The following is a 112,750-nucleotide window of genomic DNA, read 5'->3' on the forward strand; positions in this document are numbered from 1 at the left end:
AGCAGGAAACACGGGGTTCAAAAATTGGCATTGAACATAGTGCACGCTGTTGAGTTCTCAAGGAACGGACGCACCCGGTTCACGACCGCCGTGCGATCGATCATCCGAAGCGATGTTCGTCAATCATCCGGCGATCCCGCTTGGGGACCGATTCGGATGCTTCGAACCCGGGATCCTGCATGAGAATCAGGGGTTCGGGATCGTGCCGCTTGAGGAGGCGAAGCTTCTCGCTTCACTCGCTCCTGTGGGGCAACGAATGAATACTCTACGGAGATCGCAGGGGTGCCGCAACTCGGCGCCGCATCCCGGGCGTGTCGCGCCTCAGTCCGCCCAGTAGGGCCGATCCGATCCCCACGGATGCGGCGCAGCCGGCCACCCCATCGGCCCCGCCGGCGATGCGATCGCGGGAGCCGCGATGCGCTGCTCGCCCGCAGGGCCGGACACCGTCTCGGCGTGCGAATCGCGCGCCGCATCCCCCAGGCCGACGGGCCCGGGCTCGCCTCGCCTCGGCAGGCCGAGCAGCTCGGCCGCGGTCCGACGGAGCGACATCCTCGCCAGCCGGGTGCCGCCATCGATCGAACGCCGTCCGAGCATCGTCATCACCGCCGCGGCGAGGAAGTACCCCGTCGCGTGATCGAGCGCCTGAGCGGGCAGGGCACCGGGTGCATCGGGCGTCCCTTCCACGAGCGCGATGCCCGACGATGCCTGGACGAGGCTGTCGAACCCGCCCCGCTCCCCCGCCGCCTCGTCGAATCCCCATGCGGAGAGCTGCCCGATGACGAGCCCGGGGTGCCGGTCCGCGAGGTCCTGTGGTGAGATTCCCAGCCGCTCGAGTGATGCCGGCCGGTATCCGAGCACGATGGCGTCGGCCTCGGCGAGCAACTCCTCGAAGCGCGCGGCGTCGCCGGAGGTGCGCAGGTCGAGCAGCGCCGAGCGCTTGCCCGGCCCGCCCTCGAGGTGCTGCCACTCGAGTTCGGGCGGCGACGGCGGGTCGATCCGCAGGACATCGGCGCCGAGCAGCGCGAGCGTTCTCGTCGCGACCGGGCCGGCGATCACACGAGTCAGGTCGAGGATGCGCAGGCCCGCGAGCGGACGGCGGGGCTCGGGCGCGCGGGCCGGCACCGGCCCGGCCGCTCCGAGCGGCAGCAGCTCGATCAGCGGATGCCGCCGGAGCTCCTCGTCGACGTGCGGTTCCTCGACCGCGACGGCGACGCACATCCCGCCGGCTCCGGTCACCGCCTCGACCAGTTCCGCTGCGGCCCAACGAGCGATTTCGGCATCGACGTCCGCGGCATCGGCCCCCTCGCCGACACCGAGCACGCGGCGCAACGCGGCCGCGTGGTGCGGATAGTTGCCGTGCGTGCGCACCCAGCCGTCGCGTGCACGGCGGAATCCGGAGAGCGGCGACCACACGGACGGCGGCTCGCCGTCGAAGCGGGCGACGCGTTCGCTCTGGAATGCGGTCGCGACGCGCGCACCGTCGAGTCGGATCGATCCGGGCGCCGCGGTCGCCGACCAGGCCGCGAGGCTCGCGGCGGCGACGGATGCCACGGCGAGCGACGACACGTCGAGGCACGCCGGCAACGGCGCCTCGGGCAGCGGCGCGAGCGCCGCCGGCTCGGCTGGATCGCGGCCGAGATCCGCCCACACGCTCGCGAGGAGCCGGTCTGCTGCCTCGCGCGCCATCGGGACCTACCGGACGAACACGCCCGCGAGCGTCTTCTTGCCGCGACGGAGCACGGCCATGCCGCCCGCGTCCCCCCGCGCGCCGATGAGCGCCGCGTCGTCCTCGACGCGGACGTTGTCGATCGAGACCCCGCCCTGCGCGATCGCGCGGCGACCCTCGCTGAGGCTCGCCACGAGGCCGGTGTCGACGAGCAGCTGCACGACCGTGGCATCCGCGTCGGTCTCGGTGTGGGGCAGCTCTCGGAGCGCGGCCTCGAGCGTGCCGCGGTCGAGACCGGCGAGGTCGCCCTGGCCGAACAGCGCCTGCGATGCGGCGACGACCGACGCCGTGGCATCCGCACCGTGGACCAGCGTCGTGACCTCGTGGGCGAGGACTTTCTGCGCCTCGCGGCGGAAGGGCTCGCTCGCGACCTTGTCTGCGAGTTCCTCGATGCGCTCGCGCGAGAGGAATGTGAACACCTTGAGCCGGTCGATCACGTCGGCGTCGTCGGTGTTGAGCCAGAACTGGTAGAAGCGGTACGGGCTGCACATGTCGGCGTCGAGCCAGATCGCGTTGCCCTCGCTCTTGCCGAACTTCGTGCCGTCGGAGTTGGTGATGAGCGGCGTGCCGACCGCGTGCACGTGCACGCCCTCGACGCGGTGGATGAGGTCGGTGCCGCTCGTGAGATTGCCCCACTGGTCGCTGCCGCCGGTCTGCAGTACGCAGTCGTACTGGCGGAAGAGCTCGAGGTAGTCGAAGCCCTGGAGGATCTGGTAGCTGAACTCCGTGTAGCTGATGCCGGCATCGGAATTCAGGCGCGACGCGACCGCGTCCTTCTTCAGCATCGTGCCGACGCGGTAGTGCTTGCCGATGTCGCGGAGGAAGTCGATCGCGGACAGACCCGCGGTCCAGTCGAGGTTGTTCACCATGCGGACGGCGTTGTCGCCCTCGGCGGACAGGAAGCGACGGACCTGCGCGTCGAGGCGGCCGACCCACTCGGCGACCGTCTCCTTCGTGTTCAGCGTGCGCTCGGCGGTCGGGCGCGGGTCTCCGATGAGGCCCGTGGAGCCGCCGACGAGACCGAGCGGCTGGTGGCCGGCGAGTTGCAGGCGACGGAGCGTGAGGATCTGCACCAGGTTGCCGAGGTGCAGGCTGGGCGCGGTCGGGTCGAACCCGCAGTAGTAGGTGATCGGGTCGCCGGCGAGGAGTTCCTTCAGTGCCGCCTCATCGGTCGAGACGTGGACCAGCCCGCGCCAGCGGAGCTCCTCCCAGACGTCGTCGAACGAGAGGTCGTTCTGCTGCGTGGCGAGGATCGCGGGGTCGGACACGAGTGCAAGGGTAGCAGCGGGACGGTCAACGAGACGGTGAAGCCTTGTTCCTTGATCGATCTCATTGAAGTCCATATACTTTACTTTGAAGATTAAACTCCCTGAGCTTGGGATGGAGCCCCTGAGATGTTCGTCATCACCGCAGACCAGGTCGGGAGCCGCGCCGATGTCGACCGCTCATCGACCATGCAGCAGGAGTTGCAGGACCGGTTCGACGATCGCCTGCTCCTCCCGGTCGATCAGACGGCCGGCGATGAACTGCAGGCACTCACCGACCAGGCCGCCACCGCAGTCGACCTCGTGCTCCACCTCGCGCGCGACGGCCACTGGAGCATCGGCCTGGGCATCGGCGACGTGCGCGAGCCGCTCCCCGACGCCGTACGGAAGGCCACCGGCGGTGCATTCTTCGCCGCCCGCGAGGCGGTCGAGGCGGCCAAGCGCGCCGACGGGCGCTTCGCGCTGCGGACAGACGGCGACGACGTGGGGCTCCTTCCCGCGCGCGAGGTCGAGGCGGTGTTCCGGCTGCTCCTGCTCCTCCGCGACCGTCGGACCCCGCAGGGCTGGGAGGCCGTCGACCTCGTGCGGTCGGGCCGCTCGCAGAAGCACGCGGCCGAGCTCCTCGGCATCTCCGACGCCGCCATCAGTCAGCGCCTCCGGGCCGCGATGTGGTCGGCCGACGACGACGCGCAGCCGGCGATCGTGCGACTGATCGCGTCACTCGACCGACGCGACGCCGCACACGACGGACCGGACGACTGATCGCTCGAACGCCCGACCCACGTGCGTCCGGGCCCGCGGAGCGGCGGACGCGCGTGCCGCCTCCTCCGACTTCGTCCGAGGCAGCCTCTATGCTCGACGCGACCCCGGGACCCGAACGCCCGGACCCGAACCCGGCGCGAACCCGGAGAGCGGAGGACCCGTGAACGTCGTCGATGCGATGTCGGCCGTCGGCTGGGCGGTGATCGTCGTCGCGCTCGGCGCATCGGCGGTGCTCTCCGTGCTGGCGTACCTCCGCCCCCGGCCCATCCACCTGTGGCCGGCCGCGGGCACCCTGGCGCTCGCGATCGTCGCCGCATCGACGGTGCCCGACGACGTGCCCATGGTCGCGGCGCCGCTCGTCGGCCTCCTCGGCATGGTCGTCGCGGTCTTCGGCGGGAGCCCGGCGGCGGCCACGGCGCTGCAACTCGCGATGGGCTCGAGCACGCCGCCCGGCGCGCACGGCGGCATCCTCGTCGCAGTCAGATCCGACGAGACGACGGCGCCCGGAGCCGCACCGGCTCGTCGGGAGGTCCTCCGAGGCGGCCTCACGATCGGCGTACTCGAACGGCTCGCCTCCGCCGGCACCATCATCGCGGGCTTCCCCGAGGGGCTCGCGATCGTCGTCGCGGTCAAGGGCGTCGGGCGGTTCACCGAGCTCGAGGCGCCGGAGGCGCGGGAGCGTTTCATCATCGGCACCTTCGCGAGCCTCATCTGGGCGTGCGCCGCGGCCCTCGCCGTGCATCTCGCGATCCGGTGAGCGCCCGGCGTGCCCCGGTCAGTGCGACTTCGGATGCCGCCGATACACCGAGACGCCGGGATCACCCGGCACCCAGAACCGCCAGGGGTACGATGCCGCGCCGCCGGCACCGCTGATGCCCGTCCGCGGCCCCGTGGCGTGCGCGAGCGGCGCGAGCCGGACCTCGAGCGAGAACGGCGGCGCGAGCAGGTCGGCGCCGTTGGCGGCGAGCGGCACGCCGAGCGCCTGCGCGAGGCGTGCCGGCCCCCGTGCGAGGTCGCGGTCCGTCGAGCGCGATCGCCGCGACCGTGCGAGGTCGAGTCCGTCGACGACGATCCCTCCACGCAGCAGGATGCCCGCCGAGGTGCCGGGCACGCCGGAGACCACGTTGAGGCACACGTGCATGCCGTACGTGAAGTACGCGTAGAGATGCCCGCCGTCGCCGAACATGACCGAGTTGCGCGCCGTGCGGCCGCGGAACGAATGCGAGCCCGGGTCGACCCCGACCCCGCGGTAGGCCTCGACCTCGGAGATGCGCACCGCGACCCGGCCCTCCTCGGAGTCGTACGCGAGCACCGCGCCGAGCAGCAACGGCGCGAGCTCGACGGAATCGCGCCGGAACCACGCGCGGTCGGGCCGCACGAGTTCGGCGTGCGACGCCGGTCGCGGCATCCGCTCGCCCGTGCTCATCGCGCCCGCCCGTCCGTCGAGGCTCAGTCGTCTCCGCCGGGCAGGACCGACACGAGATGCCGCACGCGGTCGGCGAGCGACGCGAACTGGGCGTCGACGCGCGCGGGCGCGGTGCCGCCGATCCCGTCGCGGCTCGCGACCGACCCCTCGATCGTGAGCACCTCGCGCACCTCGGGCACCAGGTGCGGTGAGATCGACGCGAGCGCCTCGTCGTCGACCTCGTGCAGCTCGAGCCCGTTCGTCTCCGCGTGCCGGACGAGCGCGCCCGTGATCTCGTGCGCGTCGCGGAACGGCACCCGGCGCTTCACGAGCCACTCGGCGACATCCGTCGCCAGCGAGAAGCCGGCCGGCGCCAGCTCGGCCATGCGCTCGGGGTGGAAGGTCAGCGTGGCGACCATGCCGGTGAACGCCGGCAGGAGCACCTCGAGCGTCTCGACCGAGTCGAAGACGGGCTCCTTGTCCTCCTGCAGGTCGCGGTTGTACGCCAGCGGCAGCGCCTTGAGCGTCGCCAGCAGTCCGGACAGGTTGCCGATGAGCCGCCCGGACTTGCCGCGCGCGAGCTCGGCGATGTCGGGGTTCTTCTTCTGCGGCATGATCGACGACCCGGTCGAGTACGCGTCGTCGAGCGTCACGAAGCCGAACTCGCGCGTGCTCCAGAGGATGATCTCCTCGGCGATGCGCGACAGGTCGATGCCGATCATCGCGGCGACGAACCCGAACTCGGCGACGACGTCGCGACTGGCGGTGCCGTCGATCGAGTTCTCGGCGGGGTGCGCGAGCCCCAGGTCGCGGGCGACGGATGCCGCGTCGAGGCCGAGCGTCGACCCGGCGAGTGCGCCGCCGCCGTAGGGCGAGACGTCCGCACGCTTCATCCAGTCGACGAGCCGCTCGAGGTCGCGCGAGAGCGCCCAGCCGTGCGCGAGCAGGTGATGCGCGAGCAGCACGGGCTGCGCGTGCTGCAGGTGCGTGCGCCCGGGCATGATCGCCGTGCGGTGCGCGTCGGCCTGTGCCGAGAGCGCGTCGATGAGGTGCACGAGCATGCGACCGATCGTGATCGCGTGGTCCTTGAGGTAGAGGCGCACGAGGGTGGCGATCTGGTCGTTGCGGCTGCGGCCCGCCCGCAGCTTGCCGCCGAGTTCGGGCCCGACCTCGGCGATGAGCGCGGCCTCGAGGGCGCCGTGCACGTCTTCGTCGGAGTCGGCGGCGACCAGGTCGCCGTCGATCACCCGCTGCTCGAGCGCGTCGAGGCCCGCGATCATGCGGTCGAGCTCGTCGGGCTCGAGGTACCCGGCCGCGGCGAGAGCGCGCGCGTGCGCCCGCGACCCGGCGAGGTCGTACGGTGCGAGCTGCCAGTCGAAGTGGGTCGACTTCGACAGGCGCTGCAGCTCGGGCGAGGGTCCGCCGGCGAAGCGGGCGCCCCAGAGCGAGCCCTCGTTGGTGCCGTGCTGATCGGACATGCTCACGCGTCCTTCCTGGCGAGGAGCCACACGAGCAGCGCCTTCTGCGCGTGCAACCGGTTCTCCGCCTCGTCCCAGATGATCGACTGCGGGCCGTCGATGACGTCGGCGCTCACCTCGTAGCCGCGGTCGGCGGGCAGGCAGTGCATGAACACGGCGTCGGGCTTCGCGAGCGACATCAGGTCGGCGTCGACGGCGTAGGCGCCGAACGTGGCGACGCGGTGCGCCTTCTCGTCCTCCTTGCCCATCGACACCCAGGTGTCGGTGACGATGACGTCGGCGCCGGCGGCGGCCTCGGCGGCGTCGGTGTAGAGCGCGACCGAGCCGCCGGTGGCGGCGGCGATGCGGTCGGCATCGGCGACGACGGATGCCGCGGGCGCGAACTCCTCGGGCGAGGCGACCCGCACGTGCATGCCGGCCGTCGCGCCCGCGAGCACGTACGACTGCGCCATGTTCGACGCGCCGTCGCCGAGGAACGCGACCGTGAGCCCGGCGAGCTCGCCCTTGTGCTCGCGGATCGTGAGCAGGTCGGCGAGCAGCTGGCACGGGTGGAAGTCGTCGGACAGCGCGTTCACGACGGGGACCGTCGTGCCCGCGGCCATCTCGTCGAGGCCGGACTGCGCGTACGTGCGCCAGACGATGGCCGACACCATCCGCTCGAGCACGCGCGCCGTGTCGGAGGGCGTCTCCTTGCCGCCGAGTTGGCTGTTCGCCGTCGAGATGATGAGCGGCGATCCTCCGAGGTCGGCGATGCCGACCGCAAAGGAGACCCGCGTGCGGGTCGATGACTTGTCGAAGATGACGGCGACGGTCTGCGGTCCCGCGAGCGGGGTCTCGACCCAGCGATCGGCCTTGAGGCGGACCGCGAGGTCGAGGATCTCGGCCTGCTCTGCGGGCGAGATGTCGTCGTCCCGGAGGAAGTGGCGGGTCATGGATGCTCCGTTCTGCGCGGGCGCGAGCGGGATGGTCTGTGGTCTGGTGGGCGGGGTCAGCGGGCGTCGGCGACGGCCGCGAGCGCACGGCCGAATCGGTCGGTGAACTCGTCGAGTTCGTCGTCGCCGATGTTGAGCGGCGGGGCGAGGCGGATGGTCGAATCGTTCGCAGCGTTCACGATGAGGCCGGCTCGCATGGCCGCGGCGGAGAGCTCGGACGCGACGGGTTCCGTGAGCGCGACACCCGCGAGGAGTCCGCGGCCACGCATGCCCGCCACGAGCGGCGAGCCGAGGCCGCGCACGCGCTCGCGAAGCTCGGCGCCGCGGCGCGCGGCGTTCTCGACGAGTCCGGCGCGCTCGATCTCGGCGAGGACCGCGTCGGCGACGGCCGTCGACAACGGGTTCCCGCCGTACGTCGAGCCGTGCTGACCGCGCGAGAACAGGTCGGAGGCGTGTCCGAACGTCACGAGCCCGCCGATCGGGATGCCGCCGCCCATGCCCTTGGCGACCGTGATCGCGTCGGGCAGGATGCCGGCGTGCTGGAACGCGAACCACTCCCCGGTGCGCCCGGCGCCGGTCTGCACCTCGTCGACGATGAGGAGCGCACCATGGCGACGCGTCAGGTCGCGTGCCGCCTGCAGGTACCCCTCGGGCAGCTCGAGCACGCCCGCCTCGCCCTTGATCGGTTCGAGGATCAGCGCCGCGACCGATTCGTCGAGCGCGGCCTCGAGGGCCTCGATCGTCGAGGGGATGTGCGTGACGCCACCGGGGAGCGGCTCGAACGCGTCGCGCATCGCGGGCTTGCCCGTGAGTGCGAGCGAGCCCATGGTGCGGCCGTGGAACGCGTCGACCAGGGCGAGGACGCGCGTCCGCGCGCCGCCCGAGTTGTTGAGGCGAGCCAGTTTGAACGCTGCCTCGTTCGCCTCGGCGCCCGAGTTGCCGAACCAGACGCGACCGGCATCGCCGGCCCCTGAGATCCGCGCGAGCCGATCGGCGAGCGCGAGTGCGGGGTCGGTGGCGAAGTAGTTCGAGACGTGCGCGAGCCGCGATGCCTGCCGCGTCACGGCCTCGACGAAGACGGGGTGGGCATGGCCGAGCGAATTCACGGCGATGCCGGCGAGGAAGTCGAGGTACCACGTGCCCTCGTCGTCCTGCACCCGGGCGCCCTCGCCGCGCACGAGCTTCGCGAGCGGCATGCCGAGGGTCTTCATCATGCGCTGCGTGTAGTGCTCGCGCCAGTCGTCGGCGCCCGTCACGACGTCACCCCCGCCCCGTCCGGCTCGGCCGGGACGACCTCGGTGCCGATGCCCTGCCTCGTGAAGATCTCGAGGAGGATCGAGTGCGGAACGCGCCCGTCGATGATCGCGGCCTTCGGAACGCCGCCCGCCACGGCCTCGAGGCACGCCGTCATCTTCGGGATCATGCCCGACTCGAGCGTCGGAAGGATTGCCTCGAGTTCGGGCACGTCGATCTCCGAGACGAGCGAGTCGCGGTTCGGCCAGTCGCGGTAGAGGCCGGCGACATCGGTCAGGATGACGAGCTTGGCCGCCCCGAGCGCGACCGCGAGCGACGCCGCGGCCGAATCGGCGTTGACGTTCAGCGACTGGCCGGGCTGGTCGAGGTCGGGTGCGATCGAGGAGACGACGGGGATACGGCCGGCGTCCACCTGCGCGAGCACCGCCTCGGGATCCACCTCGACGACATCGCCGACGAGTCCGAGGTCGACCTCGACGCCGTCGACGACCGCGCCGCGGCGACGGCCGCGGAACAGCCCCGCGTCTTCGCCCGAGAGCCCCGCGGCGAGGGGACCGTGCTCGTTGATGAGGCTCACCAGTTCGCGGTTCACCTGGCCCGAGAGCACCATCCGGACGACGTCCATGGTCTCGGGCGTCGTGACGCGGTACCCGCCGCGGAACTCGCTCGCGATGCCGAGGCGGTCGAGCATCGACGAGATCTGGGGCCCACCGCCGTGCACGACCACGGGCCTGATGCCGGCGTACCTGAGGTAGACCATGTCCTCGGCGAAGGCTCGCTGCAGCTCGGGGCTCACCATGGCGTTCCCACCGAACTTCACGACGATCGTCTCGCCGTGGAACCGCTTCAGCCACGGCAGCGCCTCGATGAGGGTTCCCGCCTTGCGAGCCGCGGCGGCGGCATCGGCGCGCGCGTCGGCCTCGGAGTCGGTGGAGGTGGTGCTGGACGCGATCGCGTCGGGGGTCATCTGCTCCTCGCTCATGTCAGCTCGAGTACGCGCTGTTCTCGTGCACGTAGTCGTGCGTGAGGTCGTTCGTCCAGATCGTGGCGGATGCCTCACCCGCGTGCAGCTCGACGAGCACGTGCGTCGCGCGCGGCGTGAGGTCGACGTCGTCCCGCGGCCGATCCGGCCGGCCCGCGTGGCAGACGCGGACGCCGTTCATCGTCACGTCGACGAGGTAGGGGTCGAACGGCGCGGAGGTGGTGCCGATCGCCGCGAGCACGCGCCCCCAGTTCGGGTCGTTTCCGAAGATCGCCGCCTTGAAGAGGTTGTTCCGTGCGACCGAGCGACCCACCTCGACCGCGTCGTCCTCGGTCACGGCGCCGCGCACCTCGATCGCGATGTCGTGGCTCGCGCCCTCGGCGTCGGCCTGCAGTTGGACCGCGAGGTCGCGGCAGGCGGTCGTGAGCGCCTCGACGAACGTCTCCGGATCGGGCTCGACGCCCGACGCGCCGGACGCGAGCAGCGTGACCTGGTCGTTCGTCGACATGCAGCCGTCGGAATCGAGGCGATCGAACGTGACGCGCGTGGCCCGCCGCAGCGCCGCGTCGAGGGCGGCCGCGTCGACGACGGCATCCGTCGTCAGCACGACCAGCATGGTCGCGAGGCCCGGAGCGAGCATGCCCGCACCCTTCGCCATGCCGCCGATGCGCCATCCGTCGACGACGACCTCGACCGTCTTCGGCTTCGTGTCGGTGGTCATGATCGCGCGCGCCGCGTCGGCGCCCGCGGCCTCGTCGCTCGCGAGCCGGTTCGTCGCGGAGAGCACGCCCTCCTCGAGCACCTCGCCGTCGAGCTGGTCGCCGATGAGCCCGGTCGAGCAGATGAGCACGTCGCCCGCCGAAACGCCGAGGGCGGATGCCGCGGCCTCCGCGGTGCGATGCGTCACCTGGAACCCCTCGGGCCCCGTGAAGCAGTTCGCGCCGCCCGAGTTCAGCACGATCGCGGCGACCGCGCCGTCCTGGACGACCTGCTCGGACCAGAGGATCGGGTTCGCCTTCGCCCGGTTCGACGTGAAGACCGCGGCCGCCGCCTGCGACGGCCCTCGGTTGACGACGACGGCGAGGTCGAGTGCGCCGGAGCGCTTGATGCCGGCCGCGATGCCGGCGGCGTCGAATCCCTGGGGTGCGGTCACGCTCACGGTGCGACTCCGTTCACGGGGAGCCCGGTCGCCTCGGCGAGGCTGAGGGCGATGTTGGCGGACTGGATCGCGGCGCCGGCGGTGCCCTTCACGAGATTGTCGACCGCGGTGACGACGACGACCCGCCCCGCGGCCTCGTCGACCGCGAGGCCGATGAGCGCGGTGTTGGCACCGAGCACGTCGGCCGTGCGCGGGAACTGGCCGTCGGGCAGCACCTGCACGAACGGCTCCCCCGCGTACGCGTCCTCCCAGGCCGCCCGCACGGTCGCGGCATCCGTCCCCGCCACGACCCGCGCGGTCGAGGTCGCGAGGATGCCGCGCGACATCGGCACGATCACGGGCGTGAAGGAGATCGTCGGCGCCGCCGCCCCCGCCCACCGCAGCGCCTGCTGGATCTCGGGGATGTGGCGATGGGTGCCGCCGACGGCATACGGGTTCGCCGAGCCGAGGATCTCGGAACCGAGGAGGTGCGCCTTGAGCGCACGACCCGCCCCCGAAGGTCCGACGGCGAGCACCGAGACGAGGTCGGCGTCCTCGATGACGCCGGCGCGGATGCCCGGCGCGAGCGAGAGCGCCACCGTGGAGGCGTTGCAGCCCGGCGCCGCGATGCGCCGCGTGCGGGCCAGTCGCGTGCGCTGCGTACCGGAGAGGCGCGGAAGCTCCGGCACGCCGTACTCCCACGCGCCGTGGAAGTCGCCGCCGTAGAACGCGGCCCAATCGCCGGCATCCTCGAGCCGGTGGTCGGCGCCGCAGTCGATCACGAGCGTGTCGGCGGAGAGCTCGGCCGCGATCGCACCGGACGCGCCGTGCGGGAGCGCGAGGAAGACGACGTCGTGACCGGCGAGGGTCTCGGCCGAGGTCTCCTTGAGCGTGAGGTGCGTGTAGCTGCGGAGGTGCGGCTGGACCGCGGTGAGCGGCTGGCCGGCGTTCGAGTGCGCGGTCACGGTCCGCATGTCGAACTCGGGATGGTCGGCGAGGAGACGCAGCAGCTCCCCGCCGGCATAGCCGGACGCGCCGGAGACGGCGACGGTAAACGTCATGGAATCCACCTTATTGGGCTGAACGATCGGGATGACGGCTCCGGCGACGCCCAGGGCGGCAGGCTCAGGCCGCCGCGGGAGTCGCCTGGATTCGGCGCCCGCCCCGACGTCGGCCGCGCAGCACGACGACACGCACGACGCGTGCGGTCTCGGCGGGCCGGGTGGTGGACATGCGGCGACCATAGCCGCGCGAGCACGCGCGGTGCAAATCGCGTGACGGTGGAGACGAGCGGATGGCGCGCACCGTCGCCGATCAGACGTCGTCGCCGCGCGTGCGCACCCACGCCCGGTCGACCAGCGCCTCGAGCACGGAGAGGTCGACGGTCGAGAGACGGCCGACCCAGAGGCATCCGGCGCCGACCTTGACCTTGCCGAGCCGATCGATGAGCTCCTCGGCGCCCGGGGTCTGCAGTCCGTACAGCGAGATCGAGGCCTTGCGTGGCGAGAACGCGACGACGGCCGTGTCGCCCTCGTGACCCGAGTCGTACCGGTAGTGGTGCAGGCCGTAGCCGACGATCGACGGACCCCACATGACCGCGTCGGTATCGGTCACGCGATCGAAGAGCTCGCGCAGCACCAGGCCGTCTTCACGCCGCCCGGCGGGCTCGACGGACTCGAGGAACTCCGACACCGAGGCTCCAGTGGGAACCGTCTTCGCTTCGGCCATGCTCAACGGTACCGCCGCAGGGGCGGCTCGGCGAGGACCGGACTCGCGGGTCGACGCGCCGATCGAGCCTGCGACGCGCGAGGGCGCCCGGCCGGTGACCGGCCGGGCGCCCTCGAGACGGTGCGACGACGGACGCTACTCGCGGATCGCGGCGCGCGTGCGCTCGGACGCGAGGGCAGCGCCGGCCATCTTGGCCTCGCTCGCCTCGGCGGCGGTGAGGGTGCGGTCGCCGGCCCGGAAGCGCAGCGCGAACGTCAGGCTCTTCGAACCCTCGGGCACACCGTGCCCGCGGTAGTCGTCGACGAGCTGCAGGTGCTCGAGGAGTTCGCCCGCGCCCTCGCGGACGGCGGCCGCGACGGTCGCCGCGGGGACCTCGGCGCCGACGACGAGCGAGAGGTCCTGCGTCGCCGCGGGCAGCGTGCCGATGGGGCGCGCCTCGACCGCGTCGCCGGCGAGTTCGATGATCGCGTCGAGGTCGACCTCGGCGACCGCGACCACACGCGGCAGGTCGGCCTCGGCGGTGAGCTTCGGGTGCAGCTCGCCGGCGTAGCCGACCAGCTGCCCGGCGACGCGGACCTCTGCGGTCCGGCCGGGGTGCATCGCCTGGTGCGACCCCTGCGCGAACTCGACCTCGGCGCCGGCGGCGTGCGCGATGCGGCGGACGGCGTCGAGCGCGTCGGCGATGCCCGCCGCCTCGGCGGCACGGCCCGGCTGCTTCGCCTGCCTGTCCCCAGTGAGCAGCACGCCGACATGACGCGGCTGCGCGGGGATGCCGTCGTTCAGCTCGGCGAGCGTGTCGTCGGACGGGCGCTCCCAGCCGATCGGCAGCTCGGCCGAACCGTACGCGCGACCCTTCTCGGGCAGGAACACCAGGCCGAGCTCGTACACGTCGAGGTCGGTGAAGCCGCGCGAGAGGTTTCGGCGTGCGACGCCGATGAGGCCGGGGATGAGCGAGCGGCGCAGGAACGGCGCGGTGGCGTCGAGCGCGTTGGCGAGCTTCACGCTCGCCACGGGCGAGCCGTCGGCGGAGCCGTGCACGGCGTTCTCCGCCTCGCTGACGAACGGGAAGGCGAGCACCTCGGTCGCACCGGCGGCCGCGAGGGCGTCGGCGACGCCGCGGCGCACGCGCTGCGACCGCGTGAGCCCGCGCCCGGGCGGGGCGACGGGCAGCACCGACGGGATGCGGTCGTAGCCGAGCAGGCGCGCGACCTCCTCCGCGAGGTCGACGTTCGCGGTGAGGTCGGGTCGCCACGACGGCGGGACGACGTCGAAGCCGCCCTCGACGCGGGTGACCGCGCCGCCGATCTCGGCGAGCGCGTCGTGCACCTCGTCGGCCGTGTACTCGACGCCGATGAGGCCGGTGACGAAGCCGTCGGGGAGGTGGATGGCCTCGCGCGCGGGCGCCTCGTGGATGAGCGAGCCGCTCTCGTCGGCAGTCCCGCCGGCGAGGTCGACGAGGAGCTGCGCGACGCGCGATGCGGCCGCACCGGCGACCGCCGGGTCGACGCCGCGCTCGAAGCGCTTGGACGCCTCGCTCGGCAGCTTGTGCCGACGCGCGGTGCGCGCGATCGACACGGGGTCGAAGTTCGCGGCCTCGATGAGCACGCTGGTCGTCTCGTCGCCGATCTCGGTGTCGGCGCCGCCCATGACGCCCGCGAGCCCGATGGCGCCGCGGTCGTCGGTGATGAGCAGGTCCTCCGGGTGCAGCGCCCGCACCTTGCCGTCGAGCGTCTCGAGGGTCTCCCCCGCAGCCGCACGACGCACGACGATGCCGCCCTGCAGCCGGTCGAGGTCGTAGCCGTGGATCGGCTGGCCGAGCTCGAGCATGACGTAGTTCGTGATGTCGACGGGCAGCGAGAGCGAGCGGATGCCGGCGAGCTTCAGCCGCGCGACCATCCATGCCGGCGTGGTCCGCGTCGGGTCGATGCCGCGCACGATGCGCGTGGCGAACACACTCGCGCCGACGCGGCCGCGGATGGGCGCCTCGTCTCGGACCTCGACCGGGAACGCGTCGGCGGATGCATCCGCCGCCGCGACCTGCGCGGCCGGGTCGCGGTATACCGCGCCCGTCGCGTGCGCGTACTCGCGGGCCACGCCGCGGATCGAGAACGCGTAGCCGCGGTCGGGCGTGACGTTGATCTCGACCGCCGCGTCGTCGAGGCCGAGCAGCGCGATCGCGTCGGAGCCGACCGGCGCGTCGATGCCGAGCGTCGACAGGCGGAGGATGCCGTCGTGGTCCTCGCCGAGGCCGAGCTCCTTCGCGGAGGCGATCATGCCGTCGGAGACATGGCCGTAGGTCTTCCGCGCCGCGATCGGGAACGGGCCGGGCAGCACCGAACCGGGCAGGGTCACGACGACCTTGTCGCCGGCGAAGAAGTTCCGGGCGCCGCACACGATGCCGTGCACGGCGTCGCCGCCGTCGGCGGCCTGCTCGCCGTCGGCCGCGACGCGCACCTGGCACCAGCGGATGGTCTTGCCGTTGGACTGCGGCTCCTCGACGAACTCGAGGACCTCGCCGACGACGATCGGACCCTGGAGGTCGAACGTGTGCACGTCCTCCTCCTCGAGCCCGACGCGCACGAGCGCGGCGTGCACGTCCTCGAGGGACGTGCCCGGCGGGAGATCGACGTACTCGGCGAGCCAGCTGAGAGGCACTCGCATCGGTTAGACCACCATTCCGAACTGCTGTGAGAAGCGGATGTCGCCCTCGGCCATGTCGCGCATGTCCTGGACGTCGTTGCGGAGCATGAGCCCGCGCTCGATGCCCATGCCGAAGGCGAAGCCCGTGTAGACCTCGGGGTCGATGCCGGCGGCGCGGAGCACGTTGGGGTGCACCATGCCGCAGCCGCCCCACTCGATCCAGCGCGGGCCGTCCTTGAAGGTCGGGTGCCAGAAGTCGAGCTCGGCCGACGGCTCGGTGAACGGGAAGAAGCTCGGCCGCAGGCGCACCTTGGCCTCCTCGCCGAAGATCGACTTCACGAAGTGGTCGAGCGTGCCGCGGAGGTGCGCCATCGTCAGGCCCTTGTCGACGGCGAGGCCCTCGAACTGCATGAACACGGGCAGGTGCGTGGCGTCGAACTCGTCGGTCCGGTACACGCGACCGGGCGCGAGCACGTAGATCGGCACCTCGCGCTCGAGCATCGAGCGCACCTGCACGGGGCTCGTGTGCGTGCGCATCACGAGGTGCGCCTCGGGCGGGTCGACGAAGAACGTGTCCTGCATCGCGCGCGCCGGGTGGTCGGCGTCGAAGTTCAGCGCGTCGAAGTTGAACCACTCGCTCTCGACCTCGGGGCCCTCCGCGATCTCCCAGCCCATGCCGGTGAAGACGTCGCAGACGCGGTCCTGCAGCAGGGCGAGCGGATGCCGCGCCCCGGCCGTGAAGCGAGACGGCAACGCCGTGACATCCACTGCCTCGGCGGCGAGCTGGGCCTCGGCCTCGGCCTCGAGGATCTCGGCCTCGCGCGCGGCGAACGCCTGGTTCACGCGACCGCGGGCGGAGCCGACGAGTTTGCCGAGGGCGGCCTTCTGGTCGTTGGGGACATCGCGCAGCGACGCGTTCAGCCGCGCGAGGGTCGACTTCTCGCCGGTGTGCTCGGCGCGGACGGCCTTGAACGCGGCGGAGTCGCCCGCGACGGCGATCGCAGCGAGCGCCGCGTCGACGGCGGCAGCGACGGCCGGTTCGGTGATCTGGAGGGGCTCGGACACGAAGAACGAGTCTAGTCGTGGCGCGAGCGCGCCCGCGCGCCGCTAGATCGAGCCCTGACCCATCTGCCGCGACTCGGCGTTCGCCTTCGCGATCCCCATGAGCAGCTCTTCGTTCTCCTGATCGGGGTTCGGCGGCTTCTGCCCCGTCCGGCGGGCCGTGCGCTTGGCCACCCACCGCGCGAACCACGACAGCGAGAGGTTCATCGCAAGGTACAGCACCAGCGTGACGACGAAGAACGAGAACAGGTAGTAGTTGCCGTAGAAGCTCGCGAGCTGGTTCATGTTGACCCGCAGCAGCTCGACGTACCCGACGATGTAGCCGAGCGAGGTGTCCTTCAGGAGCACCACGAGCTGGGCGATGATGATCGGCAGCATCTGGCGGAACGCCTGCGGGAACTCGATGAGCATCTTCGACTGCATCGGCCGCATGCCGAGGCTGAGTCCGGCCTCGCGCTGCCCCTTCGGCAGTGCGGCGAGTCCGGCGCGCAGCGCCTCGCCGATGAGTGCGCCGTTGTACAGCGTCAGGGCGGCGACGACCGCCCAGAACGAGCCCGTGTTGAGCACGAGGAGGATGAACAGCATCATCAGCAGCACGGGCATGCCGCGCACGAACTCGAGCACGACCGCCGTGGGGATGCGAATCCACGCGGTCTGTGCGCTGCGCAGCAGGGAGAACACGATGCCGAGCGCGACCGCGAGCACGGCCGCGGTCAGGGCGGCCCGCAGGGTGCCCCACACGCCGGCCACGAAGATGTAGCGCCACACGGTCGGGTCGGCGAAGATGTCCCACCGCGACGGGTCGAAGTAGCCCGGCAGGTCGCCGCGCGGCGCGTTCAGGGTGAAGAACACCCAGGCGAGGCCGCCGAGGATCGCGATGACGCCCACGATGGAGGCGATCAGCGAGTTGCGCCGGGCGACCGGACCCGGGGCGTCGAAGAGCACGTTCGTCATCGCTGCACCACCCAACGTCGTTCGAGTCGTGCCGCGAGGAGGCCGAGCGGCACCGTGATGAGCAGGTAGAAGGTCGCAACGCCGAGGAGGACCGGGATCACCTGGTCGCCGCGCGCGTTCGCGACGGTGCGGCCGACGGCGAACAGTTCGACCACGAAGAAGCCGCCCGCGACCGACGTGTTCTTCGTCAGCGCGATGAAGACGTTGATGAGCGGCGGGATCGTCATCCGGAACGCCTGCGGCAGCACGATGAGCCCCACGGTCTGGGCGAAGCCGAACCCGACGCTGCGAGCCGCTTCGGCCTGGCCGACCGGCACGCCGTTGACGCCGGAGCGGAGTGCCTCCGCGACGAACGGCGACGTGTAGACGGAGAGGCCGATGATCGCCGCGGTCACGTAGTCGAGCCGTGAGCCGAGCTGCGGAAGCACGAACGCGCAGAAGAACAGCACGAGCGTGAGCGGGGTGTTCCGCACGAGCTCGGTGTAGACCGTCGCGAACCAGCGCAGCGAGGGCACCGGGGAGATGCGCATGGCCGCGATCAGCGTGCCGATGACGAGTGCGGCGATTCCCGAGACCACCAGCAGGAGCACGGTCGTGCCGAAGCCCTGCAGGTAGAGCGGGAAGTTGTCGAGGACCGCGTCCACGCGCTTCCTTCCTGTGGTGTGTGGTGGGCGTGCCGACCCGGGAGGTCCGGGCGCCCAGCGGCGCCCGGACCTCCGTGCGGATCAGTACCGGTCGACGGCCGGCGGCTCGCGGAACTCGAGCACCGCTCCGGCGGTCTCCTCCCACGCGGCCTCGTACGACCCGTCCTCGTAGGACGCCTCGAGGACGTCGTTGATGAAGTTCCGGAAGTCGTCGTCGCCCTTCATGAGGCCGATGCCGTAGGGCTCGGCGGTGAACGGCTCGCCGACGACCTTGAACTCACCGGGGTTCTGGTCGACCAGGCCCGCGAGGATCACGTTGTCGGTCGACACCGCGACGGCCTGGCCGCTGCGGAGCGGCTCGAGGCAGTTACTGTACGTGTCGGTCTCGATGACCTCGGCGCCGAGCTCCTTGAGGTTCGCGGCGGGGGTCGAACCCGTGACCGAGCAGACGGGCTGCCCGACGAGGTCGTCCTCGCTCGTGATGTCCTCGTTGTCGGCGAGCACGAGGATCGACTGGCCGGCCTCGAAGTACGGCCCGGCGAAGTCGACGACCTCCTTGCGCTCGTCGTTGATCGTGTAGGTCGCGACGACGAAGTCGACCTGGCCGTTCTCGATGAACGGCTCGCGGTTCGCCGAAACCGTCTCGACCCACTCGATTTTCCCGGGCGCGATCCCGAGCTCGCCGGCGATGATCTTCGCGATCTCGACGTCGAAGCCGACCGGGATGCCGTCGGGGCCGACCAGGCCGAACAGCGGCTGGTCGAACTTGGTGCCGACCGTGACGGTGCCCGCCTCGGCGAGCTCGGCCATCGTCGTGCCCTCCTCGAACTCGGGGGCCTCCTCGACGCTCGGCTCTGCGCCGTCGTCGCCGGGCGTGCCCGCGTCGCCGGCGCAGCCGGCGAACAGGAGCGCGGAAGCGGCCGCCGCGGCGACCAGGGCGATTCTGCTGCGTCTCATGTCGTGCCTCATCTCTCGTGTCGTTCGGGTCCCCGCCGCTCGTGGCAGCGGAGGTCTAGTGCGCGAGGATCTTCGACAGGAAGTCCTTCGCGCGATCGGTCTTGGGGTGGTCGAAGAACTCGGCCGGAGCGGCCTCCTCGACGATCGCGCCATCCGCCATGAAGAGCACGCGATCGGCGGCCTTGCGGGCGAAGCCCATCTCGTGGGTGACGACGATCATCGTCATGCCCTGCTCGGCGAGGCCGACCATGACGTCGAGGACCTCGTTGATCATCTCGGGATCGAGCGCGCTGGTCGGCTCGTCCATCAGGATGAGCTTCGGGTTCATGGCGAGCGATCGGGCGATCGCGACCCGCTGCTGCTGGCCGCCCGAGAGCTGCGCCGGCATCTTCTTGGCCTGGTTGGCGACGCCCACGCGCTCGAGGAGCTCCATGGCCTTCGCCTCGGCGTCCTTCCGCGACATCCGCTTCACCCGGATCGGCGCGAGCGTGACGTTCTCGAGCACGGTCTTGTGCGCGAACAGGTTGAACGACTGGAAGACCATGCCGACATCGGCGCGGAGCTTCGCGAGCGCCGCGCCCTCTTCAGGCAGGACGTCGCCGTCGATGGTGATGCTGCCCGAGTCGATCGTCTCGAGCCGGTTGATCGCACGGCACAGCGTCGACTTGCCGGAGCCCGACGGCCCGATGACGACCACGACCTCGCCGCGATTGACGACCGTGTTGATGTCGTTGAGCACGTGGAGGTCGCCGAAGTACTTGTCGACGTGGTCGATCACGACGAGGGGTTCGCCCCGGCGGACCGAGATGTTCGACGTGCGTGGAGCGGTGTCGGCCGGCATACCCCTCAAACTAGGGCCCAACGGCCCTTCCCGGCCACCGCCCGAGCGGGGGGTTTACCGTTCCGTTACCTCGTCGGCGCGGGGTCGGTCGCGTTGCGCGAAGGCGCTCTCGTACAGGCAGACGGACGCCGCGGTCGCGAGGTTCATGGATTCGGCGTGACCGTAGATCGGCACCGTGACCACCCGGTCGGCGAGCGCGAGCTTCTCGTCCGGCAGGCCCCGGGCCTCGTTGCCGAACAGCCACGCGGTCGGTCGCGCGAGCACGCCGTCGCGCCGCGCCTCGAGCAGGTCGTCGCCCTTCACGTCGGCGGCCAGGATGGTGAGGCCGGCCTCGCGAGCACGCGCCAGGACGTCATCGAGCTCGGCGCCGACCGCGACCGGCAGGTGGAAGATCGATCCCGTCGAGGAGCGCACGACCTTGGGGTTGTAGAGGTCGACGGCACGGCCGGTGAAGACGACGGCGTCGGCCCCCGCGGCATCCGCCGCCCTGACGATGGTGCCGGCGTTCCCCGGGTCGCGGACCTCCTCGAGGATCGCGACGAGCTTCGGGTGGGTCGCGAAGACGTCCTTGACCGCGGTCGGGAACTGGTGGCAGACGGCGACGAAACCCTGCGGCGTGACCGTGTCGGCCATCGCGTTCAGCACCTCTTCGGTGACGTACTCGACGTCGACGCCCGCGTCGATCGCGGTGTCGCCGATGTCGGAGTAGCGCTCGAGCGCGGTCGGGGTCGCGTACAGCTCGACCACGAGCTGCGGTCGGAAGGTCAGCGCCTCGGCGACCGCCTGCGGGCCCTCGAGGAGGAACATGCCCGTCTCGACGCGCGCGGGCTTCTTCGCGAGCTTCGCGACGGCACGCACGCGCGGCGACCTCGGGTTCTCCAGCACGCCTCAAGCCTAGCGACGGATGCCGCGTGGCCGGCGCTGCCCCGCCGACATCGCGCTGCCGCGGCATCCGCCCGCCGTGCCCACCGGGAGACGACGAACGGCCCGGCACCACGAGGGGTGCCGGGCCGTTCGGGAGAAGCGGAGCTTACGCCGCGTTCTTCGGAGCGTTCACGTCGCTCGGCAGCGCCTTCTTGGCGGCTTCGACGAGGCCCGCGAAGGTCGCCGGCTCGTTGACCGCGAGGTCGGCGAGGATGCGACGGTCGACCTCGATGCCCGCGAGCCCGAGGCCCTGGATGAGGCGGTTGTACGTGATGCCGTTCTGGCGCGCAGCGGCGTTGATCCGCTGGATCCAGAGGCGACGGAAGTCGCCCTTCTTCTTGCGGCGGTCGTTGTACGAGTAGACGAGCGAGTGGGTGACCTGCTCCTTCGCCTTGCGGTAGAGGCGCGACCGCTGACCGCGGTAGCCCTCGGCGCGCTCGAGGATGACCCGACGCTTCTTGTGCGCGTTGACTGCGCGCTTGACTCTTGCCATGACTGTGTCTCTTCCTTACCGGATCTCGTCGCTCAGCGACCGAGCAGCTTCTTGATGACCTTGGTGTCGGGCGCCGAGGCGACCTTGTCCTGGTTCAGGCGGCGGGTGCGCACCGAGGACTTGCCCTCGAGGTTGTGGCGCATACCGGCCTGCTGCTTCTTGATCTTGCCGCTGCCGGTGACCTTGAAGCGCTTCTTGGACCCGGAGTGGGTCTTCTGCTTCGGCATCTCTCGTCTCTCTCCTTGGTTCTGCCGCCACCGGGGTGGCGGACGTGGTGCCTGGCCTAGGCCTCGGGGGCCTCGGCCGTCTGCGACGCATCGTCCGCGGATTCCGCCGGACGCTGCTTGGCCGCAGCACGCTGTGCATTCGCCTCGGCCTTGGCCTCGGACTTGTTCTTGAGGGGCGCGATCACCATGACCATGTTGCGACCGTCGATCGTCGGGTTGTGCTCGACGGTGCCGTACTCGGCGACGTCTTCCGCGAAGCGCTGCAGGAGGCGGACGCCCATCTCGGGACGCGACTGCTCGCGACCGCGGAACAGGATCATGGCCTTGACCTTGTCGCCGGACTTCAGGAAGCCGACGGCGCGCTTCATCTTGGTCTCGTAATCGTGCTTGTCGATCTTGAGGCGGAACCGAACCTCCTTGAGGATCGTGTTCGCCTGGTTGCGCCGGGCTTCCTTCGCCTTCTGCGCAGCCTCGTACTTGTACTTGCCGTAGTCCATGATCTTGACGACCGGCGGACGGGAGTTCGGCGCGACTTCGACGAGATCGAGGTCGGCCTCCTGCGCGAGCCGCAGTGCCACCTCGATCTTCACGACGCCGACCTGCTCTCCACTCGGCCCGACGAGGCGGACCTCGGGGACGCGGATACGGTCATTGGTACGCGGATCGCTGATGCGAGTCTCCTCTACTCGAACTGGTTTCCAGCCCTTCGGGAGACGGATGCCGCCCGAAGACGAGAGCGGAAATCCACGCGATGACACCCCGCGGAATTCCACCGCGGGCTCATGCGGCACCCTTGCTCCTCCCCCGCGAGCGGGGAAGGGGAGTGCGAACGACCCGGTAACCTTGATGAAGCGGTATGCGCGGGTGGGAGTCTCTCCACTTTCGTACCGGGGACTGGCCCCGGAGCCCGCAGTAGTCTAGCAGAGGAATCCCCCGGTGAGCGACACATCGCCCGAGTCCACGCGTGCGCCCGAGCACGACCACCCCGAGGCAGGCGCGCAGGCCGGCGCCGAGGCCGGTGCCGAGCAGGCGGTCGCGGACGCGACGCGCGACATCGCCGAGGTCCCGGCCGTCGAGGTCATCACGACCGCGGCCGTGCACCTGATGAGCGCCGCCGCGGTGAAGGTCGGGCTCGCCGACGACCCGGCGTCGCAGACCGACCTCGACGAGGCGCGCAAGCTCATCAACGCGCTCGCCGGCCTCATCACGGCCGGTGCCCCCGAGATCAGCGACATGCACGCACGGTCGCTCCGCGACGGGCTGCGCTCGCTGCAGCTCGCCTTCCGCGAGGCCTCGAGCATTCCCGACGAGCTCGGCAAGGGCCCCGGCGAGAAGTGGACGGGGCCGGTCTCCTAGGTCTCGACGCGCGCGCTTCGCGCTCCGCGACCCGGCGCCTCCCTCACCGCTGGCAGTGCGGGCACCAGTAGGTGTCGCGCAGCTCCACGTCGTTGCGGCCGAACTGGCCGTACTCGACGCGCGTGCCGCAGCGGCGGCACGGTTCGCCGGCGCGACCGTAGACCCAGAGGCGCCGCCCGGGTCGCGTGTCGCCCGTCGTCGTGCGCTCGAGGCGGTCGCGGTTGGCGTGGATGACCCGGCGCGCGAGGTCGATCGCCGGTGCGAGGTCGACCTCGCCGATCGGGCGGTCGGGGCGGATGCCGCGCAGGAAGCAGACCTCGTTGACGAGCACATTGCCGAGGCCCGCGAGGTTCCGTTGGTCGGCGAGCGCCACCACCGACGGCACGTCGGGATCGGCAGCCAGGCGGCGCGCCGCCTCCGCGGCGTCCCAGTCGGTGCCGAGCAGGTCAGGCCCGAGGTAGGCGAGCCGGTCGGCCTCCTCGTCGGCCGGGAACACCTCGACGAGGCCGAGGTCGAAGCCCACGGCCGTGCCGTCCGCGGTCTCGAGGATCGCGCGGGCGCGATGCGCGGGTCGCGGCCAGCGCTGGCCGGGCCGGAGCATGCGCCACTCCCCCTCCATCTTGAGGTGCGTGTGCAGCACGTGGTCGCCGATGCGCATGAGCAGGTGCTTGCCGCGGCTGCCGACCGAGTGGATCGTGTCGCCCGCGAAGTCGACCGTCGCGTACGACGGCACCCGGAGGTCGCTTCGCACGACCGTGCGACCGGCGAGCGCGTCGTCGAGCCGGTGCGCGGCCCGGAACACGGTGTCGCCCTCGGGCACCTCAGCCCCTCGCCTCGAACCGGAGGCCCTGGGGCGTCTCCCGGAAACCGGCGGCGCGGAGCGGCGCGTCGAGCGCCGAGCCGAACACGGGTGCGCCGTTCACGGTCTCCACGCGGAACCGCGCCCCGCGAGCCCGGGCGAGGGCCTCGGCGAGCGCCGTCGCGCCCTGCGCGAGCACCTCGTCGTCGTCGGTGAACACGAGCGCGGTGCGCCCGCCTCGTTCGAGGTAGAAGGCGGCCTCGCCGTCTACGAGCGCGACGACCGCGCCGGCCTTCCGCGCGGGCCGGTGCGTGAGCTCGACGGTCGGCTCGGGCCAGTCGAGGGCGGCGCCGTACGGGTTGGCCGGATCCGTCGCGGCGAGTGCGAACGCCCCGCCGGGCGGCGCCTGCCGCACCCGGTCGACCGCGGCGCTCGTGGCGAACTGCGCCCCGCCCTGGCCGTCGATGAAGTAGCCGCGCCGTACGCGGCCGGTCTCCTCGAATCCGGCGAGCGTGCGATACGCGAGGGCGAAGCCGCCGAGGTGGTCCTCCGCGACGACCGAACCCCGGGTGACGATGCCGTAGCGCTCGAGCAGCGTCTCGCCGAGGGCGTGCGCTCGGGGCGTCGCGGCGTCGCTCGGCACGGGGAGCACCGACCACCGGCCGGCCGCGCGCGGGGGCGCCGATCGCGGTGAGCGCGCGCCCTCCGCGGCCGCGGCCGCCTGCGCGAGGACCCGGCGAGAGACCGCCCGGCCGCGGATGCGGGCTCGCGGCGCACTGGCGCGCGTCTTGTGCGCTCCCCCGCCGAGCAGCAGCCCGCGCACGGGCGCGAACGTGTCGTTCGTCACGAGTCCCGCCCACGCGAGCCGCCAGAGCGCGTCGAGGACCGGCGCCTCCTCGGTCGCGCCCACCGCCTCGGCAAGCTGCCGGTAGAAGTATGCGCCCCCACCGCCGAGCACGGCGAGCAGCTCGGTCTCGATGGCGTCGAGCGGCTGGTCGACGGGTGCCGGCATGGTGAGCTTCGCGGTGTCGGCGAGGTGCAGGCTGATCCAGCCGTCGTCGCCCGCGAGCGCGCCCTGGCCGGCCCAGAGCACCTCGCCGCTCGCGGTGAGCTCGTCGAGGAACTCGGGCCGGTAGTCGCCGACCCGCGCGGGAAGCACGAGCGACTCCCACGCCGACGCCGGGATGCGCACGCCCTCGAGCTGCTCGACGACCGCGGCGACGCCGTCGACGCCCCTCAGTCGCCCGCCGACGTGCTGCCAGTCGGGCAGGAAACGCGCGAACTCGCGCGGCGCGACGGGCTCGACCTCCTCCCGGAGCGCTGCGAGCGACCGGCGGCGGAGGCGCCGCAGCACCTCGGCGTCGCACCACTCCGCGCCGCTGCCGTGCGGCAGGAACGCGCCCTCGACGAGGCGCCGCTCGCCGGCGAGCCGCGCGAGCGCGGTGTGCGCGATCGCGGCGCCGATGCCGAACCGCTCGGCCACGGCGCCCGTGGTGAACGGCCCGTGCGTGCGTGCGTACCGGCTCACGAGGTCGCCGAGCGGGTCGCGCACGGCCTCGCCGAACGCGTCGGGCAGGCCGGGCGGGATCGGCACCCCGAGCGCGTCTCGCAGTCGGCTGAGGTCTTCGACGGCCGCGATCCATTCGGTTCCCGCGAATCGCACCCGGGCGGCGCGGCGGGCGGCGACGAGCGCGTCGACGGATGCCGCGGCATCCGTCGCCTCGTCGACCCGCTCGCCGACCTCAGCGTCCGTGAGCGGTCCGAGCTCGCGGAGCAGGTCGGCGACGCCCTCCTCGCCGCGCGCGACCCGGTCGATATGGCGGCGCTGCAGCATCCGCTCGGTCTCCTCGACGACGGCCGGGTCGAGGAGCTCGCGAAGCTCCACTGTGCCGAGCAGCTCGGCGAGCAGCCCGGGGTCGAGCGAGAGGGCGGCGGCGCGACGCTCGGCGAGCGGGGCGTCGCCCTCGTACATGAACGCGCCGACGTAGCCGAAGAGCAGGCTCGCGGCGAACGGGCTCGCGGTCTCGGTCGCGACGTCGACGAAGCGGATGCGCCGACCGCGGATGCGCTCGGCGAGGGCGGTGAGCGCGGGCAGGTCGTACACGTCTTGAAGGCACTCGCGCACGGCCTCGAGCACGATCGGGAAGTCGGGGTAGTCGCGCGCGACCTCGAGCAGCTGCGACGCCTTCTGCCGCTGCTGCCAGAGCGGCGACCGGCGACCGGGGTTCTGCCTGGGCAGGAGCAGCGCCCGGGCGGCGCACTCGCGGAAGCGGGACGCGAACAGCGCCGAGTCGCCGACCCGCTCGGTCGCGAGCTGCGCGAGCTCCTCCGGGTCGAACTCGAACAGCTCGCTGCCGGGCGGCTCGTCGGCAGTGTCGGGGATGCGGAGCACGATGCCGTCGTCGCTCGCCACGGCGTGCGCCTCGACGCCGAGCCGTTCCTGCACGCGTGCGTCGACGGCGAGCGCCCACGGCGCGTGCACGCGCATGCCGTACGGCGAGTGCAGCACGATGCGCCAGTCGCCGAGCTCGTCGCGGAAGCGCTCGACGACGAGGTGCTCGGCGTCGGGCACGATGCGCGTCGCCTCGCGCTGGTCGGCGATAAAGCGCACGAGGTTCGCCCCGGCTCGCTCGTCGAGGCCGGCCGCCTCCGTGCGCGCGAGTGCGGCCGGCTCGTCGGCGGCGGCGAGCTCGCCGATGAACGCGCCGATCGCGGCGCCGAGCTCGGCGGGCCGGCCGATGCCGTCGCCCTTCCAGAACGGCAGGCGCCCCGGCTCGCCGAACGCGGGCGAGACGAGCACGCGGTCGTGCGTGATCTCCTGGATGCGCCAGCTCGTCGCCCCGAGGGCGAACACGTCGCCGACGCGCGACTCGTACACCATCTCTTCGTCGAGCTCGCCGACGCGCCGCCCCGGCCCGGCGTCGCCGATCATGAAGACGCCGAAGAGCCCTCGGTCGGGGATGGTGCCGCCGCTCGTGACCGCGAGGCGTTGCGCTCCGCGCCGCCCCGTGATCGTGCCCGCATCACGGTCCCAGACGATGCGCGGACGCAGCTCGCCGAAGCGGTCGGACGGGTAGCGCCCGGCGAGCAGGTCGAGCGTCGCGTCGAAGGCCGATCGCGGCAGCGTGCCGAAGGGGGCGGCGCGGCGCACGACGTCGAACCAGTGCTCCACCTCCCACTCGTCGATCGCGGCGGCCGCGACGGTCTGCTGTGCGAGCACGTCGAGCGGGTTCGCGGGGATGCGCATCGGCTCGATCGCGCCCTCGACCATGCGCTCGGCGACGACGGCGGAGTGCAGCAGGTCGGCGCGGTGCTTCGGGAACATCAGCCCCTTCGACACCTCGCCGACCTGGTGGCCGGCGCGGCCGATGCGCTGCAGCCCGCTCGCGACCGACGGCGGCGACTCGACCTGCATGACGAGGTCGACCGCGCCCATGTCGATGCCGAGCTCGAGGCTCGAGGTGGCGACGACGCACTTCAGGCGGCCCGCCTTCAGGTCGGCCTCGACGAGCGCGCGCTCTTCCTTGCTCACGGAGCCGTGGTGCGAGCGCGCGATGATCGGCTCGGCACCCGCGGTGATGCCCGACGCACCGGGCAGCTCGGCCGGCGGTCGGCCGGACCCGACGACCTCGAGTTCCGGCACCGGCTCGGCCGTCCGCTCGACCCACAGCTCGTTGAGCCGCGCCGTCAGCCGTTCGGCCAGCCGGCGCGAGTTCGCGAACACGATGGTCGACCGGTGCGCGAGCACCTCGTCGAGGATCGCCTCCTCGACGTGCGGCCACACCGACCCGCCCGCCTCGCCGGACAGGTCGCCGAGGTCGTCGACGGGGACCGTGACCCGCAGGTCGAACCGCTTGCCGGACGGCGGCGCGACGATCGAGACCGGGCGGGTGCCGGCGAGGAACCGCGCCACCTCTTCATGGGGGCGCACGGTCGCCGAGAGGCCGATGCGCTGCACGGGCCGCGCGACGAGTTCGTCGAGCCGCTCGAGCGAGAGCGCGAGGTGCGCACCACGCTTGGTGCCCGCGAGCGCGTGGATCTCGTCGACGATGACCGTCTCGACGCCGACGAGCGTCTCGCGGGCCTGCGACGTGAGCATGAGGAACAGCGACTCGGGCGTCGTGATGAGGATGTCGGGCGGGCGCTTCACGAGAGCGCGACGATCGGTCGGCGAGGTGTCGCCCGAACGGACGCCGACCGTGACCTCGGGCACGTCGACGCCGAGCGCGGCCGCGGTGCGGGCGATGCCGACGAGCGGCGCGCGGAGGTTCCGCTCCACGTCGACGCCGAGGGCCTTGAGCGGCGAGAGGTAGAGCACGCGCGTGGCGCGAGCCGCGCCATCCGTCACCTCGCCCGTCGCCGCGTCGGCCGCCGGACCCTCGTGGTGCAGTCGGTCGATGGCCGACAGGAACGCCGCGAGCGTCTTGCCCGAGCCCGTGGGCGCCACCACGAGCGCGTGCTCGCCCGCCGCGATCGCCCGCCACGCGGCATCCTGCACGGGCGTCGGCTCGTGGAAGGACTCGGTGAACCACGCCCGCGTCGCGGGCGCGAACGAGTCGATGGCCCCGGTCATCCCCCCATTCAAGCGGATGCCGCCGACATCGACGCCGGGCGCTCGACGACGCTCGGCGACTCCTCAGCCGCCCTGCTCCCGCAGCCCGTCGAGCACGCGCGAGACCGCGTCGACCGTGCGGCGCGCCTGCGCGGCATCCGTGCCCCAGTTGCTCACCGAGAAGCGGACGACCGCGCGGTCGTGCCAGCGCGACGTCATCGCGAGCACCTCGCCGTCCGCCCAGAGCGCGGCGCTCAGCGCCTCGGTCGCCGCGTCGTCGCCGAGCGCGACGCAGACCTGGGTGAAGACGACCTCGTTCAGCACCTCGACGCCGGGCAGCTCCGCGAGCCCGTCGGCGATGATCCGGGCCGACCCTGCGAGCCGGTCGATGAGTTCGGCGACGCCCTCACGGCCGAGGTGCCGCAGCACCGCCCAGGTCGGCACGCCCCGGGCCCGACGCGACAGCTCGGCGACCTTCTCGTGCGGATCGGCGCCGACGTCCGTCGCCTGCAGGTAGCTCGCCTGCAGGCTGAGCGCGCGCCGCATCGCGGCACCGTCGCGCACGATCGCGACGCCGCAGTCGTACGGCACGCTCAGGGTCTTGTGCGCGTCGGTCGACCAGGAGTCGGCGTCGGCGAGGCCCGCCGTCAGGTGCGCGAGGCGCGGGGATGCCGCGGCCCACAGCCCGAACGCGCCGTCGACGTGCACCCACGCGCCCGCCTCGTGCGCGATCCGGCACGTCTCGGCGAACGGGTCGAACGCACCCGAGTGGATGTTGCCGGCCTGCAGCGCGACGATCGCCGGCCCCTCGCCGCGCGCGAGCTCCGCCTCGAGTGCGTCGGGCCGAATGCGCCCCTGGTCGTCGCACGCGACCACGGTCGGCGCCCCGAGGCCGAGGTAGCGCGCCGCGAGGTCCATGGTGCCGTGCCGCTCGGCGCCGGCGAGCCATCGGATGCGCGGCGCGCCGCCGAGCCCCTGCTCCTCGACGTCCCAGCCCACGCGCCGGAGCACCTCGTCGCGCGCCGCCGCGAGGCACGCGAACTGCGCGGTCGTCGCCCCGGTCGCGAAGCCCACGTCGCTCCCGGCCGGGAGGCCGAGCAGGTCGAGCAGCCAGGAGGACGCGATCTCCTCCGCGGCGACCATGCCCGGCGAGATGATCCCGAGCCCCGTGTTCTGGTCCCAGGCGGAGACGAGCCAGTCCGCCGCGAGTGCGACCGGTTGGGTGCCGCCGATGACCCAGCCGAAGAACCTCGGCGACCCGATGGCGATGAGCCCGGGCTCCGCGCCCTCGACGAGCCGGTCGATCACCGCGTCGGCGGGCTCACCGCGTTCCGGCAGCTCGCGGCCGAGCGCGTCCATGACCCCCTCGACGCCCGCCCGCGGCGGGATCGGGCGCTCGGCGACCGTCTCGAGCCAGGCTGCGGCGTGCCGGTGCGCCAGGCCGAGCAGTTCGTCGTCGAGCGGTCTGAGGTCGGGGGCGGTGTCGGCTCCCGATGGTTCGTCGGTCATCATCCACCTGGACTTCCGCGCGTCGTCGCGCAGTCCCGATCCTGCTCTCGCGCCTCGCCGGGGTCAACGGCCGAGCGAGTCGCCTTCCCCCGGCTCGCCGGCCACGAGCTTCACCGCGAGCGAGTCGACGCCCGTGGCGATCGCGTCGTCCGCGGCCCACCGCCTCGCGAGCCGCGCAGTCGTGGCATCCAGCTCGGTCCGGGTCAGGCCCGCGATCAGCCGCAGCCGCACCACCAGCTCCGGCCCCCGCAGCCGCGCGTCGGGATCGCCGGCGACGAGCTCGACGCCGAGCACCGCCAGTTCGCCACCGATCGACGCCTCGAACGCCTCCCTGACGGCACCCGATTCGACCGGCGGATGCCACGGCTGCTGCTGCGCCACGGCCCAGACCGCGGGCCGGCGGAGCACGAACTCGGTCGGCGAGCCCGGATCGAGCACGACCAACTCGGTGCCGTCGTCGGCGGCCGCCAGCGCGACCCGCACGCCGTCGCCGGGCACCGGCCGTGCGACCGGGTTCCACCGGTTCATCGCCTCGACGGACCCGAAGACGGGCAGTACGCGACGGCCATCGGGTCCCTCGACGGTCACGATCGACAGCTCTTGGCTCTTGTCGACGGCGTGGCCGTGCGCGCCGACCTCGGTGCCGCCGTCGCCGAGCTCGGCGAGGAGCGGAATCAGCAGCCGCGACGGACCGAACGCCGCGACGACGTCGGCCTGGCCGCCGTCACCGGAGCGGAAGCGCTCGAGCGCGACACCGAGCGCCTCCGGCATGCGGCCGTCATCCGCGGCGTGCGGGTTCGACTGGAAGGACCGCCCCGCCCACGGGCGACCGGCGGAGTCCGCCGCGGGGTCAGTGGGATGCGACATCCAGCGCCTCGGGCAGCGTGAACGCGCCCGCGTACAGGGCCTTGCCGATGATCGTGCCCTCGAGGCCGAGCGGAACGAGCTGGCGCAGCGCGGCGATGTCGTCGAGGCTCGAGACGCCGCCCGACGCGATGACGGGGCGGCGCGTGCGCTCCATGATCTGCCGCAGCAGGTCGACGTTCGGCCCCTGCAGGGTGCCGTCCTTCGTGACATCCGTCACGACGTACCGGGCGGCGCCGGCGTCCTCGAGGCGGTCCATGACCTGCCAGAGGTCGCCGCCGTCCTTGGTCCAGCCCCGGGCAGCGAGCGTCGTTCCCCGCACGTCGAGGCCGATGGCGATCGCCTCCCCGTACTGCGCGATGACGGAGGCCGCCCATTCCGGATTCTCGAGCGCCGCGGTGCCGAGGTTGATGCGCTTCGCGCCGATCTCGAGCGCGTTCTCGAGCGACCGGTCGTCGCGGATGCCGCCGGAGAGCTCGACGTTCACCCCGCGGACCTGTCGGATGACCTTCTTGAGGATCCCCGCGTTGGAGCCGCGCCCGAAGGCGGCGTCGAGGTCGACGAGGTGGATCCACTCGGCACCCTGGTCGGCCCAGTCGGCGGCGGCGTCGACGGGGTCGCCGTAGTTCGTCTCGGTGCCGGCCTCGCCCTGCGTCAGGCGGACCGCCTTGCCTCCCGCCACGTCGACTGCCGGAAGCAGCACCAGACGGGGGGTCTTGCTGAACTCACTCATCACTGTCCTCGAATCGGATGCCGCGGAAGCGCGGCCTCGGCACAGTCACAGCATCCTAGTCCGCACTGGAAGGCCGTGACGCATCGAAGGTCTTGCGGGGTCGTGCCCGGCGTCAGCCGAGCGAGCCGATCCAGTTCGCGAGCAGTCGGATGCCGGCATCCGACGACTTCTCCGGGTGGAACTGGGTCGCCGACAGCGGGCCGTTCTCGACGGCGGCGAGGAAGCGGCCGCCGTGCTCGGACCACGTGAGCCTCGGCTGCGGGAACGGCGGGATGACGTCGAGGTGCCACGCCTGCGCCGCGTACGAGTGGACGAAGTAGAACCGCTCGTCCTCGAGGCCGTCGAACAGCACCGAGCCCTCGTCGGGCTGCACGGTGTTCCAGCCCATGTGCGGCAGCACATCACTCGGCAACTCGGTGACGACGCCCGGCCATTCGCCGAGGCCCTCGGTGTCGACGCCGCGCTCGACGCCGTGCTCGAACATGACCTGCATCCCGACGCAGATGCCGAGGACGGGCCGGCCGCCGGCGAGCCGCCGATCGATGAGCTCGTCGCCGCGAACCGAGCGCAGCCCGTCCATGACGGCCGCGAACGCGCCGACGCCCGGCACGACGAGGCCGTCGGCTTCCATGATCGTTCGGCGGTCGGCCGTGAGTTCGACCTCGGCGCCCGCACGTTCGAGCGCCTTCACGGCCGAGTGCACGTTGCCGGAGCCGTAGTCGAGGACGGCGACGCGACGCGTGGCGGTCACAGGGCGCCCTTGGTCGACGGGATGCCGCGCACGAGCGGGTCGAGCGCCTTCGCCTGCCGGAACGCACGCGCGAAGGCCTTGAACTCGGCCTCGGCGATGTGGTGCGGGTCTCGCCCCCCGAGCACGTTCACGTGCACGGTCAGCCCGGCGTTGAACGTGATGGCCTCGAACACGTGCCGGACCATCGAGCCCGTGAAGTGCCCGCCGATCAGGTGGAACTCGAACCCGGCCGGCTCGCCTCCGTGCACGAGGTAGGGCCGCCCCGAGATGTCGACGACGGCCTGCGCGAGCGCATCGTCGAGCGGTACGAGCGCGTCGCCGTAGCGCGAGATGCCGCGCTTGTCGCCGAGCGCCTGCCGGATCGCCTGGCCGAGCACGATGCCCACGTCTTCGACGGTGTGGTGCACGTCGATCTCGATGTCGCCCTTCGCCCGGACGGTGAGGTCGGTGAGCGAGTGCTTAGCGAACGCGGTCAGCACGTGGTCGTAGAACGGCACGCTCGTTTCGATGTCGCTCGTGCCGGTGCCGTCGAGGTCGATCGACAGGTCGATGCTCGACTCGCTGGTCTCGCGCTGCACGCGCGCGGTGCGCGCGGGGCGGTCGGTGCTCATGGGGTCATCCTATTCGGGGAGGTCGGTGAGGATTCCGGGCTGGATCAGGCGTTCGACGCGGCGGATGGCGCGAACGAGGCCATGGCCTCGAGGAACGCGGTCGTCTCGGCCTCCGTGCCGGCCGTGACGCGCAGGCAACCGGGCAGGCCGATCTCGCGGATCAGGATGCCGCGCTCGAGCAGCGCCTCGAACACCGCGTGCGGGTCGTCGACGCCGCCGAAGAGCACGAAGTTCGCGCCGCTGCGGTACGGCCGGAAGCCGAGTGCGGCGAGCTCGCGCGTGATCCGCTCGCGCTGCGCGCGGATCTCGCCCACCATCGCGAGCATCTCGTCGGAGTGCGCGAGGGCGCCGAGCGCCGCCGCCTGCGTGAGGGCGGAGAGGTGATACGGGAGGCGGACGAGGCGCAGGGCGTCGATCACCGCCGGGTCGGCGGCGAGGTAGCCCACCCGGGCACCGGCGAAGGCGAAGGCCTTGCTCATGGTCCGCGACACCAGCAGCCGCGGACGACCCGCGAGGAGCGTCAGCGCGCTCGGCGTTCCGGGATCGGCGAACTCCTGGTAGGCCTCGTCGACGACGACCACGCCGCGGGCGGCGTCGGCCACCGCGGCGATCGTCTCGAGCGACAGTGGCGTGCCCGTCGGGTTGTTCGGCGAGCAGAGCAGCACGATGTCGGGATCGTGGCGCTCGATCGCGGCGACCGCGGTCTCGGGCGAGAGCTCGAAGTCGGCGTCGCGTTCCGCGGCGATCCACCCGGTGCCGGTGCCCGAGGAGAGCAGGCTGTACATGGAGTAGGTCGGACCGAAGCCGAGCGCCGTGCGGCCGGGGCCGCCGAACGCCTGCAGCACGTGCTGCAGCACTTCGTTCGAGCCGTTGGCCGCCCAGAGCTGCTCCGGGGTGAGGCCGTGCCGGAGGTACTCGGCGAGCGCGGTGCGGAGCTGCGTGAACTCGCGGTCCGGGTACCGGTTCAGGCCGATGATGGCGGCGGCGACCCGCGCGACGATGTCGTGCGCGACGTCCTCGGGGATCGGATGCGTGTTCTCGTTGACGTTGAGCGCGACCGGCACGTGCTTCTGCGGGGCACCGTACGGGGACTTGCCGCGGAGGTCGTCGCGGATGGGCAGGTCGTCGAGACTCGTCACCGATCAATGCTATCCGCGGCGACATCCGTGTTTCGGCGGTCACCGGCGACGCGGTTGCTGCGCTCGGTCAGGCTGATCAGCGCCAGGTGCCGGTCGGCCGTCCAGCAGATCAGCTTCCCCTTCTGGTTCTTCGTGCGACCGAGGATTCCCGCACCGGCGAGCTGGGTGAGCGCGCGATGGGCGGCGGCCGTCGACACCTCGTGCCGGGCAGCCACCGTCTCAATGGTCAGGACCGGCTCGGCGGCCAGCGCGCTCAGGATCTTCAGCACCACGGCATCGCTTCGCGGAATCGCGGGCGTGATGCCCTGGTCGGCGCGGAAGCGGGCCAGGTTCTCGCGCACCTCATCGTCGAGCGCTGCGATGTCGGCAGCGAGCCTGACCGCGTTGCCCGCGGCCAGCTCTGCGGCCTCTGCGAAGCTGATGACCCACTCGTCCAGGCGCGATGGGATCTCCCGGTACGCGCTGAGCCCTGCGATGTAGCGATCCGTGTCGCCGGCGAACACCGTGCTGATGGGGATGAGCGTGTTCCGGAGTGCGTCGGCGCGACGAAGCACGGTGTGGATCAAGGCCCTGCCCGTGCGCCCGTTGCCGTCGACGAACGGGTGGATCGTCTCGAACTGCGCGTGCGCGATCGCCGCGCGCACGACGGGGTTCCCCGAGGTCGCCGTGACGAAGCCCGCGAGGTCGTCGACGAGTCGGCGCACCTCGGTCTCGGGCGGCGGAACGAAGTCCGCGCGGAGCGGACTCCATCCCGGGCCGCCGACCCAGTTCTGCTCCGTCCGAAGGCCGGGCTCGAGCCTGGGCTCGATGAGGTGCTGCAATCGCTCGATATCCGCCGTCGTGACGTCGGGGGCGAGCTCCCGGTCGCCCAGTTCGGCGATCGCCTCTTCTGTCGCGCGCACGTTCGCGACCACGTCGAGCGCCACGCGTGTGCTGAGTCCGCTGCCTGCGCCATAGTCGAGAAGCTCGGCGATGGCGAGCTTCTTCGGGCTGATGCTGTTCCCCTCGATCCACGACGAGGAGATGCTCTCGGAACGGATCAGCAGATGGTTCAGGTACCCGCCTCGGTCGCCGATGCGCTCATCGGCGCGAGCGAGCACGGCCAGCGCATCCTCCGCGGCCTGCTGCGCATCACGGCTGATCGCCGGCAGCTCCGTGCCGAGCTCATCAGGGACGTACGCCCGGTACCGGCCCGGAGCGCGGTCCTTCCGGCAGAGGTGCGCGGTGTCCTCCGGGTTCCAGAGCAGATCGACGTAGTGAGCCATGAGGTGTCTCCTGACGTGGATCGCAGAAACCGTATATTTACTTTATCGCACCTAACGTAAATCTGAGTTGCACGGTGTCACCTTCCGCGCGGAGAACCCATCACGGGCAGACCCGAACGGTTCTTCCATCGAAGCTGACCACGTCGCCGAGCTGCAGCTGCCGACCGCGTCGGCGATCGATTTCACCGTTCACGGCCACATGGCCGTTGAGGATCGCCTCCTTCACGTCACCGCCGGAGTCGAGGAGCCCTGCGAACTTCATGAACTGCCCGAGGCGGATGACGTCCCCACCGATCGGGACGTCGTCGATCGGAGCCGGTTTCGTCATCCCCGAATGCTAGTCCGCCGCCAGTCGGTCACGCTGGGCGACGCGGACGACACCGCAGCGCTCGGCGAATCGGCACCGCCGCCTCCAGGGAGGTCGCCCGCTTGCAGGGCCCTACTCAGCCCGCGGGGAGCACGAGCCGCTGGCCCGGCTGGACCACGGCGTCGTCGAGGCCGTTGAGGCGCATGATCTCGTAGATCACGTCGCGCGGATCGGCCGACGGGGCGATCGACTCGGCGATGGCCCACAGCGTGTCGCCGGCGCCGACCTCGATCGTCTCGAACGCGACCGCGGCTCGCCCGTCGTCGATGCCGGCGACGGCGCCGCCCGATGAGAGCACCCCGATGAGCACGCCGACAGCGAGGGGAAGCGCGGCGATGCCGGTGAGGACGATGCGACCCCGTCTCGTGAGCCTGAGGCGCGTGCGCGCCGTCGACGAATCGAACGCGGGCATCGTCTGCGCCGCAATCGCGGGCCCCATCACCACTGCACTCATTCCGCACCTCCCGAGGCTCCAGCCCCGCATCCGGCCCTCGGCCGGGAGGGCCGGATGCGAAGCTGTGTTCCGAATATATCTTCGAACTTTCGGCGCTGCAAGAACCCGATGGTGGGATTTCGGGCCCGATATCCGCGACACACTCGAACGGATGTTTGTCGCGCAAGCGCGAGGCGGATACAGTTTCGAATGTCCGACGACAGTCGAACACCGACCACCGACATCCGGGCCGACGCGGTCCCGACGAGAGGCGAGGCACGTGAGCATCGACATCGACCAGGCACGCGGCGCGAGCGGCCGGTCGCGTCGGCGCAAGACGCTGAGCCCGAAGCAGCTCGCGATCCTCGAGGCGATCCGTGCTTCGGTCGCCGATCGCGGCTACCCGCCGAGCATGCGCGAGATCGGCGACGCTGTCGGCCTCTCCTCGCTCTCGAGCGTCACCCACCAGCTCAACCAGCTCGAGCTCGCCGGCTACCTGCGACGCGACCCGAACCGCCCCCGCGCGCTCGAGATCCTCATCGACCTTCCGGGCACCGAGAACCGCTCGCCCTCGGCCGAGCCGGCACCGGTGGGCGACGCTGCCATGGTGCCGATGGTCGGGCGCATCGCGGCGGGCGTGCCGATCACCGCCGAGCAGCAGGTCGAAGAGGTCTTCCCGCTCCCCCGCCAGCTCGTCGGCAAGGGCGAGCTGTTCATCCTCAAGGTCGTCGGCGACTCCATGATCGACGCGGCCATCTGCGACGGCGACTGGGTCGTCGTCCGCTCGCAGAAGACGGCCGAGAACGGCGAGATCGTCGCTGCGATGCTCGACGGCGAGGCGACGGTCAAGGTCTTCCGCCAGCGCGACGGACACACCTGGCTGCTCCCCCGCAACTCGGCGTTCGAGCCGATCCTCGGCGACGAGTCCGAGGTGCTCGGCAAGGTCGTCGCGGTGCTCCGCACCGTCTGACGGACGGCCCGGCGCTCAGCGCCCCGCGGCGACCGAAGCCGCAGACGACGAGGGCGGATGCCGCGGGCTCACCCCGCGGCATCCGCCCTCGTTCTTCGCATCAGGCGGTCGCGACCGCGACCCCCTCGCGCACCGAGCGCGTCGCCTCGACGATGTTCGCGAGCGAGGCGACCGTCTCGTCGTAGCCGCGGGTCTTCAGGCCGCAGTCGGGGTTCACCCAGAGCCGGCCGGCGGGCACGCCGTCGACCGCGCGCTCGAGGAGCGAGCGCACCTCCTCGACGCTGGGCACGCGCGGCGAGTGGATGTCGTAGACGCCCGGGCCGACGCCGTGGTCGAAGCCGCTCGCGGCGAGGTCGCCGACGACCTCCATGCGGCTGCGCGCCGCCTCGATCGAGGTCACGTCGGCGTCGAGTTCGCGGATGGCGTCGATGACGACTCCGAACTCCGAGTAGCAGAGGTGCGTGTGCACCTGCGTGGCCGGTGCGGCCCCGCCCGTGGCGAGGCGGAACGATCCGACCGACCACTCGAGGTACGCCGGCTGGTCGGCGCGCTTCAACGGCAGCAGCTCCCGGAGGGCCGGCTCGTCGACCTGGATGATGCGGATGCCCGCAGCCTCGAGGTCGCCGATCTCGTCGCGGAGCGCGAGCGCGACCTGCCGCGCGGTGTCGCCGAGCGGCTGGTCGTCGCGCACGAACGACCACGCGAGGATCGTGACGGGCCCGGTGAGCATGCCCTTCACGGGCTTCTCCGAGAGCGACTGGGCGTATTCCGACCACTCGACCGTCATCGGCGCGGGCCGCGACACGTCGCCCCAGAGGATCGACGGACGCGTGCAGCGCGAGCCGTACGACTGCACCCAGCCGTGCTGCGTGACCGCGAACCCGTCGAGCAGCTCGGCGAAGTACTGCACCATGTCGTTTCGCTCGGGCTCGCCGTGCACGAGCACGTCGAGGCCGAGGTCCTCCTGCAGGCGGATGACGCGACCGATCTCCTCGCGCATGAGCTCGCGGTACGCGGCATCCGTCAGCTCGCCCTTCACGAGGCGTGCGCGAGCGCGCCGGATGTCCGCGGTCTGCGGGAACGAGCCGATCGTCGTCGTCGGCAGCGCGGGCAGTGCGAGGTCCTCCTGCGCGGCGACCCGGTCGTCGTAGGCGGCGCGCGCGAACGCGCTCGCGTCGAGCGCGGCGAGGCGGTCGCGCACCGCGGGCACGCGCACGCCGGGCGCCGCCTCACGGTCGGCGAGGGCCGCGGATGCCGCGTCGAGCTCGGTCGCGATCGCGTCGCGCCCGTCGGCGAGGCCGCGCGCGAGCGTCGCGACCTGCGCGACCTTCTGGTCGGCGAACGCGAGCCAGCTCACGAGCCGCGGGTCGAGTGCGGTCTCCTCCGTCACGTCGTGCGGAACGTGCAGGAGCGAGGTCGAGGTGGACACCGCGACGTCGCCCGACAGCGAGCGGAGCGCTTCGGCGTGCGCGAACGCGCGCTCGAGGTCGCCGCGCCAGATGTTGTGGCCGTCGACGACGCCGGCGACGAGCGTCTTCGCGGCGAGGGCCTCCTCCGTCACCGGGTCGAGCCCTGCGGGCAGCACGCCGCGGACGAGGTCGAGCCCGATCGCCTCGACGGGCGTCGCCGCGAGCGCCGGCAGGGCGTCGGCCAGGTCGCCGTAGGGCGCGGCGACGAAGATCGCCGGGCGTGCGTCGGAGGCACCGATCGCGTCGTAGGCGACCGCGACGGCCTCGAGCACGCGATCGCGCGGCTCGTCGAGGCTCTCGCTCACAAGGCCCGGTTCGTCGAGCTGCACCCACTCGGCGCCGGCCTCGGCGAGCTCGGCGAGGAGGGTGCGGTAGACCGGGACGAGGTCGACGAGGCGATCGAGCGGGCGGAAGCCCTCGGGTGCGCCATCCGCCGCCTTCGACAGCAGCAGGAAGGTGACCGGGCCGACGAGCACCGGACGCGTCACGAAGCCGGCCTCGCGCGCCTCGCGCACCTGCGCGACGAGCGCGTCGGCGTGCGCGGCGAACGCGGTGTCGGGGCCGATCTCGGGGACGAGGTAGTGGTAGTTCGAGTCGAACCACTTCGTCATCTCGAGCGGCGCATCGGCGCCCTCGCCGCGGGCGACGGTGAAGGTGCCCGCGAGGTCGAGCCGGCCGTCGGTGCCCCGCAGCCGCTCGAACCGGGTCGGGATCGCCCCGACCGCGATCGCGGCGTCGAGCACCTGGTCGTAGTACGAGAAGCTCTCGGGGATCGCCGAGTCGGTGCGGCCGAGGCCGAGCTCGGCGAGCCGCTCGCGCGTCGCGGCGCGGAGGCTGGCCGCGGTGCGCTCGAGCTCGTCGGCGTCGATCCGGCCGGCCCAGAACGCCTCGACGGCGTGCTTGAGCTCGCGGCGGCGCCCGATGCGCGGGTAGCCGAGGATCGTTCCGGTGGGAAAGGCGGGTGCGGTCATCGTTCTCTCGTGTTCCTCTCGGTGCCCGCGTGGGCGGGGGCGGTGGCGAGGCCGAGCCGGTCCAGGACGGCGAGGACGGCCTCGTGGCGGTTGAAGGTGTACAGGTGGAGGCCCGGGGCGTCGCCCGCGAGGACGGCGCCGGCGAGGTTCGCGGCGTGGTCGACGCCGAGCTCGAACTGCGCCTCGGCGTCGGGCTCGATCTCCAGGTCGATCGCGAGCTCGGCGGGAGCCGGCACCCCGGTGAGCTGCTCGAGCCGCGCGAGTCGCGCGGGGGTGGTGACGGGCATGATCCCCGGCAGGATCGGGATCGTCACCCCGCCCGCCCGGGCACGCTGCACGAACGACAGGTAGTCGTCGGCGTGCCAGAACAGCTGCGTGATCGCGAGGTTCGCGCCGGCGACTTCCTTCGCGAGCAGCACGTCGACGTCCTGGTTGGATCCCCGCGAACGCGGGTGCCCGCTGGGGAACGCCGCGACGGCGACACGCTCCGGCCGGGGACGCTCGCCGATGGCCGTGACGCCCGGCATGCCCGGGATGCGCGACTGCCCGAACGGCTCGCGCTCCTCCTGCACCCGGTGGATGAGCTGCACGAGCTCGGCGGCGCTGTGCAGGTCGCCGATCGCGTCCTCCGCGTCGACCGCACCCGCCGGCGGGTCGCCGCGGAGCGCCAGGAAGCTCGTGACGCCCGCATCGAGGAACTCGCGGACGAGTCGGTTCGCCTCGGCATGACTCGACCCGACGCAGGTGAGATGGGCCATCGGCTCGACGTTCGTGTGCTCGAGCATGTACCGGAGCACGGTCAGCGAGCGGTCCCGACTCGACCCGCCCGCACCGAACGTCACGGAGATGAACGCAGGATCGACCTCGGCGAGGCGGTCGATGGTACGTCCGAGCGCGATCGCCGCGGCATCCGTTCGCGGCGGGAACAGCTCGAACGAGATCGGCACGCGCGGCCGGGCGGCGTCGCCGTCGGGCTCGGTTCCGGTCATGTCGCTCCAGGTGGCGAGCAGTTCCGGGGTGGTCGAGTGCACGGCACGCCGCGCCCGACCGGCCGGAACGGCAGGTGGGTCTCGCGGGCGGGTGCCGGGCTCGGCGGTCGCTCCAGGCGGGCGGCATCCGGCCGCTCGCCACGATCAGGTGCGACGATACGCCCGGGTGACCGGATCCGCTCGCGGTGTTACGACGCGTGACCGGTGTGACGGCGAGTGACGTCGGCGGCGCGCCATCCGCACTGGCTGACCGATGTCGGCAGCACGCGACGAGCGGATGCTACGCCAGCGCCGAGGCGCGGAACTCCTCGAGCTGCGAGGCCTGCTCGGGCGAGGCGAGCGCGCGGATGCGCGTGCCGTCCTCCACGTACTCGGTCGAGAGCACGCGACCGGTCTCGTGCAGCACGGAGATGACGTCGCCGCGCTCGTACGGCACGAGCAGGTCGACCTCGACCGCGGGGTCGGGCAGCATGCGGCTGATGGCGGCGAGCACCTCGGCGACGCCTTCGCCCGTCCGAGCCGAGGCGAAGACGGCGTTCGGCTCGAGGCCCTGCAGCACCAGGCGATCCTCGGGCGTGACGAGATCGGCCTTGTTGAACACCACGAGTTCGGGGATGTCGCGGGCGCCGACCTCGCCGATGACGTCGCGCACGGTCGCGATCTGCTGGGCGGGGTCGGGGTGCGCGGCGTCGACGACGTGCACGATCAGGTCGGCGTCGCCGACCTCCTCCAGCGTCGAGCGGAACGCCTCGACGAGCTGGTGCGGGAGGTTCCGCACGAAGCCCACGGTGTCGGCGATCGTGTAGACCCGCCCGTCGGCAGTCGTGTTGCGGCGGACGGTCGCGTCGAGCGTCGCGAACAGCGCGTTCTCGACCAGCACGCCTGCACCGGTGATGCGGTTCAGCAGGCTCGACTTGCCCGCGTTCGTGTACCCGGCGATCGCCACCGACGGCACCGCGTTGCGCTTGCGGTTCGCGCGCTTGGCGTCGCGCGCGGGCTTCATGCCGGCGATCTGGCGGCGGAGCTTGGCCATGCGCGAGTGGATGCGCCGGCGGTCGAGTTCGATCTTCGTCTCACCGGGACCGCGCGAGCCCATGCCGGCGCCCGCGCCGCCCACCTGGCCACCGGCCTGGCGGGACATCGACTCGCCCCAACCGCGCAGGCGCGGAAGCAGGTACTCGAGCTGCGCGAGCTCGACCTGCGCCTTGCCCTCGCGGCTCTTCGCGTGCTGGCTGAAGATGTCGAGGATCACCGCGGTGCGGTCGATGACCTTGACCTTGACCGCGTCCTCGAGCGCACGGCGCTGGCTCGGAGCGAGCTCGGTGTCGGCGACCACGGTGTCCGCGCCGAGCGCGGCGACCACGTGCCGCAGCTCCTCGGTCTTGCCCCGGCCGAGGTAGGTCGACGGGTCGGGGTGCGGACGACGCTGGAGCACGCCGTCGAGCACGCGCGCTCCCGCGGTCTCGGCCAGTGCCGCGAGCTCGCGGAGCGAGTTCTCGGCGTCCTCCAGCGAGCCCTGCGGGTACACGCCGATGAGCACGACGTTCTCGAGCCGCAGCTGCCGGTACTCGACCTCGGTGACGTCCTCGAGCTCGGTCGAGAGCCCGCCGACGCGGCGCAGTGCCGCACGCGCCTCACGGTCGTACTGCTCGCCGTCGAAGCCGTCGTCGGCGGGGCCGGCGAGGCCGTCGCGCTGGATCGACGAGGCGTCGGAGGCCCCGAATCGGGACACTCCCGCTCGGGCGTCGGCGCTGCGGAGCACGCGCTCGACCGCGTCGTCGTGGGTCTCGGGTGCCGCGTCGTTCATTCCGTCCAGCCTACTTCCGTTCGCCTGCGATAGGTTTCCCGATATGCCGCAGGAGCACTACTTCTCGTCCAAGCCCGCCGATCGCTCGGCGCTCCGGACCGTCCGGGTGCGACTCGCCGGCCGCGACGTCGAGGTGCAGACCGCTGGCGGCGTCTTCAGCCCCGACCACGTCGACCTCGGCACTCGGGTCCTGCTCGACGAGGTCCCGGACGCGCCGGCGACGGGCCACCTGCTCGACCTCGGCGCCGGGTGGGGTCCGATCGCGCTCACGCTCGGCCTCGAGTCCCCTGACGCCACGGTCTGGGCGGTCGACGTGAACGAGCGGGCGCTCGACCTCGTCCGCCGCAACGCGCAGCGTCTCGGGCTCGTGAACGTCAACGCGGTCGACCCGTCGGATGTTCCCGACGAGGTCGGGTTCTCCGTCATCTGGTCGAACCCGCCCATCCGCATCGGCAAGGCCGAACTGCACGCGATGCTCCGGCAGTGGCTCCCCCGGCTCGAGGTCGGCGCGACCGCCTGGCTCGTCGTGCAGAAGAACCTCGGCGCCGACAGCCTCCAGCGCTGGCTCGCCGACGAGTTCGGCGACGGATGGCGGGTCGACCGCGCGAGCACGTCCAAGGGCTTCCGAGTCCTCACCGTGACGCGCGAGACCTGAGCCGGCCGGGGCCGACGAGCGGCCGCGCCGACGCGGCGAACGCAGATCGCGTCAGGGAAGGCTGAGGACGCCGTCGAAGACGAGCTCGCCCGGCCCGGTGAGCAGCACGTGCTCGCCGTCGGGCCGCTGCTCCATGCGGACGCCGAGCACGCCACCGGGGACCTGCACGACCCAGGTGTCCGGCGCCTGCTCTCCGGCCCAGTAGCGCACCGCGAGCGCCGCCGCGACCGCGCCGGTGCCGCACGAGAGCGTCTCGCCCGATCCGCGCTCGTGCACGCGCATCCGGATGCGACCGCGCCCGTTCTCCACGAGCGGCTCGGCGGGCACGACGAACTCGACGTTGGCGCCGGCCTGCGGCTCGGGATCGAGCATCGGGAGGTAGGCGAGATCGAGGCCGTCGAGCTCGTCGTCGTCGGCGAGCGCCACGACGACGTGCGGGTTGCCGACGTCGATGCCGAGTCCCGGTCGCGCGACGCCCAGGTTCTTGGCGCGCACGAGCGGCTCACCGCCGTCGAGGCGCCACACGCCGAGGTCGGCTTCGAACCCGGCACCGGTCACCCGAACCCGGCGGACTCCCGCCCGGGTGCCGATCGCGATCCAGTCGTCCCCGTCCGGCGCGACCAGACCTTGGTCGACGAGGTACCGCACGAAGACGCGGATGCCGTTGCCGCACATCTCGGACATGCTGCCGTCGGCGTTCCAGTAGTCCATGAACCAGGTCGCCTGCGGGTCCTCCGCGAGCGCCGCACCGCCGTCAGCGAGACGCTCGGAACGGACCGCGCGGATCAGGCCGTCGGCGCCGACGCCGAACCGACGGTCGCACACCGCGGCGATCTGCGTCGGCGAGAGTTCGTGCTCGCCCTCGGGGTCGCTGAACAGCACGAAGTCGTTGCCCGTGCCCTGGCCCTTGGTGAAGCGCAGATCGAACGCCATCGCACCAGTTTAGGGAGCGCGGCGCGCGTCAGACGCCGTCGGCTTGCCGCGCGACCTCGGCGGCGACGGCGTCCGGGTCGAGGGCGTCGACGACGGATGCCGCGGTGTACCGCTTGAACCACCCGACCTGCCGCCGGGCGTACGTCCGGGTCAGCGCCTGCGTCTCCGCGATCGCGTCGGCCTCCGGCATCCGCCCCTGCAGTTCTGCGAGGGCCTGTGCGTAGCCGATGGCCTTGCGGGCGGTGATTCCGCGCTCGAGGCCCGCAGGGACGAGCCCCCGGACCTCGTCGAGCAGACCGTCCGCCCACATGCCCGCGGCGCGGGCGTCGAGCCTCGGGACGAGTTCGGCGCGCTCGACCCTGAGGTGCACGATGCGGTGGGGCCGCCATGGCACGGGCTCGTCCGGCAGGCGTGCGGCCTTCGGCTCGCCGGTGAGCTCGATCACCTCGAGCGCGCGGACGATCCGGCGCCCGTTCTGCGGGTCGACGCTCGCGGCGGTCTCGGCATCGAGCTCGCGCAAGCGCCGGTGCATCAGGCCCGGCCCCACCTCCGCGAGCTCGGCCTCGAGTCGCGCGCGGATCGCGGCATCCGTGCCCGGGAAGCGCAGGTCGTGGATCACGCTCGAGACGTACAGCCCCGAGCCGCCCGTGAGGAGGGCGACGCCGCCGCGCGCGGCGATGTCGTCGACGACCTCGCGGGCCTCGGCCTGGTATGCGGCGACGGATGCCTCGTCGGTGACGTCGAGCACGTCGAGGAGGTGATGCGGCACGCCCTCGCGCTCGTCGAGCGGCAGCTTCGCGGTGCCGATGTCCATGCCGCGGTACAGCTGCATGGCGTCGGAGTTCACGACCTCGGCGACGCCGCCGCGCGCGGCGATCGCATGCGCGAGGTCGAGCGCGAAGCGCGACTTGCCGGTACCCGTGGCGCCGACGACCGCGATGAGGGTCACGTCAGCGCTGGCCGTCGGCGGGGTCGTAGATCGGCATCGTGCCGACGCCGGGGCTCGTGAGCGGCTCGCCGCCGACGCGCAGCGACGGCAGGCCGAGCGACACGCGACCTGCGGCGGATGCCGCGGCACCGGGCGCCGCGGGCACGCCGCAGCTCTCGGCCTGCGCGCGATCCCACGCATCGCCCGCGCGCGTGCGGCGGATGCGCAGCGGCGCGCCGTCGATCGAGTCAGCGAGCAGGTGGAACGGCGCCGCCTGGGTGATCTCGACGGAGACCACGTCGCCCGGGCGCGGCAGGTCGGACCCCTCCGGCACCTCGAAGTGCACGAGCCGGCTGTCCTCCGCGCGCCCGCTGAGGCGGTGCGTCTCCGCGTCCTTCTTGCCCTCGCCCGTGGAGACCAGCACCTCGACGGCCGTGCCGACGAGCTTCTGGTTCTCCTCCCACGAGATGCGCTCCTGCAGTGCGATGAGGCGCTCGTACCGTTCCTGCACGACCTCCTTCGGCACCTGGTCGGCCATGGTCGCGGCGGGCGTGCCCGGCCGGATGGAGTACTGGAAGGTGAACGCCGAGGCGAAGCGGGCGGCCTCGACGACGCGCAGCGTCTCCTGGAAGTCCTCCTCGGTCTCGCCGGGGAAGCCGACGATGATGTCGGTCGAGATCGCCGCGTTCGGGATCTTCGCTCGAACGCGATCGAGGATGCCGAGGAACTTCTCGGACCGGTACGAGCGCCGCATGGCCTTGAGGATGCGGTCGGAGCCCGACTGCAGGGGCATGTGCAGCTGCGGCATCACGTTCGGCGTCTCGGCCATCGCGTCGATGACGTCGTCGGTGAACGCCGCCGGGTGCGGGCTCGTGAAGCGGATGCGCTCGAGGCCGTCGATACCGCCGGCCGCGCGCAGCAGCTTGCCGAACGCCTGACGGTCGCCGAACTCGACCCCGTAGGAGTTCACGTTCTGCCCGAGCAGGGTCACCTCGACGGCGCCGTCGTCGACCAGCGCCTGCACCTCGGCGAGGATATCGCCGGGGCGGCGGTCCTTCTCCTTGCCGCGGAGCGCGGGCACGATGCAGAACGTGCACGTGTTGTTGCAGCCGACCGAGATCGACACCCACCCCGAGTGGGTGGAGTCGCGCTTGGTGGGCAGGGTCGAGGGGAACACCTCGAGCGCGTCGAGGATCTCGAGCTGCGCCTCGTCGTTGTGGCGGGCCCGCTCGAGCAGGCTCGGCAGCGAACCCATGTTGTGCGTGCCGAAGACGACGTCGACCCAGGGCGCCTTCTCGAGGATGACGTTCTTGTCCTTCTGTGCGAGGCAGCCGCCGACGGCGATCTGCATGCCCGCGTGGCGGCGCTTGACGCCGGCCAGGTGACCGAGGTTGCCGTACAGCTTGTTATCGGCGTTCTCGCGCACCGCGCACGTGTTGATCACCACGACGTCGGGCTCGACGCCGTCTGCCGGAACGTAGCCGGCCGCCTCGAGCGAGCCGCTGAGCCGCTCGGAATCGTGCACGTTCATCTGGCACCCGAAGGTGCGAACCTCGTAGGTGCGGGGCGCGTCCGAATCTGCGGCGACGGGCTCCGCGGCCGCGGGCATCGCCTCGTGAATGGTGCTCATGATCGCACCAGTCTACGATCCGTCACTCGGCGTCGTCGCCGTCGAGTGCGGCGACCACCGCGCGACGGACGAGCTCGCTGCCGTACCCGCGTCGCATCAGGAAGGCGGACAGGCGGCGTTCGGCGACCTGCCGATCGAGTCCGGTGAGCTGCCGTGCGCGACGCTCCGCGATCAGGAGCGCGTGCTCGAACTCGACGTCGGGATCGAGGGTGTCGACAGCCTCGCGCGCGAGCTCGTCGTCGATCCCGCGACGACCGAGCTCGTGCAGGAGTGCGCCGCTCCCCCGGCCGCGACGCACGCCGTGGCTGTGCACGAGCTGCTCGGCGAGTCGCCGGTCGTCGAGGTAGCCGAGCCGCGCGTACCGTTCGATCCATTCCTCGACCTCGACCTCGTCGAGGCCGTGCTCGACCAGCGTGGCCCTCACCTCGGACACGGACAGCGACGAGCGACGCAACCGGGAGACGATCAGGCGGTCGATGCGGTCGTCGCGCTCGGGGCCGGTCTCGGACTCATCCGGATCCGCCGATCGGACCCTGTCGGTCGCGACGCCACGGCCGCCCGTGCTGCGGCGCTGCGGGAACGACCGCGCCGTGTCGGATCGCGCGGCGCCTCGATCGTGCCGGGTGCTCGATTCCGCCGGCGGTTCCGCGTCGCCCGACGCCATGGACTCCCCCCGACGGATGGCACCGTCGGATCGCTCCGACGGCGCCACCCACGGCAGGTAGGTGACCGGCGCGAGTCGCTCGTTCCGCTGATCGGTCATCGGAACCGCCGACTCAGGCGCCCTTGCGCTTCGCCGCGATCGACTCGACGTTGGACGGCGCCGAGGCCGCGGGCGCTGCCCCGGTCTGGCCGATGCCGAGCTTCGCAAGGATCTTCTTCTCGATGTCGGCGGCGATGTCGGGGTTCTGGATGAGGAAGTTGCGGGCGTTCTCCTTGCCCTGCCCGAGCTGGTCGCCGTCGTAGGTGTACCAGGCTCCGGACTTCTTCACGATGCCCTGGTCGACGCCGTAGTCGATGAGGCTGCCCTCGCGCGAGATGCCCACCCCGTAGAGGATGTCGAACTCGGCCTGCTTGAAGGGCGGAGCCATCTTGTTCTTCACGACCTTCACACGCGTGCGGTTGCCGACGGCGTCGGAGCCGTCCTTCAGGGTCTCGATGCGACGGATGTCGAGGCGCACCGACGCGTAGAACTTCAGCGCCTTGCCGCCGGCGGTCGTCTCGGGGCTGCCGAAGAACACGCCGATCTTCTCGCGGAGCTGGTTGATGAAGATCGCCGTCGTCTTGGTCTGGTTGAGGCCACCGGTGAGCTTTCGCAGCGCCTGCGACATGAGACGCGCCTGGAGGCCGACATGCGAGTCGCCCATCTCTCCCTCGATCTCGGCGCGCGGCACGAGCGCGGCCACGGAGTCGATGACGACGAGGTCGATCGAACCCGAGCGGATCAGCATGTCGGCGATCTCGAGCGCCTGCTCACCCGTGTCGGGCTGCGACACGAGCAGCGAGTCGATGTCGACGCCGAGCTTCTTCGCGTAGTCGGGGTCGAGCGCGTGCTCGGCGTCGATGAACGCCGCGATGCCGCCCGCGCGCTGCACGTTGGCGATCGCGTGGAGGGTCAGGGTCGTCTTGCCGGAGGACTCCGGCCCGTAGATCTCGATGATACGGCCGCGCGGGAGACCGCCGACGCCGAGCGCCACGTCGAGTGCGATGGAACCGGTGGGGATGATCTCGACCGGCGCGCGCTCCTCACTGCCGAGGCGCATCACCGACCCCTTGCCGAACTGGCGGTCGATCTGGGCGAGTGCGGTCTCGAGGGCCTTCTCGCGGTCTGCGGGTGATGGCATCGGTGCTCCTTCGTGGTGGTGACGGCTGCCTCTAGGCTGTCGTTCCGCGTGCCGGGCCGTGACCCGGCACGTCTCGCGACAAGGCGTTTGCGGTGTGTTCCGACGCCTCCGACCGTACGGCCGGCCACCGACATCCGTCGCCCGAAGACGTCGGCTGTGGATGGACGCGTCATCCCTCCTGCTGTTGAGGAGCCTAGCCGAGCGTCCGAACGGATGTTCGATGCGCGAACCGGCGTGTCGAACACGCCTTCGGGCGGAGTCCGATCGCCGCCCGCCGTTCAGCGGGCCTGCCGCTCCCCCGGATCGGGCCGGCCGACACCGTGCCGGCGCTCCTCCGGGACATCCGTCGCCGCGCACAGCGCGAACCAGACGTCGCGCGGCGCGATGCCGGCCGCGAGCGCCTCGCGCGCCGTCCGGTTGCCGAGCTCGACGAGCACGAGGTCGTTGACGACGACATCGCCGTACCCAGGGCCGAACTCCTGCTCGACCGCGAGGGCGAACTCACTGCGCTTCACGCACGAACCTCCGGACATGCGAACGGCCGGTCCGAAGACCGGCCGCCGCAACGAATCGATGTCAGCGGACCATCATGTCCGCGTCGAACTCCGCCACCAGCTCGTCGGGGAGGCTGTCGGGTACCGCCGGGGTGTTGAGCCCCTCGAGCACCGCGATGCGGTCGCCGACCTCGTGCATGATCACGGAGATGGGAGTGTCGAGCGCGTCCGCGACGGACGCGAGGATCTCGCTCGAGGCCTCCTTCTGGCCGCGCTCCACCTCGCTGAGGTAACCGAGCGCGACGCTCGCCTTGCTGGCGACCTGGCGGAGGGTCCGGCCCTTCTGCAGGCGGAAGTCCCTCAGCACGTCGCCGATCTCCTGTCGAACCAGAACCATCGGAACCTCCCTCGTCTCACCTTGCGACCCGACCGGGGCCGGTACGGGGAGGTCAGTCTAGCGCCTCTTCCCGCTCACCGAGCCTACCCGTGGTCACTGGTGTTTTGCTCTGAACCCGAGACCTGTAACAGGGTGTTCACGTCGGCTATTCCCGGTCGCGCGCCGCCGCGTCAGCCGGAGCGTCCACACGGTCGACCGCGGCGATCGCGCCCGTCGGCACGAGCGTCGGCGACGCCTCGAGCCGCGCCTTCCGCCGCTTCAGCCAGATACCCGTCACGATGATGAGGGCGAGCGTCAGGTAGGCGACGATCGCGAACGGGCTGTGCACCAGGTAGCCGAGGTCGCCCTGGCTGATCGCCATCGACTTGCGGAGCTGCTCCTCCGCCATCGGCCCGAGGATGCCACCGACGACCATCGGGGCCACCGGGTACCCGTACCGGCGCATCAGGAATCCCACGATCCCGACGACGAGCAGCGTGAGCGTGTCGAACACGTTGAAGTGCAGCGCGTACGCGCCGAGACCGGCGAACGCGAGGATGCCCGCGTAGAGGTAGGGCCGCGGGATCCGCAGCACCTTCACCCACATGCCCACGAGCGGCAGGTTGAGCACGAGCAGCAGCACGTTGCCGATGTACAGGCTCGCGATGAGCGCCCACACGAGTCCCGACTGGGTCTCGAACAGCAACGGGCCCGGCCGGATGCCGTACGACTGGAACGCGGAGATGATGATCGCCGCGGTCGCGGTCGTGGGCAGGCCCAGCGTGAGCAGCGGCACGAGCACGCCGGCGGCGGCCGCGTTGTTCGCCGACTCGGGCCCCGCCACGCCCTCGATCGCGCCGCGCCCGAACTGCGCACGGGCACTGCCTTTCGCGAGCCGTCGCTCGGCGGCGTACGACAGGAACGTGGCGACATCCGCTCCGCCGGCCGGAATGGTGCCGATCGGGAAGCCGATGGCGGTGCCGCGGAGCCACGGCTTCCACGAGCGGCGGAGGTCGTCGCGCGTGAGCCAGCTGCGCCATCCGCGCGTCACCGGTATCACCCGCACCGGACCATGGCGCAGTCGCGACGCGACGTAGAGCGTGTCGCCGAGCGCGAAGAGGCCCACCGCGATGAGCACGACGTCGATGCCGTCGGCGAGGCTCGGGACGCCGAGCGTGTAACGCTGCTGGCCCGAGAGCACCTCGGTGCCCACGAGTCCGAGCATCAGTCCGAGGCCGAGCGACACGAGCCCTCGCGGCACGCTCGAGCCGAGCAGTGCGCCGACCGTGAGGAAGGCGACGACGATCAGGGCGAAGTAGTCGGCCGGGCCGAGCTGGACCGCGAGCTTCGCGATCCCCGGTGCGAGGAAGGTCAGCAGCACGGTGGCGACCGTGCCCGCGACGAACGATCCGATGGCCGCGGTCGCCAGGGCCGCGGCGCCCCGGCCGGCCTTCGCCATCCGGTTGCCCTCGAGCGCCGTGACGATCGAGGCCGACTCCCCCGGCGTGTTCAACAGGATCGAGGTCGTCGACCCGCCGTACATGCCGCCGTAGTAGATGCCCGCGAACAGGATGAGCGCGCCGGTCGGGTCGAGCGTGTAGGTCAGGGGCAGCAGCAGAGCGACCGTCATGGCCGGACCGATGCCGGGCAGCACGCCGACGGCCGTGCCGATGAATACGCCGAAGAGCGCGATGAGGAGGTACTGGGGCTGCAGCGCGGTCGCGAAGCCCTCGAGCAGTGCGGTGAGACTATCCATGGAAGATCGGGATCCAGTCGAGGAGCGGGCCGGCGGGCAGGGACAGCCCGAGCCAGGCGCCGAAGACGAGTTGCGTGACGAGTCCGAGGCCGAGTCCGATGAGGAGCGCCATCCACCAGCGCTTCGCGCCGAGCACGATGGCCGCCCCGGCGAAGACCACCGCGACCGCGATGGGCCAGCCCGCCCACTCGATGAGCACGAGCTGCGAGAGGAAGATCGCGACGAGCTTCGCGACCGTGAGCCAGTCGGTGGGGGCGTCGGGGTCGACGTCCTCGCCGTCGTCGGGCACGCCGCGCCGGCCGCGCGCGAGCTGCACGACGACGGCGACGGATGCCGCGACGAGCAGCACCCCGACGGCGTACGGGAACGCCCGCGGACCGAGCACGCTCGCCGAGCCCGGCGGCACCCGGATGAACCCCGCGCCGAGGATCGCGTAGACGCCGAGGGCGGCGCTCACGGCGGCGAAGGCGACCTCGCCCGCGAGACCCCGCCGGGCGCGGACGACCCCACCGGCGGGATCGGGCGGATCGGGGGTTCCCCCCGGCGCGGTCGCGCCGAGGGGAACCGGGGTGGAGTCGGTCACGGTGCGACCAGACCGATCGTCTGGAGCGTCTGCGTCACCTCGGCGATGTCATCGTCGAGGAACTGCGTGAACTCGTCACCCGTGAGGAACGCGTCGGCCCAGCCCTTCTCCTCGAGCGTGGCCGCCCACGCCTCGGACTCGTGCAGGTCGGTCACGAGGGCGCTCAGCGCGTCGGCGTCGGCCTCGTCGATGCCACCGGGTGCCAGGAGCCCGCGCCAGTTCGTGAGGGTCACGTCGTAGCCCTCGTCGACGAGCGTGGGCGTGCCGGGCAGCAGTTCGACCGGTTCGGCCGACGAGACGGCGAGCGCGCGCAGCTCGCCCGCCGCGATCTGCTCGACGAACTCGCCCACGCCCGAGATCCCGGCCTGCACGGTGTTGCCGAGCAGCATCGTCACGGCCTCGCCCCCGCCCGAGTTCGGGATGTAGTTGAGCGTCGACGGGATGTCGGCCGGGTCGACGCCCGCCTCCGTCAGGAGCATGCCCGCGAGGATGTGGTCGGCGCCGCCCGCCGACCCGCCCGTCACCGAGATCGCCGCGCCCTCCTCCACGATCGCGTCGACGAGGTCCTCGGCCGTCTCGTACGGCGAGGCCGCAGGAACGACGAGCACGAGCGCCTCCTCCGTGAGCTTCGCGATGGGCGTCATGTCCTCGATGCGCACGGGCGAAGCGTTCGTCTCGACCGCGCCGACCATGACGAGGCCGGTGACCATGAGGGTGGCCGGGTCCTTCTCGTTGGCGAGCGAGGCGAGGCCGACCGTGCCGCCGGCACCGCCGATGTTCTGGACGGGCGCCGAGCCGACGAGACCCTCGTCGGTCATCACCTGCGCCAGGGCGCGGGCCGTCTGGTCCCAGCCGCCGCCCGGGTCGGCGGGGGCGATCAGGTTGACCGCGTCGAGGGATGCCGCGGCATCCGCCCCGTCGCCGCCCGCGTTCGCGGTGGTGGCGCTGCATCCGGCGAGTCCGACCAGTGCGGTGACGCCGAGGCCGGCGAGCGCCGCGCGCGCGGTCGCGCTGCGGATCCGGTGAGGGGTGGCCGAGGGGGTCGGCCGGCTGTGTGATCGCAATGCTCCTCCTTGAGTGCCCGGCCTCCGTCGCCGGGCCGACGATCGTCGGTGCCGACGACGGTAGGTCGGCGCCGCCTCCCCGCGGAACGTTGCGGTCGTACGGGTCGTACTGGTCGTTGCGGTCGATTCGGTCGTATTGGTCACGGCCTCGGCGGCGATCGGCGCGGAGGCGTGCGGCACACTGGTGAGGTGGGCCGGTCGAGGATGACGCTGGGCATGCAGCTGCTGCTGCTGCAGGTCGCGATCGTGCTCACGACGGTCGTCGGCACGGGCGTGACCGCGATGCTCATCCAGGAGCGCCAGCTTCGCGAGGGCTACCAGGACCGGATGATCGCGGTGGCCCAGTCCGTCGCCGGCCTGCCGGTCATCCTCGGCGCGTTCGACGATCCCGATCCCTCCGCGACGATCCAACCGGTCGCCGAGGTGATCAGGAACGCCTCCGACGTGACCTACGTGGTGGTCGCGAACGAGGACGGCATCCGCTATTCGCACCCCAATCCCGACCGCATCGGCGAGCGCGTCTCGACCGACCCGGCCATCCCGCTGTCGGGCGAGGTGTACGTCGGCACGCAGACGGGGACGCTCGGCGAATCCTGGCGGGTCAAGGTGCCCATCTTCGATGCCGACGGGGACGTGATGGGGCAGGTGTCGGTCGGCATCCTCGAGTCCGAGCTCCGCGCCGACTTCCTCGGCGGACTCGGCGGACTGCTCGGTGCGCTGGCCGTGGCGGCGCTCGTCGGCGTCGTCGGCTCGGCGTGGATCGGACGCGTCATCCGCCGCCGCATCTACGGGCTCGAGCCCGACGAGATCCGCGCGATGCTCGAGACGCGGGAGGCCATGCTGCACGGCATCCGGGAGGGCATCGTCGCGGTCGACGACCGAGGGCGCATCGTGCTGGTGAACGACGCCGCGGCGCGGCTGCTCGACGTCGAGGCTCCCGAGCGCATGCTCGGAATGCCCGTCGAGGAGGTGCTCGACCGCGACCTCGCGAGCTTCATCGCGTCGGGCGAGGACCGGGAGGCGCCCGTGCTGTCGGGCGAGCGTGTGCTGCTCGTGCACGGCGACCGGGTCCGCGTCGAAGGGCGGGAGATCGGTTCGATCGCGATCCTCCGCGACCGCACCGAGCTCGAGACGACGCTCCGCGAGCTCGAGGGCGCGCAGGGCCTCGCCGAGGGGCTGCGCGCCCAGTCGCACGAGTTCTCCAACAAGCTCCACGTCGTGAGCGGTCTGCTCGAGCTCGGTCACGTCGACGCGGCGATCGCGTTCATCCAGCGCGTCGGAAGCGGCGGACCCCTCTCGACCCTGGGCGAGCACGACGGGATCGCCGACGTCGAGACCGCCGCGCTGGTCCTCGCAAAGCGATCCCGCGCGGGCGAGCTCGGGCTCGGTCTGGACGTCGACGCCGCCTCGCACCTCGACGCGACCGACGATGCGCGAGAGCGGACCGACCTCGCGACGGTCATCGGCAACCTCGTCGACAACGCGATCGAGGCGTGCGTGCTCGGCGGCCGCATCGAGCTGTCCGTGAGGGACGACATCGAGCCCGGCGCGGTCGTCGTCCGCGTCGACGATGACGGCCCCGGGGTGCCGCCCGACCGCCGTGCCGCCATATTCGAGCCCGACGTCAGCGGCAAGGCGCCCGCACCCGGCAAGGCGAGACGCGGCATCGGACTCACGATCGTGCAGCGGGTGGCGGCGCGAGCCGGCGGGGGCGTGGACGTCGAGACGTCGCCGGCGGGCGGAGCGCGATTCGTCGTACGGCTGCCGTGGCGCGCGACGGACGCGTCGGACGCCGACACGAGCGCATCGGCGGTGGCGTCGGACGCCGCGGCGGGCGCATCCGGAGGGGGCAGATGAGCGGGATCCGCGTCGTCATCATCGACGACGACTTCGCCGTCGCGCAGGTCAATCGGGCGTTCGTCGACGCCCAGCCCGGCTTCACGGTCGTCGCGGAGGCGCACACCGGCGAGGCCGCGCTCGAGGCGATCGAGTGCCACCGGCCGCAGCTGGTGCTGCTCGACGTCTACCTGCCTGACCTCGGCGGCCTCGATGTGCTGCGTCGACTGCGTGCAGCGGGCGACGACGTCGAGGTCATCGCCGTGACCGCCGCGCGCGACCTCGACACCGTCCGTCAGGCACGACTGCTCGGCGTGCGCCACTACCTCGTGAAGCCGTTCTCGGGCGCGAGCTTGGTCGAGCGGCTCGACGACGTGCGCCGCGGCATCGCCGCCGAGCGCGCCGCGCCCTCCGGCGCGCTCGACCAGCACGGCGTCGACCGGATCCTCGGCGGGACGACGGCGACGATGCGCCGGGTCGCCCTGCCCAAGGGCCTCTCGCAGGTCAGCCTCGACCGCGTCGCCGCGGGCCTCGCGGCCTGCCGCACCGACGCATCCGCCGCCGAGATCGCCGAGGCGCTCGGGATGTCCCGTGTGAGCGCGCGCCGGTACCTCGAACACCTCGTGGTGAGCGGCGCCGCCGAGGTCGCGCCGCGATACGGCAGCGCGGGTCGGCCCGAGCACCGGTATCGGATGCCGCCGCGCTGACGCGGCCCGCAGTCGGAGGTCAGCCCTCGCGCACGCGCGCGAGCGCCGCGCCGATCGCCGCCCGCACGGTCGCCGCGCGGATCGCCTCGCGACCGCCCGCACCCGCGAGCTGGAGGGCGATCGCGTCGGTTCCCCCGGGCGTCGCGATACCGACGTAGACGGTGCCGACCGCCTTCCCGTCCTGCGGGTCGGGTCCGGCGACCCCCGTGGTCGCGAGGCCGAGGTCGGCCGGGCGGTCGTCGACCGCGAGTGCGCGGCGAACGCCGTCCGCCATCCGCCGTGCGACCTCGGGATGCACGGCGCCCTCGGCGGCGAGCAGGTCGGCCGGGACCCCGAGCAGCGACCGCTTCACGCCCGTGTCGTAGGCGACGATGCCGCCGTTCACGGCGAGCGAGGCGCCGGGGATGCGCGTGAGCTCGCCGGCGAGGAGCCCGCCCGTGAGCGACTCGGCGACCGCGATGCGCAGCCCCCGCCGGGTGAGTTCGCCGATGAGCTCGGCGGTCGGGTCGACGCTCGGCTCGACCGGAGGCGACATCCGCTCGGTCATATCGACTCGGCGCGGTGCTCGCGCGCGAGCCGGATCGCGTCGCGCACGTAGAGCACGCCCGACCACACGGTAAGGACGAGCGCGACCGTCATCGCCGCCCAGTTGACCCAGTAGATCCAGTCGCCGAGGAACGTCCAGAGCGGGGTGAGGAAGAGCGAGATGGCGATCGCCTGCGCGAAGGTCTTCGCCTTGCCGCCCGACGACGCCGGGACCACGGTGCCGCGACGCAGCTCGACGAGACGCCAGATCGTGATGCCGACCTCACGGACGACGATGAGGATCGTCACCCACCACCACAGCTCGCCGAGGATCGACAGGCACACCAGCGCACCGCTCGTGAGCAGCTTGTCGGCGATCGGGTCGAGGATCTTGCCGAGGTCGGTGACGAGTCCGCGTGAGCGTGCGAGGTGCCCGTCGACCCAGTCGGTCGAGATCGCGACGATGAAGATGACCGCCGCCCACCACCGCATCGGACCGTCGGCGCCGCCGTCGGCGAGCAGCAGCCAGAAGAAGATCGGCGCCATGACGATGCGGACGATCGTGATCGCGTTCGGCAGGTTCCAGTTCGAGCTGCGATCACGGCGGACGGCGTCGGTCATGGCCTCAGCCTAGCCGTCGGTCAGTCGCGGCCGGTGAGGCCCCACGCGTCCTCGTCGCCGTCGGCCTCGACCTCCTCCAGGCCCTCGGGGATGCGGCCGACGGGGTCGTCGTAGCGGTCGTCGGCGTCGTCGGACGGTGCGACCGCGGGAGGCGCGGGCGCGGCGGGCGCAGACGGGGCGGATGCAGCGGGCGCGATCGGTGCCGCCGGCTCCTCGCCCCGCAGCTTCGCGAGCACGCCCGGCAGCTGCTCGGGCGTCACGAGCACGTCGCGCGCCTTCGAACCCTCGGACGGCCCCACGATCTCGCGGGATTCGAGCAGGTCCATCAGCCGGCCGGCCTTGGCGAAACCGACGCGGAGCTTGCGCTGCAGCATCGACGTCGAGCCGAACTGCGTGGAGACCACGAGCTCGGCCGCCGCAAGCAGCAACTCGAGGTCGTCGCCGATGTCGGAGTCGATCTCCTTCCTCTCGACGGCCGCCTCGACGTCCTTGCGGTACTCCGGGCGGGCCTGCCGGGTCACGTGCGTCACGACGCGGTCGATCTCGGTCTCGGTGACCCAGGCACCCTGGACGCGGATCGGCTTCGACGCCCCCATGGGCAGGAACAGCGCGTCGCCCTGGCCGATCAGCTTGTCGGCACCCGGCTGGTCGAGGATGACACGGGAGTCGGTCACACTCGTCACGGCGAACGCGAGCCGCGACGGCACGTTCGCCTTGATGAGGCCCGTCACGACGTCCACCGACGGCCGCTGCGTGGCGAGCACGAGGTGGATGCCCGAGGCACGCGCGAGCTGCGTGATGCGCACGATCGAGTCCTCGACGTCGCGCGGTGCGACCATCATCAGGTCGGCGAGCTCGTCGACGACGACGAGGAGGTAGGGGTACGGCTTGAGCTTGCGCTCGCTGCCCGAGGGCAGCTTGATCTCGTCGTTGATCACCGCAGCATTGAAGTCGTCGATGTGGCGGAAGCCGAACGACGCGAGGTCGTCGTACCGCATGTCCATCTCCTTCACGACCCACTGCAGCGCCTCGGCGGCCTTCTTCGGGTTCGTGATGATGGGCGTGATGAGGTGCGGCACGCCCGCGTACGGCGCGAGCTCGACGCGCTTGGGATCGATCAGCACCATCCGAACCTCGGACGGCTTCGCGCGCATGAGCAGGCTCGTGATCATCGAGTTCACGAAGCTCGACTTGCCGGAGCCGGTCGAACCGGCCACGAGCAGGTGCGGCATCTTCGCGAGGTTCGCGACGACGTAGCCGCCCCCGACGTCCTTGCCGACGCCGATCGTCATCGGGTGCTTCGCGTTCACCGCGGCGCCCGAGCGGAGCACGTCTCCCAGCGTGACCGTCTCGCGGTCGGCGTTCGGGATTTCGACGCCGATCGCCGACTTGCCGGGGATCGGGGAGAGGATGCGCACCTCGTTCGACGCGACCGCGTACGAGAGGTTCTTCGACAGGGCGGTCACGCGCTCGACCTTGACGCCCGGGCCCAACTCGATCTCGTACTGCGTCACCGTCGGCCCGCGCGAGAAACCAGTCACCTTCGCATCGACGCCGAACTGCTCGAGCACGCCCGTGATCTGGCGCACGACCTCGTCGTTCACTGCAGAGCGAGTCTTCGCGGGCGCACCCGCCGCGAGCGTCGACGAGGAGGGCAGGTGGTACGGCCGGTCCGGCAGGTTCTCGGCACCCCCGTCGACGGATGCCGCGCCCTCGGCCTGCGCCACGGCGGCGCCCGCCGCGGCATCAGGCACGGGCGCTGCCCCGGCCGGGGCGATGACCTCGGTCGCACCGGCGTCGTCGCCCCGCAGACCCGTGCCGGTCCCGGCGACCTCGCCGGTGAACCGCTGCAGTGCCGACTCCGCACGCTCGAGGTCGCCGATGACGCCCGCGCCGTAGGGGTCGGCGGGACGCACCCCCTCGAGCGGCGTCTCGAAGCTGCCCGCCGCCGAACCCTCGCCGAACACCTCGGTGATGCCGTCGGCGCCTGCGTCGGAGAACTCGGGGTCCTCCTCGCGGTTCGACGCGTTGCGGCGCCACCACGGCAGCATCCCGCCGGAGGGCGCCTCGTCGTCCACGCCGTCGAGTTCGACCTGCTGCGCACGCTCGGACTTCGACTTCCGCCCGGGCTTGGCCTCGGCGGCCGCGGTCGTGGCGGACGCGGCATCCGCTTCGCCCTCGATCGCGCCGAAGAGCCACGCGTACAGCTCGCGGAAGCGCTGCGGGATGCGGTTCGGCGGCGTCTTCGTGAGGATCAGCAGCGACAGCAGCACGAGCACGATCAGGACGATCGCCGCGCCGACCTCGGTGATGAGCAGGATCAGCGGCTGCGCGAGCATCCAGCCGAGGATGCCGCCGGCGCCCGCGAGCACGGGCATGCCCTCGCTCGGCGAGGGCTGGCCGCCGAACAGGTGGCAGAGCCCCGAGACCGTGATGAGCAGCATGCCCAGCCCGATGCCGATGCGCGTGTTGTCGTGCACCGAGCTCGGGTGGCGGAAGAGCCAGACGGCGAACATGAGCATCACGACGGGCAGCGCGAAGGCCACGCGACCGAAGAGTCCGCCGAACGTGTAGGCGTCGAGGGTCTGCGCGACGGGGTCGTTGATGAAGAACCACTCCACGATCGCGCCGGACACGGCGAGCAGCACGAGGAAGAACGGCAGGCCGTCGCGGCGCTCCTCCTTCGCGAGCGTCTCCGGGCCGAGCGCTCGGGCCGCTCCACCGGTGAGGTGCGCGAGCCCCATCCACGCGCGCACGAGGACCCCGGGACCGTCGGACTTCCGGGGTGCGCCCCGCGCCGCCCGCGTCGACGAGCGCTGCGCCGGCAGCTTCTTCGTGGGCGCGGTGCGCGTCGACGAGCGCCCGGACGCGCCGGAGGCGCGACCGTTCGACCTGGTGCTCGTAGCCATGGCACCAACGTTACGGCCCGCCGCCGACGAGGCCGGACAGGCCGGTCGAGTGTCGGCCCAGTCGGTGCCGTCGGTGCGGTCGGTGCGGTCGGTGCCATCAGTGCCGTCGGTGCGGCCCGGACGACCCGCGGCCGCCCGTCAGCGCAGGAGCCGCACCATCGTGTCGCGCCCCTCGGCCGATGCGATCACCGAGAACCCCTCCGACCGATACAGGTCGTGCGCGAAATTGCCGTGTTCGACCGAGAGCGCCAGACGCGCGTAACCACCCGCACGTGCATCTTCCGCGAGCGCCCGCAGCAGCGCCCTGCCGAGCCCCTGCGCCCGCCACAACGGCTTCACGCCGATGATGAGCTCGGGCACGCCTGCCGCGACGAAGCCCATCGACGGACGGTCGGCGGCGAACAGCCGGTACCAGGCCGCGCCGACCGGGCGACCCTCCGGATCGACCGCGACGACGCCGCGATCCGCCGGGCGCTGCCACCCCGCGATGTACGCGGCATGCCGGGCGTCGGCGAGCACGACCGGACGCGGGCGCGTGGCATCCGCTCGCCAGTTCGCCGCCTCGACGACCATGTCGGCGAGGAAGCCGCCGTCCGCGGGGAGCGCGGACCTGATGGTGAAGGCCGCCATGACCGGAGGGTACGCGCGTCGGATTACGGCGGTGTTTCCGGGTGGCGGATGCCGCGGCATCCGTCACCTCGTCGTCGGAACGACCCGGTCGCCCCGGCTACGCCTCGATGACGAGCGGCACGAGCATCGGGCGACGCCGCAGGCGGCGGTTCACCCAGCTGCCGACCGTGCGGCGCACCGTCTGCTGCAGCGCGTGCGGGTCGCGCACGCCGTGGTGCGCGGCATCGGCGAGGGCCGCCACGATCTTCGGCTTGACGTCCTCGAAGACCGCGTCATCCTCGGCGAAGCCGCGCGCGTGGATCTCGGGGCCGACGATCACGCGGCCGGTCGAGGCGTCCACCACGACGATCACCGAGATGAAGCCCTCCTCCCCCAGGATCCGTCGGTCCTTGAGGTCGGCGTCGGTGATCTCGCCCACGGTCGAGCCGTCGACGTAGACGAAGCCGAGGTCGAGCTGGCCGGCGACGGTCACCCTGCCGTCGCGGAGGTCGAGCACCGTGCCGTTCTCCGCGAGGAAGGTGCGATCGGCGGGGATCCCGGTGTCCTGCGCGAGGCGCGCGTTCGCGACGAGGTGCCGGTACTCGCCGTGCACCGGCAGCACGTTCCGCGGCTGGAGGATGTTGTAGCAGTACAGCAGCTCGCCCGCGGCCGCATGGCCCGAGACGTGCACCTTCGCGTTGCCCTTGTGCACGACGTTCGCGCCGAGCTTCGTGAGCCCGTCGATCACGCGGTACACCGCGTTCTCGTTGCCCGGGATCAGGCTCGACGCGAGGATCACCGTGTCGCCCTCGCCGATCTCGATCTGGTGGTCGCGGTTCGCCATGCGGCTCAGCACCGCCATCGGCTCGCCCTGCGACCCCGTCGACATGTAGACGATCTTGTCGTCGGGGATGTCGCCGGCCTTCTTGAAGTCGACGAGCACGCCCTCGGGAACGTCGAGATAGCCGAGGTCGGCCGCGATCGTCATGTTTCGCACCATGCTGCGGCCGAGGAGCGCGACGCGGCGGCCGTTCTGGTGCGCGGCGTGCAGCACCTGCTGCACGCGGTGCACGTGGCTCGAGAAGCTCGCCACGATCACGCGCCGCGGCGAGCGCGCGATGACCTCGTCGAGGACCGGACCGATCGCCCGCTCGAGCGGGGTGAAGCCCGGCACGTCGGCGTTCGTCGAGTCGACCAGGAACAGGTCGACGCCCTCCCGGCCGAGGCGAGCGAACTCGCGGAGGTCGGTCAGCCGGCCGTCGAGCGGCAGTTGGTCCATCTTGAAGTCGCCCGTCGCGAGCACGGTGCCCGCATCGGTGCGGATCGCGACCGCGAGCGCATCGGGGATCGAGTGGTTGACGGCGACGAACTCCAGCTCGAACGGACCGAGCTTCTCCGTCTGCCCCTCCTTCACGGTGAGGCTGTACGGCGCGATGCGATGCTCCTTGAGCTTCGCCTCGACGAGCGCGAGCGTGAGCTGCGAGCCCACGAGCGGGATGTCGGCGCGAAGCTTCAGCAGGTACGGCACGGCGCCGATGTGGTCCTCGTGGCCGTGCGTGAGCACGACGGCGACCACATCGTCGAGGCGCTCCCTGAGGAAGCCGAAGTCGGGCAGGATCAGGTCGACGCCAGGCTGGTGCTCCTCGGGGAACAGCACGCCGCAGTCGACGATCAGCAGCTTGCCGTCGATCTCGAAGCAGGTCATGTTACGGCCGACCTCGCCGAGGCCGCCGACGGGGATGACGCGGAGCGTCCCCGGTTCGAGCGGTGCGGGGTCGATGATCTCGTCGGGCATTGGCCCTCCTCATGTTCCGGTGTTCAGTTCGGTGCGACCCTCGTGGTCGCGGATGTCTCGGTCCGGGGGCTCCGGTCGGATGCGTGGTCGGTGCGGGGCCGATGTGCGTTCGCGTGCGGCGGCCCGCCGCGGCATCCGTCTGTTCAGCGTGTCGTGCCGGCCACCTTCGGCAGGGCGCCGCCCGCGGCGGCGTTGCGGTCGGGACGGAAGTTGTGGAAGTCGACGCCCGGGATGCCCTGCACGAGGTCGATCTCGTCCTCGATGAGGGCGGCCTCCCACTCCTCGGGCCCGACGAGCGGCAGGCGGACCCGCGGGCTGCCGATGCGGCCGAGCCCGTGCAGGATGTACTTCGCCGCGACCGTGCCCGGCACATGCGTCATGACGGCGCGCACGAGCGGCTCGAGCCGCCGGTGCTCGGCGGTCGCTGCCGTCAGGTCGCCGCGATTCACGGCGTCGACGATGGTGCGATATGGCGCGGGCGCGATGTTCGCCGTCACGCCGATGAGGCCGGTCGCTCCGATCGAGAGGTGCGGCAGCACATTCGCGTCGTCACCGGAGAAGTACATGAGGTCGGTCTGGTTGAGCACCCGACTGACCTCGCTGAAGTCGCCCTTGGCGTCCTTGATGGCGAGGATGTTCGGGTGCTTGGCGAGGCGCAGGATCGTCTCGTACTTGATCGGCACCCCCGTGCGGCCCGGGATGTCGTAGAGGATCACGGGGAGGTCGGTGGCGTCGGCGACCAGTCGGAAGTGCGTGAGGATGCCGGCCTGCGTGGGCTTGTTGTAGTACGGCGTGACGATCATGATGCCGTCGGCGCCGGCCTGCTCGCTGTGCTTGTACAGCTCGATCGCGTGTGCGGTCTCGTTCGAGCCGCCGCCCGTGATGATCTTCGCGCGGCCGGCCGCGACATCCTTGCCGACCTCGACGAGGCGGATCTTCTCGGGGTCGGTGAGCGTCGAGGTCTCGCCCGTGGTGCCGGTGACCACGATGCCGTCGGCGCCCGCGGTGATGACGTCGTCGATGTGCTTTTCGACGGCGGGCCAATCGACCTCGCCGTCCGCCGTCATGGGCGTGACGAGCGCGACGAGCACCTGTCCGAAGGGGTTTTCCGCAGTCACGCGCTCAAGGCTATCGCCCCGCGGCGCGCCGGGCCGACTCGTGACGCGGCCCTCCGCCCGCGATCCGCTCTCACCCGCTCTCGCCCGCTCTCGCCCGCGGCCGCAGGATGCGGCGGATATACGATCCGGCGCGCCGAGCCGACTCGAGATCCGGCGGGGTGGCCGATCGTATATCCGCAGTTCTGGACGAGGCCGGCCGCTCGGTGGCCATCACCCCACCCGTGCGTCAGGCCGAACGCTGCCGCTCCGCCCAGGCATCGAGGTGCAGTCCCGAAGCGACCTTGGCGAGGATCGCATCCTCGACGAGGCGCCACTCGTTCACAACGAGGTCGTAGTCGAAGCGGATGGGATCGAACCCGTGCGCCGCTGCCACCGCATCCCGAACGCGGTCCTTGTGCCGGTCCGAGTCGTCCTCGTGTCCGTTCCGTCCGTCCACCTCGACGATCAGGCGGTCGCCGATGACGAAATCGACGCGGCCCACCCCGGGAACGTCGACCTGCGTCCGCAGTTCGAGTCCGAGCCGGTGGAGCCGCAACCGCAGGAGCGACTCCAACCCGGACTCGGCGTCGTTCCGAGCGAGATCCACGAGCCAGCGCGCCGACTCCGTGATGCGTTCGCGAAGCTCGTCGCGCTCGACCGAAGTCATCACTCGAGCGTGCAGAGCCGACTCGAGCGTTGCGAAGAACGCGTCGTCGCCATGACATCCGCGGATCTGCAGCAGTGCGTCGACGAGCGAGACCTCGGTGCGCGACGGCGCCAGCTCGTTCCAGTGCTGCACACACGAGCAGTCGTCGTGCGGATACGAATGCCCGTGTGCCGGGAGCGACACGTGAACGATGTCGTCGAGGGGCAGCACCCAGAGGCCGCGGCGCCGCGCCACTGACACGCATCCCAGAATGCCGCCGTGACGGAGCGCGATCTTCGTCGGCCTCGGCAGGCTCGGCGAGGCGTACACACCGGGGCGGATGCGGATGACGGCGCCTGCCGCGACCGCACGACGCAACGCCCGACCGTCGATCCCCTGGGCGGCGAACTCCGCCCGCCGGGCGACCGATCCGAGTTCATCGCACGCCGCAGCGACGGATTCGGGACTTCTCACGCCGGCCATGTTCCGGCCCCGGGCCGGCCCCGCGCGGCGCGACGCCTGCGATGTGCGAATCGTGATGGGCCCGCAGCCTGTGAAGGATGAGTCGACTGCTCCACTCAGCGGATATGCGATCCGACGCGCGGGGCCCGAGCAGTATGCGGCGGAGCGCCCGATCGTATATCCGCCGGACTGGACAGGGCGGGGGCGGCGGGGGCGGCGGGGACAGAGCGGGGGCGGCGGGGACGCGGGGGTCAGCGCTCGAGGGTGAGGAAGCGGTGGCGGATGCCGGAGCGCGAGTCGTGCCATCCGTCGGCGGGGTCGGCGGCGACGACGTGCCAGCCCGCGCGGTCGGGCGCGTAGGTGTCGCCGTCGACGTCGAGGTCGAGCTCGGTGACGACGAGCCGGTCGGCGAGGCCGATCGTGCGGGCGAAGAGTTCGGCGCCGCCGATCACCCAGATGCGGTCGTCGGCGTCGGATGCCGCGAGTGCGAGCGCCTCGTCGACGGAGGCCGCGCGCACCGCGCCGTCGGCCGCCCAGCCCGCCTGACGCGTCACGACGATGTTCGCCCGCCCGGGCAGCGGCCGGAAGCGCGGGGGCAGCGAGTCCCAGGTGCGGCGACCCATGACGACCGGGGCGCCGTGCGTCGTGCGCTTGAAGTGAGCCAGGTCTTCGGGCACGTGCCACGGCATGCCGCCCGCGGCCCCGATCACTCCCCCGCGGGCCTCCGCCCAGATGAGTCCGACGCGAGGCGCGACGTCGTCGTCGAACGCGTCGCTCATACGGCGACGGCCGCGCGGATCGCGGGGTGGTGCTCGTAGCCGATGACCTCGAAGTCGTCGAAGCGGTAGTCGTCGATCGAGTCGGGCCGCCGCGCGAGTCGCAGGGTGGGGTACGGGTAGGGGTGGCGCGAGAGCTGCTCGGTCACCTGCTCGACGTGGTTGTCGTAGATGTGGCAGTCGCCGCCGGTCCACACGAAGTCGCCGACGTCGAGGCCCGCCTGCTGCGCGATCATGTGCGTCAGCAGCGCGTACGACGCGATGTTGAACGGCACGCCGAGGAACAGGTCGGCGCTGCGCTGGTAGAGCTGGCACGACAGTCGGCCGTCGGCGACGTGGAACTGGAAGAGCGCGTGGCACGGCGCGAGCGCCATGTCGGGGATGTCGGCCGGATTCCACGCCGACACGATGAGCCGCCGCGAGTCGGGGTTCGTGCGGATCTGCTCGATCACCTGGGCGATCTGGTCGACCTGCTCGCCCGACGGCGTCGGCCAGCTGCGCCACTGCACGCCGTAGACGGGGCCGAGCTCGCCCGAGGCTTCCGCCCATTCGTCCCAGATGCTGACGCCGTGCTCCTGCAGCCAGCGCACGTTCGACTCGCCCCGGAGGAACCAGAGGAGTTCGTAGGCGATCGACTTGAAGTGCACGCGCTTCGTCGTGACGAGCGGGAAGCCCTGCGCGAGGTCGAATCTGATCTGCCGGCCGAACACGCTGCGCGTGCCCGTGCCGGTGCGGTCGGACTTCGGCGTGCCGTGCTCGAGCACATCGCGGAGGAGGTCTTCGTACGGGGTGGGGATCGCGCTGGCCACGGCGTCAAGGCTACGCCGACCCGGCGACACCGCCGGCATGACAGGCGGGGCGGATGTCGCGACCGCTCCGTCACGCGTCACCCGACGTCACACGGCGTGACCGCAGCGGCGCACCGGACATAGCCTGCGGGACATGGACCCCCTGCCCGCCCTCGTCGTCGGCCTCGGGCTGCCCGCGGTCGCGCTCGTGGCCGGCTTCGTGTGGCGTGCCCGCGACGGGCGCGTGCGGCACCTCGACCGGCGGGTCGGCATCCCGGCTGCAGCTGCCTCGGCGATCCGTCCCGGTCGGGCGGCGTCCGCGAGCGACGCGGAGCGGCTCGGGCTCGACGACGACGCGCTCGGGACCGGGGCGACCCTCGTGCAGTTCTCGACCGAGTTCTGCAGCCGCTGCCCCGGCACGGCGCGGGCACTGGCCGAGCTCGCCTCCGAGTACGACGGTGTCCGGCACGTCGACGTCGACCTCACGCACCGACGCGACCTCGCTCACGCCTTCAGCGTCACGCAGACCCCGACGGTCCTCCTCCTCGGCGCTGACGGACGCGCGACCGCACGGGCGGCCGGCGTGCCCCGCCTCGACGGTCTCCGCGCCGAACTCGACACCATCACCGGGAGGCCCCGTGTCCGCCATCACGCCTGAGTCCGGCGCGGTCCCGACCCGGCGCACCGGCATCGACCCGCGCGGGCCCCGCTTCTCCGCGGCGATCACGTCCGTGCTGCTCCTCGCCGTGGTGGTGCTCGCGGTCGGCGGGCTCGACCCGGCGGCGCTCGTGCTCCTCGCGCTCCTCGCGGCCCTGTTCGCCTGGGCCGCGATCGCAGGCGTCGCACGACACCCGTTCGGACTGCTGTACCGCGCCGTCGTCCGTCCGCGGCTCGCGCCGCCCGCCGAGCTCGAGGACCCGCGTCCGCCGACGTTCGCCCAGCTCGTCGGCCTCGTCGTGACGGGGACCGGCGTCCTCCTCGGCCTCTTCGGGATCGGCGTCGCGGTGCCGATCGCCGCCGCCGCGGCGTTCCTGGCCGCGTTCCTGAACGCCGCCTTCGGCTACTGCCTCGGATGCCGGCTGTACCTGCTGCTCGTCCGCGCGCGGGTCGTCCGGGCCGCGTGAACGGTTCCGAATGACGCGCCCTCGGACGCGAGTGCCGCACGCGGCATCCGCTCGATAGGCTGGGAGCCCGGCTCGAGGAGGAGGACCAATTGGCACTGACGAGCGAAGCGACCACGGTCTGGACGGGAAGCCTCTTCGAGGGGTCGGGCACGACGCGCCTCGACTCGTCGAAGCAGGGCGAGTTCCCGGTCAACTGGAAGGCCCGCGCCGAGGGCGAAGCCGGGACGACGAACCCCGAGGAACTGCTCGGTGCAGCACACTCGGCGTGCTTCTCGATGGCGCTCTCCAACATCCTGACCACGGCGGGCCACACGCCCGAGAGCATCCAGACCACCGCCGCCGTGACCTTCCAGCCGGGTGAGGGCGTGACCGGGAGCCACCTGCTGGTGAGCGCCCGCGTTCCGGGCATCACGGAGGCGGAGTTCGAGGCGTTCGCCGACGACGCGAAGGCGAACTGCCCGATCTCGAAGGCACTGACCGGCGTCCCGATCACGATCGAGGCGGAGCTCGCGTAGCGGTGCGCGTCCTCGTCGCCGGCGCCTCCGGATTCATCGGCACCGCCGTCCGTGACCGACTCGTGGCCGACGGCCACGAGGTGGTGCGGCTCGTGCGCCGACGCGCCCAGTCGGCCGACGAGGTCAGCTGGTCGCCGTCGTCGGGCATCATCGACTTCACGGTGATGGACCGCGTCGACGCCGTCCTGAACCTCTCGGGCGCCTCGCTCGCCCGGCTGCCGTGGACCCGGCGGTACCGCGACGAGATCCTGGAGTCGCGGATCGCCGCGACCCGGACCCTCGCCGACGCGATGCGCAAGGCGCGGACTCCGCCGGCCGTCTTCCTCAGCGCGTCGGCGGTCGGATACTACGGCGACCGGCCCGGCGAGCTCCTCACCGAGCACTCGGCAGCGGGCACCGGATTCCTCGCCGAGGTCGTGGCCCGTTGGGAGGCCGCCGCGAAGCTGGCCCCGCCGGAGACCCGGACCGTCGTGTTCCGCACGGGCATCGTCATCGGCCGGGGCGGCGCGATGCAGCGGATCCGGGCGCTCACGACCTTCGGCGTGTCCGGACGCCTCGGCACCGGCGGGCAGCACTGGCCGTGGATCGCGTTGGAGGACGAGGTCGAGGCCATCGTGCACCTGCTCGGCTCGCACGTGTCGGGGCCGGTGAACCTCGTCGGACCGACGCCGGCGACCGCCGATCGCGTGATGGCGGCGCTCGCCGAGCGGATGCACCGGCCCTACGTGATCCCGGTGCCGGAGAAGCTGCTCGAAGCGGCCCTCGGGAAGGCCGCCGACGACCTGCTGCTCTCGAGCCAGAAGGTGCGGCCGCAGCGTCTCATCGACGACGGCTACCGCTTCCGCCATCCGAGCGTCGAGTCGGCGATCGACGCGATGCTCAGTCCCGAGCCCGCTCCAGTTCGATAGCGCGGCGCACCGCTCGGCGGGCGCGCCGACGATCACCCGCGGCGTCGTATGCGAGGCCGAGCCGGAGCCAGGCCCGCCACGAGTCGGGCTGGGCCTCGACGTCCGCGCGGAACTGCGGGAACGCGGCATCCGCTTCGGTACGCTCCGGGCGCCCGCTCGGGCGGACCGGGATGCCCAGGTCGAGCGCGCCCTCGGACTCGAGTCGTTCGACGAGCCGCTGGGAGCGGACGCCGAACGCGAGCTCGCGCCAGATCGCCCAGACCGCGACGATCGGCAGCACGATGAGCGCGACGCCCATGGCGATCGCCACGGGTTCGCCGGTGAGCACGAACTGCACGGCGCGCCAGCCCACGAGGGCGACGTAGAGGACGAGCAGCACCGCCATGACGACGGCGCCGAGCTTGGCGCCGCTCATCGGCCGTCGGGCAGTTCGAGCCCGAGCAGGGCGTCGAGTCCGACGGTGACGCCCTCCGCCGTGGCGGCCCGGCGCAGCGCGAGCAGGATGCCGGCCTCGTACGCCGTCGGAGCGATCGTGGAGTGCGTGATCTGCAGGCTCTCCCCCGGCCCGCCGAGCACGACGCGCTGGTCGGCGAGGACGCCGTCCATGCGGAGGCTGTGGATCGGGACGCCCGAGACGAGCTGACCCCGCGCACGCTGGTCGGCGTGCGGTGCGGACACCGGACCGAGCTCGCCGCGCGCGGCGGCGATGAGCTCGGCGGTGCGCACTGCGGTGCCCGACGGCGAGTCGACCTTGCCCGCATGATGCGCCTCGACGATCTCGATGGAGTCGAAGTGACGTGCGGCGAAAGCGGCGAACGCCGAGCCGAGGACGCTGCCGATCGAGAAGTTCGGGACGAAGATCACGCCCGACGAGGCATCCGACTCGCGAAGGCGCGTCTCGACCTCGGCGATGCGCTCGCGCGACCAGCCGGAGGTGCCCACGACGGCCGCAGCGCCCGCCTCGATCGCGGCCTCGACGATCGCCGCGCTGGCCGCGGGGTGCGTGACGTCGAGCACGACGTCGGCGCCTGCGAGCTCGTCGAGGCTCGATGTCGAGTCGAGGCTCGCGTGCAGCTCGAGGTCGTCGGCCTCGTCGATCAACCGGGTCGCGAGGCGCCCCATCTTCCCCGTCGCGCCAGCGACCGCCACCGTGATCGTCACGACGTTCACCCTAGCAACCGGCGCGGGCCGGGGCCGCGGGCCGGTCGGCCGAACGGATGGCGCGCACCCGCGCCGTAGGCTTGGCGCATGCTCCGCTTCCGCGATGCCGCCGTGACCGACCCCGACGCGCACCGGCTGATCGGCGACTACTTCGCCGAGCGCGCCGAGGGCTTCCCGCCCGAGCAGGGCGAGTACCGTCCGACCTGGCCGGATGCCGCGCAGTTCACTCCCCCTGCAGGCGTCTTCGTGGTCGTCGAGGACGAGACGGGCGGCGCGGTCGGATGCGGCGGGGTGCGCCGCATCCCGCCGTCGGCGGACGGTCTCGTCCGGTACGAGGTGAAACACCTGTGGCTCGCGCCGTCGACCCGCGGTCGCGGTGGCGGCCGTGCGCTCCTCGAGGAGCTCGAGCGTCGAGCCGTCGCGTTCGGCGCCGAGGAGCTCGTGCTCGACACGAACGCGAGCCTGGCCGCGGCCGGTGGGCTCTACGCCGCGAGCGGGTACGTCGGCATCGAGCCGTACAACGAGAACCCGAATGCGACGAACTGGTACGGCAAGCGGGTGGCGCGGGTCGGCTGAGCAGCGATGGACGCGCGAGCCCGGTCCGTCGGGCTCAGAGCGCGAACGGCTCGGGCAGCCCCGTCCGCATCTCGGGCGGCAGGTGTGCGAGGTCGTTGTGCACCACGAGGTTCCACGGCCGCCCGGGCGCGCGCTGCGTGAGCACCGTGAGACCGCAGTTCGCCTGGTTGATGGTCGCCCAGCGCCACTCGGGCGCACCGAGCACCTCGCGCACGAACCATCCGATCACGAAGTTGTGCGTGATGAGCAGGTCGTGGCGGTCTTCGCGGTGCGAGCGGAGGAACTCGGCGTTCGCGTCGGCCATCTGCGCGCGCCCCGCCTCGAAGTCGAGCTCGGTGAACGAGCCGAAGAAGGGCGCATAGGCGGCCGGCGTCTCCGGCGCGGGGCCGGACGGAACGCAGTCGAAGAGGAGCGCGGAGGGTTCGGGCTTCAGCGACGGCAGCTTCGAGGCGATGATGTCGGCGGTCTCGGCCGCCCGTTGCAGCGGCGAATGGTAGGCGGCGTCGAACGGGATGCCGCCCAGACGTTCGGCGAGCAGTTCGGCCTGGCGGCGGCCTCGCGGGGAGAGCGGGCCGTCGGGGAGGCCGTGCTCGGCGTCGAGCTGCTCGCCGTGGCGGACGAGGTAGAGGTGGTGGGGCACGTCGGGTCCTGTGGTCGGACGTCGCTAGGCGACGTCGGGTCGGGTGTCGGGCTGGTCGACGATCGAGCGGAACGCGTGCTCGTCGACCGGGCCGACCGCGACGAGCGAGAACGGCCGATCGGCCAGCTCGCCGGCGAGCGCCCGGACGTCGTCGGCGGTGACGCGTCCGACGCGGCGCAACGCCTCGTCGAGGTCGGCGAATTCCCCCAGTGCGAGCTCGGCGCGGCCGAGTCGCGACATCCGCGTATCGGAGTCCTCGAGTGCGAGCGCCGAGGCGCCGCCGAGGTAGCCGATCGCGCGGCTGAGCTCGTCATCGGTCACGCCGTGGTGGGCGAGCCGTTCGAGCTCGGTCCGCATGAGCGCGGCGACGGTCGCGGCGTTCTTCGGCGCGCATCCGGCGTACATGCCGAACACCCCCGCGTCGGAGTACCCCGGAGCGAACGAGTACACGGCGTAGGCGAGGCCACGCCGTTCGCGCACCTGCTGGAACAGTCGCGACGACATGCCGCCGCCGAACACGGTGTTGAGCACGCTCAGCGTGGCACGACGTTCATCGGTCGCGACGAGGCCGGGTACGCCCAGCACGAGGTTCACCTGTTCGCCCGGGCGCTCGACCACGGCGAGCGGTGCGCGCCCGTCGACCACGGCGAGCTCGGAGCCGCGGCGGTCGACCGGCGCGGCCTCGACCGCGAGGTCCCAGCCGGCGGACTCGAGCGCCGCCGTGAGCCGTGCCACGAGGTCGTCGTGGTCGACCGCACCGGCAGCGGTGACGACGAGGTCGCGCGGGCGGTAGTTCGCGCGATAGTGCTCGAGCACGGCGTCGCGGGTCGCGGCGGCGATGGTCGTCGCGTCGCCGCCGATCGGGCGCGCGAGCGGATGGGTGCCGAGCACGGACTCGAAGAAGCGCTCGTTCGCGACATCCGCCGGGTCGTCGCCGGCCATCGCGAGCTCTTCGAGGATGACGCCGCGTTCGCTCTCGAAGTCCTCGGGATCGAGCACGGACGACGTGAACATGTCGGCGAGCACCTCGACCGCCATCGGCACGTCCTTGTCTTGCACCTTGGCGTAGTAGCAGGTGTACTCCTTCGCCGTGACGGCGTTGTGCTCGCCGCCGACGGCGTCGAAGGAGATCGCGATGTCGAGGGCGCTCCGGGTCTCGGTGCCCTTGAACAGCAGGTGCTCGAGGAAGTGCGTGGAGCCGAACGTCGCGGGGTGGCCGCTCTCGGAGGGGTGCTCGTCGCGCGAGCCGACGGCGACCCAGAAGCCGATCGTGGCGCTCCGGCTGCCGGGTACCTGTTCGGTGAGGACGCGGATGCCGGACGGGAGGACCGAACGACGGACGCGCGTGTCGCCTGCGGCGTCGAAGGCCAGTTCGGGCTCACCGAGTGGGAGTTCGACGGCGCCGTTCACGCCTCCCAGCCTATGCCACGGCCCGCGCTCGGCGAGCCCGTCCGCGCCCGCGCGGCGCGCTACGCCGAGGCGCGGTCGAGTTCGACGAGCTCGGACCGATGCAGCTCGAGCGACGCCGCGCCGAGCAGTGCGTCGACCTGCTCCGGCCGGCTCACCCCGGTGACGGGAGCGACGACGGTGGGTCGTGCGAGCAGCCACGCGATCGCGACGGCGGCGGGAACCGTGCCGTGTGCGGCCGCGACCTCGTCGAGCGTGCGGAGCACGCGAAGGCCCCGGCGCCCGAGGTGGCGTGCCTGACGCTCGCCCCGCGCGTCGCGCCGGACGTCGGCCCGACGCCGGATCGCACCGCCGAGGAAGCCGTCGGCCAGCGCGAAGTCGGGCAGCACCGGCAGGCCCTGCGCGTGCGCGACGAGCTCCGTGGCTCCCTCGAACGCCCGGCGCTCCATGAGGTTGTACCGGGTCGTCAGCACCTGGAACCTGGGCAGGCCGTTCGCGGCGAGCACGCGGGCCTCGATGAGTCGCTCGGGCGAGAGGTCGGAGGCGCCGACGGCGAGCACCTTCCCGGCGGCGATGAGCGCGTCGACGGCGCCGAGGCTCTCCTCGAGGGGGACCTCCGGGTCGTCGCCGTGGAAGCAGAGCAGGTCGATCCGGTCGGTGCCGAGGCGTTCCAGTGACGCGTCGACGGCGCGCGTGATCGAGACCGGTGCCAGTCCCGTGTGATCGGGGTGGCGACCGACCCGCGTGACGATCCGGACCCGGTCGCGCGATGCGCGCGACGCCAGCCACTCGCCGATGAGCGTCTCGCTGCGACCGCCGGCGTAGCTGTCGGCGGTGTCGATGAGGCTGCCGCCGAGGGCGACGAACCGGTCGAGGATGTCGCCGCTCGCCTCCGCGTCGAGGTTCCAGCCGAACGTGCTCGCACGGAGCGCGAGCGGATGCACCTCGAACCCGGTCTCGCCGATGCTCACGCGCCGGGGCACCGTGATCGGACCGGAATCGGCGTTGGTCTCGAGCTGCTCGGTCGGGAGCGAGAGGGTGCCCCCCGACGGCTCGCCGTCGTGCTCGTGTCCGGTCGCGTCGGCACGCACCGGTGCCGACTCGTCGTGCTCGCCGATGGCGACCGGCGGCCCTCCGGCTCGCCTGCCTCCCTGCAGCGCGTGTCGTCGTGCCACGCGATCCTCCTCCCCAGGATTGGAGACGAGCGTATGTCAGGAATGAACCGGTTGGTTGAACATGACAGCGAAGCGTTACGAAACCGTTGGTGAACGGTGGGTGACGAGGAGACCGTCCACCGCGCATCGCTCGGGCTGCGCAGGCCTTGCGGCGCGCTGAACGAATGTTTAGCATGCTGAACATGCGTTCAGTGCGTCCGGAGGATGCGACGACCGCCGCGCGCATCCGCGACGCCGCGATCGCACGATTCGGCGCGCACGGGTACGCCGGCACGAGCCTGCGCGAGGTCGCCGCCGACGTCGGCGTGAGCGCGGCGCTCGTCATCCACCACTTCGGCTCGAAAGAGGGTCTTCGCCGCGCCTGCGACGACTGGATCGTGCACGAGCTCATCGGCGAGAAGGACCGACTCGGCGAGTCCTCCGTCGCCGCGACGATCCGCGAATGGCTCGACGACCCGGCTCGGTTCCGCACCTCGATCGCCTACTTCGCCACCATGCTCTCCGACGGTTCCCCGGGTGCCGACCGCCTCTTCGACCTGCTGCTCGCCGAGACGAGCTCGATGCTCGAGCGCGGCGTCGCCGACGGAAGCATGAACGGCTCGAGCGACCCCGAGCTGCGCGCCGTGCTCATCACGGCCTACGGGCTCGCTCCACTGCTCCTCCGCGGACAACTCGCGCGCGTGCTCGGCGCGCCGCTCGACTCCCCCGCCGTGGTGCGGCGCATGACGCTGCCCACCCTCGAGTTCTACACCGAGGGCCTCTACGCCGACACGCGCCTGCTCGACGCGGCTCGAGCCGCGATCGACTCCTCGGACGGCGTCCGCGCACCGGGATCTGGTCGTGAGGACCCGGCATCCCGGGTGCGCTCCGACAAGGGACCGGGCAATCCGATCCAGGATCCGGACCCGCCGGTCGGGGGCTCCGCGCGCGCATGATGCGCCGCGGCATCCCACCCACCGACCACGAGAGGATCCACATGACCAGCGACACCGCGCCCGCCGTCAGCACGCGGGGCCTGACCAAGCGCTACGGCGCGACCACCGCCCTGCACGGCCTCGACCTCGACATCCCGCGCGGCAGCGTCTTCGGGATGATCGGGCCGAACGGCGCAGGCAAGACGACCACGATGCGGCTGCTGCTCGACATCATCCGGCCCACCGCCGGCGAGCTCTCCGTGCTCGGGCGCACCCCCCGCGACGGCGGGGCCGACCTGCGGCGACGCATCGGCTACCTGCCCGGCGAGCTGCACCTCGCCACGCGCGTGAAGGGCCGCGAGTTCCTCGCGCACTACGCCGAGATCTCGGGCCCGGTACGCAAGGGCGCCGTCGACGACCTCGCCGACCGGCTGGGGGTCGACCTCGGCCGCCCCGTGCGCAGCCTGTCCAAGGGCAACAAGCAGAAGGTCGGCCTGATCCAGGCGTTCATGCACGAGCCCGAGCTGCTCGTGCTCGACGAACCGACGAGCGGGCTCGACCCGCTCGTGCAGCAGGAGTTCCACGCAATGCTGCACGAGGCGAAGGCGAACGGGCAGACCGTGTTCCTCAGCTCGCACGTGCTGAGCGAGGTGCAGCAGACCGCGCACGAGATCGCGATCCTCAAGCAGGGGCGCATCGTCGAGCTGTCGACGGTCGCCGCGCTGCGCGAGAACGCCGTACGTCACGTTAGGCTCGTGATCGCCGAGGCGGATGCCGCGGCGGCGCGTTCGACGCTCGACGCGGTCCCCGGTGTCGCCGGCGTGGCCTCCGTGGCCAACGGGCCGGGAACGGTCGCCCTCACGGCGACGCTCGATGCGCACGTCGACGCCTTCGTGAAGGCCGTGGCCGGCCTCGACCTCGTCGACCTGACGATGGAGGAACCCGACCTCGAGGAGATGGTGCTGGAGTACTACGGCACCGACCTCTCGTCGTCCGCGGAACCCGTCGACACCGACCGGAAGGCGGCGAAGCGATGAACCGCACGCTCCCGCTCTTCCGACGTTCGATCCTCGACGGATGGCGCGGCCTCATCGGGTGGACGATCGGCATCCTCGCGGCGCTGTTCCTGTACCTGCCGCTGTATCCGTCGTTCGGGGGCAACGGCCAGATGCAGCAGATCATCGACACGCTTCCGCCCGAACTGGTCAGGTCGCTGAACTACGACCAGATCGGGTCGGGGCCGGGCTACGCGCAGGCGACCTTCTACGGCCTCATCGGATTCGTGCTCCTCACGATCGCCGCGGTCGGGTGGGGCACGGAGGCGATCGCGGAGGACGAGGAGAACGGCCAGCTCGAACTCACGCTCGCGCACGGCGTGCTCCGCGGCCAGGTCTTCCTGGAGCGCACGGCCGCAGTGCTCGTGAAGCTGACGTGGTTGACGGTCGTGAGCGTCGCGGTCGTGATGATCCTCAACGAGCCCGCCGAGCTCGGCATCGAGTTCGACCATCTCCTCGCCACCGCCGTGGCCTTCCTCGGGCTGGTGTCGCTGGCCGCGAGCGCGGCGATCGGCGTGGGTGCCGCCACGGGTCGCCGGACGTGGGCCGTCAGTGCGGGCTCGGGCGTCGCGGTGATCGCGTACGCGCTCAACGCCCTCGGCAACCAGAGCGAGGACCTGGCATGGCTGCACGACTGGTCGCCGTACAGCTGGGCGTACGGGGACTCGCCGATCCTGAACGGCTGGAACGGCACGATCTGGCTGAACTACGCCGTCATCGCCGTGCTGCTCCTTGTCGGCTGGCTGGTGTTCCGTCGCCGAGACATCGCCGTGTGAGCGCGCGCGGACGCCACGGCGCGTTCGACGCCTATCGACCGACCCTGCCGAACAGTCCGGCGATCGGCGCGAGCAGCGTCGGGCGCGCGGCGACCCACGCCGCCGCGATGACGACGATCGAGGCGATGAAGATCCAGAAGCCCAGCCAGCCGTCGGCGTCCTGCGCCGCGTACATGTGGTTGAGGTTGCGCAGCGCCCCGGTCAGGAAGACCAGCGTGACGTGCACCACGATGAACCCGACGAAGTACAGCATGACCGGGAAGTGGACGGCGCGAGCCCACTCGACGGGGTAGATGCGGTTGAGCGTCGCCGCGTTCTTCGGCCACAGCCCCGACATCCGCACGCCGGTGATCGCGGCGAGCGGCGCGGCGATGAAGATCGTCGCGAAGTAGGCCAGCACCTGGAGGCTGTTGTAGTTCACCCAGCCGTTCTCGAGGGGCCAGTCGAGCGAGAGGTACTGCAGCCCGGCGGAGACCGCGTTCGGGACGACCTCCCAACTCGTCGGGACGACGCGCATCCACTGGCCCGTCGCGAACAGGAGGACGACGAAGACGATGCCGTTCGCGAGCCACAGGATGTCGAGCGACTGGTGGAACCACAGGGTGAGGCTGATCTTCCGGCCCCCCGACCAGCGCGGGGTCCAGTACGCCGGTGGCTTCCGCTCCGTGCGCACCTGCAGGCCCGAGCGGATGATCAGCACGATGAGGAACACGTTGAAGAAGTGCTGCCAGCCGAGCCAGGCCGGGAACCCGACCGGCGCGCCCTCGGGCAGGTGCGTCTCACCGGGGTACGTCGCCAGGAACTCCTGCATGAAATCCAGCCCGAGGAACCACCTCGTGAGCTGGACGACGATGGTCGCGGCGCCGATGATCGCGAGGACGCCGACGACGGATGCCCCGACCCACTGCCTGGCGGTGAACGGGCCGTACCGCTGCGCTCCCGGCCCGGAGGTGGCGCTCGGCGCCCGGGACGGTGCTGCGGGTGCGGGTGGTCGAGCGGGAGCGGCGACGGACGCCGCCGGCGCCGGCTCGGCGGCCGGGGCAGGCTCGATGGGCGGAGCGGAGGCCGCGACCGGCACGGTCGGCTCGGCCTCGACGGGCAGGGCGGATGCCGCGGGCGGCTCGGCCTCGACCGGCGCGGCAGGCGCCGTCTCGACGGGCGGGGTGGGTGCCGCGGGCGCCGGCGCCGGCGCGCTGGGCGCGACGACCGGTGCGATGCCCGACGGCGGCCACGGCGCTCCCCCGGCGACCCTCGGGAGGCCTCGGCGGAGTTCGGTACCGGTCGACGCCGGCTGCGCGGCGGGTTCGGGACGCGATGACGTCGCCGCCGCGGCCGCGGGCTCGGCACCGGGTTCCACGGTGGCGGCCGGTGCAGGCGCGGCCGCTGCATCCATCGCCTCGGCATCCGTCGACGACTCGGCGTTCCGAGCCTCGAGCACGGCGTCGGCGTCGGCGTCGGCGTCGGGCCAGGGTCGGCCGCCCGGCACCCGCGGAAGCCCGCGTCGAAGTCGCCGAGGCGCGGCACCGGAGGCGAGGTGCGCGACGTCGGGCGCGGCCGGGGTGGGCGCAGCTGCCGCGGTTGCGGCCGGTGCCTCCTCCACGGTGGCCGGCGCAGGCTCCGCGGGGGGTGCCGTCGTCGTGGGCGCCTCGGCCGCGAACGGCTCGGCCGGCGCGGTGTCGACAGCCGCCGGCGCTGCTCCGGCCGGGGGCCAGGGCTCACCGCCGCGCCGTCGCGGCAGTCCCCTGCGCAGGTTCCCTGCAGCGGTCACGGGTCAGCGCTTCCGTTCGGCGAGGGCGCTGATCAGCTGCGGCACCACGGTGAAGACGTCGCCGACCACGCCGAAGTCGGCGACCTCGAAGATCGGCGCATCCGGATCCTTGTTGACGGCGACGATGTTCTTGGCCGTCTGCATGCCCGCCTTGTGCTGGATCGCACCCGAGATGCCCAGGGCGACGTACAGCTGCGGTGAGACCGACACACCGGTCTGCCCGACCTGGTGGGTGGCCGGGATGTAGCCGGCGTCGACGGCCGCGCGCGACGCGCCGACCGCGGCGCCGAGTGCGTCGGCGAGTTCCTCGACGAGGGCGAACTTCTCGGCCGAGCCGAGGCCCCGGCCGCCGGAGACGACCCGCTTCGCCCCTCGCAGCTCGGGTCGACTCGACGTCTCGGTCACGGCCTCGACGGACTCGATGGTGGCCGCTGCGGCGCCCGAGGCAGTCACCTCGAGCGACTCGGCCACGACCGGTCGTGCGTCCGCTCGTGCGTCGACGGCACCCTGCCGCACGGTCACGACGAGCGGTCCGAAGGTGGCCGCCGACACGACGTTGAAGGCGCCCCCGTACACGGAGTGGTGGGCGAGGACGCCCTCGTCGTCGCGCGAGACGCCGACCGCGTCGGCCGCGATGGCGGCGCCCGTGCGAGCGGCGAACCGGCCCGCGACGTCGCGGCCGTCGATCGAGTTCGAGATCAGCACGGCCTCCGGCGCGATGAGCTTCGCGGCCGCGGCGAGCGCGTCCGCCTGCGGGATCGTGAGCTCGGACTGCGTCGACGTCGTCTCGACGGTGAGCACGCGCGCGGCCCCGAGCTCGGCCGCCTGCTCGGCGAGCGACTGCCCCTCGCCTGGTGCGGTGACGACGAGCGCCACGGGCGTGCCGATGCCGGAGGCTGCCGCGAGGAGGCCGGCGGCGCTCGTGGCGAGCGGCCCGCCCGGCGAGGCCTCGAGCACGACGAGGACGGAATCTGCTGCGTAGTCGGTCATGTCGTCGTCCTCTCAGACCAGGCGGTTCTCGATGAGGAACTCCGCGATCTTCGTGCCGCCGTCGCCCTCGTCGGTGATCTTGGTGCCCGCCGTGCGCGGCGGCTTCTCCGCGACGGCGGTCATGATCGACCAGGCGAGGGAGAGATCGTCGGCGTCGACACCGAGGTCGTCCGTGCTCAGCGTCTCGAACGGCTTCTTCTTCGCCGCTATGATGCCCTTGAAGTTCGGGAAACGCGGGTCCGGAAGCGCCTCGGTGATCGAGATGACGGCCGGCAGCGGCGCACGCACGCGCATGGTGCCGCCCTCCACGTCGCGGGTCCCCGACACCGAACCGTCGGCGATCTCGACCGACGTGAGGGCGGTCGCGTTCGGCACTTCGAGCAGTTCGGCGAGCATGGCGGGCAGCACACCGCCGCTGCCGTCGGTGGAGAGGTTGCCGGTGATGACGAGGTCGAACCCGGTGCGGCGGATCGCGGCGGCGAGGGTGCGGGCGGTGAGGCCGAGATCGGCGGCGGCGAGGGCCGGATCCGCGATGTGCACGGCTGAACCGGCGCCCATCGCCAACCCCTTGCGGATCGTCGTCGCGGCGCTCTCGGGCGCCATCGACATCACGACCACCTCGGTGCCGTCGTGCGCATCGGCGTGGGCGAGCGCGACCTCGAGCGCGCGCTCGCCGATCTCGTCGAGTACGGCCTCGCTCGCCGCGCGGTCGGCGAGGCCGGTCTCGAGGTCGAGCCTGCGTTCCCCCCACGTGTCGGGGACCTCCTTCACGAGGACGATGATCTTCATCGGGCCCGAGTCCTTTCGCTGTCGGCGAGCGGGGTCGCTCACCGGAATCCTGTCAGTCGAGTCGCGCCCGTCGCACGACCGCGTCGGCCTGCCGCAGCAGCGGCGCGTCGATCATCTGCCCGCGGAACGCGAACACGCCGTCGCGCTCGCGCACGGCGGCCTCGGCGAGCAACGCTCGCGCCCACTCGATCCGCTCCGGAGTCGGCGCGTACGCCGCCCTGACGACCTCGACCTGGCCCGGATGCACGCACGCCGTGGCGGCGAAGCCGAGCGCGGCCGCATCCTCGGCCTCCGCACGGAGGCCGTCCGCGTCGGCGAGGTCGAGGTGCACCGCGTCGATCGCCGCCACGCCGTGCGCGCCGGCCGCGAGCAGCACCTGGGACCTGGCGTGCCGCGCGACGTCTCGGTAGCGCCCGTCGGCGTGGCGACTGGAGCCGCCGCCGAGCGAGGCGACGAGGTCCTCCGCACCCCACATGAGTGCGGAGACGATCGGAACGGACGCGATGTCGGGCGCCGCGAGCACGCCGCGCGCCGTCTCGCACAGGGCGATGACGTCGAAGTCCTCGAGCGCCACGAGGTCGGCCGTCCCCTCGCACTTGGCGAGCATGACGGTGCGGTAGGAGGTGCGCCGCAAGGCGGCGAGGTCGTCGGCGAGGTGCGGTGTGGAGGCCGGGTTCACCCGCACGATGACCCGATCGGGATCGACCGGGTTCGCCACGAGCGACTCGCGCGCCGCGGACTTCGCAACCTCGGCCACGGCGTCCTCGAGGTCGAGGATCACCGCGTCGGCACGGTCTGCCGCCTTGGCGTAGCGGTCGGGCCGGTCGGCCGGGCAGAAGAGCAGCGCGGGACCGAACGGGAACGCCGGGCGCGTCATCCGCTCGCCTCCCCGTCGCCGCTCGCGTGCCGCTCGCCGGCCTCGCGCGTCCAGACGAGCATCGTGCGCGACGCCGTCGCGACGACGTCGCCGTCCTGGTTTCGGGCGGTGTGGCCGAGCACCACGATGCCCTCGCCGGGACGCGACGACGACAGCCGCTTCGACTCCACGACGCTCTCGCCGTAGAGGGTGTCGCCCACGAAGACGGGGTTCGGGAACGCGACGGCACCGAACCCGAGGTTCGCGACGAGCGTGCCCTGCGTGAGCTGCCCCACCGACTGGCCGACCAGGGTCGACAACGTGAAGAGCGAGTTCACGAGGACGCGGCCGAACGGCTGGCGCCCCGACCACGCGGCGTCGAGGTGCAGCGGCTGCGGGTTCATGGTGAGGGTCGTGAACAGGACGTTGTCGGCGTCGGTGACCGTGCGCCCCGGCCGGTGGAGGTAGCGCACGCCCTCCTCGAACTCCTCGAACCAGAGTCCGCGCTGCACGACCTCGCGCATCGCGTCTTCCGTCATGACGACCTCCTCCTCCCCGACGATCCGGGCGTCCTACGCCGCCAGCCCGAGCTCGCGGGCGATGACCATGAGCTGCACCTCGTTCGTGCCCTCGCCGATCTCGAGGATCTTCGAGTCACGGTAGTGCCTGGCCACGGTGGTCTCGTTCATGAAGCCCATTCCACCGAAGATCTGCGTCGCGTCGCGGGCGTTCAGCATCGCGGCGTCGCTCGAGACGAGCTTCGCGATCGCGGCCTCCTTCTTGAACGGCAGGCCCTGGTCGGCGCGCCGCGCGGCGTCGTGCCAGGCGAGGCGGGCCGTGTGCACGCGCGCCTGCATCCCGGCGATGGTGAACGCGATGTACTGGTGACTCGCGATGGGCACTCCGAAGACGTTGCGGGTCTTCGCGTACGTCATGGCCTCGTCGAGGCATCCCTGCGCCGCACCCGTCGCGAGCGCCGCGATCGCGATACGCCCCTCGTCGAGCGCGCGGAGGAAGTTCGCGAAGCCGCGGCCGCGTTCGCCGAGCAGGTTGCCGGCCGGCACGCGCACGTCGTCGAAGGTCAGCGGATGGGTGTCGGAGGCGCGCCATCCGGACTTGTCGTAGCCCGGCCCGACGGTGAATCCGGGCGTGCCGTTCGGCACGATGATCGTGGAGAGTTCCTTCGACACCGAGCCGTCGGGGCGGGTGCGCTCCCCCGTCACCGCGGTGACGGTGACGAACTTCGTGATCGGCGTGCCCGAGTTGGTGATGAACTGCTTCGAACCGTTGACGACCCACTCGTCACCGTCGAGCACGGCGGTCGTCCGGGTGGCCCCGGCGTCGGATCCGGCTTCGGGCTCGGTGAGGCCGAAGCCGGCGAGCGCGCGACCCGCGACGAGGTCGGGCAGGTACTCGGCCTTCTGCTCGTCGGTGCCGTGCCGGTAGATGGGCATCGCACCGAGGCCCACACCGGCCTCGAGCGTGATCGCGATCGACTGGTCGACGCGCGCGAGCGCCTCGATCGCGAGGCACAGCGCCATGTAGTCGCCGCCCTGGCCGCCGACCTCCTCCGGGAAGGGCAGGCCGAAGAGGCCGAGGTCGCCCATCTGCGCCACGACGTCCATGGAGAGCTCGTGCGTGCGGTCGGCCTCGTAGGCCTGCGGTGCCACGACGGTGTCGGCGAACTCGCAGACCATGTCGTAGAGCTGCTGTTCCTCGTCGGTCAGGTCGTGCATGACGTTCCTCATTCCTGGTGCGGTGCGGGTCGGGTCGGCGGCCTCGTGGGCGCCGCCCGGGGTCAGGGGGCGGATGCCGCGACGGCGGCTTCCGCGTCGGTTCCGGGTGCCGCGGGGCCGGCGTCGACGTCGGTCGACGGCTCGACGCTCGCGACGACCTGGTCGCGTGCGACCTGATCGCCGACGGCGACCCGGAGTCGCGCGACACCGGCGACGGTCGCGGTCACGCGGTGCTCCATCTTCATGGCCTCGATGGCGAGCACGGCCTGCCCGGCCTCGACGCGGTCGCCGTCGGTGACGAGCAACGTCGTGACGCTGCCCGGCATGGGTGCGCGGAGGTCGGGATCGGCGCTGCCGCCGCGCTCGAGCTGCGCGAGGCGCGCGTCGAGCGCCGCGCGACGGTCGGGACGCGGGAACGCGGCGGTGCGGCCGTCGAGGTGCACCCACACGGTGCCGTCGGCCGCGGTCGCCACCGTCGCGCGGTCGAGGTCGACAGAGCCCGGCGACGCCTCGCCCACCCCGGCGGTCGAATCGGGGGATCCCGATCCGATGCGCCAGCCGCGAGCGCTCCGCCAGGCGTGATCGCCGTGGGCGGCGACCCGAGCATCGCGTTCACGCGCCGCGCGAGCGACCCGCTCGAGTGGGTCGGTCGGGGAATCCGGCGCGCTCGGGCCTGCGTCGGCCGGGGCCTCCGCCGTCGCTCCGCCCGCCGTGCCCGACGCGGGCAGCCGGTCGATGAGCCCGGTGTCGAGATGGCCGGCTCGCACGTCGGGATGCGCGAGCAGCGTTCGGAGGAACGCGATGTTCGTCTCGACGCCGAGGAGCACGGTCTCGGCGAGCGCCGCGTCGAGCCGGTCGAGCGCCTCCGCGCGGTCGGCGCCGTGCGCGATGACCTTCGCGATCATGGGGTCGTAGTCGGCGGTGACGCGCTGCCCTTCGCGGATGCCGGCGTCGACGCGCACGCCGTCGCCTGCGGGTGCCCGCCAGGCGAGCACGTCGCCCGTCGACGGGAGGAACCCGCGCTCGGGACTCTCGGCGTAGACGCGCGCCTCGATCGCGTGGCCGGTGATCCGCACGTCGTCCTGCGCGATGGCGAGGGGCTCGCCCGCGGCGATGCGGAGCTGCTGCTCGACGAGGTCGACGCCCGTGACGAGCTCGGTGACCGGGTGCTCGACCTGGAGGCGGGTGTTCATCTCGATGAAGAAGAACTCGTCTGGCGCGGCATCCGACACCAGGAACTCGACGGTGCCCGCGCCGAGGTACTCCACACTGCGGGCCGCGTCGCACGCGGCGGCGCCGATGCGGGCGCGCGTCTCGGCGTCGAGCAGCGGCGAAGGCGCCTCCTCGACGACCTTCTGGTGGCGGCGCTGCAGCGAGCACTCGCGTTCGCCCAGGTGGATGACGGTGCCGTGCGCGTCGGCGAGCACCTGCACCTCGATGTGGCGCGGGCGTTCGACGAAGCGCTCGAGCAGGAGCGTGTCGTCGCCGAACGCCGCGCGGGCGACACGGCGCGCAGCGGGCAGTGCGTGCTCGAGCTCCGATTGGTCGCGCGCGACCTGCATGCCCTTGCCGCCGCCGCCGGCCGACGGCTTCACGAGGATCGGGAAGCCGACGAGGGGTGCCGCGTCGAGCAGTTCGTCGTCGGTGGCGTCGGGCTCGCTGACGCCGGGCACGACCGGCACTCCGGACGCCTCGACGTGTCGCTTCGCTCGGATCTTGTCGCCCATGACCTCGAGCGCGAGCTCGCCGGGGCCGACGAACACGATTCCCGCCTCGGCGCACGCGCGACCGAAGGCCGCGTTCTCCGAGAGGAACCCGTACCCGGGGTGGATCGCCTGCGCGCCCGTCTCGAGCGCAGCGCGCACGATGCGGGCGGGATCGAGGTAGCTCTCGGCGGCGGCAGCCGGTCCGATGCGGACGGCCTCGTCGGCGAGCGCGACGTGCGGCGCATCGACGTCGGCGTCGGAGTACACGGCGATCGCACGGATCCCGAGGCGCTTCAGGGTCCGGATGACCCGGACGGCGATCTCGCCGCGGTTGGCGACGAGGACACGTTCGAACATTCGCATCACATCCTGAACAGGCCGAAGCGGGGCTCGGGCAGCGGGGTCCGGCTGGCGAGCTCGAGGGCGAGGGCGAGCACGGTGCGGGTGTCGCCCGGGGCGATGACGCCGTCGTCCCACAGGCGCGACGTCGAGTGGTAGGGGCTGCCCTGGGCGTCGTACTGGGCGCGCACGGGCGCCTTGAACGCCTCCTCGTCGTCGGCCGACCATGCCTCGCCGCGCACGGCCAGCTGGTCGCGCTTGACCGTCGAGAGCACGGATGCCGCCTGCTCGCCGCCCATCACGGAGATGCGCGCGTTCGGCCACATCCAGAGGAACCGCGGCGAGTACGCGCGCCCGCACATCGAGTAGTTGCCGGCACCGAACGACCCGCCGATGACGACCGTGAACTTCGGCACCCGGGTCGTCGCCACGGCGGTGACCATCTTCGCGCCGTGCTTGGCGATGCCGCCGGCCTCGGCGTCGCGGCCCACCATGAAGCCCGAGATGTTCTGGAGGAAGACGAGCGGGATGCCGCGCTGGTCGCACAGCTCGATGAAGTGCGCGCCCTTCATGGCCGACTCGCTGAAGAGCACCCCGTTGTTCGCGACGATGCCGACGGGGTGGCCGTCGATCCAGGCGAAGCCCGTGACGAGCGTGTCGCCGTACTCCTTCTTGAACTCGTGGAACTCGCTGCCGTCGGCCAGGCGCGCGATGACCTCGCGCACGTCGTACGGCTGCTGCACGTCGACGGGAACGGCAGCCGTGAGGGTCGCCGGGTCGACGGCGGGCTGGCGTGGTTCGCGCACGGACCAGGCCCGTTCGGGCAGGGCGGGAAGGGTCGTGAGGATGTCGCGGACGAGTTCGAGCGCGTGCTCATCGTCCTCTGCGAGGTGGTCGGTGACGCCCGAGGTGCGGGCGTGCAGCTCGCCGCCGCCCAGTTCTTCGGGGGTCACGACCTCGCCGATCGCGGCCTTCACGAGCGGCGGACCGCCGAGGAAGATCGTGCCCTGGTCGCGGACGATGACGGTCTCGTCGCTCATCGCCGGCACGTAGGCGCCGCCCGCGGTGCAGGAGCCCATGACGGCGGCGATCTGCGGGATGCGCCGCGCGGAGAGGTTCGCCTGGTTGTAGAAGATGCGACCGAAGTGGTCGCGGTCGGGGAACACCTCGTCCTGCTTCGGCAGGAAGGCGCCACCCGAGTCGACGAGGTAGACGCAGGGCAGGCGGTTCTCGAGGGCGACCTCCTGCGCGCGGAGGTGCTTCTTCACGGTCATCGGGTAGTAGGTGCCGCCCTTGACCGTCGCGTCGTTGCAGACGACCATGACGGGCCGGCCGTGCACGAGCCCGACGCCGGCGATGACGCCGGCGGCGGGCGTGTCGTCGTCGTAGAGGTCGCCCGCGGCGAGCGGGGCGAGTTCGAGGAATGGGCTGCCCTCGTCGAGGAGCCGCTCGACGCGGTCGCGCGGCAGCAGCTTGCCGCGTGCGACGTGGCGGTCGCGGGATGCCTCCGGCCCGCCGAGTGCGGCGATGCGCAGCCTCTCGCGGAGTTCGTCGGTCAGCGCGGCGTGGGCGTCGGCGTTCGCGCGTGCGGCGTCGGACGCCGCATCGATCGCGCTCGTGATGGTGTGCATCCGCTCCCGTTCCGCCTCTCCGTCGTGGCGTGCGAGCGAGACATTCGGTGAACGCTCGCTAACCGGGATTGATGTTAGCGATCATTCACCGAGTTCCGCAAGCCGGCGCGTCATGCCGGCGCACCGAGCCCCCTGATCAGGTGCTCCAGCCCGTAGTCCCACGCGTCATCGACCGACCCGCCGAGGCGGAAGGCGCCCGCGAGCTCCATCGTCACGAATCCGTGCATCCAGGCCGTGATGGTGCGCGCCGACTCGAGCGCGCGCGCCTCCCCCGAGAGCCGCCTGGCCGCCTCGAGGATCGCCGCGCTCGCCCGCTCCATCGCGGACCCCCGCGCCCGCGCCGACTCGGGCAGCGGCCCGAAGATCAGGCCGTAGCCGTGCGGGTGCTCGGACGCGTAGCGGCGGGCGGATGCCGCGATCGCGCGCACCGCGTCGGCCGCGCCCGTCTCGGCGGCGAGCACCCGGTCCATCCGCTCGCCGATCTCGGACGCCACGTCCTCCGCGACGAGGCGGACGAGCGCATCGCGGTCGCGCAGATGCTTGTAGAGCGAGGGCGCGCGGACGCCGAGCTCGGCGGCGACCGCCTGCATCGTCAGTCCCTGCTGACCGTCGCGTTCGAGAACCGTGCGCGCGGCCGCGCGGAGCGCCTCGGGCGTGACCTTCGTGGGTGACGGCATGACCCCTCCTCTGTTGCCTATTGACATTAGCCATCATAGCTATGTATCATAGCCTTCATGCAACTCACACCAGGACTCCGGCGCGTCGGCAACGAGATCGTCGCGTCCTACCTCTTCATCGACGACCGCGGTGTCACCATCGTCGACGCCGGCCTCGCCGGTCACTACGGCGACCTGCTCGCCGAGCTCGCCGATGCCGGCCTCACGATCGACGACGTGCGGGCGATCATCCTGACGCACGGCGACACCGACCACCTCGGCTTCGCCGAGCGACTCCGGCGCGACCACGGCGTGCCCGTGTACGTGCACGCCGCCGACCTCGATCGGGCGAAGGGCGGCGACAAGCCCGCGACCTCGCTCGGACGCGGGGTGCGCCCCTGGCCGGTCGTGCGGTTCTTCGCCTACGCGCTCGGCAAGGGCGGTGCGAAGACCGAGTACCTCGCAGACGCCCGCACGCTCGAGGGCGGCGAACACCTCACTGATCTGCCCGGATCGCCCGAGATCATCCCGATGCCCGGCCACTCGCCGGGCAGCATCGCGGTGCGCTCCGCCGCGCTCGACGCGATCGCCGTCGGCGACGCGCTCACCACGCGCCACGTGCTCACGGGGCGGCGGGGCCCGCAGCCCGCACCGTTCACCGACGCGCCCGACACCGCGCTCGCCTCGCTCGACCGCCTCGCGGCGACGGATGCGTCGTGGGTCCTGCCGGGCCACGGCACACCATGGAACCGCGGGGCGTCCGAGGCGGTCCGACTCGTCCGGGAGGCCGCCGCCACAGCGGCACGCTGAGACCGGTCCCGCGCCGCCTGCTTGCCACCCGCGTGACGTTCGGTTAGTGTGCATTCACCGAATGCCCCGGGAGGTGCACCCTGACCGAGACGCTCACCGAGCGCGGTCGCGCGAAGGCCGACCGTCGCGCCGCGCTGCTCGCCGCGGCCGCACGGCTCTTCGCCGAGCGCGGGTACCCCGGGGTGACGCTCGAGGAGCTCGGCCAGGCCGCGGGCGTCTCGGGACCGGCGGTCTACCGGCACTTCCCCGGCAAGGCCGCGGTGCTCGCGGCGATCCTCGTCGACGCGAGCCAGGGCCTGCTCGACGGCGGCCACCGCACGGTCGAGGAGGTCGCCGCACCCGACGACGCGCTCCGCGCGCTCATCCGCTTCCACGTCGACTTCGCGCTCGCGAACGCCGACGTCATCCGCGTGCAGGACCGCGACCTCGACAGCCTCGGCGACGCCGACGCGCACGAGGTCCGGCGCCTGCAGCGCTCCTACGTCGAACTGTGGGTGGGCGTGCTCGCCCGCCTGAGGCCCGACCGGGCCGAATCCGAGTTGCGCATCCGGGCACACGCCGCCTTCGGACTGATCAACTCGACCCCCCACAGCGCCCGCATCCATGGGCGCCGACCCGCGGACAGAGTCGTCCGCAGCATCCTGGAGGACATGGCATGGTCGAGCCTCACGTCGTGACCCTGCGCGCGACCCGCGCTGGCGACCGCGACGAGCTGTTCCGCATCCAACTCGATCCCGAGGCCAATCGCATGGCCGCGTTCACGGCGAAGGACCCGACTGATCGCGCCGCCTACGACGCCCACTACGCGCGGTTCTCGGAACGGGAGGACTACGACGCCCGGACCGTGCGCTGCGACGGCCGGATCGTCGGCAGCGTCGCGCGCTGGATCGACGCCGAGACGGGCATGCCCGAGATCACCTACTGGATCGATCGCACGGAGTGGGGCCGCGGGATCGCCACGCGTGCCCTGCGCCTGTTCCTCGACACGCAGCCGAGACCGGTGCGTGCTCGCGCCGCGGCAGACAACGCGGCATCCGTGGCCGTGCTCGGCAAGCTGGGCTTTGTCGAGGTCGGCCGCGCCCGCGACTACGCCAACGCCCGCGGCGAGGAGATCGAGGAGATCGAGTTCGTCCTGCGATGAACGGGTGCCGCGGGCGCGGCGCGTGTCGACGTCAGCGGTTGCGGTAGAGCTCCATGAGCGGCGCGGGGATCCGGCCGCGGTCGGAGACCTGGTGCCCGTTCGAGCGCAGCCACTCGCGTGCGTCCTTCGTGTCGCCCCCGGCGGCGGATGCGCCGCGACGACGCGAGGTGCCGCCGCGCGCGGCGGTCTTGCGGGCCGCACCGATGTAGGGCGCGAGCGCCGACTCGAGCTTGTCGATGTTCGCCGCCGAGAGGTCGATCGAGTACTGGTCGCCGTCGAACGCGAACGACACGGTCCGGTCGGCGTCGCTGCCATCGAGATCGTCGATGAGCGTCTCGACCACTCGCTTTGCCATCTTGCACATCCGTTTCTGCGGTGAGTTCCGCGGGATCCTCTGGGAACGGGATATGCCGAGCATAAAGACGAATCAGTTGGAATTGCGCGCATTCCCGACGAATGTGGAGAATTCGTCGACGCGTGAGTCTTTCCGTAATTCGACGTAACCGCGCGCGCATCCCGTATTCGAGTCGTTCGCAATGCGGCCGGTGCACGGAATCGCCCGCCACCGCATCCGGCCCGACCGTGGAATCACCGTGCCGTCGCGCCGTGCTGGGCCGCGATCCCGCCGATCCGCCGAGCCAGCATGACATCCCTCGCCGTCACGGCGCCGACGTCGTGCGAGGCGAGGTCGAATTCGATGCGGCCCCATCCGAGGCGGACGTCCGGATGATGATTCATCGCATCCGCCTCGACCGCGACGGCATCGAGCAGGCGAACTGCGGCCGCGAAATCGCGGGTGCGGAATTCGCCGGTGAGGCGTTCTCCGTCGTGTCGGAATCCGGTGCCCGCGAGATCGGCGGAGACATCCTCACGGGAGAGCGGCGCGTGTTCGTCCATGCGGTACATGGTGCTCGTCCGCCCGTCGACCCGCCACCCGTGCCGGAAGACGGAGGAACTCCCGCCGCCCCCGGCGCGTCTCGCAGCGACGCGCCGGGCACGGCCCGGAGGTTCCTCCGTCCGTTCAGGCCATCGTGAGCGCGAGGCCCGGGTCGCGGAGGATCCGACCGACGTCGGCGAGGAAACGGGAACCCTGCTCGCCGTCCACCAGGCGGTGGTCGAACGAGAGCGAGAGCGTCATGACGTCGCGGAGCGCGATCTCACCGCGGTGCTCCCACGGCGTGCGGCGCACCGCCCCCATCGCGAGGATCGCCGCCTCCCCCGGGTTCAGGATCGGCGTTCCGGCGTCGATCCCGAACACCCCGATGTTCGTGATCGAGATCGTGCCGCCCGTGAGGTCGGCGGGCGCGGTACGCCCGGCGCGCGCCGTCTCGGCGAGCGCGGCGATCGCGTCGGCGAGTTCGATCAGCGTCATCCGCTCGGCGCCCGTGATGTTCGGCACGACGAGCCCGCGCTCGGTCGCTGCGGCGATCCCGAGGTTCACGTGGCCGAAGCGCACGATCTCCTGCGCGTCCTCGTCCCAGCGCGAGTTCACCTCTGGCGTGCGGCCGGCGGCGATGCAGAGCGCCTTGGCCACGACCGTGAGCGGCGTGACCTTGTGGCCGGCGTACGCGCGGTCGGCTCGGATGCCGGCGAGCAGTTCCATGGTCGCCGTCACGTCGACCGTGAGGAACTCGGTGACGTGCGGCGCGGTGAAGGCACTCCGGACCATCGCCGCCGCGGTGTGCTTGCGGACGCCCTTGATCGGGATGCGCGTCTCGGCGCGGTCGGCCTCGCGCGTCTCGGGTACCGCCTGCGACGTGGGTCGCGGCGGCGTGGCAGTGGTCGCGGATGCCGCGGCCTCGACGTCGGATCGCGTGATCAGCCCGCGTTCGCCGGTGCCGGAGACCTGTTCGAGGTCGACCCCGAGGTCGCGTGCGAGCTTGCGCACGGGCGGGGTCGATCGCGGCCGGTCGCCCCGGCCCGCTCCCTCGCCGTCGCGCCGCGGGTGCGTCGCCGTGTCGGGTTCGATGCGGTCGTGCTCGGGCGGTGCCGGGACGAGCTCCTCCCTGAGGGCGGCGCCGCCGAGTCGACGGGGCCGGCGCTTCGGTCCGCGATCGGCACCCGCACCGTAGCCGACGAGGGTGGGCTCGCGGGTCTCGACGGGCTCGACCGAGGCGGGAGCCGGAGCGCCCTGTGCGGAGTCGGGCGCCGCCGACGTCGCGGGCGCGCTCGCGGCATCCGTCTCTCCCGTGGTCGGCGCCGCGGGCGCATCGCCCGACCCGCCGGTGTCGCACGAGAACAGCTTCTCGCCGACGTTCACGGTTTCGCCCTCGGCCGCGTGCAGCGCGGTCACGGTGCCCTCGAACGGCGACGGCAGCTCGACGACGGCCTTGGCGGTCTCGACGTCGGCGATGATCTGGTTGAGCTCGACATGATCGCCGACCCGGACGCGCCAGGCGACGATCTCGGACTCGGTGAGCCCCTCGCCGAGATCGGGCAGTGCGAAGTCGCGGATGGTGCTCACGCGTCCACCTCCGAGAGCGAGTTCGGCCGTCCGAGGGCCCGGTCGACGCCGTCGAGGATGCGGTCGAGGTCGGGCAGGTGGTACTGCTCGAGCTTGGCCGGCGGGTACGGGATGTCGTGTCCGGTCACGCGGACGGGAGCGGCTTCGAGGTACTCGAAGCAGCGTTCGGTGATCGACGCCGCGATCTCGGCGCCCACTCCGCCCTGCTCTCCGGCCTCGTGCGCGACGACGAGCCGGCCGGTGCGCCGCACGGAGGCCTCGATCGTCGCGTAGTCGACCGGCGCGAGCGAGCGCAGGTCGATCACCTCGACCGAGACTCCGTCCTCGGCGGCGGCGGTCGCGGCATCCTTCGCGGTCTGCACGAGCGCGCCGTAGGTGACGAGCGTGACGTCGTCGCCGGCGGCGACGGTCGTCGCGACGCCCATGGGACGCGCGTCGGCGAGGTTCGCGTCGAGGTCGACCTCGCCCTTGACGTGGTAGCGACGCTTGGGCTCGAGGAAGATCACGGGGTCGTCGCTCGCGATCGCCTGCTGGATCATCACGTAGGCGTCGGCCGGATTCGAGCAGGCGATGACGCGCAGGCCCGCGGTGTGGGTGAAGTACGCCTCGGGCGACTCGGAGTGGTGCTCGGCCGCGCCGATGCCGCCGCCGAACGGGATGCGGACGACGATGGGCATTCGCACCGTTCCCCGCGAGCGGTAGTGGAGTTTGGCCACCTGCGCCACGATCTGGTCGAAGGCGGGGTACACGAACCCGTCGAACTGGATCTCGACCACCGGGCGGAACCCGCGGTAGGCGAGCCCGACGGCGGTGCCGACGATGCCCGCCTCCGACAGGGGCGTATCGACGACGCGGTGCTCGCCGAACTCGGCCTTGAGGCCGTCGGTGATGCGGAACACGCCGCCGAGGGTGCCGATGTCCTCGCCCATGAGGACGACCCGGTCGTCGTCCGCGAGCGCACGGCGGAGCCCCTCGTTGATGGCCTTGCCGAAGGTGATGGTCGTCATCGGGCGCCCTCCTCGTCGAACATCGCCAGGTACCGCGCGTAGCGCTCGCGCTGGCGCTCGAGGTGGCTGTTCGGCTCGGCGTAGACGTGGTCGAACACGCTCATGGGCTCCGGATCGGGGATCGCGGTGATCCCGGCGCGGAGCTCGGCGGCGGCGCGATCGGCGGCGGCCTTCGCGTCGACGTCGACGGCCTCCATGTCGGCGCCGGATGCCGCGAGGAACGCGTGCACCCGCGTGATCGGGTCAAGCTCGCGCCACTCGGCGAGGTCGTCGTCGGTGCGGTAGCGCTTGGGGTCGTCGGCCGTGGTGTGCGGGCCCATGCGGTAGGTGACGGCCTCGATGAACGCGGGCCCTTCGCCGCGGCGGGCGCGGTCGAGCGCCCAGCGGGTGACCGCGAGCACGGCGAGCACGTCGTTGCCGTCGACCCGGATGCCGGGCATGCCGAAGCCGTCGGCGCGACGCGCGAGCGGCTGCGCGGACTGCAGGCCGACGGGTTCGGAGATCGCCCAGCCGTTGTTCTGGCAGAAGAACACGACGGGCGCGTCGAAGCTCGAGGCGAACACGAGCGCCTCGCTCACGTCGCCCTCGCTCGTCGCACCGTCGCCGAAGTACGCGACCGAGGCGGCGTTCGAGCCATCCCATTTCGAGCCCATGGCCCAGCCGACGGCGTGCAGGGACTGCGCGCCGATGATGATGTTCGGGATCGCCATCCGCTTCTCGTACGGGTCCCAGCCGGATGCCGCGGCGCCGCGCCACACGCTGAGCAGTTCGTCGGGGCGGACCCCGCGCAGCCACGCGATCGCGTGCTCGCGGTAGCTGGAGAACACGAAGTCGTCGTCGTGCAGCGCGCGCGCCGAGCCGATCTGCGCGGCCTCCTGTCCGGCGAGCGGCGGCCACAACGCGAGTTCGCCCTGTCGCTGCAGCGCGGTGGCCTCGGCGTCGAGCCGGCGGACCACGACCATCTCGCGGTGCAGCTCGACCAGGGCGTCGATGTCGACGTCGGCGACCCACGGATCGAACTCGGGGTTCGCGTGGCGACGGCCGGTCGCGTCGAGGAGTCGGACGAGGTCGTCGGGGCGGGTGAGCAGCCCGGTCGCCTCTCGGTCGGAAGGGGTCATCGTCGAACCTCCGTGTCGGCTCGGCCGCGTCGTGGGCAGCCGGGCACCGGCGCCGATGCCGGGTACTCGCAGGGTACGACGATCTGGCATTCGGCTCAAGCAACGACGATCGCGTTGAGCATGTTGCATGGTAGGAGGCCCATTGCGGGTGCTAACGTGTGGCGGTATGACCGGCTACGACCCCGTCGACCGCGCCCTGCTCACGGCCCTCGCGGCCGACCCGAGGGCGACGGTCGTCGCCCTCGCCGAGCGATTGAGGATGAGTCGCAACACCGTGCAGGCGCGGATGGCGCGGCTGGAGGCATCGGGCGCCTTCCTCTCGTTCGAGCGGAGCATCGATCCGACCCCGCTCGGCTACCCGCTCGAGGCGTTCGTCGCGGTGCACGCGCGCCAGAAGGTGCTCTCGGAGGTGGTCGCCGCCCTGGCCGAGATCCCCGAGGTCATCCAGGCGCACGGACTCTCGGGGCCGATCGACCTGCTCGTGCGCGTCGTGTGCCGCGATGCGCACGACCTCTTCCGCATCGACGAGGAGATCCTCGCGATCGAGGGGGTGGAGCGCACCGAGACGTCGCTCGCCATGGGCGAGCTCATCCCGTATCGCGTGGGGCCGTTGCTCGAACGCTGAGGCGAGCGACGGCATCTCTGCAAAGAAACACTTGCAAAGGTTTCTTTGCAGAGATATCTTTGCATCATGGACGAGCAGACGAACGACGACCGCCGCGCGAACGACCCCGAATCCTGGCCGAGCAGCACCCGGCACCCGGGCATCGACCACGTGCTCTCGTCCGAGAGCCTGAAGAGTCTCGCGCACCCGCTTCGGGTGCAGATCTACGACGAGCTCTCGACCTACGGCCCGCTCACCGCGAGCGGCCTCGCCGAACGTCTGGGCGAATCGAGCGGCGCGACGAGCTACCACCTGCGCCAACTCGCGAAGGCGGGCCTCGTCCGGGAGGTCGAGGGTCGAGGACGGGGTCGCGAGCGCTGGTGGGAGCGGCGCCCCGGGTCCATCGCGATCCCCGACGCCCGCAGCCTGCCGCCCGGCAGCGCCGACCGGCTCGCGGTCAAGCTCGTGGAGGACGAGTGGTTCCGCTCGCGCGAGCAGAACTTCCGCGAGTTCCTGACGACGGGCGAAGAGGTGTTCGGCAGCGACTGGCTCGACATCGCGACCTCCGACACGATCAACCTGAAGCTCACGCCCGACCAGTTGCACGGTCTCGTGACCGAGATCGACGTCGTGCTGAAGACGTACATCGACGCGTACAAGACCACGCCGTCTCCCGGGTCGCGCCCCGTCCAGATCCACATCAACGCCTTCCCGCTCGTGCGCGGGCAGGCCACGGACATCGATGGAACGGAACGCACATGAACACGCTCACCCTCTCCCCCGCTCACGTGCCCGCATCCGGCGGGCTCGCCGACCTGGCCGTCCGCGTGGGCCTCGCGCTCGCGCGGTGGGGTCGACGCCGCACCATCCGGCGCACCGATCGCGAGCGGATGCTGCGATCCCTCGCCGAGGGATCCGCCGCGCGCGACGCTGAGGCGGAGAACGCCCGCCTCCACTCGGCGGCCCGCCTGATGCTCATGTGACCCGGGCCGAGCGACGCGCGCGACCCGCGCGCCGCTCGGTTTTGATCCTCGTGCCTCCCGTGTCAGGGTGTACTGCCCGAACCACCCCCGCGAAGGAGCACCATGGCACGCCGACGTCCCCTGCAGCTCGACGGCCGCCTCGCCGTCGTCACCGGAGCCGGGAGCGGCATGGGTCGGGCATCGGCCGAGCTGCTGGCGGCCCGGGGGTGCGCACTGGCGCTCGTCGATCGCGATTCGGCGGCCCTCGAGGAGCTCGCGGGCGTGCTGCGCGCCCGCGGTGCGTCCGTCAGCACCCACGTGACCGACCTCGCCGACCTCGACGCGGTGGCCGCGCTGCCCGGCGCCGTCGCCGGCGCGCACGACCGCGCCCCGAGCATCCTCCTCAACTGCGCGGGCGTGTCGATGCTCGGCAGCTTCGAGCAGGCGACGCTCGACGAGTTCCGCTGGGTCGTCGACATCAACCTCTGGGGCACCGTCGCGATGACGAAGGCGTTCCTTCCCGCCCTCACCGCGGCCGGCGACGCCCACATCGCCAACGTGTCGAGCCTGTACGGTCTCGCCGCGCCGGCCGGCCGGGTGCCGTACGTCACGTCGAAGTTCGCCGTGCGCGGGTTCACCGACGCACTCCGCCACGAGCTCGAGGCGACGGATGTCTCGGTCTCGGCGATCTACCCCGGCGGCGTGCAGACCGGCATCATCCACCACGCCCGCGTCGCCGCGGCCGTCGCGCCGGGCGCCGCGGCCCGCGCGGCCGACGCGCAGGCGGCCCTCTACCGCACGACGCCGACCCAGGCGGCCGAACGGATCGTGGACGGCATCGTGCGCCGTCGCCCGCGGGTCTTCATCGGCCGCGACTCGCGCCTCAGCGACCTCGTCACGCGCGTCGCACCCGTGGGCTACTGGAACGTCATGCGCGGCATCGTCGCGGCGGCCGCCGACACCCGCGCGTAATCACGCCGAGCACCGGCCGGGACGACGGATGCCCGCCCCGACGAATCGGGACGGGCATCCGGTGACGGTGCAGGCGCTTACGCCTCGGCGCCCTCTGCGGGGGCCTCGGCGTGCTCGCCGGTCGCGGCGCGGCCGTTGGTGTCGGCCTCCTCCGCGATGACGGGCGCGAGCGAGAGCTTGCCGCGGTCGTCGACCTTGGTGATCTCGACGAGGATCTTCTGGCCGACGCCCAGAACGTCTTCGACGTTCTCGACGCGCTTGCCGCCGGCGAGCTTGCGCACCTCGGAGATGTGCAGCAGGCCGTCCTTGCCGGGCAGCAGCGAGATGAACGCGCCGAAGGCGGCGATCTTCACGACCGTGCCGAGGAACTGCTCGCCGACCTCGGGGTTGGTCGGGTTGGCGATGGCGTTCACCGCGGCACGGGCGGCCTCGGCCGTGGGGCCGTCGGTCGCGCCGATGTAGACGGTGCCGTCCTCCTCGATCGAGATCTCGGCGCCCGTGTCGTCCTGGATGCCGTTGATCGTCTTGCCCTTGGGGCCGATGAGCTCGCCGATCTTGTCGACCGGGATCTGCACGCTGATGACGCGCGGCGCGGTGGGCGCCATCTCGTCGGGGCCGTCGATGGCGGCGTTCAGCACCTGCAGGATCGTGGTGCGCGCCTCCTTGGCCTGGGTCAGCGCGCCGGCGAGCACCGAGGCGGGGATGCCGTCGAGCTTCGTGTCGAGCTGGATCGCCGTGACGAACTCCGACGTGCCGGCGACCTTGAAGTCCATGTCGCCGAGCGCGTCCTCCGCGCCGAGGATGTCGGTGAGGGCCGCGTAGCGGGTCTCGCCGTCGACGGTGTCGGAGATGAGGCCCATCGCGATGCCCGCGACCGGCGCCTTGAGCGGCACGCCCGCGTTCAGCAGCGACAGCGTGGACGCGCAGACCGAGCCCATCGAGGTCGAGCCGTTCGAGCCGAGCGCCTCGGAGACCTGGCGGATGGCGTAGGGGAACTCCTCGCGGGTGGGCAGCACCGGCACGAGCGCACGCTCGGCGAGCGCGCCGTGGCCGATCTCGCGGCGCTTCGGCGACCCCACACGACCCGTCTCACCCGTCGAGTAGGGCGGGAAGTTGTAGTTGTGCATGTAGCGCTTCTTGGTGACCGGGCTCAGCGAGTCGATCTGCTGCTCCATCTTGAGCATGTTCAGCGTGGTGACGCCCATGATCTGGGTCTCGCCGCGCTGGAAAATGGCGGAGCCGTGCACGCGCGGGATGACCTGCACCTCGGCGTCGAGCGGGCGGATGTCGGCCAGGCCGCGGCCGTCGATACGGACGCCCTCGGCGAGGACGCGCGAGCGGACGACGTGCTTGGTGACCGACTTGTACGCCGCCGAGACCTCGGCGTTCGCCGACTCGGGGAGCTCGCCCGCCTCGACCTTGGCCGCGACGGCCTCCTTGACGCGCGCCTTGAGCGCGTCGTCGGCGTCCTGTCGCTCGACCTTGCCGGCGATCTGGTAGATGCCCTTGAGCTCCTCGAGCGCGAGCTCCTCGACGGCGGCCTTCGTCGCGTCCTGGTAGGGCGGGAAGGTCGGGTAGTCGGCGGTGGGCTTGGCGGCGGTCTTCGCGACCTCCTGCTGCGCCACGACGAGCTGCTTGATGAAGGGCTTCGAGGCCTCGATGCCCTGTGCGATGACGGTCTCGTCGGGCTTGACGGCGCCGGCCTGGACGAGGTTCCACGCGTTGTCGGTGGCCTCGGCCTCGATCATCATGATCGCGACGTCCTCGGAGCCGTCGGCCTCGGTCACGACGCGACCCGCGACGACCATGCTGAACACCGCGTCCTCGAGCTGCGAGTGCTTCGGGAACGCGACCCACTGGCCGTCGATGAGCGCGACGCGCACGCCGCCGATCGGGCCGGAGAAGGGCAGGCCGGACAGCTGCGTCGAGAGCGAGGCGCTGTTGATGGCGAGCACGTCGTAGAGCTCGTCGGGCTCGATCGCGAGGACGGTCACGACGACCTGCACCTCGTTGCGGAGACCGTCGACGAACGAGGGGCGCAGCGGCCGGTCGATGAGACGGCAGGTGAGGATCGCCTCGGTCGAGGGGCGGCCCTCGCGACGGAAGAACGAGCCGGGGATGCGGCCCGCGGCGTACATGCGCTCCTCGACGTCGATCGTGAGCGGGAAGAAGTCGAAGTGCTCCTTCGGCTGCTTCGACACCGACGTCGCGGAGAGCAGCATGGTCTCCTCGTCGATGTACGCGACCGCGGAGCCCTGCGCCTGCTGCGCGAGGCGACCGGTCTCGAACCGGATGGTGCGGGTGCCGAACCGACCGTTGTCGATGACGGTCTCGGCGAACGTGATTTCAGGACCTTCCAAGAGGTCTCTCTCCTTTGTTTCGGCTCGCGCGCCCGTGTGGCGCGCGAGGTGAACAAGGAGCAGGGAACAGGCAGATCTCAGCGCGTCGATGACCCGCCAGCGCTGGCCACCAGTAGAAGTCCACCAAGCTCTCACTTGGTAAGCCACCACAGGGGACCAGCTTCCTGCCGGCCTGCTCCGAAGCACCCATGGGAGGGTGCGAGCTCATGTTGAATTGAGCGGATGCCGCGCGGGCATCCTCGCCGAGCCTACCAGCCCGGCGTGTCGCGACCTAGCGGGCCGCGCGTCGGCGGGACGTGCGGATGCCGCCGGGTGACCCCGTCACGTGCGGATTCCGCGTCGCGCGCGCTCGTCGTTCCGGCCCGGGAGGTGCACGAGCGCGTCGTGCTTGGCCACGCGCCCGTCGCCCGCCGTGCGGCCGAGGAGTCGTCGGCCGGCCCAGGGCATCGCGTGCCGACGCAGCCACTCGGCGTTCGGCAGCGGCGGCGCATCGGGCTCGTCGGCGTCGCCGTGCAGCACGGCGTCGAGGCCCGCGAGGGCGGCGGCATCCGGCACCCCCAGCACGTCAGCCGCGGCGTAGGCGAGCGCGCGGTGGCCCGAGGAGTTGAGGTGCACGCGATCCTCGGCCCACACGCCGCGGGCCGTGAGTCCGCTGTGGGTCGAGGCGTCGAGGACCATCGCGCCGGCGTGTTCGGCGCGCTGGACGAGGCGGTCGGCGAACCGCTCGAACGCGAGCCGGACCGAGCCGAGCCGCGCGTGCGCGGGCAGGAGCGGCGTCACGACGAGCACGTCGCACCCGGACGCCGCCCTGAGCCCCTCGACGGCCTCGCCCACGCGATCGGCCAGTGCCTCGGCGCGGGCGCCGACACGGACGAGGTCGTTTCCGCCGATGAGCACCGTGACCAGGTCGGCCCGGAGCGCGACCGCGCGAGGCAGCTGGACGTCGATCACGTCGCCCACGCGCCGGCTGCGCACGGCCAGGTTCGCGTACCCGATGCCGTCACCCGTCTGCGCCAGCAGCATCGCGAGGCGGTCCGCCCACCCGCGATACTCCCCCGCGGCCATCCTCGACGAGTCGCAGAGCCCCTCGGTGACCGAGTCGCCGACGGCGACGAACCGACGCCAGGCCGAGCGCGGGGTGCGCGCCGACACGTCGCGCCGCGCCATCCGCTCGTCACGCTCGTCGACTGCCGCCCGCTGGTCCCGGCCCGTCGTGACCTCCGGTGCGACCGCCGGCCGGAGCCGTTCCGCGACGGATGTCGGGGCGCGGCTCGCTGCGCCACGACTCGCAGCACCACGCAGCTGCTGCGCGTACTCGTAGTGACCGAGCAGTTCGTCGCCGAGCGCCGACCAGCTCCGGCCCGCGACGCCCTCGCGTGCGGCGCGACCGAACGCCCGCCGCTTGGCGTCGTCGCCGGCGAGGTCGCGCACGCGTTCGACGAGCTCATCGAGGTCACCCGGCCGGTAGAGCCAACCGTCGCGGCTGGAGGTCACGAGGTCGAGCGGCCCGCCGCGACCCGTCGCCACGACCGGCACGCCGCTCGCGAGCGCCTCCTGGACGGTCTGGCAGAACGTCTCGCTCTCACCCGGATGGACGAAGACGTCGAGACTCGCCATGGCCTCGGCGAGCGCGTCGCCACCGAGGAAGCCGGTGAACGCCGCATCCGGCAGCAGGGCCTCGAGCGCCGACCGGGCGGGGCCGTCGCCGATCACGACCACGCGGACGCCGTCGACCCGGGACAGTGCGCGGAGGTCCTCGACCTGCTTCTCGGGTGCGAGACGGCCCACGTACCCGACGAGCACCTCGCCGTCGGCGGCGAAGCGACGGCGCCAGTCGGGCGTGCGGCGCCCGGGCCGGAACCGGTCGGTGTCGACCCCGCGGGCCCAGCGCCGCAGCCGTTCGACGCCGTACCCCTCGAGCTGCGAGATCGCCGCGGACGACGGCGCGAGCGTGAGGGTCGCACGCCGGTGCAGGCGGCCGACGTGGTTCGCCAGCGCGGGCGCGGCGCCCGGCACCCGGTAGCGCTCGGCGTACGCCGGGACATCCGTCTGGTAGACCGCGACGCTCGGCGCGCCGATGCGCTCGGCGGCGAGGACGCCCTGCCATCCCAGGACGAACGGCGACGCGAGGTGCACGACGTCGGGTGCGAAGTCGGCGAGCGACGCGGCGAGACGACGCGCGCCGGCGACGGTGACGCGGACCTCCGGGTAGCCGGGCATCGGTACGGAGCGGAGGAACTCGGCTCGCGCGCCGTGCAGTCCGTGGTCCACCGGTCCGGAACGAGGCGCGAGGACGAAGGCCTCGTGACCCTGCCGCTCGAGGTGGCCGAGCACCTGCAGCAGTGAGTGGGTGACGCCGTTCATGTGCGGGAGGAACGACTCGGCGAGCAGTGCGACTCTCACGCGGCCAGCATGGGGGCGCCCACGTGTGCGACACGAACCGGGACGCCGTCGTCCGCCGAAGGTTCACCGAGGCGACGGATGCCGTTCGCGCGCCGGACGCGAGCGGGTCAACCCCTCGCGGCGCCCGCCGGGCAGGCGCATGATGGGAGCCGGACGCATGCTCCGGTGCGTCCGGGATCGTTCGAGGGGGAACGCCATGTCATCGGTCGCACGGGTCACCACCATCACCGCCTTCTCCGAGACGAGCTTCGAGGACGCGGTCGCGGTCGGCATCGCCCGCTCCGTCGAGACGCTCCGAGGCGTCAAGGGCGCGTGGGTGAAGGAGCAGAAGGTCAAGGTCGAGGGCGGCAGCGTCGTCGAGTGGTCGGTCACGCTCGAGGTCACGTTCGTGCTCGACGACTGACCGGGCGCGGCGCACGACGCGAGCCGGAGAGGCCTGCGCCCCTCCGGCTCCGTGCTCGTCGGCCGCCTACTCCCCCGCGAGGCCGCCCAGCAGGTGGCCCATCGGGCGTTCGAGGGCGAACGGGTCGCTCATCAGCTCGCTGCGGTCGGTCCGCTCGACGAGGTCGGCGAACTCGGTCGCGCCGCGGAAGATCCGGTCGGGCAGCGAACGCACGCCGTCGCCGCTGCCGCCCCAGTCGCTCGTCGCGGCGAAGACGCCGGTCGTGACGGGGCGCGCGTGCAGGTAGGTGAACAGCGGGCGGATCGCGTAGTCGATCGCGAGCGAGTGGCGCGGCGTGCCGCCCGTGGCGCCGATGAGCACCGGCAGGTCGGTGAGCGCCTGCGGGTCGATCACGTCGATGAACGACTTGAACAGCCCCGCGTAGCTCGTCGTGAAGATCGGCGTGACGACGATGAGCCCGTCGGCCGAGGCGACCGCGTCGAGCGCGGCCTCGAGCTTCGGCGGTGCGAAGCCCATGAGCAGGTGGTTCGTGATGTCGTGCGCGAGGTCGCGCAGTTCGAACACCTTCGCCTCGACCTCGTGGCCGCGCTCCTGAAGGAGGTTCGCGCTGTCGGCGAGGAGCCGATCGGCGAGCTGCCGGCTCGAGCTCGGCGTCGAGAGTCCGGCGGAGATGACGACGATCTTCCTGGTGGTCATCGCGCACCCGCCGTCCGGGTCGCGGCCGGACCGAAGGCCGAGCCGGCCGATGCGCCGACGGCTCCGGCGCCGACCGGGGCGGTCGCGCCGTCCTGGTAGGGCGAGCCGAGGGTGAGGTTGTCGCCTCGGTTCGCGTTGGGCGTCGCCTGGCGCGGCTCGCCGTCGCCGTACGCCGCCTTGACGAGCGAGGCGTGGGTGGGCGCGTCGGGCACGTCGGCCGGGCGGTTCTTCGCGAACTCGCGACGGAGCACCGGGACGACCTCCTCGCCGAGGAGGTCGAGCTGCTCGAGCACGGTCTTCAGCGGCAGACCGGCGTGGTCGATGAGCCACAGCTGGCGCTGGTAGTCGCCGACGTAGTCGCGGAACCCGAGGGTGCGGTCGATGACCTCCTGCGGACTGCCGACCGTGAGCGGCGTCTGCTGCGTGAACTCCTCCATGCTCGGCCCGTGGCCGTACACGGGGGCGTTGTCGAAGTACGGACGGAACTCGTTCACGGCGTCCTGCGAGTTCCTGCGCATGAAGACCTGGCCGCCGAGTCCGACGATCGCCTGCGCGGCGGTGCCGTGGCCGTGGTGCTCGTAGCGCTGGCGGTACAGCGCGATCATGCGCTGGGTGTGGGTCGCCGGCCAGAAGATGTGGTTCGCGAAGAAGCCGTCGCCGTAGAACGCGGCCTGCTCGGCGACCTCGGGCGTGCGGATCGAGCCGTGCCAGACGAACGGCGGCACGCCGTCGAGCGGACGCGGGGTCGCGGTGAAGCCCTGCAGCGGCGTGCGGAACTTCCCCTCCCAGTCGACGACGTCCTCGCGCCAGAGGCGGTGCAGGAGCTCGTAGCTCTCGATCGCGATGGGCAGGCCCTGGCGGATGTCCTTGCCGAACCACGGGTACACCGGGCCGGTGTTGCCGCGGCCGAGCATGAGGTCGGCGCGACCGCCCGAGACGTGCTGGAGCATCGCGTAGTCCTCGGCGAGCTTCACGGGGTCGTTGGTGGTGATGAGCGTCGTGGCGGTCGAGAGCTGCAGGGTGCTCGTCCGGCCGGCGATGTACGCGAGCGTCGTGGTGGGCGAGGACGACCAGAACGGCGGGTTGTGGTGCTCGCCGAGCGCGAAGACGTCGAGACCGACCTCCTCGGCGTGCGTGGCGATGGTCAGCGTCGCCTGGATCCGCTCGGCCTCGCTCGGCGTACGGCCGGTCGTGGGGTCCTGCGTGATGTCGCTGACGGTGAAGATTCCGAACTGCATGTCGCCCTCCTGGGCTCCGTCTCTCGTTCCATGCTTTTGCATGCAGATGGGTGAACGGATGCCGCGGCGGAACTATTCCCGCCCGGTGTCGAGCACCCCGAGGACGGCTCCGGCCGCCTCGGCGAGCGCCACGCCGTACCCGCGACCGTGCCCGGCGGCGTGCACGGCGAGTGGATGCAGCTGGTGGAGGGGAACGCGCTCGCGCCATCCGTCGCGGAGCGGCGCGGCCTCGTCGTACGACGCGAGGATCACCTCGAGGAACGGGCACCCGAAGAGGGCGAGCATCGCGAGATCGGTCTCGGGGTGGCCGCCGTGCGCGGCCGGGTCGATCAGCACGACGCCGTCGGCCGACCACAGCACGTTGCCGTTCCAGAGGTCGCCGTGCAGGCGGGCGGGCGGCTCCTCGTCGTCGAACGCGCCGGCAGCGATCGCCGCGCACGCACGCTCGACGAGGGCCGCCTCGTCGGCGGTGAGGTTGCCGGCATCCACCGCGATCGGCACGAACGGCCGCACGCGGTCGCGCGCGTAGAACGCGCCCCAGGACGACTCGGCGGCAGCGGGCATCTCGCGCCGGCCGATGTAGAGGGGCCCGTGCCAACCGTCCGGCGGAGCGCCGAACGCCGCGGCGCCTGCGGCGTGCGTTCGTGCGAGCGCGGCGCCGAACGCCACCGCGGCGTCACGGGTCGGACGAGCCTCCGCGATGCGTTCGAGCTCGATCCGGCCGGGTGAGACCCCGGCGACGGCGACGACCCGCACCCCGCCGGCCGCTGCGAGCCACCCCAGGCCCGCCGCCTCGGCCTCGAAGAACCCGTCGGGGGCGTCGTCCCGTCGCTTCACGATGGTCTGCATCCGACCAGTCTCACGCAGCCTCGCCCACGAGCGCGGGGCCCGCCGCTCTCGCGACGGGCTCCGCTGATCGGATCGAGCGAGACTACTCGGTCTCGTGCGGTCCGTGGTGGTGGCCGTCCTCACCCACGAGGTCGGGGTCGAGGCCGCCGGCGTTGCCGCCGATGGTGCCCTCGGGTCCGGCCGGCGTGGGCAGCTTCAGGCCGCCGGGCACCTTCACGCCCTTGACGCCGTTCACCGACTCGGTCGAGTACGAGTAGGCGAGCACTGCGGTGGCGATCGCGTCGACGTTCACGTCGAGCGCGTGCTCGTTGACGTTGTCGATCGTGTCGCACACCTGGTGGTAGCACTGGTCGTACGACTCACCGGCCACGCCGCCCCAGATCGCCGCCTGCTCCTCGGTCTTGACGACCTCGGCACCCGTGAACAGGCCACCGGCGGGGATCCCGACGCGGATGAACGCGTCGTAGTCGCTGCGACCGCTGAACTGCGCATCGTCGTACGGCTCGCCCACCGAGGTGTAGTAGCTCTCGAAGAGCTTCTCGATCTGCACCGAACCGTCGGGGATCGGCACGCCGTCGGGCGCGAGCCAGCCGGACTCATCGCCGTCGTACACCATGAAGATGTAGTTCGGCGAGGCGACCATGTCGAAGTTCAGGTACAGCGCGATGCGGTCCTGCTCCTCCTGGCTGAGCTCCGCGACGTACTCCTCGGAACCGATGAGACCCGACTCCTCGGCACCCCACCACGCGAGGCGGATGGTGTTCTGCGGTTCGAGCTTGCTGAGGTTCTGCGCGAGCTCGAGCAGGGCGGCGGACCCGCTGCCGTTGTCGTTGATGCCCGGGCCGGCCTGGACCGAGTCGAGGTGGGCACCGGCCATCACGACGTTGTCGTCGTTCGCGCCGGTCTTCTCCGCGATGACGTTCTTCTGCGGACGCTCCTCGGGCGCCGGGACGAAGATGTTCGCCGTCGATCCGGCCTCCGACAGGGCGACGCCCTGCTCGTAGCTCGCACCGACGACGGGGATGCCGACGACGTTCGATCCGCCGAGCGTGCCGACGATGAGACCGTTGCGCGCATCGGAGGTGTCGTTGCCCTGGTTGAAGATGATCACGGCCTCCGCGCCGGCGGCCTCGGCGTTGAGGGCCTTGTCGGCGAACGGGCATGTGCCGCGCTGGATCAGGGCGATGTCGGCCGGGCCCGAGAAGTCGAGGCCGGCGAAGTCGTCGGGCGTGCACCCGCTCGTGCTCGAGTTGCCGAGTCCGAGCTGCAGGTCGACCGGGATGATCGTGCCCGTGACATCGCCCGCGCCGCTGCCGGTGTACGGCCCGGTCTCGTACTCCGCCTGGACGGGCGTGAGCTGCGTGAGGGTCGACGGCCCGACGTAGGTGTACGGGAACTCGTCGATCGACACGTCCCATCCGGCGGCCTCGAGCGTCTCGACGACGTAGTCGACGCTCTGCTCGTAGCCCTCGGTGCCGGCGGCGCGGTTGCCGTCGTTGGCATCCGCGATCGCCTGCAGCGCCTCGAGGTGCTCCATCGCACCGTCGGCGTCGACGCACTCGAGCAGGCTCGAGATCGTGGTGTTGTTTCGGTTCTCGCACCCCTTGGCGGCCGGAGCCCCCAGTGCGGCGCCGGCCGGGACCAGCGCCAGCGCCGCGATCGTCGACGCGCTGGTCGCGAGCACGGCGGTGCGGCGGGAAAGCCTCGTAGATCGATACATGTCTCTCCTTGTCGGAGGGCGTCCTCGTCGACGCCCCTCCCGCGAGAGACTACGTGGGCCGTCGCAGAGGGCAACAGTCTTGACTTCCCCGCGACGCCCGACTAAAGCACCGACGATTCCTCAGGCCTCCGCGCCGGCGGAGGCCGCATCCTCGCCACCCGCGAGCGCCTCGAGCCCGCTGAGGTCGAGATCCACCCGATACGGCCGCCCGGATCCCTCGATGGCCGCCGGAACCCGAACGTACGATCCACGACCGACGCGGAGCGTGTCGAGCGCGTCTCGCCAGCGCGCGTCGGCCGCATCGCCGAGGAAGCCCGCGTGCCGCGGCCGATCGCCGCCCACGAGCTGCACGCCGATGCGATACCTCGGCGACAGCCACCGTCGCGCGCGGGGCACCAGGATCGCAGGCTGCTCGGCGCCGCCGTGCAGCCGTGCCAGGTCGATCGCCGGCTGGTGGCGGTGGACGTCGACGACGGGCACCACCGTGCGGACCGCGGCGCCGATCGGCACGGCGTCGACGATCTCGAGGCCGTCGAGGCTCGTGAGGTCGCCCATCGGGTCCGGATTGCGCATCCGGCGCTCGCGGACGAACGCGACGACACCCCACGCGACGGTGAGGGCGATGGCCGCGACGAGCGCGACGAGCCATCCGCCGCTCTCGGGTCGGATCAGGCCGGTGAGGAGCAGCAACGCCACCAGGACGAGGTATGGGAGCGGCTCCCAGCGGAGCGGGGAGACGAAGCGGGGCGCGGGCACCACGACAGGCTACCCGGCGCCCCCGCACGGCACCCGGCTCCCGAGGCGGCCGACCGGCTCAGCGGAGCTCCGGCAGACGCGCCCCGATCTCCTCGAGCACCGCCCCGCTCCCGGCGTACAGGCCGTGCTCGCGGGGCGCGTGCGACACCACGTCGGTGAAGCCGAGCTCGCGGGCGCGCCCCACGGCGTCCTCGAACGCCGCGACGCTCGTCATGGAGTACCGGGTGTCGCCGTCGAGCGACAATACGCGGTCGAAGTCGCCGGGGTGGCGATCCTCGGCCGCGAGCGCATCGTCGAGACGCGCGACGAGGTCGGCGAGATGGGCCCACCACGCGGCATCCGCGTCGACGGGGCCGCCGGTGGTCACCCAGCCCGAGCCGTGCCGCGCGGCGAGCCGCATCGCGCGCGGACCGTTCGCGGCCAGGAGGAAGGGCATCCGGGGCTCCTGCGCCGGCTCCCCCACCATCCGCGCCGCGACCGCCGAGAAATGATCGCCGGAGTAGGAGATGCCCTCGCCGGAACCCCGCTCGAAGCGCAGCAGCACGTCGAGCGCCTCGGTGAACTCGCGGAAGCGGTCGTGGCGTTCGCGCGCGGAGAGCTCGGACTGGCCGAGGACGTACGCGTCGAACCCGGTCCCGCCCGAACCGAGGCCGAGGATCAGCCGACCGCCGGAGATCTGGTCGAGCGTGGCGACGTCCTTCGCGAACGGCACGGGGTGCCGGTAGTTGGGGCTCGCGACGAACGTGCCGAGCCGGATCCGCTCGGTGACCATGGCTGCCGCGGTGAGCGTCGGGATCGTGGCATGCCATCGCTCCCCCGCGAGGCCGCGCCACGCGAGGTGATCGTACGTCCACGCGTGATCGAACCCGAGTTCCTCGGCCTGCCGCCAGCGGTGCGCCGCCTCCGGCCAGTCGTACTGCGGGAGGATGACGAGTCCGAATCGCATGGCTGGAGCCTACGCCGAGGTCGAGACGGGCAGCGGCTCCGGAACGGCCTCGGTCGCCGCGTCGCGCGGGGTGCGCTCGAGCTTGACGAGCACGATCCCGCCGAGGATCAGGGCGCCGCCGAGGATCTGCAGCGGGCCGAGCGCCTCGCCGAGGAGGATCCAGCCGACGATCCCGGCGAAGATCACCTCGGAGAGCCCGAGGAACGACGAGACGCGGGATCCGAGCAGGCGGATGGCGGCGATGCCGGCCGAGTACGCGAACGCCGTGGAGACCGCGCCCACCGTGAGGAGCGGGACCCACCACGGCGCGGTCCCGCCGAGGAAGTCGACGTCGACGAGTGCCGCCTCCATGGGCATCAGGCCGACGAGCCCGGCGATGCCGAGGGCGACCGCGCCGACCACGAAGCCGGCGGCGATGAGCGCGACGGGCGGCAGGTGCTCGGTCGCACGCTCCCCGATCGCGTAGTAGACGCACACGCCGATCATCGCGATCGCGGCGAATGCCAGGCCGAGCGGATCGAGGTCGCCTCCGCCGGGCCCGATCACGAGCCAGAGGCCCACCAGCGCGAGCGCCGAGCCGCCGAGCACGATGAGCTGCGGCATCCGGCGGGTGGTCACCCAGGCGAAGAGGACGAGCGCGATCGGCGCGAGGTACTCGATGAGGAGGGTCATCGACACGGGGATGCGCTCGAGCGAGGCGTAGAACGCGAACTGCACGCCCGCGACGGCGACGACGCCGTACAGCAGCACGGTCCAGCGGGCGCGCCAGAGCGGCCTGAGGTCGAACCGGAGCGCGATGAGCGCGGGGACGACGAGGATCGCCGCGGCGATCGAGATGCGCGCGAGCACGGCGGCACCCGGCGACCAGCCCGCCTCGAGCAGCGGCTTGACGAACACGCCGCCCACGCCGAACGCCAGCCCGGCAGCGAGTCCGAGCGCGATGCCGACGATCCCCCGTGATGCACGCACGGCCGCCTCCTCCACGACTCCGCACGCCGTCGGCCCTGTGAGGACCGAACGTCGTTATGCTCGTGACAGTAGTCGAGCGGATGTCAGGAGTCAAATGATTTTCACCGATGACACGGTCGCGGCGCTGGGGTTCATGGCCGCGGTCGCCGACACCGTGCCCGGCGCGTCGGAATCCGGTGATGACGAGCTCGCCACGACCGACCAGCTCGCGGGGCTCCTCGACGTGTGGGCCTTCTCAGGTCGGCGCGACGGCGACCGGCGCGAACTCGACGAGGTCCGGGCCGTGCGAGACCGCCTTCGCGAGATCTGGACCCTCGAGCGGGACCCGATGGCGGGCGCCGTGAACGCGATCCTCGAGGAGGCCCACGCGATCCCCCGCCTCGTACGGCACGACGCGCTCGACTGGCACATCCACGCGGTCTCGCAGGACCGGCCGCTCGCCGAGCGCATGCTCGTCGAGGCGGCGATGGCGCTCGTCGACGTCATCCGCGCCGATGGCATCGACCGGCTGGCGCGCTGCCAGGCCGACGACTGCACGGGCGTGTTCGTCGACCTCTCCAAGAACGCCTCGAAGCGGTACTGCAGCACGCGCTGCGGCAACCGCATGGCGACCCGGGCGTACCGCGCGCGCACCGCCGACTGAGGCGGGTCGCCGCCCCCGCGCGTCAGTGCACGATGGCCATCTCGTGCGGCGTCGTGTTCAGCCGACGCCCGCCCTCGGCCGTGACCGTGACGATGTCCTCGATGCGCACGCCGAACCGTCCGGGCAGGTACACGCCCGGCTCGATCGAGAAGCACATGCCCGGCTCGAGGGGGGTCTCCTCGCCCTCGACCATGTAGGGCGGCTCGTGCGTCGTCAGCCCGATGCCGTGGCCGACGCGATGGATGAAGTACTCGCCGTAGCCGGCCTCCGTGATCACCGCGCGCGCGACGCGGTCGATCTCCTGGCACGGCACACCCGGCCGCACCGCCTCGAACCCCGCCTGCTGGGCGCGGACGACCAGCTCGTGCACCGCGCGCTCCTCGTCGCTCGGCTCGCCGACGTGCACCGTCCGGGTGGTGTCGGAGCCGTAGCCGTGCTTGAGCCCGCCGAAGTCGAGCACGACCATGTCGCCTTCCTCGATCACGCGCTCGCCCTGCTCGTGGTGCGGGTTCGCTCCGTTCGGGCCGGAGCCGACGACCGTGAAGTCGACCTCGGAGTGGCCGTGGGCGATGAGGCCGGCCGCGAGGTCGGCCGCGACGTCGGCCTCGGTGCGACCGGCGAAGCGCACGTCGAGGATCTCGCCGTAGGTGGCGTCGGCGGCCGCGCCCGCGGCGGCGAGCCGTTCGAGCTCGTCGGCGTCCTTCACGGCGCGGAGCATGGGCAGCGCGCTGGTCATCGACACGTAGGTGGTGCTCGCGAGGCGGTCCTGCAGGCCGAGCAGGTGCATCGCCCAGGCGGAATCCGACATCGCGTACCGCCCGGGCGCGAGCAGCGGCGCGGCGGCGGCGTACGGGTCGTCGCCGTCCATCCAGTCGACGAGCCGGAGGATCGACGCGGCGGCGGCGCGCTCGGCGTCTGGCCGCTCGAGCTTCGGCACGACGAGCGACGGATCGCCGTCGACCGGGATCACGAGCATCGTGAGGCGCTCGGTGATCGCCACGGGCAGGTAGCCCGTGAGGTAGCGCAGGTCGGGGCCCGGCGTGACGACGAGGCCGGCGAGCCCCGCATCGGCGGCGGCGAGCGCGGCGCGGCGCATGCGCGCCGCGAAGTCGTCGGCGGTGAAGGATGCGGGCTCGCGTTCGGCGGCGGTGGCGGACATCGGTCTCCTCCTCGCGGCGACGAGCCCCGTGGCGCGCATCGCCGCCGTCGCACGATCGGAGCCTAGCTCCGCCCTCGTCAGGACGCCGGGTCTTCCGGCCCGCGTCAGGCGGTCTGCTCGCTGTGCGTCCCCTCGGAGATCTCCTCGATCGCCTTGTCGATGAAGGCGGGCAGGTCGTCCGGGTTGCGGCTCGAGACGAGCCCCTCGTCGACCACGACCTCCTCGTCCACCCAGTTCGCGCCGGCGTTGCGGAGGTCGGTCCGCAGTGACGGGTAGGACGTGAGCGTCCGGCCGTTCACGACACCGGCCTCGACGAGCGTCCACGCGCCGTGGCAGATCACCGCCACCGGCTTGTGCTGCTCGAAGAACCCGCGGGCGAACGCGACCGCGTCCTCGTCCATGCGCAGGTGGTCGGCGTTCACGACGCCGCCGGGAAGGACGAGCGCGTCGTAGTCGTCGGGCGAGGCCTCGGCGACGGCGCGATCGACGTCGAAGCGATCGCCGTGGTCGGTGTGGTTCATCCCGAGCACGCTGCCCTCGGCCGGCGACACGAGATGCGTGCTGGCGCCCGCATCCTCGATCGCCCGCCACGGCTCGGTGAACTCCACCTGCTCGAACCCGTCGGTGACGAGGAACGCCACGCGCTTGCCGTCCAGTCGTTCGGTCATCGTGCTCTCCTTTCGACGTCGGAGCGATCGACGCTACGGCGGAGGCGGACCGGTCTCAACGGGTTGACACCCGACGCCGCGGCATCCGGACACGACGAAGGCCCCCGGCCGGCTCGTGGTGAGCGGGGCGGGGGCCTTCGCAAGAAGTTCGCGGGGTCATCGAGAGCCGCGGCGGGGTACGTCGCTCAGCGGCGTAGCCCGAGACGCTCGATCAGCGAGCGGTAGCGGTTGATGTCGACGTCGGCGAGGTAGCCGAGCAGACGACGACGCTGACCCACGAGGAGCAGCAGGCCACGACGCGAGTGGTGGTCGTGCTTGTGCTCCTTGAGGTGCTCGGTGAGGTCCTTGATCCGCTTGGTGAGGATCGCGATCTGGACCTCGGGGGATCCAGTGTCACCGGGGTGAGTCGCGTACTCTTCGATGATCGCCTTCTTGATGTCTGCATCCAGTGCCATAGATGGGGATCCCTTCTTCTCGTTGCGCGCTGCCCGGGGCCTGCTGCCTGGGCTCTCTTGATGCGCGGCCGTTTCACGGCAACCTCAAGAGTCTAGCAGAGCGGATGGCGCGCGCTCGCGCCCCAGCGGGAGAGCGGTGGGCGTTGCCGCACCGACGAGTCGAGCCGTCCTCGGGTCTAGGCTGAGAGGGACGGCAGGTCCGTTCATGGCCACTGAGCACGATCGCGCGGAGCTCGAGGCGCGGGTGTACTCCCGCGCCGGGGCCGACGAGCCGCGCGTCGAGCGGGTCGACTCGTCGACGGGGCGGGTCGTGTTCGTCACCGAGAGCGAGTGGAAGCTCCTCGAACTCGACCGACGCACGTCGCACCCGGTCGCGGCGGCCGCGGCGACGCCGGCCGGCGCGCCCCCGACCGACCGGTCGATCCCGACGTCTCAGCCGGAGCGGCGGTCGCCGGCGTCCGCGCTGCGGCGCGACGACGGCCGTCGATCGCGCGAACCGCGCCGCCGGCGCAGCCCACGGACCGCCGCGGCGCTCATCGCCCTGGCAGCAGGAGTCGTGCTGGCCGTGGGGCCGTCGTTCGGCATGCGCGGCGGCCCGGTGACGACCGATGCGACCGCGCCGGCGGTGACGGTGCGGATCGTGCCCGCGACGCCGCCCGCCGCCGGGGCGATCGCGGGCACCGCCGATCACGTCCGGGGCCTCGGCACGATGGCCGCGTTCAGCGACCCGGACCTCGTCCCGGAGGTGCGGGACGCCTGGCTCGACGTCGCGTACCCGTCGGCTCGCTCCGCGCTCGTCCTCGGCGCCGACGGCCCGATCGCCGGCCTCGCGGTGTACGCGGTGTCGAAGCCGGGCGGGGTCGCCTGCCTCGTCGCCCGCATGGGCACCGCCGGCGCGGCGGCGCAGTGCGCCGACCTCCGGATGCTCGCGTCGGACGGCCTGCTGCTCCGGACGCGCATCCCCGCCCAACTCGTCGTCGACGGCGAGCTCGGCGAGGGCATCGCCGCGCGGGCCGCCGACACCGACCTGCTCGCCGCCGAATGGCGCGCGGACGGGAGCTTCGTCGTCGCGCGCATCCCTGACTGAGCCGAGCGCGGCCGGCGTCGGCGTCGGCGTCGGCGTCGAGGACCGTTCCCGGAATACGCGGGATGCCGACGCGGTTCCGACCTGCGTGGAAGCAGTGCCGATGAGCGCCGTGCCTGCGGGCGCCGTACGGGTCGACGTCGCCGTGATCGGCGCAGGACAGGCCGGGCTCTCGGCCGCCCATCACCTCCGCCGGCGCGGCTTCGTGCCGATCGGCCTCGACCCGGCGGCGTCCGACACCCTCGTCGCGCTCGACGCGAACGCCGCTCCCGGCGGCGCCTGGCAGCACCGCTGGGCGTCGCTGCGCATGGGGACGGTCAACGGCATCCACGAACTGCCCGGTCATGCCGTCTCTCCCGCCGACCCGGCCGCTCCGAGCCGCGAGGTGCTGCCGCCCTACTTCGCCGAGTACGAGCGCCGGTTCGATCTCGACGTGCAGCGGCCGGTCCGGGTGCGGGCGGTCCGGCGCGCGGACGACGACCCGCGCGGCCGACTCCTCGTCGAGTCGGATCGCGGCACCTGGGCGGCGCGATACGTCATCAACGCGACCGGCACGTGGACGCGCCCGTTCCGCCCGTACTACCCGGGGATCGACCGGTTCCGCGGCCGGCAGCTGCACGTGGCCGACTACGTCTCCGCCGACGAGTTCGCCGGGCAGCGCGTGATCATCGTCGGCGCGGGCGTCTCGGCGGTCCAGCTGCTCGAGGAGATCTCGCGCGTCGCCGAGACGACGTGGATGACCCGGCGCGAGCCGGACTGGATCGACGAGGACTTCGACCTGGCCGCACGCAGTGCGGCGATCGCCGGCGTCGAGGCGCGGGTCCGCGACGGCCTCCCGCCCGGCAGCGTGATCGCGGTGACGGGCATGCACTGGACACCGTGGGCACGCGCCGCCGATGCGCGTGGCGTGCTGGTGCGGCATCCGATGTTCGCCTCGATCGAGGAGGACGGCGTGCGCATGCCCGACGGCTCGTTCCGACCGGCCGATGCGATCCTCTGGGCGACCGGGTTCCGCCCGGCCCTCGATCATCTCGCGCCGCTCGGACTTCGGACGCGTGCGGGCGGCTTCCGCGTCGCCGACACCCGCTCGCTCGACGACCCGCGACTGTTCCTCATCGGGTACGGACCCTCGCAGTCGACCGTCGGCGCGAACCGCGCCGGGCGGGCGGCCGTGCAGCAGATCGTGCTGGAGCGGCGAGCGGCGATGGCGGCGTAGGCCGCGGGCGACCCGGATCGCCCGGCCTCGCCTGTTGCCGATGCCCTGCGCGGCGAGCACACTGGCCGCATGGTCATCGCGATCAAGCGCGTCTACGACGAGCCCGCGGCATCCGACGGCGTCAGGGTGCTGGTCGACCGGCTCTGGCCGCGCGGCATCTCGAAGGAGCGAGCGGAGCTCGACGAGTGGGCGAAGGACGCCGCGCCCTCACCCGAGCTGCGAACCGAATGGCACCACGCCGATGCGGACCGGTTCGACGAGTTCGCCGAGCGGTACCGTGGCGAGCTCGACGGGAACCCGGCGGCGCGGGCGCTGCTGGAACTCGCCGGTGGACGCGAGCGGGTGACGCTGCTG

At 72.0% G+C, this 112,750-nt stretch carries 111 protein-coding genes (1 of these 111 cut by a window edge); 27 read left to right on the top strand and 84 right to left on the bottom strand.

The window, feature by feature from the left end:
* Positions 1-321 precede the first annotated feature (321 nt).
* Positions 322-1,686, bottom strand: coding sequence for a CoA transferase (locus ACIQH8_RS00005; protein WP_400993245.1), 1,365 nt, complete (start codon positions 1,684-1,686; stop codon positions 322-324).
* 6 nt (positions 1,687-1,692) lie between these two features.
* Complete coding sequence (gene tyrS / locus ACIQH8_RS00010) at positions 1,693-2,994, bottom strand: tyrosine--tRNA ligase (RefSeq protein ID WP_400993247.1); 1,302 nt, start codon at positions 2,992-2,994, stop codon at positions 1,693-1,695.
* A 126-nt stretch (positions 2,995-3,120) separates the two neighbouring features.
* On the opposite strand from tyrS, the gene ACIQH8_RS00015 reads away from it, so the two are divergent.
* Together ACIQH8_RS00015 and ACIQH8_RS00020 are read left to right on the top strand one after the other, a co-directional pair.
* On the top strand, positions 3,121-3,753 hold the full coding sequence (locus ACIQH8_RS00015) for a DNA-binding protein (protein ID WP_400993250.1): 633 nt from the start codon (positions 3,121-3,123) through the stop codon (positions 3,751-3,753).
* A 160-nt stretch (positions 3,754-3,913) separates the two neighbouring features.
* Complete coding sequence (locus ACIQH8_RS00020) at positions 3,914-4,510, top strand: hypothetical protein (RefSeq protein ID WP_400993252.1); 597 nt, start codon at positions 3,914-3,916, stop codon at positions 4,508-4,510.
* Between the two features lie 18 nt (positions 4,511-4,528).
* Here the strand turns inward: ACIQH8_RS00020 and ACIQH8_RS00025 are convergent, their stop codons facing one another.
* The 18 genes from ACIQH8_RS00025 to infC all read right to left on the bottom strand — a co-directional run bounded on the left by ACIQH8_RS00025 (position 4,529) and on the right by infC (position 22,083).
* Complete coding sequence (locus ACIQH8_RS00025) at positions 4,529-5,179, bottom strand: DNA-3-methyladenine glycosylase (protein ID WP_400993254.1); 651 nt, start codon at positions 5,177-5,179, stop codon at positions 4,529-4,531.
* Positions 5,180-5,202: 23 nt separating this feature from the next.
* Positions 5,203-6,636 carry an argininosuccinate lyase gene (gene argH / locus ACIQH8_RS00030; RefSeq protein WP_400993256.1) on the bottom strand — a complete coding sequence of 478 codons (1,434 nt, stop codon included), beginning with the start codon at positions 6,634-6,636 and terminating at the stop codon, positions 5,203-5,205.
* 2 nt (positions 6,637-6,638) lie between these two features.
* A complete protein-coding gene (gene argF / locus ACIQH8_RS00035) occupies positions 6,639-7,568 on the bottom strand; it encodes an ornithine carbamoyltransferase (RefSeq protein WP_400993258.1) in 930 nt (309 codons plus the stop codon).
* A 56-nt stretch (positions 7,569-7,624) separates the two neighbouring features.
* Positions 7,625-8,824 carry an acetylornithine transaminase gene (locus ACIQH8_RS00040; protein ID WP_400993261.1) on the bottom strand — a complete coding sequence of 400 codons (1,200 nt, stop codon included), beginning with the start codon at positions 8,822-8,824 and terminating at the stop codon, positions 7,625-7,627.
* Entirely contained in the window at positions 8,821-9,789 is a 969-nt protein-coding gene (gene argB / locus ACIQH8_RS00045) for an acetylglutamate kinase (protein WP_400995630.1), read from the bottom strand. Before argB ends, ACIQH8_RS00040 begins: the two co-directional genes overlap by 4 nt.
* Before the next feature lie 16 nt (positions 9,790-9,805).
* Positions 9,806-10,963 carry a bifunctional glutamate N-acetyltransferase/amino-acid acetyltransferase ArgJ gene (gene argJ / locus ACIQH8_RS00050; protein WP_400993263.1) on the bottom strand — a complete coding sequence of 386 codons (1,158 nt, stop codon included), beginning with the start codon at positions 10,961-10,963 and terminating at the stop codon, positions 9,806-9,808.
* Complete coding sequence (argC, locus tag ACIQH8_RS00055) at positions 10,960-12,003, bottom strand: N-acetyl-gamma-glutamyl-phosphate reductase (RefSeq protein WP_400993264.1); 1,044 nt, start codon at positions 12,001-12,003, stop codon at positions 10,960-10,962. Before argC ends, argJ begins: the two co-directional genes overlap by 4 nt.
* A gap of 253 nt (positions 12,004-12,256) precedes the next feature.
* Positions 12,257-12,670, bottom strand: a complete 414-nt coding sequence (locus ACIQH8_RS00060) for a DUF1801 domain-containing protein (RefSeq protein WP_400993267.1) — start codon at positions 12,668-12,670, stop codon at positions 12,257-12,259.
* 135 nt (positions 12,671-12,805) lie between these two features.
* On the bottom strand, positions 12,806-15,331 hold the full coding sequence (gene pheT, locus ACIQH8_RS00065; protein WP_400993269.1) for a phenylalanine--tRNA ligase subunit beta: 2,526 nt from the start codon (positions 15,329-15,331) through the stop codon (positions 12,806-12,808).
* 3 nt (positions 15,332-15,334) lie between these two features.
* On the bottom strand, positions 15,335-16,375 hold the full coding sequence (gene pheS, locus ACIQH8_RS00070; RefSeq protein WP_400993272.1) for a phenylalanine--tRNA ligase subunit alpha: 1,041 nt from the start codon (positions 16,373-16,375) through the stop codon (positions 15,335-15,337).
* A 42-nt stretch (positions 16,376-16,417) separates the two neighbouring features.
* The gene (locus tag ACIQH8_RS00075) at positions 16,418-17,326 is read right to left on the bottom strand and encodes an amino acid ABC transporter permease (RefSeq protein WP_400993274.1); all 909 of its coding nucleotides are present in this window, start codon (positions 17,324-17,326) and stop codon (positions 16,418-16,420) included.
* Positions 17,323-17,970 carry an amino acid ABC transporter permease gene (locus tag ACIQH8_RS00080; RefSeq protein WP_400993277.1) on the bottom strand — a complete coding sequence of 216 codons (648 nt, stop codon included), beginning with the start codon at positions 17,968-17,970 and terminating at the stop codon, positions 17,323-17,325. Before ACIQH8_RS00080 ends, ACIQH8_RS00075 begins: the two co-directional genes overlap by 4 nt.
* Before the next feature lie 81 nt (positions 17,971-18,051).
* The gene (locus ACIQH8_RS00085) at positions 18,052-18,927 is read right to left on the bottom strand and encodes a glutamate ABC transporter substrate-binding protein (protein WP_400993280.1); all 876 of its coding nucleotides are present in this window, start codon (positions 18,925-18,927) and stop codon (positions 18,052-18,054) included.
* A 55-nt stretch (positions 18,928-18,982) separates the two neighbouring features.
* On the bottom strand, positions 18,983-19,768 hold the full coding sequence (locus ACIQH8_RS00090; protein WP_400993283.1) for an amino acid ABC transporter ATP-binding protein: 786 nt from the start codon (positions 19,766-19,768) through the stop codon (positions 18,983-18,985).
* Positions 19,769-19,822: 54 nt separating this feature from the next.
* Complete coding sequence (locus ACIQH8_RS00095; RefSeq protein ID WP_400993285.1) at positions 19,823-20,653, bottom strand: TrmH family RNA methyltransferase; 831 nt, start codon at positions 20,651-20,653, stop codon at positions 19,823-19,825.
* Positions 20,654-20,798: 145 nt separating this feature from the next.
* Positions 20,799-21,185: a 50S ribosomal protein L20 gene (gene rplT / locus ACIQH8_RS00100; RefSeq protein WP_129234085.1), complete on the bottom strand. Its 387-nt coding sequence runs from the start codon at positions 21,183-21,185 to the stop codon at positions 20,799-20,801.
* 32 nt (positions 21,186-21,217) lie between these two features.
* Positions 21,218-21,412 carry a 50S ribosomal protein L35 gene (rpmI, locus tag ACIQH8_RS00105; protein ID WP_067949205.1) on the bottom strand — a complete coding sequence of 65 codons (195 nt, stop codon included), beginning with the start codon at positions 21,410-21,412 and terminating at the stop codon, positions 21,218-21,220.
* 56 nt (positions 21,413-21,468) lie between these two features.
* Complete coding sequence (infC, locus tag ACIQH8_RS00110) at positions 21,469-22,083, bottom strand: translation initiation factor IF-3 (RefSeq protein ID WP_400995633.1); 615 nt, start codon at positions 22,081-22,083, stop codon at positions 21,469-21,471.
* Between the two features lie 265 nt (positions 22,084-22,348).
* Between infC and ACIQH8_RS00115 the strand changes: the two genes are divergently transcribed.
* Positions 22,349-22,768, top strand: a complete 420-nt coding sequence (locus ACIQH8_RS00115) for a DUF1844 domain-containing protein (RefSeq protein ID WP_400993287.1) — start codon at positions 22,349-22,351, stop codon at positions 22,766-22,768.
* 43 nt (positions 22,769-22,811) lie between these two features.
* On the opposite strand, the gene ACIQH8_RS00120 is transcribed toward ACIQH8_RS00115, so the two are convergent.
* The 11 genes from ACIQH8_RS00120 to ACIQH8_RS00170 form a co-directional block, all read right to left on the bottom strand.
* Positions 22,812-23,588: a DNA-formamidopyrimidine glycosylase family protein gene (locus ACIQH8_RS00120; RefSeq protein ID WP_400993289.1), complete on the bottom strand. Its 777-nt coding sequence runs from the start codon at positions 23,586-23,588 to the stop codon at positions 22,812-22,814.
* Position 23,589: 1 nt separating this feature from the next.
* Positions 23,590-28,140 carry an ATP-dependent helicase gene (locus ACIQH8_RS00125; RefSeq protein WP_400993291.1) on the bottom strand — a complete coding sequence of 1,517 codons (4,551 nt, stop codon included), beginning with the start codon at positions 28,138-28,140 and terminating at the stop codon, positions 23,590-23,592.
* 63 nt (positions 28,141-28,203) lie between these two features.
* Positions 28,204-29,628 carry a pyridoxal phosphate-dependent decarboxylase family protein gene (locus ACIQH8_RS00130; RefSeq protein WP_400993292.1) on the bottom strand — a complete coding sequence of 475 codons (1,425 nt, stop codon included), beginning with the start codon at positions 29,626-29,628 and terminating at the stop codon, positions 28,204-28,206.
* 63 nt (positions 29,629-29,691) lie between these two features.
* Positions 29,692-30,495, bottom strand: coding sequence for an SseB family protein (locus ACIQH8_RS00135; protein WP_400993295.1), 804 nt, complete (start codon positions 30,493-30,495; stop codon positions 29,692-29,694).
* Positions 30,479-31,225 carry a bifunctional 1-(5-phosphoribosyl)-5-((5-phosphoribosylamino)methylideneamino)imidazole-4-carboxamide isomerase/phosphoribosylanthranilate isomerase PriA gene (priA, locus tag ACIQH8_RS00140; protein ID WP_400993297.1) on the bottom strand — a complete coding sequence of 249 codons (747 nt, stop codon included), beginning with the start codon at positions 31,223-31,225 and terminating at the stop codon, positions 30,479-30,481. Before priA ends, ACIQH8_RS00135 begins: the two co-directional genes overlap by 17 nt.
* A 112-nt stretch (positions 31,226-31,337) precedes the next feature.
* Entirely contained in the window at positions 31,338-31,976 is a 639-nt protein-coding gene (gene hisH, locus ACIQH8_RS00145; RefSeq protein ID WP_400993300.1) for an imidazole glycerol phosphate synthase subunit HisH, read from the bottom strand.
* Positions 31,973-32,587 (bottom strand): imidazoleglycerol-phosphate dehydratase HisB, encoded by a 615-nt coding sequence (gene hisB / locus ACIQH8_RS00150; RefSeq protein ID WP_400993303.1) that lies wholly within the window; start codon positions 32,585-32,587, stop codon positions 31,973-31,975. Before hisB ends, hisH begins: the two co-directional genes overlap by 4 nt.
* A gap of 44 nt (positions 32,588-32,631) precedes the next feature.
* A complete protein-coding gene (locus tag ACIQH8_RS00155; RefSeq protein WP_400993306.1) occupies positions 32,632-33,726 on the bottom strand; it encodes a histidinol-phosphate transaminase in 1,095 nt (364 codons plus the stop codon).
* Positions 33,723-34,991: a Fic family protein gene (locus ACIQH8_RS00160; protein ID WP_400993308.1), complete on the bottom strand. Its 1,269-nt coding sequence runs from the start codon at positions 34,989-34,991 to the stop codon at positions 33,723-33,725. Before ACIQH8_RS00160 ends, ACIQH8_RS00155 begins: the two co-directional genes overlap by 4 nt.
* A 100-nt stretch (positions 34,992-35,091) precedes the next feature.
* Positions 35,092-35,319, bottom strand: a complete 228-nt coding sequence (locus ACIQH8_RS00165) for an RNA-binding S4 domain-containing protein (RefSeq protein ID WP_400993311.1) — start codon at positions 35,317-35,319, stop codon at positions 35,092-35,094.
* Positions 35,320-35,434: 115 nt separating this feature from the next.
* Positions 35,435-35,770, bottom strand: a complete 336-nt coding sequence (locus tag ACIQH8_RS00170) for a LysM peptidoglycan-binding domain-containing protein (protein WP_400993313.1) — start codon at positions 35,768-35,770, stop codon at positions 35,435-35,437.
* Positions 35,771-36,083: 313 nt separating this feature from the next.
* Between ACIQH8_RS00170 and lexA the strand changes: the two genes are divergently transcribed.
* Positions 36,084-36,761 (top strand): transcriptional repressor LexA, encoded by a 678-nt coding sequence (gene lexA, locus ACIQH8_RS00175; RefSeq protein WP_400995635.1) that lies wholly within the window; start codon positions 36,084-36,086, stop codon positions 36,759-36,761.
* A gap of 100 nt (positions 36,762-36,861) precedes the next feature.
* Here the strand turns inward: lexA and metE are convergent, their stop codons facing one another.
* From metE to hflX, 3 genes are all read right to left on the bottom strand, one after another.
* A complete protein-coding gene (metE, locus tag ACIQH8_RS00180; protein WP_400993316.1) occupies positions 36,862-39,201 on the bottom strand; it encodes a 5-methyltetrahydropteroyltriglutamate--homocysteine S-methyltransferase in 2,340 nt (779 codons plus the stop codon).
* Positions 39,198-40,232, bottom strand: a complete 1,035-nt coding sequence (locus tag ACIQH8_RS00185) for a methylenetetrahydrofolate reductase (protein WP_400993319.1) — start codon at positions 40,230-40,232, stop codon at positions 39,198-39,200. Before ACIQH8_RS00185 ends, metE begins: the two co-directional genes overlap by 4 nt.
* A gap of 238 nt (positions 40,233-40,470) precedes the next feature.
* Complete coding sequence (gene hflX, locus ACIQH8_RS00190) at positions 40,471-41,997, bottom strand: GTPase HflX (protein ID WP_400993322.1); 1,527 nt, start codon at positions 41,995-41,997, stop codon at positions 40,471-40,473.
* 43 nt (positions 41,998-42,040) lie between these two features.
* Here hflX and ACIQH8_RS00195 point away from each other — a divergent pair, with 43 nt between their 5' ends.
* Positions 42,041-42,652 (top strand): class I SAM-dependent methyltransferase, encoded by a 612-nt coding sequence (locus ACIQH8_RS00195; RefSeq protein ID WP_400993325.1) that lies wholly within the window; start codon positions 42,041-42,043, stop codon positions 42,650-42,652.
* 51 nt (positions 42,653-42,703) lie between these two features.
* On the opposite strand, the gene dapF is transcribed toward ACIQH8_RS00195, so the two are convergent.
* From dapF to ACIQH8_RS00245, 10 genes are all read right to left on the bottom strand, one after another.
* Complete coding sequence (dapF, locus tag ACIQH8_RS00200; protein WP_400993327.1) at positions 42,704-43,585, bottom strand: diaminopimelate epimerase; 882 nt, start codon at positions 43,583-43,585, stop codon at positions 42,704-42,706.
* A gap of 28 nt (positions 43,586-43,613) precedes the next feature.
* A complete protein-coding gene (gene miaA / locus ACIQH8_RS00205) occupies positions 43,614-44,534 on the bottom strand; it encodes a tRNA (adenosine(37)-N6)-dimethylallyltransferase MiaA (protein ID WP_400993330.1) in 921 nt (306 codons plus the stop codon).
* Position 44,535: 1 nt separating this feature from the next.
* A complete protein-coding gene (gene miaB / locus ACIQH8_RS00210; protein WP_400995637.1) occupies positions 44,536-46,122 on the bottom strand; it encodes a tRNA (N6-isopentenyl adenosine(37)-C2)-methylthiotransferase MiaB in 1,587 nt (528 codons plus the stop codon).
* A 43-nt stretch (positions 46,123-46,165) separates the two neighbouring features.
* Positions 46,166-46,906 (bottom strand): regulatory protein RecX, encoded by a 741-nt coding sequence (locus ACIQH8_RS00215; RefSeq protein WP_400993332.1) that lies wholly within the window; start codon positions 46,904-46,906, stop codon positions 46,166-46,168.
* 13 nt (positions 46,907-46,919) lie between these two features.
* A complete protein-coding gene (gene recA, locus ACIQH8_RS00220) occupies positions 46,920-47,987 on the bottom strand; it encodes a recombinase RecA (RefSeq protein ID WP_400993335.1) in 1,068 nt (355 codons plus the stop codon).
* 278 nt (positions 47,988-48,265) lie between these two features.
* Positions 48,266-48,502, bottom strand: a complete 237-nt coding sequence (locus ACIQH8_RS00225; RefSeq protein ID WP_400993337.1) for a DUF3046 domain-containing protein — start codon at positions 48,500-48,502, stop codon at positions 48,266-48,268.
* A 61-nt stretch (positions 48,503-48,563) separates the two neighbouring features.
* The gene (locus ACIQH8_RS00230; RefSeq protein WP_155050770.1) at positions 48,564-48,878 is read right to left on the bottom strand and encodes a helix-turn-helix domain-containing protein; all 315 of its coding nucleotides are present in this window, start codon (positions 48,876-48,878) and stop codon (positions 48,564-48,566) included.
* Between the two features lie 145 nt (positions 48,879-49,023).
* Entirely contained in the window at positions 49,024-50,613 is a 1,590-nt protein-coding gene (locus ACIQH8_RS00235) for a tripartite tricarboxylate transporter permease (RefSeq protein ID WP_400993340.1), read from the bottom strand.
* A complete protein-coding gene (locus ACIQH8_RS00240; RefSeq protein ID WP_400993343.1) occupies positions 50,606-51,196 on the bottom strand; it encodes a tripartite tricarboxylate transporter TctB family protein in 591 nt (196 codons plus the stop codon). Before ACIQH8_RS00240 ends, ACIQH8_RS00235 begins: the two co-directional genes overlap by 8 nt.
* Positions 51,193-52,260: a Bug family tripartite tricarboxylate transporter substrate binding protein gene (locus ACIQH8_RS00245; RefSeq protein ID WP_400993346.1), complete on the bottom strand. Its 1,068-nt coding sequence runs from the start codon at positions 52,258-52,260 to the stop codon at positions 51,193-51,195. The genes ACIQH8_RS00240 and ACIQH8_RS00245 overlap by 4 nt, the downstream gene beginning before the upstream one ends.
* Before the next feature lie 189 nt (positions 52,261-52,449).
* On the opposite strand from ACIQH8_RS00245, the gene ACIQH8_RS00250 reads away from it, so the two are divergent.
* Positions 52,450-54,117 carry an ATP-binding protein gene (locus tag ACIQH8_RS00250; protein ID WP_400993348.1) on the top strand — a complete coding sequence of 556 codons (1,668 nt, stop codon included), beginning with the start codon at positions 52,450-52,452 and terminating at the stop codon, positions 54,115-54,117.
* Entirely contained in the window at positions 54,114-54,803 is a 690-nt protein-coding gene (locus tag ACIQH8_RS00255; protein ID WP_400993350.1) for a response regulator, read from the top strand. Before ACIQH8_RS00250 ends, ACIQH8_RS00255 begins: the two co-directional genes overlap by 4 nt.
* A gap of 19 nt (positions 54,804-54,822) precedes the next feature.
* Here the strand turns inward: ACIQH8_RS00255 and ACIQH8_RS00260 are convergent, their stop codons facing one another.
* From ACIQH8_RS00260 to ACIQH8_RS00300, 9 genes are all read right to left on the bottom strand, one after another.
* Complete coding sequence (locus ACIQH8_RS00260; protein ID WP_400993353.1) at positions 54,823-55,338, bottom strand: CinA family protein; 516 nt, start codon at positions 55,336-55,338, stop codon at positions 54,823-54,825.
* An 8-nt stretch (positions 55,339-55,346) separates the two neighbouring features.
* A complete protein-coding gene (gene pgsA / locus ACIQH8_RS00265) occupies positions 55,347-55,949 on the bottom strand; it encodes a CDP-diacylglycerol--glycerol-3-phosphate 3-phosphatidyltransferase (protein ID WP_400993356.1) in 603 nt (200 codons plus the stop codon).
* Positions 55,950-55,969: 20 nt separating this feature from the next.
* Entirely contained in the window at positions 55,970-58,858 is a 2,889-nt protein-coding gene (locus ACIQH8_RS00270; protein WP_400993359.1) for a DNA translocase FtsK 4TM domain-containing protein, read from the bottom strand.
* Positions 58,859-58,996: 138 nt separating this feature from the next.
* Positions 58,997-59,488: a GNAT family N-acetyltransferase gene (locus ACIQH8_RS00275; RefSeq protein WP_400993362.1), complete on the bottom strand. Its 492-nt coding sequence runs from the start codon at positions 59,486-59,488 to the stop codon at positions 58,997-58,999.
* A 97-nt stretch (positions 59,489-59,585) separates the two neighbouring features.
* Complete coding sequence (locus ACIQH8_RS00280) at positions 59,586-61,262, bottom strand: ribonuclease J (protein WP_400993364.1); 1,677 nt, start codon at positions 61,260-61,262, stop codon at positions 59,586-59,588.
* A 143-nt stretch (positions 61,263-61,405) separates the two neighbouring features.
* A complete protein-coding gene (gene dapA, locus ACIQH8_RS00285) occupies positions 61,406-62,380 on the bottom strand; it encodes a 4-hydroxy-tetrahydrodipicolinate synthase (RefSeq protein WP_400993367.1) in 975 nt (324 codons plus the stop codon).
* A gap of 226 nt (positions 62,381-62,606) precedes the next feature.
* Positions 62,607-63,479: a type IV toxin-antitoxin system AbiEi family antitoxin domain-containing protein gene (locus tag ACIQH8_RS00290; protein ID WP_400993369.1), complete on the bottom strand. Its 873-nt coding sequence runs from the start codon at positions 63,477-63,479 to the stop codon at positions 62,607-62,609.
* A 239-nt stretch (positions 63,480-63,718) separates the two neighbouring features.
* Positions 63,719-64,246: a dihydrofolate reductase gene (locus ACIQH8_RS00295; RefSeq protein WP_400993372.1), complete on the bottom strand. Its 528-nt coding sequence runs from the start codon at positions 64,244-64,246 to the stop codon at positions 63,719-63,721.
* Complete coding sequence (locus tag ACIQH8_RS00300) at positions 64,243-65,091, bottom strand: thymidylate synthase (protein ID WP_400995639.1); 849 nt, start codon at positions 65,089-65,091, stop codon at positions 64,243-64,245. The genes ACIQH8_RS00295 and ACIQH8_RS00300 overlap by 4 nt, the downstream gene beginning before the upstream one ends.
* 94 nt (positions 65,092-65,185) lie before the next feature.
* Here ACIQH8_RS00300 and ACIQH8_RS00305 point away from each other — a divergent pair, with 94 nt between their 5' ends.
* The 4 genes from ACIQH8_RS00305 (at position 65,186) to ACIQH8_RS00320 (ending at position 67,578) form a co-directional block, all read left to right on the top strand.
* The gene (locus ACIQH8_RS00305; protein ID WP_400993374.1) at positions 65,186-65,689 is read left to right on the top strand and encodes a thioredoxin family protein; all 504 of its coding nucleotides are present in this window, start codon (positions 65,186-65,188) and stop codon (positions 65,687-65,689) included.
* Positions 65,679-66,155, top strand: coding sequence for a DUF4395 domain-containing protein (locus tag ACIQH8_RS00310; protein ID WP_400995641.1), 477 nt, complete (start codon positions 65,679-65,681; stop codon positions 66,153-66,155). The genes ACIQH8_RS00305 and ACIQH8_RS00310 overlap by 11 nt, the downstream gene beginning before the upstream one ends.
* Positions 66,156-66,244: 89 nt before the next feature.
* Positions 66,245-66,670: an OsmC family peroxiredoxin gene (locus ACIQH8_RS00315; RefSeq protein ID WP_400993377.1), complete on the top strand. Its 426-nt coding sequence runs from the start codon at positions 66,245-66,247 to the stop codon at positions 66,668-66,670.
* A 2-nt stretch (positions 66,671-66,672) separates the two neighbouring features.
* On the top strand, positions 66,673-67,578 hold the full coding sequence (locus ACIQH8_RS00320; protein WP_400993380.1) for a TIGR01777 family oxidoreductase: 906 nt from the start codon (positions 66,673-66,675) through the stop codon (positions 67,576-67,578).
* Here ACIQH8_RS00320 and ACIQH8_RS00325 read toward each other — a convergent pair.
* Both ACIQH8_RS00325 and dapB read right to left on the bottom strand, forming a co-directional pair.
* Positions 67,550-67,993, bottom strand: coding sequence for a hypothetical protein (locus ACIQH8_RS00325; protein ID WP_400993383.1), 444 nt, complete (start codon positions 67,991-67,993; stop codon positions 67,550-67,552). The genes ACIQH8_RS00320 and ACIQH8_RS00325 overlap by 29 nt on opposite strands.
* Complete coding sequence (gene dapB / locus ACIQH8_RS00330; protein ID WP_400993386.1) at positions 67,990-68,739, bottom strand: 4-hydroxy-tetrahydrodipicolinate reductase; 750 nt, start codon at positions 68,737-68,739, stop codon at positions 67,990-67,992. Before dapB ends, ACIQH8_RS00325 begins: the two co-directional genes overlap by 4 nt.
* 87 nt (positions 68,740-68,826) lie before the next feature.
* Between dapB and ACIQH8_RS00335 the strand changes: the two genes are divergently transcribed.
* Positions 68,827-69,315: a GNAT family N-acetyltransferase gene (locus tag ACIQH8_RS00335; protein ID WP_400993388.1), complete on the top strand. Its 489-nt coding sequence runs from the start codon at positions 68,827-68,829 to the stop codon at positions 69,313-69,315.
* Between the two features lie 34 nt (positions 69,316-69,349).
* Here ACIQH8_RS00335 and ACIQH8_RS00340 read toward each other — a convergent pair whose 3' ends face one another.
* From ACIQH8_RS00340 to ACIQH8_RS00350, 3 genes are read right to left on the bottom strand one after another with little or no spacing between them, the layout of a single operon-like run.
* Positions 69,350-69,955: a histidine phosphatase family protein gene (locus ACIQH8_RS00340; protein ID WP_400993391.1), complete on the bottom strand. Its 606-nt coding sequence runs from the start codon at positions 69,953-69,955 to the stop codon at positions 69,350-69,352.
* Between the two features lie 24 nt (positions 69,956-69,979).
* Positions 69,980-71,365 carry a M16 family metallopeptidase gene (locus tag ACIQH8_RS00345; protein WP_400993393.1) on the bottom strand — a complete coding sequence of 462 codons (1,386 nt, stop codon included), beginning with the start codon at positions 71,363-71,365 and terminating at the stop codon, positions 69,980-69,982.
* 59 nt (positions 71,366-71,424) lie between these two features.
* Positions 71,425-72,537, bottom strand: coding sequence for an aldo/keto reductase (locus tag ACIQH8_RS00350; RefSeq protein ID WP_400993396.1), 1,113 nt, complete (start codon positions 72,535-72,537; stop codon positions 71,425-71,427).
* Positions 72,538-72,719: 182 nt separating this feature from the next.
* On the opposite strand from ACIQH8_RS00350, the gene ACIQH8_RS00355 reads away from it, so the two are divergent.
* Genes ACIQH8_RS00355 through ACIQH8_RS00365 form a run of 3 tightly spaced genes read left to right on the top strand, consistent with a single transcriptional unit; the run spans position 72,720 to position 75,282 of the window.
* Positions 72,720-73,472 (top strand): TetR family transcriptional regulator, encoded by a 753-nt coding sequence (locus tag ACIQH8_RS00355; protein ID WP_400993399.1) that lies wholly within the window; start codon positions 72,720-72,722, stop codon positions 73,470-73,472.
* A gap of 41 nt (positions 73,473-73,513) precedes the next feature.
* Positions 73,514-74,488 (top strand): ABC transporter ATP-binding protein, encoded by a 975-nt coding sequence (locus ACIQH8_RS00360; RefSeq protein WP_400993402.1) that lies wholly within the window; start codon positions 73,514-73,516, stop codon positions 74,486-74,488.
* Positions 74,485-75,282, top strand: coding sequence for an ABC transporter permease subunit (locus ACIQH8_RS00365; protein ID WP_400993404.1), 798 nt, complete (start codon positions 74,485-74,487; stop codon positions 75,280-75,282). Before ACIQH8_RS00360 ends, ACIQH8_RS00365 begins: the two co-directional genes overlap by 4 nt.
* Before the next feature lie 31 nt (positions 75,283-75,313).
* On the opposite strand, the gene ACIQH8_RS00370 is transcribed toward ACIQH8_RS00365, so the two are convergent.
* From ACIQH8_RS00370 to ACIQH8_RS00410, 9 genes are all read right to left on the bottom strand, one after another.
* A complete protein-coding gene (locus tag ACIQH8_RS00370; protein ID WP_400993406.1) occupies positions 75,314-76,882 on the bottom strand; it encodes a cytochrome b/b6 domain-containing protein in 1,569 nt (522 codons plus the stop codon).
* Positions 76,883-77,053: 171 nt separating this feature from the next.
* Positions 77,054-78,040 (bottom strand): electron transfer flavoprotein subunit alpha/FixB family protein, encoded by a 987-nt coding sequence (locus tag ACIQH8_RS00375; protein WP_400993409.1) that lies wholly within the window; start codon positions 78,038-78,040, stop codon positions 77,054-77,056.
* Between the two features lie 12 nt (positions 78,041-78,052).
* Positions 78,053-78,829, bottom strand: a complete 777-nt coding sequence (locus ACIQH8_RS00380) for an electron transfer flavoprotein subunit beta/FixA family protein (RefSeq protein WP_400993411.1) — start codon at positions 78,827-78,829, stop codon at positions 78,053-78,055.
* Between the two features lie 52 nt (positions 78,830-78,881).
* Complete coding sequence (locus ACIQH8_RS00385) at positions 78,882-79,706, bottom strand: HpcH/HpaI aldolase/citrate lyase family protein (protein ID WP_400993413.1); 825 nt, start codon at positions 79,704-79,706, stop codon at positions 78,882-78,884.
* The gene (locus ACIQH8_RS00390) at positions 79,703-80,224 is read right to left on the bottom strand and encodes a MaoC family dehydratase (protein WP_400993416.1); all 522 of its coding nucleotides are present in this window, start codon (positions 80,222-80,224) and stop codon (positions 79,703-79,705) included. The genes ACIQH8_RS00385 and ACIQH8_RS00390 overlap by 4 nt, the downstream gene beginning before the upstream one ends.
* Before the next feature lie 33 nt (positions 80,225-80,257).
* Entirely contained in the window at positions 80,258-81,421 is a 1,164-nt protein-coding gene (locus tag ACIQH8_RS00395) for an acyl-CoA dehydrogenase family protein (protein ID WP_400993418.1), read from the bottom strand.
* Between the two features lie 62 nt (positions 81,422-81,483).
* Positions 81,484-83,490: an acetyl/propionyl/methylcrotonyl-CoA carboxylase subunit alpha gene (locus tag ACIQH8_RS00400; RefSeq protein WP_400993421.1), complete on the bottom strand. Its 2,007-nt coding sequence runs from the start codon at positions 83,488-83,490 to the stop codon at positions 81,484-81,486.
* On the bottom strand, positions 83,490-85,097 hold the full coding sequence (locus ACIQH8_RS00405; protein ID WP_400993424.1) for a carboxyl transferase domain-containing protein: 1,608 nt from the start codon (positions 85,095-85,097) through the stop codon (positions 83,490-83,492). Before ACIQH8_RS00405 ends, ACIQH8_RS00400 begins: the two co-directional genes overlap by 1 nt.
* 110 nt (positions 85,098-85,207) lie before the next feature.
* On the bottom strand, positions 85,208-85,774 hold the full coding sequence (locus tag ACIQH8_RS00410) for a TetR/AcrR family transcriptional regulator (RefSeq protein ID WP_400993426.1): 567 nt from the start codon (positions 85,772-85,774) through the stop codon (positions 85,208-85,210).
* 57 nt (positions 85,775-85,831) lie between these two features.
* On the opposite strand from ACIQH8_RS00410, the gene ACIQH8_RS00415 reads away from it, so the two are divergent.
* From ACIQH8_RS00415 to ACIQH8_RS00425, 3 genes are all read left to right on the top strand, one after another.
* Positions 85,832-86,563 carry an MBL fold metallo-hydrolase gene (locus ACIQH8_RS00415; RefSeq protein WP_400993428.1) on the top strand — a complete coding sequence of 244 codons (732 nt, stop codon included), beginning with the start codon at positions 85,832-85,834 and terminating at the stop codon, positions 86,561-86,563.
* Positions 86,564-86,643: 80 nt separating this feature from the next.
* Entirely contained in the window at positions 86,644-87,240 is a 597-nt protein-coding gene (locus ACIQH8_RS00420; RefSeq protein ID WP_400995644.1) for a TetR/AcrR family transcriptional regulator, read from the top strand.
* On the top strand, positions 87,219-87,704 hold the full coding sequence (locus ACIQH8_RS00425; protein ID WP_400993430.1) for a GNAT family N-acetyltransferase: 486 nt from the start codon (positions 87,219-87,221) through the stop codon (positions 87,702-87,704). Before ACIQH8_RS00420 ends, ACIQH8_RS00425 begins: the two co-directional genes overlap by 22 nt.
* Positions 87,705-87,735: 31 nt before the next feature.
* Here ACIQH8_RS00425 and ACIQH8_RS00430 read toward each other — a convergent pair whose 3' ends face one another.
* From ACIQH8_RS00430 to pdhA, 5 genes are all read right to left on the bottom strand, one after another.
* Complete coding sequence (locus ACIQH8_RS00430; RefSeq protein ID WP_400993432.1) at positions 87,736-88,059, bottom strand: Lsr2 family protein; 324 nt, start codon at positions 88,057-88,059, stop codon at positions 87,736-87,738.
* 233 nt (positions 88,060-88,292) lie between these two features.
* Positions 88,293-88,601 (bottom strand): 4a-hydroxytetrahydrobiopterin dehydratase, encoded by a 309-nt coding sequence (locus ACIQH8_RS00435; protein WP_400993434.1) that lies wholly within the window; start codon positions 88,599-88,601, stop codon positions 88,293-88,295.
* A gap of 124 nt (positions 88,602-88,725) precedes the next feature.
* Positions 88,726-90,168, bottom strand: coding sequence for a dihydrolipoamide acetyltransferase family protein (locus ACIQH8_RS00440; protein WP_400993436.1), 1,443 nt, complete (start codon positions 90,166-90,168; stop codon positions 88,726-88,728).
* Complete coding sequence (locus tag ACIQH8_RS00445; RefSeq protein ID WP_400993439.1) at positions 90,165-91,175, bottom strand: alpha-ketoacid dehydrogenase subunit beta; 1,011 nt, start codon at positions 91,173-91,175, stop codon at positions 90,165-90,167. Before ACIQH8_RS00445 ends, ACIQH8_RS00440 begins: the two co-directional genes overlap by 4 nt.
* Positions 91,172-92,293: a pyruvate dehydrogenase (acetyl-transferring) E1 component subunit alpha gene (pdhA, locus tag ACIQH8_RS00450; protein WP_400993441.1), complete on the bottom strand. Its 1,122-nt coding sequence runs from the start codon at positions 92,291-92,293 to the stop codon at positions 91,172-91,174. The genes ACIQH8_RS00445 and pdhA overlap by 4 nt, the downstream gene beginning before the upstream one ends.
* Before the next feature lie 166 nt (positions 92,294-92,459).
* Between pdhA and ACIQH8_RS00455 the strand changes: the two genes are divergently transcribed.
* From ACIQH8_RS00455 to ACIQH8_RS00470, 4 genes are all read left to right on the top strand, one after another.
* Positions 92,460-92,918, top strand: coding sequence for an Lrp/AsnC family transcriptional regulator (locus ACIQH8_RS00455; protein WP_400993444.1), 459 nt, complete (start codon positions 92,460-92,462; stop codon positions 92,916-92,918).
* A gap of 66 nt (positions 92,919-92,984) precedes the next feature.
* Positions 92,985-93,659, top strand: a complete 675-nt coding sequence (locus ACIQH8_RS00460) for an ArsR/SmtB family transcription factor (protein ID WP_400993447.1) — start codon at positions 92,985-92,987, stop codon at positions 93,657-93,659.
* A complete protein-coding gene (locus ACIQH8_RS00465) occupies positions 93,656-93,880 on the top strand; it encodes a hypothetical protein (protein ID WP_400993449.1) in 225 nt (74 codons plus the stop codon). Before ACIQH8_RS00460 ends, ACIQH8_RS00465 begins: the two co-directional genes overlap by 4 nt.
* Before the next feature lie 102 nt (positions 93,881-93,982).
* Positions 93,983-94,831 (top strand): SDR family NAD(P)-dependent oxidoreductase, encoded by an 849-nt coding sequence (locus ACIQH8_RS00470; protein WP_400993452.1) that lies wholly within the window; start codon positions 93,983-93,985, stop codon positions 94,829-94,831.
* Between the two features lie 77 nt (positions 94,832-94,908).
* On the opposite strand, the gene ACIQH8_RS00475 is transcribed toward ACIQH8_RS00470, so the two are convergent.
* Positions 94,909-97,191: a polyribonucleotide nucleotidyltransferase gene (locus tag ACIQH8_RS00475; protein ID WP_400993454.1), complete on the bottom strand. Its 2,283-nt coding sequence runs from the start codon at positions 97,189-97,191 to the stop codon at positions 94,909-94,911.
* Positions 97,192-97,512: 321 nt separating this feature from the next.
* The gene (locus tag ACIQH8_RS00480; protein ID WP_400993456.1) at positions 97,513-99,594 is read right to left on the bottom strand and encodes a glycosyltransferase; all 2,082 of its coding nucleotides are present in this window, start codon (positions 99,592-99,594) and stop codon (positions 97,513-97,515) included.
* Between the two features lie 196 nt (positions 99,595-99,790).
* Between ACIQH8_RS00480 and ACIQH8_RS00485 the strand changes: the two genes are divergently transcribed.
* Complete coding sequence (locus tag ACIQH8_RS00485; RefSeq protein ID WP_155051744.1) at positions 99,791-99,997, top strand: dodecin family protein; 207 nt, start codon at positions 99,791-99,793, stop codon at positions 99,995-99,997.
* 66 nt (positions 99,998-100,063) lie between these two features.
* On the opposite strand, the gene ACIQH8_RS00490 is transcribed toward ACIQH8_RS00485, so the two are convergent.
* From ACIQH8_RS00490 to ACIQH8_RS00520, 7 genes are all read right to left on the bottom strand, one after another.
* Entirely contained in the window at positions 100,064-100,693 is a 630-nt protein-coding gene (locus ACIQH8_RS00490) for an FMN reductase (RefSeq protein WP_400993458.1), read from the bottom strand.
* On the bottom strand, positions 100,690-101,931 hold the full coding sequence (locus tag ACIQH8_RS00495; RefSeq protein WP_400993460.1) for an LLM class flavin-dependent oxidoreductase: 1,242 nt from the start codon (positions 101,929-101,931) through the stop codon (positions 100,690-100,692). Before ACIQH8_RS00495 ends, ACIQH8_RS00490 begins: the two co-directional genes overlap by 4 nt.
* A gap of 72 nt (positions 101,932-102,003) precedes the next feature.
* The gene (locus ACIQH8_RS00500; RefSeq protein WP_400995647.1) at positions 102,004-102,798 is read right to left on the bottom strand and encodes a fructosamine kinase family protein; all 795 of its coding nucleotides are present in this window, start codon (positions 102,796-102,798) and stop codon (positions 102,004-102,006) included.
* A gap of 64 nt (positions 102,799-102,862) precedes the next feature.
* Positions 102,863-104,500: a M28 family metallopeptidase gene (locus ACIQH8_RS00505; RefSeq protein WP_400993462.1), complete on the bottom strand. Its 1,638-nt coding sequence runs from the start codon at positions 104,498-104,500 to the stop codon at positions 102,863-102,865.
* Between the two features lie 120 nt (positions 104,501-104,620).
* The gene (locus ACIQH8_RS00510) at positions 104,621-105,256 is read right to left on the bottom strand and encodes a hypothetical protein (RefSeq protein ID WP_400993464.1); all 636 of its coding nucleotides are present in this window, start codon (positions 105,254-105,256) and stop codon (positions 104,621-104,623) included.
* Positions 105,257-105,314: 58 nt separating this feature from the next.
* The gene (locus ACIQH8_RS00515) at positions 105,315-106,202 is read right to left on the bottom strand and encodes an LLM class flavin-dependent oxidoreductase (protein WP_400993466.1); all 888 of its coding nucleotides are present in this window, start codon (positions 106,200-106,202) and stop codon (positions 105,315-105,317) included.
* 9 nt (positions 106,203-106,211) lie between these two features.
* On the bottom strand, positions 106,212-107,171 hold the full coding sequence (locus ACIQH8_RS00520; protein WP_400993469.1) for an EamA family transporter: 960 nt from the start codon (positions 107,169-107,171) through the stop codon (positions 106,212-106,214).
* A gap of 94 nt (positions 107,172-107,265) precedes the next feature.
* Between ACIQH8_RS00520 and ACIQH8_RS00525 the strand changes: the two genes are divergently transcribed.
* Positions 107,266-107,814, top strand: a complete 549-nt coding sequence (locus ACIQH8_RS00525) for a CGNR zinc finger domain-containing protein (RefSeq protein WP_400993471.1) — start codon at positions 107,266-107,268, stop codon at positions 107,812-107,814.
* Between the two features lie 22 nt (positions 107,815-107,836).
* On the opposite strand, the gene ACIQH8_RS00530 is transcribed toward ACIQH8_RS00525, so the two are convergent.
* From ACIQH8_RS00530 to rpsO, 3 genes are all read right to left on the bottom strand, one after another.
* The gene (locus ACIQH8_RS00530; protein WP_400993472.1) at positions 107,837-108,973 is read right to left on the bottom strand and encodes a M24 family metallopeptidase; all 1,137 of its coding nucleotides are present in this window, start codon (positions 108,971-108,973) and stop codon (positions 107,837-107,839) included.
* A 104-nt stretch (positions 108,974-109,077) separates the two neighbouring features.
* Positions 109,078-109,641 (bottom strand): type 1 glutamine amidotransferase domain-containing protein, encoded by a 564-nt coding sequence (locus tag ACIQH8_RS00535; RefSeq protein ID WP_400993475.1) that lies wholly within the window; start codon positions 109,639-109,641, stop codon positions 109,078-109,080.
* A 185-nt stretch (positions 109,642-109,826) separates the two neighbouring features.
* Entirely contained in the window at positions 109,827-110,096 is a 270-nt protein-coding gene (rpsO, locus tag ACIQH8_RS00540) for a 30S ribosomal protein S15 (RefSeq protein WP_127793104.1), read from the bottom strand.
* A 205-nt stretch (positions 110,097-110,301) separates the two neighbouring features.
* Between rpsO and ACIQH8_RS00545 the strand changes: the two genes are divergently transcribed.
* The 3 genes from ACIQH8_RS00545 to ACIQH8_RS00555 form a co-directional block, all read left to right on the top strand.
* Entirely contained in the window at positions 110,302-111,183 is an 882-nt protein-coding gene (locus tag ACIQH8_RS00545) for a hypothetical protein (RefSeq protein WP_400993478.1), read from the top strand.
* A gap of 100 nt (positions 111,184-111,283) precedes the next feature.
* Positions 111,284-112,396, top strand: a complete 1,113-nt coding sequence (locus ACIQH8_RS00550; protein ID WP_400993480.1) for an NAD(P)-binding domain-containing protein — start codon at positions 111,284-111,286, stop codon at positions 112,394-112,396.
* Positions 112,397-112,465: 69 nt separating this feature from the next.
* Positions 112,466-112,750, top strand: partial view of a DUF488 domain-containing protein gene (locus ACIQH8_RS00555; protein ID WP_400993482.1) — the 5' portion only. The gene runs 84 nt beyond the window's last position; only the first 285 of its 369 coding nucleotides appear in the window; it begins with the start codon at positions 112,466-112,468; its stop codon lies off the right edge, out of view.

The organism is Agromyces sp. GXQ0307, from assembly GCF_044769845.1.
Lineage (GTDB): Bacteria > Actinomycetota > Actinomycetes > Actinomycetales > Microbacteriaceae > Agromyces.

Coding starts and splice junctions, on each gene's coding strand:
- ACIQH8_RS00005 (WP_400993245.1), bottom strand. CDS start 1,686: ATGGCGCGCGAGGCAGCAGACCGGCTCCTCGCGAGCGTGTGGGCGGAT.
- ACIQH8_RS00015 (WP_400993250.1), top strand. CDS start 3,121: ATGTTCGTCATCACCGCAGACCAGGTCGGGAGCCGCGCCGATGTCGAC.
- ACIQH8_RS00025 (WP_400993254.1), bottom strand. CDS start 5,179: ATGAGCACGGGCGAGCGGATGCCGCGACCGGCGTCGCACGCCGAACTC.
- argH (WP_400993256.1), bottom strand. CDS start 6,636: ATGTCCGATCAGCACGGCACCAACGAGGGCTCGCTCTGGGGCGCCCGC.
- argF (WP_400993258.1), bottom strand. CDS start 7,568: ATGACCCGCCACTTCCTCCGGGACGACGACATCTCGCCCGCAGAGCAG.
- argB (WP_400995630.1), bottom strand. CDS start 9,789: ATGACCCCCGACGCGATCGCGTCCAGCACCACCTCCACCGACTCCGAG.
- argC (WP_400993264.1), bottom strand. CDS start 12,003: ATGACGTTTACCGTCGCCGTCTCCGGCGCGTCCGGCTATGCCGGCGGG.
- ACIQH8_RS00060 (WP_400993267.1), bottom strand. CDS start 12,670: ATGGCCGAAGCGAAGACGGTTCCCACTGGAGCCTCGGTGTCGGAGTTC.
- pheT (WP_400993269.1), bottom strand. CDS start 15,331: ATGCGAGTGCCTCTCAGCTGGCTCGCCGAGTACGTCGATCTCCCGCCG.
- ACIQH8_RS00075 (WP_400993274.1), bottom strand. CDS start 17,326: ATGACGAACGTGCTCTTCGACGCCCCGGGTCCGGTCGCCCGGCGCAAC.
- ACIQH8_RS00085 (WP_400993280.1), bottom strand. CDS start 18,927: ATGAGACGCAGCAGAATCGCCCTGGTCGCCGCGGCGGCCGCTTCCGCG.
- ACIQH8_RS00090 (WP_400993283.1), bottom strand. CDS start 19,768: ATGCCGGCCGACACCGCTCCACGCACGTCGAACATCTCGGTCCGCCGG.
- rplT (WP_129234085.1), bottom strand. CDS start 21,185: ATGGCAAGAGTCAAGCGCGCAGTCAACGCGCACAAGAAGCGTCGGGTC.
- rpmI (WP_067949205.1), bottom strand. CDS start 21,412: ATGCCGAAGCAGAAGACCCACTCCGGGTCCAAGAAGCGCTTCAAGGTC.
- ACIQH8_RS00125 (WP_400993291.1), bottom strand. CDS start 28,140: ATGACCGGGGCCATCGACTCGTTCGCGCCCGCGACGCGGGCGTGGTTC.
- ACIQH8_RS00130 (WP_400993292.1), bottom strand. CDS start 29,628: ATGACCGACGAACCATCGGGAGCCGACACCGCCCCCGACCTCAGACCG.
- ACIQH8_RS00135 (WP_400993295.1), bottom strand. CDS start 30,495: ATGTCGCATCCCACTGACCCCGCGGCGGACTCCGCCGGTCGCCCGTGG.
- priA (WP_400993297.1), bottom strand. CDS start 31,225: ATGAGTGAGTTCAGCAAGACCCCCCGTCTGGTGCTGCTTCCGGCAGTC.
- hisB (WP_400993303.1), bottom strand. CDS start 32,587: ATGAGCACCGACCGCCCCGCGCGCACCGCGCGCGTGCAGCGCGAGACC.
- ACIQH8_RS00160 (WP_400993308.1), bottom strand. CDS start 34,991: ATGGCTCACTACGTCGATCTGCTCTGGAACCCGGAGGACACCGCGCAC.
- ACIQH8_RS00165 (WP_400993311.1), bottom strand. CDS start 35,319: ATGACGAAACCGGCTCCGATCGACGACGTCCCGATCGGTGGGGACGTC.
- ACIQH8_RS00170 (WP_400993313.1), bottom strand. CDS start 35,770: ATGCCCGCGTTCGATTCGTCGACGGCGCGCACGCGCCTCAGGCTCACG.
- metE (WP_400993316.1), bottom strand. CDS start 39,201: ATGACCGCACCCGCCTTTCCCACCGGAACGATCCTCGGCTACCCGCGC.
- hflX (WP_400993322.1), bottom strand. CDS start 41,997: ATGAACGACGCGGCACCCGAGACCCACGACGACGCGGTCGAGCGCGTG.
- ACIQH8_RS00195 (WP_400993325.1), top strand. CDS start 42,041: ATGCCGCAGGAGCACTACTTCTCGTCCAAGCCCGCCGATCGCTCGGCG.
- dapF (WP_400993327.1), bottom strand. CDS start 43,585: ATGGCGTTCGATCTGCGCTTCACCAAGGGCCAGGGCACGGGCAACGAC.
- miaB (WP_400995637.1), bottom strand. CDS start 46,122: ATGCCCGCGGCCGCGGAGCCCGTCGCCGCAGATTCGGACGCGCCCCGC.
- ACIQH8_RS00215 (WP_400993332.1), bottom strand. CDS start 46,906: ATGACCGATCAGCGGAACGAGCGACTCGCGCCGGTCACCTACCTGCCG.
- recA (WP_400993335.1), bottom strand. CDS start 47,987: ATGCCATCACCCGCAGACCGCGAGAAGGCCCTCGAGACCGCACTCGCC.
- ACIQH8_RS00230 (WP_155050770.1), bottom strand. CDS start 48,878: ATGGTTCTGGTTCGACAGGAGATCGGCGACGTGCTGAGGGACTTCCGC.
- ACIQH8_RS00235 (WP_400993340.1), bottom strand. CDS start 50,613: ATGGATAGTCTCACCGCACTGCTCGAGGGCTTCGCGACCGCGCTGCAG.
- ACIQH8_RS00255 (WP_400993350.1), top strand. CDS start 54,114: ATGAGCGGGATCCGCGTCGTCATCATCGACGACGACTTCGCCGTCGCG.
- ACIQH8_RS00260 (WP_400993353.1), bottom strand. CDS start 55,338: ATGTCGCCTCCGGTCGAGCCGAGCGTCGACCCGACCGCCGAGCTCATC.
- pgsA (WP_400993356.1), bottom strand. CDS start 55,949: ATGACCGACGCCGTCCGCCGTGATCGCAGCTCGAACTGGAACCTGCCG.
- ACIQH8_RS00270 (WP_400993359.1), bottom strand. CDS start 58,858: ATGGCTACGAGCACCAGGTCGAACGGTCGCGCCTCCGGCGCGTCCGGG.
- ACIQH8_RS00275 (WP_400993362.1), bottom strand. CDS start 59,488: ATGGCGGCCTTCACCATCAGGTCCGCGCTCCCCGCGGACGGCGGCTTC.
- ACIQH8_RS00280 (WP_400993364.1), bottom strand. CDS start 61,262: ATGCCCGACGAGATCATCGACCCCGCACCGCTCGAACCGGGGACGCTC.
- ACIQH8_RS00295 (WP_400993372.1), bottom strand. CDS start 64,246: ATGAGCGACGCGTTCGACGACGACGTCGCGCCTCGCGTCGGACTCATC.
- ACIQH8_RS00300 (WP_400995639.1), bottom strand. CDS start 65,091: ATGCCGGCGGTGTCGCCGGGTCGGCGTAGCCTTGACGCCGTGGCCAGC.
- ACIQH8_RS00305 (WP_400993374.1), top strand. CDS start 65,186: ATGGACCCCCTGCCCGCCCTCGTCGTCGGCCTCGGGCTGCCCGCGGTC.
- ACIQH8_RS00325 (WP_400993383.1), bottom strand. CDS start 67,993: ATGAGCGGCGCCAAGCTCGGCGCCGTCGTCATGGCGGTGCTGCTCGTC.
- ACIQH8_RS00335 (WP_400993388.1), top strand. CDS start 68,827: ATGCTCCGCTTCCGCGATGCCGCCGTGACCGACCCCGACGCGCACCGG.
- ACIQH8_RS00355 (WP_400993399.1), top strand. CDS start 72,720: ATGCGTTCAGTGCGTCCGGAGGATGCGACGACCGCCGCGCGCATCCGC.
- ACIQH8_RS00360 (WP_400993402.1), top strand. CDS start 73,514: ATGACCAGCGACACCGCGCCCGCCGTCAGCACGCGGGGCCTGACCAAG.
- ACIQH8_RS00365 (WP_400993404.1), top strand. CDS start 74,485: ATGAACCGCACGCTCCCGCTCTTCCGACGTTCGATCCTCGACGGATGG.
- ACIQH8_RS00375 (WP_400993409.1), bottom strand. CDS start 78,040: ATGACCGACTACGCAGCAGATTCCGTCCTCGTCGTGCTCGAGGCCTCG.
- ACIQH8_RS00380 (WP_400993411.1), bottom strand. CDS start 78,829: ATGAAGATCATCGTCCTCGTGAAGGAGGTCCCCGACACGTGGGGGGAA.
- ACIQH8_RS00385 (WP_400993413.1), bottom strand. CDS start 79,706: ATGACGCGCCCGGCGTTCCCGTTCGGTCCCGCGCTGCTCTTCTGCCCG.
- ACIQH8_RS00390 (WP_400993416.1), bottom strand. CDS start 80,224: ATGACGGAAGACGCGATGCGCGAGGTCGTGCAGCGCGGACTCTGGTTC.
- ACIQH8_RS00395 (WP_400993418.1), bottom strand. CDS start 81,421: ATGCACGACCTGACCGACGAGGAACAGCAGCTCTACGACATGGTCTGC.
- ACIQH8_RS00400 (WP_400993421.1), bottom strand. CDS start 83,490: ATGCGAATGTTCGAACGTGTCCTCGTCGCCAACCGCGGCGAGATCGCC.
- ACIQH8_RS00405 (WP_400993424.1), bottom strand. CDS start 85,097: ATGCACACCATCACGAGCGCGATCGATGCGGCGTCCGACGCCGCACGC.
- ACIQH8_RS00410 (WP_400993426.1), bottom strand. CDS start 85,774: ATGCCGTCACCCACGAAGGTCACGCCCGAGGCGCTCCGCGCGGCCGCG.
- ACIQH8_RS00415 (WP_400993428.1), top strand. CDS start 85,832: ATGCAACTCACACCAGGACTCCGGCGCGTCGGCAACGAGATCGTCGCG.
- ACIQH8_RS00425 (WP_400993430.1), top strand. CDS start 87,219: ATGGTCGAGCCTCACGTCGTGACCCTGCGCGCGACCCGCGCTGGCGAC.
- ACIQH8_RS00430 (WP_400993432.1), bottom strand. CDS start 88,059: ATGGCAAAGCGAGTGGTCGAGACGCTCATCGACGATCTCGATGGCAGC.
- ACIQH8_RS00435 (WP_400993434.1), bottom strand. CDS start 88,601: ATGGACGAACACGCGCCGCTCTCCCGTGAGGATGTCTCCGCCGATCTC.
- ACIQH8_RS00445 (WP_400993439.1), bottom strand. CDS start 91,175: ATGACGACCATCACCTTCGGCAAGGCCATCAACGAGGGGCTCCGCCGT.
- pdhA (WP_400993441.1), bottom strand. CDS start 92,293: ATGACCCCTTCCGACCGAGAGGCGACCGGGCTGCTCACCCGCCCCGAC.
- ACIQH8_RS00455 (WP_400993444.1), top strand. CDS start 92,460: ATGACCGGCTACGACCCCGTCGACCGCGCCCTGCTCACGGCCCTCGCG.
- ACIQH8_RS00460 (WP_400993447.1), top strand. CDS start 92,985: ATGGACGAGCAGACGAACGACGACCGCCGCGCGAACGACCCCGAATCC.
- ACIQH8_RS00465 (WP_400993449.1), top strand. CDS start 93,656: ATGAACACGCTCACCCTCTCCCCCGCTCACGTGCCCGCATCCGGCGGG.
- ACIQH8_RS00470 (WP_400993452.1), top strand. CDS start 93,983: ATGGCACGCCGACGTCCCCTGCAGCTCGACGGCCGCCTCGCCGTCGTC.
- ACIQH8_RS00485 (WP_155051744.1), top strand. CDS start 99,791: ATGTCATCGGTCGCACGGGTCACCACCATCACCGCCTTCTCCGAGACG.
- ACIQH8_RS00490 (WP_400993458.1), bottom strand. CDS start 100,693: ATGACCACCAGGAAGATCGTCGTCATCTCCGCCGGACTCTCGACGCCG.
- ACIQH8_RS00495 (WP_400993460.1), bottom strand. CDS start 101,931: ATGCAGTTCGGAATCTTCACCGTCAGCGACATCACGCAGGACCCCACG.
- ACIQH8_RS00505 (WP_400993462.1), bottom strand. CDS start 104,500: ATGTATCGATCTACGAGGCTTTCCCGCCGCACCGCCGTGCTCGCGACC.
- ACIQH8_RS00515 (WP_400993466.1), bottom strand. CDS start 106,202: ATGCGATTCGGACTCGTCATCCTCCCGCAGTACGACTGGCCGGAGGCG.
- ACIQH8_RS00525 (WP_400993471.1), top strand. CDS start 107,266: ATGATTTTCACCGATGACACGGTCGCGGCGCTGGGGTTCATGGCCGCG.
- ACIQH8_RS00530 (WP_400993472.1), bottom strand. CDS start 108,973: ATGTCCGCCACCGCCGCCGAACGCGAGCCCGCATCCTTCACCGCCGAC.
- ACIQH8_RS00535 (WP_400993475.1), bottom strand. CDS start 109,641: ATGACCGAACGACTGGACGGCAAGCGCGTGGCGTTCCTCGTCACCGAC.
- rpsO (WP_127793104.1), bottom strand. CDS start 110,096: ATGGCACTGGATGCAGACATCAAGAAGGCGATCATCGAAGAGTACGCG.
- ACIQH8_RS00545 (WP_400993478.1), top strand. CDS start 110,302: ATGGCCACTGAGCACGATCGCGCGGAGCTCGAGGCGCGGGTGTACTCC.
- ACIQH8_RS00550 (WP_400993480.1), top strand. CDS start 111,284: ATGAGCGCCGTGCCTGCGGGCGCCGTACGGGTCGACGTCGCCGTGATC.